The sequence below is a fragment of the Streptomyces cyslabdanicus genome, assembly GCF_052663305.1.
The window spans coordinates 170,557-267,289 of record NZ_JBQRUW010000024.1; the positions used below are offsets into that span (position 1 = coordinate 170,557).

The 96,733-nt window shown below is 71.6% G+C and carries 88 protein-coding genes, 2 tRNA genes and 3 pseudogenes (1 of these 93 cut by a window edge); 55 read left to right on the forward strand and 38 right to left on the reverse strand.

The window, feature by feature from the left end; translation table 11 throughout:
- The 3 genes from ACTYVM_RS16135 to ACTYVM_RS16145 all read left to right on the forward strand — a co-directional run.
- A protein-coding gene (locus ACTYVM_RS16135) for an SPFH domain-containing protein (RefSeq protein WP_445526536.1) crosses the window boundary here: on the forward strand, positions 1–185 show its 3' end. 889 nt of this gene lie to the left of the window's left edge; only the last 185 of its 1,074 coding nucleotides appear in the window; its start codon lies off the left edge, out of view; its stop codon occupies positions 183–185.
- Entirely contained in the window at positions 178–1,653 is a 1,476-nt protein-coding gene (locus ACTYVM_RS16140; RefSeq protein ID WP_445526537.1) for a DUF4407 domain-containing protein, read from the forward strand. Before ACTYVM_RS16135 ends, ACTYVM_RS16140 begins: the two co-directional genes overlap by 8 nt.
- An 86-nt stretch (positions 1,654–1,739) precedes the next feature.
- Complete coding sequence (locus ACTYVM_RS16145; RefSeq protein WP_445526538.1) at positions 1,740–2,279, forward strand: Pycsar system effector family protein; 540 nt, start codon at positions 1,740–1,742, stop codon at positions 2,277–2,279.
- A gap of 114 nt (positions 2,280–2,393) precedes the next feature.
- Here ACTYVM_RS16145 and ACTYVM_RS16150 read toward each other — a convergent pair whose 3' ends face one another.
- The 7 genes and pseudogenes from ACTYVM_RS16150 to ACTYVM_RS16180 form a co-directional block, all read right to left on the reverse strand.
- Positions 2,394–2,780 (reverse strand): PIN-like domain-containing protein, encoded by a 387-nt coding sequence (locus tag ACTYVM_RS16150; protein WP_445526539.1) that lies wholly within the window; start codon positions 2,778–2,780, stop codon positions 2,394–2,396.
- On the reverse strand, positions 2,770–3,426 hold the full coding sequence (locus tag ACTYVM_RS16155) for a DUF433 domain-containing protein (protein WP_445526612.1): 657 nt from the start codon (positions 3,424–3,426) through the stop codon (positions 2,770–2,772). The genes ACTYVM_RS16150 and ACTYVM_RS16155 overlap by 11 nt, the downstream gene beginning before the upstream one ends.
- Positions 3,427–3,520: 94 nt before the next feature.
- Positions 3,521–4,411 (reverse strand): hypothetical protein, encoded by an 891-nt coding sequence (locus ACTYVM_RS16160; RefSeq protein WP_445526540.1) that lies wholly within the window; start codon positions 4,409–4,411, stop codon positions 3,521–3,523.
- A 272-nt stretch (positions 4,412–4,683) separates the two neighbouring features.
- On the reverse strand, positions 4,684–4,902 hold the full coding sequence (locus tag ACTYVM_RS16165) for a DUF397 domain-containing protein (protein WP_445526541.1): 219 nt from the start codon (positions 4,900–4,902) through the stop codon (positions 4,684–4,686).
- Between the two features lie 34 nt (positions 4,903–4,936).
- Positions 4,937–5,203: pseudogene (locus ACTYVM_RS16170) on the reverse strand (Scr1 family TA system antitoxin-like transcriptional regulator); the annotation flags it as partial.
- 110 nt (positions 5,204–5,313) lie between these two features.
- The gene (locus ACTYVM_RS16175) at positions 5,314–6,513 is read right to left on the reverse strand and encodes a hypothetical protein (protein ID WP_445526542.1); all 1,200 of its coding nucleotides are present in this window, start codon (positions 6,511–6,513) and stop codon (positions 5,314–5,316) included.
- A 239-nt stretch (positions 6,514–6,752) separates the two neighbouring features.
- Positions 6,753–7,820 carry a hypothetical protein gene (locus tag ACTYVM_RS16180; RefSeq protein WP_445526543.1) on the reverse strand — a complete coding sequence of 356 codons (1,068 nt, stop codon included), beginning with the start codon at positions 7,818–7,820 and terminating at the stop codon, positions 6,753–6,755.
- 246 nt (positions 7,821–8,066) lie between these two features.
- Between ACTYVM_RS16180 and ACTYVM_RS16185 the strand changes: the two are divergent.
- A pseudogene (locus tag ACTYVM_RS16185) lies at positions 8,067–8,563 on the forward strand (tyrosine-type recombinase/integrase); the annotation flags it as partial.
- Positions 8,564–8,676: 113 nt separating this feature from the next.
- Here the strand turns inward: ACTYVM_RS16185 and ACTYVM_RS16190 are convergent.
- The 3 genes from ACTYVM_RS16190 to ACTYVM_RS16200 all read right to left on the reverse strand — a co-directional run bounded on the left by ACTYVM_RS16190 (position 8,677) and on the right by ACTYVM_RS16200 (position 10,752).
- A tRNA-Pro gene (locus ACTYVM_RS16190) sits at positions 8,677–8,750 on the reverse strand.
- A 33-nt stretch (positions 8,751–8,783) separates the two neighbouring features.
- The gene (locus ACTYVM_RS16195) at positions 8,784–9,617 is read right to left on the reverse strand and encodes a Pr6Pr family membrane protein (protein ID WP_445526544.1); all 834 of its coding nucleotides are present in this window, start codon (positions 9,615–9,617) and stop codon (positions 8,784–8,786) included.
- A 208-nt stretch (positions 9,618–9,825) separates the two neighbouring features.
- On the reverse strand, positions 9,826–10,752 hold the full coding sequence (locus ACTYVM_RS16200) for a metallophosphoesterase (protein ID WP_445526545.1): 927 nt from the start codon (positions 10,750–10,752) through the stop codon (positions 9,826–9,828).
- Positions 10,753–10,903: 151 nt separating this feature from the next.
- Here ACTYVM_RS16200 and ACTYVM_RS16205 point away from each other — a divergent pair, with 151 nt between their 5' ends.
- Positions 10,904–11,368, forward strand: a complete 465-nt coding sequence (locus ACTYVM_RS16205) for a GatB/YqeY domain-containing protein (protein WP_445526546.1) — start codon at positions 10,904–10,906, stop codon at positions 11,366–11,368.
- A 152-nt stretch (positions 11,369–11,520) separates the two neighbouring features.
- On the opposite strand, the gene ACTYVM_RS16210 is transcribed toward ACTYVM_RS16205, so the two are convergent.
- Positions 11,521–13,767 carry a transglycosylase domain-containing protein gene (locus tag ACTYVM_RS16210; RefSeq protein ID WP_445526547.1) on the reverse strand — a complete coding sequence of 749 codons (2,247 nt, stop codon included), beginning with the start codon at positions 13,765–13,767 and terminating at the stop codon, positions 11,521–11,523.
- 608 nt (positions 13,768–14,375) lie between these two features.
- Between ACTYVM_RS16210 and ACTYVM_RS16215 the strand changes: the two genes are divergently transcribed.
- Complete coding sequence (locus ACTYVM_RS16215; RefSeq protein WP_445526548.1) at positions 14,376–14,714, forward strand: WhiB family transcriptional regulator; 339 nt, start codon at positions 14,376–14,378, stop codon at positions 14,712–14,714.
- Between the two features lie 67 nt (positions 14,715–14,781).
- Here the strand turns inward: ACTYVM_RS16215 and bagB are convergent, their stop codons facing one another.
- On the reverse strand, positions 14,782–16,158 hold the full coding sequence (gene bagB / locus ACTYVM_RS16220; RefSeq protein ID WP_445526549.1) for an ATPase BagB: 1,377 nt from the start codon (positions 16,156–16,158) through the stop codon (positions 14,782–14,784).
- A complete protein-coding gene (gene bagA, locus ACTYVM_RS16225; RefSeq protein ID WP_445526550.1) occupies positions 16,155–17,132 on the reverse strand; it encodes an ATPase BagA in 978 nt (325 codons plus the stop codon). Before bagA ends, bagB begins: the two co-directional genes overlap by 4 nt.
- Positions 17,133–17,238: 106 nt before the next feature.
- Here bagA and sp36 point away from each other — a divergent pair, with 106 nt between their 5' ends.
- The 4 genes from sp36 to ACTYVM_RS16245 all read left to right on the forward strand — a co-directional run bounded on the left by sp36 (position 17,239) and on the right by ACTYVM_RS16245 (position 19,673).
- A complete protein-coding gene (gene sp36 / locus ACTYVM_RS16230; RefSeq protein ID WP_009189813.1) occupies positions 17,239–17,397 on the forward strand; it encodes a Sp36 family protein in 159 nt (52 codons plus the stop codon).
- Positions 17,394–17,858, forward strand: a complete 465-nt coding sequence (locus ACTYVM_RS16235; RefSeq protein ID WP_400030073.1) for a RidA family protein — start codon at positions 17,394–17,396, stop codon at positions 17,856–17,858. The genes sp36 and ACTYVM_RS16235 overlap by 4 nt, the downstream gene beginning before the upstream one ends.
- Before the next feature lie 71 nt (positions 17,859–17,929).
- Positions 17,930–18,799, forward strand: a complete 870-nt coding sequence (locus ACTYVM_RS16240) for an NUDIX hydrolase (protein ID WP_445526551.1) — start codon at positions 17,930–17,932, stop codon at positions 18,797–18,799.
- Between the two features lie 43 nt (positions 18,800–18,842).
- A complete protein-coding gene (locus ACTYVM_RS16245) occupies positions 18,843–19,673 on the forward strand; it encodes an MBL fold metallo-hydrolase (RefSeq protein ID WP_445526552.1) in 831 nt (276 codons plus the stop codon).
- A 120-nt stretch (positions 19,674–19,793) separates the two neighbouring features.
- Here the strand turns inward: ACTYVM_RS16245 and ACTYVM_RS16250 are convergent, their stop codons facing one another.
- Positions 19,794–20,468, reverse strand: a complete 675-nt coding sequence (locus tag ACTYVM_RS16250; protein WP_125498000.1) for a Crp/Fnr family transcriptional regulator — start codon at positions 20,466–20,468, stop codon at positions 19,794–19,796.
- 308 nt (positions 20,469–20,776) lie between these two features.
- Between ACTYVM_RS16250 and nth the strand changes: the two genes are divergently transcribed.
- From nth to ACTYVM_RS16265, 3 genes are all read left to right on the forward strand, one after another.
- The gene (gene nth / locus ACTYVM_RS16255) at positions 20,777–21,808 is read left to right on the forward strand and encodes an endonuclease III (protein ID WP_445526553.1); all 1,032 of its coding nucleotides are present in this window, start codon (positions 20,777–20,779) and stop codon (positions 21,806–21,808) included.
- A 91-nt stretch (positions 21,809–21,899) separates the two neighbouring features.
- A complete protein-coding gene (locus tag ACTYVM_RS16260) occupies positions 21,900–22,604 on the forward strand; it encodes an NUDIX hydrolase (RefSeq protein ID WP_445526554.1) in 705 nt (234 codons plus the stop codon).
- A 98-nt stretch (positions 22,605–22,702) separates the two neighbouring features.
- Entirely contained in the window at positions 22,703–23,902 is a 1,200-nt protein-coding gene (locus ACTYVM_RS16265) for a MarP family serine protease (RefSeq protein ID WP_445526555.1), read from the forward strand.
- 165 nt (positions 23,903–24,067) lie between these two features.
- On the opposite strand, the gene ACTYVM_RS16270 is transcribed toward ACTYVM_RS16265, so the two are convergent.
- The 5 genes from ACTYVM_RS16270 to acs form a co-directional block, all read right to left on the reverse strand.
- Positions 24,068–24,247: a hypothetical protein gene (locus tag ACTYVM_RS16270; RefSeq protein WP_400030061.1), complete on the reverse strand. Its 180-nt coding sequence runs from the start codon at positions 24,245–24,247 to the stop codon at positions 24,068–24,070.
- A 140-nt stretch (positions 24,248–24,387) separates the two neighbouring features.
- Positions 24,388–25,335 (reverse strand): alpha/beta fold hydrolase, encoded by a 948-nt coding sequence (locus tag ACTYVM_RS16275; RefSeq protein ID WP_445526556.1) that lies wholly within the window; start codon positions 25,333–25,335, stop codon positions 24,388–24,390.
- Positions 25,332–25,826 (reverse strand): phage holin family protein, encoded by a 495-nt coding sequence (locus ACTYVM_RS16280; protein ID WP_400030057.1) that lies wholly within the window; start codon positions 25,824–25,826, stop codon positions 25,332–25,334. Before ACTYVM_RS16280 ends, ACTYVM_RS16275 begins: the two co-directional genes overlap by 4 nt.
- Positions 25,827–25,945: 119 nt before the next feature.
- Positions 25,946–27,388 (reverse strand): Na+/H+ antiporter NhaA, encoded by a 1,443-nt coding sequence (nhaA, locus tag ACTYVM_RS16285; RefSeq protein WP_400030055.1) that lies wholly within the window; start codon positions 27,386–27,388, stop codon positions 25,946–25,948.
- A gap of 224 nt (positions 27,389–27,612) precedes the next feature.
- On the reverse strand, positions 27,613–29,577 hold the full coding sequence (gene acs / locus ACTYVM_RS16290; protein WP_445526557.1) for an acetate--CoA ligase: 1,965 nt from the start codon (positions 29,575–29,577) through the stop codon (positions 27,613–27,615).
- A 396-nt stretch (positions 29,578–29,973) separates the two neighbouring features.
- On the opposite strand from acs, the gene ACTYVM_RS16295 reads away from it, so the two are divergent.
- On the forward strand, positions 29,974–31,233 hold the full coding sequence (locus ACTYVM_RS16295) for a polysaccharide deacetylase family protein (RefSeq protein ID WP_445526558.1): 1,260 nt from the start codon (positions 29,974–29,976) through the stop codon (positions 31,231–31,233).
- A 40-nt stretch (positions 31,234–31,273) separates the two neighbouring features.
- Here the strand turns inward: ACTYVM_RS16295 and ACTYVM_RS16300 are convergent, their stop codons facing one another.
- Positions 31,274–32,254, reverse strand: a complete 981-nt coding sequence (locus ACTYVM_RS16300) for an ATP-binding protein (RefSeq protein ID WP_445526559.1) — start codon at positions 32,252–32,254, stop codon at positions 31,274–31,276.
- A 100-nt stretch (positions 32,255–32,354) separates the two neighbouring features.
- Here ACTYVM_RS16300 and ACTYVM_RS16305 point away from each other — a divergent pair, with 100 nt between their 5' ends.
- Positions 32,355–33,218 (forward strand): Fic family protein, encoded by an 864-nt coding sequence (locus tag ACTYVM_RS16305; RefSeq protein WP_445526560.1) that lies wholly within the window; start codon positions 32,355–32,357, stop codon positions 33,216–33,218.
- Between the two features lie 391 nt (positions 33,219–33,609).
- Here the strand turns inward: ACTYVM_RS16305 and ACTYVM_RS16310 are convergent, their stop codons facing one another.
- On the reverse strand, positions 33,610–34,443 hold the full coding sequence (locus ACTYVM_RS16310) for an HAD family hydrolase (protein ID WP_445526561.1): 834 nt from the start codon (positions 34,441–34,443) through the stop codon (positions 33,610–33,612).
- A 583-nt stretch (positions 34,444–35,026) separates the two neighbouring features.
- Between ACTYVM_RS16310 and ssd the strand changes: the two genes are divergently transcribed.
- The 7 genes from ssd (at position 35,027) to ACTYVM_RS16345 (ending at position 40,325) form a co-directional block, all read left to right on the forward strand.
- A complete protein-coding gene (gene ssd, locus ACTYVM_RS16315; RefSeq protein ID WP_445526562.1) occupies positions 35,027–36,130 on the forward strand; it encodes a septum site-determining protein Ssd in 1,104 nt (367 codons plus the stop codon).
- A gap of 86 nt (positions 36,131–36,216) precedes the next feature.
- A complete protein-coding gene (locus ACTYVM_RS16320) occupies positions 36,217–37,392 on the forward strand; it encodes a TadA family conjugal transfer-associated ATPase (protein WP_445526613.1) in 1,176 nt (391 codons plus the stop codon).
- On the forward strand, positions 37,385–38,260 hold the full coding sequence (locus ACTYVM_RS16325; RefSeq protein ID WP_445526563.1) for a type II secretion system F family protein: 876 nt from the start codon (positions 37,385–37,387) through the stop codon (positions 38,258–38,260). Before ACTYVM_RS16320 ends, ACTYVM_RS16325 begins: the two co-directional genes overlap by 8 nt.
- Before the next feature lie 29 nt (positions 38,261–38,289).
- Positions 38,290–39,057, forward strand: coding sequence for a type II secretion system F family protein (locus ACTYVM_RS16330; RefSeq protein WP_445526564.1), 768 nt, complete (start codon positions 38,290–38,292; stop codon positions 39,055–39,057).
- A gap of 123 nt (positions 39,058–39,180) precedes the next feature.
- Positions 39,181–39,372 (forward strand): DUF4244 domain-containing protein, encoded by a 192-nt coding sequence (locus ACTYVM_RS16335; RefSeq protein ID WP_445526565.1) that lies wholly within the window; start codon positions 39,181–39,183, stop codon positions 39,370–39,372.
- Positions 39,359–39,769: a TadE family type IV pilus minor pilin gene (locus ACTYVM_RS16340; RefSeq protein WP_445526566.1), complete on the forward strand. Its 411-nt coding sequence runs from the start codon at positions 39,359–39,361 to the stop codon at positions 39,767–39,769. The genes ACTYVM_RS16335 and ACTYVM_RS16340 overlap by 14 nt, the downstream gene beginning before the upstream one ends.
- A gap of 73 nt (positions 39,770–39,842) precedes the next feature.
- Positions 39,843–40,325, forward strand: coding sequence for an Rv3654c family TadE-like protein (locus ACTYVM_RS16345; RefSeq protein ID WP_445526567.1), 483 nt, complete (start codon positions 39,843–39,845; stop codon positions 40,323–40,325).
- Here ACTYVM_RS16345 and sftH read toward each other — a convergent pair.
- A complete protein-coding gene (sftH, locus tag ACTYVM_RS16350) occupies positions 40,322–42,820 on the reverse strand; it encodes a DNA 3'-5' helicase SftH (protein ID WP_445526568.1) in 2,499 nt (832 codons plus the stop codon). The two genes, ACTYVM_RS16345 and sftH, sit on opposite strands and share 4 nt — an antisense overlap.
- Positions 42,821–42,902: 82 nt before the next feature.
- On the opposite strand from sftH, the gene bldG reads away from it, so the two are divergent.
- The 15 genes from bldG to ACTYVM_RS16425 all read left to right on the forward strand — a co-directional run bounded on the left by bldG (position 42,903) and on the right by ACTYVM_RS16425 (position 66,148).
- Positions 42,903–43,244: an anti-sigma factor antagonist BldG gene (gene bldG, locus ACTYVM_RS16355; protein ID WP_121787637.1), complete on the forward strand. Its 342-nt coding sequence runs from the start codon at positions 42,903–42,905 to the stop codon at positions 43,242–43,244.
- Between the two features lie 106 nt (positions 43,245–43,350).
- Positions 43,351–43,782 (forward strand): ATP-binding protein, encoded by a 432-nt coding sequence (locus ACTYVM_RS16360; protein WP_445526569.1) that lies wholly within the window; start codon positions 43,351–43,353, stop codon positions 43,780–43,782.
- A 313-nt stretch (positions 43,783–44,095) separates the two neighbouring features.
- Entirely contained in the window at positions 44,096–46,504 is a 2,409-nt protein-coding gene (locus ACTYVM_RS16365) for a sodium-translocating pyrophosphatase (protein ID WP_445526570.1), read from the forward strand.
- Positions 46,505–46,692: 188 nt separating this feature from the next.
- Positions 46,693–47,310, forward strand: a complete 618-nt coding sequence (locus tag ACTYVM_RS16370) for a small secreted protein (protein WP_445526571.1) — start codon at positions 46,693–46,695, stop codon at positions 47,308–47,310.
- Positions 47,311–47,365: 55 nt separating this feature from the next.
- A complete protein-coding gene (locus ACTYVM_RS16375; protein WP_445526572.1) occupies positions 47,366–48,973 on the forward strand; it encodes a DUF7059 domain-containing protein in 1,608 nt (535 codons plus the stop codon).
- Positions 48,974–49,348: 375 nt separating this feature from the next.
- The gene (locus ACTYVM_RS16380) at positions 49,349–49,546 is read left to right on the forward strand and encodes a hypothetical protein (protein WP_445526573.1); all 198 of its coding nucleotides are present in this window, start codon (positions 49,349–49,351) and stop codon (positions 49,544–49,546) included.
- Between the two features lie 248 nt (positions 49,547–49,794).
- Positions 49,795–52,641 (forward strand): type I DNA topoisomerase, encoded by a 2,847-nt coding sequence (topA, locus tag ACTYVM_RS16385; RefSeq protein ID WP_445526574.1) that lies wholly within the window; start codon positions 49,795–49,797, stop codon positions 52,639–52,641.
- 143 nt (positions 52,642–52,784) lie between these two features.
- Positions 52,785–56,057: a dTMP kinase gene (gene tmk / locus ACTYVM_RS16390; RefSeq protein WP_445526575.1), complete on the forward strand. Its 3,273-nt coding sequence runs from the start codon at positions 52,785–52,787 to the stop codon at positions 56,055–56,057.
- Between the two features lie 294 nt (positions 56,058–56,351).
- Entirely contained in the window at positions 56,352–57,557 is a 1,206-nt protein-coding gene (locus ACTYVM_RS16395) for a DNA polymerase III subunit delta' (RefSeq protein WP_445526576.1), read from the forward strand.
- Between the two features lie 89 nt (positions 57,558–57,646).
- Positions 57,647–59,266 carry an alpha/beta hydrolase gene (locus ACTYVM_RS16400; RefSeq protein ID WP_445526577.1) on the forward strand — a complete coding sequence of 540 codons (1,620 nt, stop codon included), beginning with the start codon at positions 57,647–57,649 and terminating at the stop codon, positions 59,264–59,266.
- A 116-nt stretch (positions 59,267–59,382) separates the two neighbouring features.
- A tRNA-Thr gene (locus ACTYVM_RS16405) sits at positions 59,383–59,456 on the forward strand.
- Positions 59,457–59,568: 112 nt separating this feature from the next.
- Positions 59,569–60,903 carry a PP2C family protein-serine/threonine phosphatase gene (locus tag ACTYVM_RS16410; RefSeq protein WP_445526578.1) on the forward strand — a complete coding sequence of 445 codons (1,335 nt, stop codon included), beginning with the start codon at positions 59,569–59,571 and terminating at the stop codon, positions 60,901–60,903.
- Positions 60,904–61,040: 137 nt separating this feature from the next.
- Positions 61,041–63,392 (forward strand): SpoIIE family protein phosphatase, encoded by a 2,352-nt coding sequence (locus ACTYVM_RS16415; RefSeq protein ID WP_445526579.1) that lies wholly within the window; start codon positions 61,041–61,043, stop codon positions 63,390–63,392.
- Between the two features lie 200 nt (positions 63,393–63,592).
- Positions 63,593–64,759: a hypothetical protein gene (locus ACTYVM_RS16420; protein WP_445526580.1), complete on the forward strand. Its 1,167-nt coding sequence runs from the start codon at positions 63,593–63,595 to the stop codon at positions 64,757–64,759.
- A 495-nt stretch (positions 64,760–65,254) separates the two neighbouring features.
- Positions 65,255–66,148: a glycosyltransferase family 2 protein gene (locus ACTYVM_RS16425; protein WP_445526614.1), complete on the forward strand. Its 894-nt coding sequence runs from the start codon at positions 65,255–65,257 to the stop codon at positions 66,146–66,148.
- Between the two features lie 54 nt (positions 66,149–66,202).
- Here ACTYVM_RS16425 and ACTYVM_RS16430 read toward each other — a convergent pair whose 3' ends face one another.
- Positions 66,203–67,897 carry a bifunctional 3'-5' exonuclease/DNA polymerase gene (locus ACTYVM_RS16430; protein WP_445526581.1) on the reverse strand — a complete coding sequence of 565 codons (1,695 nt, stop codon included), beginning with the start codon at positions 67,895–67,897 and terminating at the stop codon, positions 66,203–66,205.
- An 86-nt stretch (positions 67,898–67,983) separates the two neighbouring features.
- Positions 67,984–68,763 carry a Clp protease N-terminal domain-containing protein gene (locus ACTYVM_RS16435; RefSeq protein WP_445526582.1) on the reverse strand — a complete coding sequence of 260 codons (780 nt, stop codon included), beginning with the start codon at positions 68,761–68,763 and terminating at the stop codon, positions 67,984–67,986.
- Between the two features lie 127 nt (positions 68,764–68,890).
- Here ACTYVM_RS16435 and ACTYVM_RS16440 point away from each other — a divergent pair, with 127 nt between their 5' ends.
- Positions 68,891–70,012, forward strand: a complete 1,122-nt coding sequence (locus tag ACTYVM_RS16440) for a DUF2786 domain-containing protein (protein WP_445526583.1) — start codon at positions 68,891–68,893, stop codon at positions 70,010–70,012.
- 12 nt (positions 70,013–70,024) lie between these two features.
- Here ACTYVM_RS16440 and ACTYVM_RS16445 read toward each other — a convergent pair whose 3' ends face one another.
- From ACTYVM_RS16445 to rpmB, 4 genes are all read right to left on the reverse strand, one after another.
- Positions 70,025–70,567, reverse strand: coding sequence for a DUF4232 domain-containing protein (locus ACTYVM_RS16445; protein WP_445526584.1), 543 nt, complete (start codon positions 70,565–70,567; stop codon positions 70,025–70,027).
- A 99-nt stretch (positions 70,568–70,666) separates the two neighbouring features.
- On the reverse strand, positions 70,667–71,188 hold the full coding sequence (locus tag ACTYVM_RS16450) for a hypothetical protein (RefSeq protein WP_445526585.1): 522 nt from the start codon (positions 71,186–71,188) through the stop codon (positions 70,667–70,669).
- A gap of 75 nt (positions 71,189–71,263) precedes the next feature.
- Positions 71,264–71,569 carry a 30S ribosomal protein S14 gene (gene rpsN / locus ACTYVM_RS16455; RefSeq protein ID WP_445526586.1) on the reverse strand — a complete coding sequence of 102 codons (306 nt, stop codon included), beginning with the start codon at positions 71,567–71,569 and terminating at the stop codon, positions 71,264–71,266.
- 35 nt (positions 71,570–71,604) lie between these two features.
- Positions 71,605–71,841, reverse strand: coding sequence for a 50S ribosomal protein L28 (gene rpmB, locus ACTYVM_RS16460; protein WP_445526587.1), 237 nt, complete (start codon positions 71,839–71,841; stop codon positions 71,605–71,607).
- A gap of 62 nt (positions 71,842–71,903) precedes the next feature.
- Between rpmB and rpmG the strand changes: the two genes are divergently transcribed.
- The 7 genes and pseudogenes from rpmG (at position 71,904) to ACTYVM_RS16495 (ending at position 75,516) form a co-directional block, all read left to right on the forward strand.
- Positions 71,904–72,068, forward strand: a complete 165-nt coding sequence (gene rpmG, locus ACTYVM_RS16465) for a 50S ribosomal protein L33 (RefSeq protein ID WP_030361075.1) — start codon at positions 71,904–71,906, stop codon at positions 72,066–72,068.
- A gap of 8 nt (positions 72,069–72,076) precedes the next feature.
- Positions 72,077–72,331, forward strand: coding sequence for a type B 50S ribosomal protein L31 (locus ACTYVM_RS16470; protein ID WP_445526588.1), 255 nt, complete (start codon positions 72,077–72,079; stop codon positions 72,329–72,331).
- A complete protein-coding gene (locus ACTYVM_RS16475) occupies positions 72,328–73,509 on the forward strand; it encodes a CobW family GTP-binding protein (protein ID WP_445526589.1) in 1,182 nt (393 codons plus the stop codon). The genes ACTYVM_RS16470 and ACTYVM_RS16475 overlap by 4 nt, the downstream gene beginning before the upstream one ends.
- A 5-nt stretch (positions 73,510–73,514) precedes the next feature.
- Positions 73,515–73,748: a 30S ribosomal protein S18 gene (rpsR, locus tag ACTYVM_RS16480; RefSeq protein WP_445526590.1), complete on the forward strand. Its 234-nt coding sequence runs from the start codon at positions 73,515–73,517 to the stop codon at positions 73,746–73,748.
- 437 nt (positions 73,749–74,185) lie between these two features.
- A pseudogene (locus tag ACTYVM_RS16485) lies at positions 74,186–74,440 on the forward strand (ArsR/SmtB family transcription factor); the annotation flags it as partial.
- Positions 74,441–74,638: 198 nt separating this feature from the next.
- Positions 74,639–75,103 (forward strand): SRPBCC family protein, encoded by a 465-nt coding sequence (locus ACTYVM_RS16490; protein WP_445526591.1) that lies wholly within the window; start codon positions 74,639–74,641, stop codon positions 75,101–75,103.
- Between the two features lie 146 nt (positions 75,104–75,249).
- Positions 75,250–75,516, forward strand: coding sequence for a DUF397 domain-containing protein (locus ACTYVM_RS16495; RefSeq protein ID WP_445526592.1), 267 nt, complete (start codon positions 75,250–75,252; stop codon positions 75,514–75,516).
- A 94-nt stretch (positions 75,517–75,610) separates the two neighbouring features.
- On the opposite strand, the gene ACTYVM_RS16500 is transcribed toward ACTYVM_RS16495, so the two are convergent.
- Complete coding sequence (locus tag ACTYVM_RS16500; protein ID WP_445526593.1) at positions 75,611–76,090, reverse strand: ATP-binding protein; 480 nt, start codon at positions 76,088–76,090, stop codon at positions 75,611–75,613.
- Between the two features lie 342 nt (positions 76,091–76,432).
- Between ACTYVM_RS16500 and ACTYVM_RS16505 the strand changes: the two genes are divergently transcribed.
- A complete protein-coding gene (locus ACTYVM_RS16505) occupies positions 76,433–77,269 on the forward strand; it encodes a Sco1979 family transcriptional regulator (protein WP_510187048.1) in 837 nt (278 codons plus the stop codon).
- Between the two features lie 146 nt (positions 77,270–77,415).
- Positions 77,416–78,876 carry an aldehyde dehydrogenase family protein gene (locus tag ACTYVM_RS16510; RefSeq protein WP_445526594.1) on the forward strand — a complete coding sequence of 487 codons (1,461 nt, stop codon included), beginning with the start codon at positions 77,416–77,418 and terminating at the stop codon, positions 78,874–78,876.
- 216 nt (positions 78,877–79,092) lie between these two features.
- On the opposite strand, the gene gad is transcribed toward ACTYVM_RS16510, so the two are convergent.
- Positions 79,093–80,505 (reverse strand): glutamate decarboxylase, encoded by a 1,413-nt coding sequence (gene gad, locus ACTYVM_RS16515; protein ID WP_445526595.1) that lies wholly within the window; start codon positions 80,503–80,505, stop codon positions 79,093–79,095.
- Positions 80,506–80,516: 11 nt separating this feature from the next.
- Entirely contained in the window at positions 80,517–80,714 is a 198-nt protein-coding gene (locus ACTYVM_RS16520; protein ID WP_445526596.1) for a hypothetical protein, read from the reverse strand.
- 116 nt (positions 80,715–80,830) lie between these two features.
- Here ACTYVM_RS16520 and ACTYVM_RS16525 point away from each other — a divergent pair, with 116 nt between their 5' ends.
- Together ACTYVM_RS16525 and ACTYVM_RS16530 are read left to right on the forward strand one after the other, a co-directional pair.
- A complete protein-coding gene (locus ACTYVM_RS16525; RefSeq protein WP_445526597.1) occupies positions 80,831–81,592 on the forward strand; it encodes a MerR family transcriptional regulator in 762 nt (253 codons plus the stop codon).
- Positions 81,593–81,813: 221 nt separating this feature from the next.
- Positions 81,814–82,806 carry a DedA family protein gene (locus ACTYVM_RS16530; protein WP_445526616.1) on the forward strand — a complete coding sequence of 331 codons (993 nt, stop codon included), beginning with the start codon at positions 81,814–81,816 and terminating at the stop codon, positions 82,804–82,806.
- 25 nt (positions 82,807–82,831) lie between these two features.
- Here the strand turns inward: ACTYVM_RS16530 and ACTYVM_RS16535 are convergent, their stop codons facing one another.
- Positions 82,832–84,574: a threonine/serine exporter family protein gene (locus ACTYVM_RS16535; RefSeq protein ID WP_445526598.1), complete on the reverse strand. Its 1,743-nt coding sequence runs from the start codon at positions 84,572–84,574 to the stop codon at positions 82,832–82,834.
- Positions 84,575–84,694: 120 nt separating this feature from the next.
- Positions 84,695–85,186 carry an inorganic diphosphatase gene (locus ACTYVM_RS16540; RefSeq protein WP_141366388.1) on the reverse strand — a complete coding sequence of 164 codons (492 nt, stop codon included), beginning with the start codon at positions 85,184–85,186 and terminating at the stop codon, positions 84,695–84,697.
- A 79-nt stretch (positions 85,187–85,265) separates the two neighbouring features.
- On the opposite strand from ACTYVM_RS16540, the gene dacB reads away from it, so the two are divergent.
- From dacB to folE, 6 genes are all read left to right on the forward strand, one after another.
- Positions 85,266–86,882 (forward strand): D-alanyl-D-alanine carboxypeptidase/D-alanyl-D-alanine endopeptidase, encoded by a 1,617-nt coding sequence (dacB, locus tag ACTYVM_RS16545; RefSeq protein ID WP_445526599.1) that lies wholly within the window; start codon positions 85,266–85,268, stop codon positions 86,880–86,882.
- 259 nt (positions 86,883–87,141) lie between these two features.
- A complete protein-coding gene (locus ACTYVM_RS16550) occupies positions 87,142–88,290 on the forward strand; it encodes an Rv3626c family coenzyme F420 biosynthesis-associated protein (RefSeq protein ID WP_445526600.1) in 1,149 nt (382 codons plus the stop codon).
- Positions 88,291–88,496: 206 nt separating this feature from the next.
- A complete protein-coding gene (tilS, locus tag ACTYVM_RS16555; protein WP_445526601.1) occupies positions 88,497–89,723 on the forward strand; it encodes a tRNA lysidine(34) synthetase TilS in 1,227 nt (408 codons plus the stop codon).
- A gap of 76 nt (positions 89,724–89,799) precedes the next feature.
- A complete protein-coding gene (hpt, locus tag ACTYVM_RS16560) occupies positions 89,800–90,360 on the forward strand; it encodes a hypoxanthine phosphoribosyltransferase (RefSeq protein WP_445526617.1) in 561 nt (186 codons plus the stop codon).
- A 184-nt stretch (positions 90,361–90,544) separates the two neighbouring features.
- A complete protein-coding gene (gene ftsH / locus ACTYVM_RS16565; protein ID WP_445526602.1) occupies positions 90,545–92,584 on the forward strand; it encodes an ATP-dependent zinc metalloprotease FtsH in 2,040 nt (679 codons plus the stop codon).
- A 119-nt stretch (positions 92,585–92,703) separates the two neighbouring features.
- Entirely contained in the window at positions 92,704–93,309 is a 606-nt protein-coding gene (gene folE / locus ACTYVM_RS16570) for a GTP cyclohydrolase I FolE (RefSeq protein ID WP_225076908.1), read from the forward strand.
- Positions 93,310–93,381: 72 nt separating this feature from the next.
- On the opposite strand, the gene ACTYVM_RS16575 is transcribed toward folE, so the two are convergent.
- The 5 genes from ACTYVM_RS16575 to folP form a co-directional block, all read right to left on the reverse strand.
- The gene (locus ACTYVM_RS16575; protein WP_445526603.1) at positions 93,382–93,870 is read right to left on the reverse strand and encodes a DUF3180 domain-containing protein; all 489 of its coding nucleotides are present in this window, start codon (positions 93,868–93,870) and stop codon (positions 93,382–93,384) included.
- A 65-nt stretch (positions 93,871–93,935) separates the two neighbouring features.
- Positions 93,936–94,547 (reverse strand): 2-amino-4-hydroxy-6-hydroxymethyldihydropteridine diphosphokinase, encoded by a 612-nt coding sequence (gene folK / locus ACTYVM_RS16580; protein ID WP_445526604.1) that lies wholly within the window; start codon positions 94,545–94,547, stop codon positions 93,936–93,938.
- On the reverse strand, positions 94,544–94,903 hold the full coding sequence (gene folB, locus ACTYVM_RS16585; RefSeq protein ID WP_445526605.1) for a dihydroneopterin aldolase: 360 nt from the start codon (positions 94,901–94,903) through the stop codon (positions 94,544–94,546). Before folB ends, folK begins: the two co-directional genes overlap by 4 nt.
- 257 nt (positions 94,904–95,160) lie before the next feature.
- Positions 95,161–95,664 carry a nuclear transport factor 2 family protein gene (locus ACTYVM_RS16590; protein WP_445526606.1) on the reverse strand — a complete coding sequence of 168 codons (504 nt, stop codon included), beginning with the start codon at positions 95,662–95,664 and terminating at the stop codon, positions 95,161–95,163.
- Positions 95,661–96,617: a dihydropteroate synthase gene (gene folP, locus ACTYVM_RS16595; protein ID WP_445526607.1), complete on the reverse strand. Its 957-nt coding sequence runs from the start codon at positions 96,615–96,617 to the stop codon at positions 95,661–95,663. Before folP ends, ACTYVM_RS16590 begins: the two co-directional genes overlap by 4 nt.
- Positions 96,618–96,733: the final 116 nt, after the last annotated feature.

Consider the following 96,733-nt stretch of genomic DNA (forward strand, 5'->3'; position numbering starts at 1 on the left):
AGGTCCTGGAACAGGTCCTGCGGGAGACGGGCGGCCGGGGCGCGCCCGGTGTGGGAACCGCCTCCGATGCCGCCCGCATGCTCGAGTCGGGGACGGCACGCCCCGGTCGCACGGAAACGGGCCGGAACGGCTCACACGACCCGCAGGGTGGTTTCGTCAAGGACGAGGACGATCTCGTTGACTGACTTCCTGACGAATCCTGTGACGGCCCCCGGCACGGCGGACGGCCGAGGTACCGGCGACTCGGCTGCCGCGCGTACGGCGAACGGCCGGGCCACCGCTCCCCGTTCCGAGGACCGAGCCGCGGCCCGCGCCACCGGTGTCGGGTCCGCTGCCCGTACCCCTGGTGCCGGGACCGCTGCCCGCGCCACCCGCCGCCCCTTCGGCTTCGAGGCCGGACGGCGGCTGCGCGCCCTGACCGGCGTCGACGAGGAACTGCTGGCCAGGGTCAGGTACGAGCGGAGCAAGTACACGGCCCTCGGTGGGGTGGTGCTCGGTACCTCCGTCATCGCGGCGTTCTCCATGTGGAACTTCGCGACCGAGGCGCTCGGCAGGTTCTCCCTCGTGGCCCTCGTCCCGACGGTCATCTGGATGCTGTTCGTGCTCAACCTCGACCGCTGGCTGGTCACTCCACAGCCGAACGCGCGGCGACGGGTCGGCCCTGTCCTCATGCGTCTGCTGATTGCCCTGTTGCTGGGCGCGGTGATCGCCGAGCCCCTGGTGCTCCGCATCTTCCAGACGGCCGTCGAAGAACACGTCGCCGACGAACGTACGGACGCGCTTGACCGGTTGCGCACGAACCTGGTCCGCTGCAACCCCGTACCTTCCACGGCGCAGACCGTGACCCCACAGGGCTGCGATCGGACGTACGTCCTCTCCTTCGGCCGGACACCCGGCGAACAGGCCGAGGAACTGACCGCCCTGCGCTCGGACGCCGCCGCCCTCCAGAAGCGGGTGGACCAGGACACCACCAGGCTGGAAGCCATCGACTCCGAGGTACGGGACGAGTGCCGCCGGCTGGTCCGTATGGCCGCTACCGGCTTGTACCAGCGGACGTCCGAATGCCTGCGCCTGCGCGACAAGGCCCAGGACTACCGGACGACCCACCGCACCGACGAGAACGAGAAGCGACTGGCCCGTATGAACAGCCGCATCTCGGAGATCGAGAAGGAGCAGACCGCGTCACGCGGCACCTTCCTCAAGGCCCGGGCCGACGGCATCGAGCAGCGGGTGGACCAGGAGCGCGCCAAGCAGAAGGAGATCGGCGTCCTGGAACGGATGCGGGCGCTCGATCAGCTCGCGACCGGGAACCCGGTGCTGTTCGTGGGCATCTGGCTGGTCCGCCTGCTGTTCGTCCTCCTCGACGTACTCCCCGTGCTGGTGAAGTGCCTGAGCGGCGAGTCGGCGTACGACCGGATGCTCACCAGCGCGAGCAACAGCGCGGTCAAGGTCCACGACGAGGAGGTCCGGCTCGCCGAGCGCCGGGCCCTGGCGAACTTCGAAATCGCCCAGGGGGCCATCGAGCAGGAGATCCGGCGTCACCGTGCCGAGTCGGACGCGGCGTTCCGGGAACACACGGCAGCGATGAACATCCGGGTCCGGCAGGCGGTGAACGCGCTGGAGGACGAGATCCGCCGCTCGTCGACGGTCTGACGCACCCACCTGCACCAGGAGGACTGCACTACGGCCGCCCCGCACGCCGGGGCGGCCGCCTGACACCGACGGAGCGGAGGGGAAGCATGACCACACCCGAAGGCCACGCCGACACGAACCCGGATATCGACACCGCAGCAGACCACGGTGCGGAACTCGCCAGGGCCCTGTTGTCCGAGGCCCGTGAGGAGCTCTTGAAGGCCGACAACAAGGCTGCCCTCATGTTGGCGTCCCTGGGCGCCGCCCTGACCGCCCTGCTCGGCGCGATCGGCAGCGGCGCCCTCGCCCTGCGACAGTACGCCGTCGTCCCGCAACTCCTGCTCTGGGTGGGCTGCGCCGCCTGTGTACCGGCACTCGTCCTGCTGGGTCTGGCCGTGACCCCGCGGCTGGGAAACCCCCGTCGCTCCCGCACCCACTACTTCGGCGACGCCAGGCTCGCGATGTCGGTCGCGCATCTGGAGCGGACGGTCCGCCGCACCGACCCGGTGTCCCGGGACCTGAGCCAACTGGCCGCCCTGTCCCAGATTGCCTGGACCAAGTACCGCTGCATACGCCACGCCCTGGCCTGGAGCACAGCCTTCTTCGCGCTCACGCTGCTGGGCATAGTCACGGGAGCGTCGGCTTAGCGGCGTACCGGCTGAGAGAGACATCGGACGCTCCTCCAGGACGGAAGCACAGATGGCGCGGCGGCCGCCGCGAAGTAGACAGGAGACGTCACGGACCGGGACCGGGTTTCACCGTCATGGCCAGGTGCGCTCGACACGGTCTCGTCTTACCGCATAGGCGGCTGGACCGCCTCGGTCCACCGCGCGGTGAATCGCCTCGCGGTGGGCGTAGAGCCGTTCGACCATCTCGGCACTGCGCAGCTGCTGGTTGTCCAGGTAGAAGAGCACCGCCTTCCGCTCAAGTACGGGGCGGATCTCCAGGTCGCGGCTCTTGATCCGGCCGTCCTTCGACAGTGGCACCCATGACTGGGCGAGCCCGTGAGCGATCCACTCCTCGTCGGCGACGTCCTGTCCGTCGTCGGGGAACACGTCCCCGATGCGGTGAACGGTCCAGCCGTATGCCCTCAGCCCTTCCGCGACGCGCCGTCCGAGGTTGCGGTCGAGGAAGAACTCAGGCGGCAAGGCGCACCACTGCCCGGCAGAGAGCGTCGACCTGCTCGGGCGTCATATCGAAGTCGTACGCGATGTCCTCGACGCTCTCCCCGGCCTCCCAGAGGTCGGTGATTGCCTTGACCGCGACACGGTTGGCGGCCACGACGGGCCTGCCTTGCCCGAACCTTGGGTCGATCACGACGGGTACGGACTCCGGGTACTGCCTGAGCCGCAGGCTGGAGGGAAAATCGTCGTCAGGCTTCCAGTTCAGGTAGCGGAGGTAGTCGGATACCACCTCGTGGATGGGGGCCTGACCGTCCCGGGCCCTGCGAAGGTCGCCGAGACCATGCTCGATGAAGATGTCCACGCCGTCCGTGGCGATCCGCTTGGACACCAGGCCGTAGGGCGTGTCGAAGGCTTCTCGCACTGCGGCTGCCGCCTCCCGGATCTCGCTCATACGGAGCCCCAGGGAGCGCAGCGAACGGAGAACGTGTGCCTCGGCCACCGCGATGAACGGCACGGAGGGCTGACCCTTGCCGGTCGGCTCCACCTGGTGGACCAGAGGCGCCCCGGCGGCCTGGCCCCTCAGCCACGAGACGAGTGTCGACTGCGGAATTTCCAGGTAGGAGGCTGTTTCCGTGGGAGTCAGGAGTCCGTCCCTGAACCTGTCGATCACGACCCACCTCCTCCTGTAGTGCCCCATACCGGGTTTCGAATCGTCGCACATCAAGCCTCCCACCTGAGCGCCGACGGCACACTCATTCATCGGCTCAAGCAGCCGCACGCCAGCGTTCCCGGCCGAGATGGTCCCGACAGTCACGGCAGTGTCCGGGCGCCGGTGCGCGGAAGGCGCGCTCGCAGCCGTCGCAGGTCTGGAACGGCGGCACGACCGGGCGCTCGGCGGACGGCTGGATCGGTGCCGGGGACGGTGCGGGCAGGGGCGTTTCCCGGAGACGGAAGGCGAGGACGCTCGCCGGGCGGGCCCGGAAGCGGTCGGGGAGCCGTACGGTCAGCAGTTCGGTGATCTCGCGCGGCCCGACCCCGGCCGCCAGCCACTCGGCGACGGCCGGCGCCAGCCGGGAGGCCTCCTGCGTGGACAGGACGAGCCTGGGGTCGACCCGGCGCAGAGCGGTCAGTAGGGCGATGGCTGCGGGGTCGGCGTCTGTGAGTACGGCCCCAGGGTCTGGGGTGGCGACGACGGTCTTCGAGCCGGCGTCGGCGAGTGCGGGCGCCGGGCTCTCCGGGACGGCGAGCCGTTTCCTGGGCCGAGGCGGCTTTGGCGGCTCGGGCGGGCTGTCCGGGGCCGGACTGCCGCCGGGTACGTCGGAGAAGTACGTCCGGGTGCGGACCTGCCCCGTGGGTGTGCGCTCGCGGCGCCGCTCCAGGTATCCGGCGGCCTCCAGCTCCCGCAGCGCTCGTGAGATCAGGATCTCGCCCTCGGCGAAGTGCGCGCACAGGGCGTTGATGGTGACGGCAGAACCGTCGGGCAGTGAGGCGATGTACGCCGCGACGCCGATCGTGACCGCGCTGCCGGGGCGTTGCGCGAGGGCGTTGGAGATCACGGTGAAGTCGGCCGTGAGCCGGGTGCGGACGTGGATCACACCGGAGGTCGGAGTACCGGCGTCGGCGCGCAGGCGCGCGTTAGACTGCGAGTCAGCCATCGGGAAGGGGTTCACTTCCTGATCGGTCAGGCCCTCGATCGGGATTGCCGTCCCGGCCGGGGGCCGTCGTCTGTGTGCGGTTGTTGCGGCGAACGTAACCGTCCGTATCCCACCCTCGCAAGCTGGTCACCCGGACGGGTGACATGGGCCGGGAGGGTGGGTGGGCGGGTAGTTCTTTCCCTGGTTCTTTAGGAGGTCAGTGGCCCACCGGACCCTCGCGGACAAGGACCCGGCGGACCCGGAGGGCGGCCCCTGACCAGGGCCCGGCCGGCTCAGACGCGGTGACGGCCGACCTTCAAGTCGCCTATGAACGCCGCCCAGGATCCGGCCTCGAAGGCCAGAGAGGGACCATGCGGGACCTTGCTGTCACGGACGGGCACGACGTCCGTGACCGCGTCCGCGACCTCCACGCAGTCGCCCCCGGCCTGATTGCTGTAGCTGCTCTTGCGCCAAGCGGCGTCGTTCGGATCGGGAAGGGACTTTCGCTCCACGGTGGTTGCCCTCCATCACGCATCGGATCATGTCGAGCGACATGAGAGGGGGCAGGGCAGCTGCCCGTAGCCGATCGTAAATCACCGTGTAGCGACTGACGTTGGGCGGTTCCTCAATAAGGCGGCCATAGTCCGAGCCCTCTGTGTAGGCGGCCTCTGAACCGTCCGGAAGCGCCAAAAGTGTCAGTGACCCGCCCATCGCTTCGTGTCCGCCCTGGTCGAATGGCAGCACTTGCACGGTGGTGTGACAGTCCGCTGCCGCATTGATCAACTGCTCCAACTGCTCGTGGTCAACGACCACCCCCGGGACACCTGTGGTGTCGCAGTTTCGATGGACTCCGTGTGGGTGACGTCGTCAGCGAACCGCATCCCCTGCGAGCTGATGAATGCGGAGGTGCGTGCTGCTGGTGATCAACCGATCCGGTGGCCGATTTCGTGGTAGGTGTGCTTTTCCTGTGATGCAGACATACCGTCCGGGCGCGCAGCCAGAACGAACGGGCGGCCAGCGTCGTCCAGTGTGTAGTGGGTAAGTCTTCCCGAGGTGTTTCTGACGGTCACTTCGATGGTGAAGTGGTATTCGACGTTCCTGGGGCCCACCGCCTTGATGCCGAAGAAGAAGGCGTCTGTGGCAACGGCGTTGGGAGTTTCACGGTAGAGATTCACGGGCTCTGTGGCGAAGACGGGCAGACCAGAGTCGTCGCGGAGGAACTGGACTGAGGTTCGCTCGTATTCCCTGTTCATCTGCAGGGCCCAGTCGTCGGGGTAGCAGCCGTAACCTGTTGGTTCGGGCCCCATCCGTTCCACCCTTTCGACGCGGAGGGAGACGTCTGTGAGCTCTTCAGTATTGACGAGGGGGGACCCGTCGGCGAGCTGGATGACGTAGGTGTCGTAGCCCGCCGGACGGCCATCGGCGGCTATGAGGGCTCGCTCCACGCGCTCGCAGACGCGGCCGGGGACATCCAGGTTGGCGGTGAACCGCCTAACGGTCGGTACCTCTTGATCCGTCACCATCCACATTTCCTGGGTGTCGTCTGCTAGCAGCCGCGTGGCACTCACCGAGAGACCCTTCGATGCACGGGTCGGTGTGTCTCCCCGGCGGGCGAGGGCGATGTTTGGCGTGGCCCACTTCTGCAACTCGTCCTCGGCGTGGGTGCCGATTCTGGGAACCGGAGCAGCGATGGTGAAGGGCTGTCCGGCGTTGCCGATCCGTACGGTCCGTTGCGAGTCGCCCTCCATCACCTCCAGTTCGATCCACCACTCGCAGGAGCAGTCGACAGTCCTGGTCTCGACGACTCCTCCAATGACGCCGCCGGGCCGCACATAGCGGTTCAGCTTCAGGGCCTGCGGATTGTCGAGGCTCAGCTGTCCCCACCTGCCCATTCCCTGCGAGACGGTCCGATCGACCGCTCCCACACATTCCACGTCTCTTCCTTCCGGCACGGGGATCGTCCGTCCCTTGACGATGCGCAGTGAGCGCACCAACACCTGACTGCCTTCGGGTGCGGTCAGGGTGAATGCAGCGGCGGCCGTACCGCGGGGAACGGCGGACCGGGCGGTAGCCCAGTCGTAGAGCGCGTTGCAGCGCCCGGTGCCGAGTGCTTGCTCGGGCACGCTTTGACTCGTCGGCACGGTGGCGGACCAGGTGCTGGACCATGCGATACCCATTACCGGCCTGCCCGTCCCCTTGCTCTGGCCGCTGGCGACCGCGCTCGGCTCGGCCGAGGGAATGGGGCCTGATGAGGGAATGTGGGAGGCCGCATCTCGAGGAAGCTGCGCCGACAGGACGGTCACCAATCCCACCGCCACGACGGTGGTGAGGAGAAAGGCCAGAAAGAAGGCTCGGCGGCTGGTCATCGGATCTTCGCCCACCCAGTCATTGCGCTGTCGCACCGGTACGCAACCTGGGTGTCCTTTTCGGCCGGCGCCAGCACGAAGGGCTTTCCGGAATCGTCCACGACGATCCGGCCCTCCTGCGTGCCTTGTGTGTATTCGATGTCGATCACATAGGAATAGGTGGCCTCGCCGTCCTCGACCCGGACGTCGAAGATCGCGGGCTCGTCCTGTTTCGCCAGCTGCAACACCTGGGTCGGGTACTGGCCAACGATGTCGTCCCCGTCGTACTCCTGCGCGACCTTGTTCGGGCTGGCGAGGTCGATGCGCACGCGCGTGATGTCGATCCCACCCTGAGGGCCACCGCAGGAGAGCAACGCCCCCTCGGATGCCGGCTTCTCGTCGATGGTGCGGGCTCGGACCCCGGTGATCGAGACAGGGACCTTCGTGAAGTTCATCAGGGTCAGCCTGATCCGCATCATGCCGGCGTAGCTTCCGCCGTTCTCGACCAGTCCGTCAAGGGCCGCATCGGCGTCCGGATACTCCTGCTGCAGATCTTCGATATCCACTGGGCTGGCCATCCGTACCCCTTTGACGTCCCGTGTCAGGTCCCACCACACCTCCGCCTCCGCGTGAATTCCGCTGCTGGCAGGCACCGGAGAACGGCTACTGGTCCATACGTCGAAGTAGGCGGTGACGACAGCTGCCAGTAACGTGCTCAGGATGATGCCGAGTGCTGCGGCGGCCATGGTCTTCATCCCGCTGCGGGAGACGGTCGGATCTTGATCGGCCGGTGCGTTTGTCGGGGTGATGTCGTCGCTGTCGGTGGGGGGTTCGCCGTCGGTCGGATCCTGGGGAGCGGTAGTCGATTCGGCGGCAGGCTGGGCCGGGGCGACAGCCTCATCGGAGGACGAGGGTCTTTCGGGGATGGCCATGTTTTCAGCAGCGGCCATGGCGTCTGCGGTTCCTGCTGCGGCGATGCCACTTCCCGAGGCTTCGGTATCTCGCGCCTCACCTGCGACTGCGGTGGCGTCGGGCGACGATAAGCCGTGCGACGCTGCGGTGTCTCTGTCCGGGATATCGGGCACGCATAACTCCGTTTGATCGCTGGGAGGCCGGGCCGGAAAGGGGCATTGTTATCTTGGCATGTACCCAACCTTGAGTGAGGGGATATCTGCAGCGGACAGGGCCAGAGCCTGCCCTTGGGCCGCGCCGACTCAGGTGACGGTTGCTCACAGTCACGCGGAGTCCGGGGCGTACAACTGTGGCCCCGCCTGAGCGGGCAACCTCGCGCGGCCCAGGGACGGCCCAGGATTGCCGGCGGCCTGGCAGCACACGGCTTCCTCAGCGGTAGGCCGGATGCCAGTCCGCCGCGGCCTCCGCACATCGCCGTGTGGCGGTCGGTCCGACGTGGCGGGGACACCATGACGCGGAAGCCCCGGCGCACGTTCGCCCTGCCGGCGCGTTGTGTGGAAGTCCTTTGGGCCCAGTTCGAGGACCAGGGATGGGAACGCCTCGCCGCCGGTGACGACTGGGAGGAGAACGGGCTCGTCTTCTCCTCGGCCGTCGGCAAACCGCTGGACGCGACCGACATCCGACGCGCCTTCCGGATGGCTCTCAAGGATGCGGAAGGGATCAACGCCGACGAGTGGACACCCCGGGAGCTCCGGCACAGCTTCGTCTCCTGCTCTCCGACAGTGGCGTGCCCCTGGAAGAGATCTCCCGACTCGTCGGCCACTCCGAGACCGCCGTGATCGAAGAGGTCTACCGGAAGCAGATCCGGCCCGTGATCCAGACCGGCGCCGTGGTCATGGACGGCATCTTCAAGCGGGCCTCCGAGCGGCATCACTCAGCAGGAGGCATAGTCACGCAGATAGACACGCACGCAGAAACAGGTGAGGCGCCTACCGAATCCGGTAGGCGCCTCACCTGCTGTTTCAACTGTCGGGGTGGCGGGATTTGAACCCACGACCTCTTCGTCCCGAACGAAGCGCGCTGCCAAGCTGCGCCACACCCCGATGTCGCTGCTTGTCGCGGCGACGACGTTTACTTTAGCCCACTGGTGGCCGGAGACGAAATCCGATTCTGGCTCGGCGGCGGATCGGGTTCGGGCGGGTGTGGTCGGCGGCCACCAGGAGGAGCGCCAGGGCGTAGATGGAGAGGCCCAGGAGGAGCGCGTTGGCGAGGACGTGCTTGTAGCCGTGCTCGGAGACGTCCAGGAAGGGGTGGAGATAGCGGTCGGGGGCGTCGGCGGGGAGCAGTTCCCCGCGGATGAGGGAGAAGGCCAGGTAGGCCAGGGGGTAGAGCAGCCACGGCGCGGCCTGGTGCAGGTGGAGGCGGTCGGGTGCGGTGAGCAGGAGCCAGTCCAGGAGGGCGGCGATCGGGGCCGCCGTCAGCAGGATCAGGGTGGCCGTCCTCTGCCAGAGCGGGTGGGTGCCGGGCTCGCCCGTGATCGAGAACGCCGGCGACGTGCGGGTCAGCAGCACGTGGTGCACGAGAGCCGTGATCACCGTGTAGAGCACCGCCGCTCCGGTCAGCCAGGCCGGTAGGGGCTGGCGGGCCGTCCAGGCCCGGCGGGCCGAGAGGAAGAGGACCAGGGCCAGGAGGATGCTGCTCTGGATCGCGAACGCGCTCAGGACGCGGGGTGGGGAGCCGAGGTGCAGTTCCACCGCCACGGCGGCTGTGATCGCCGCGGCGGTGAGGAGGCGGTAGATCGCGGCCCCGAGGTGGCGGGTGGGCGCCATGACGGCGGTCGGGGGGACGAAGGAGGGGGGCATCAGCTTGACGATGCCCGGGATCACGGGGAGCTCCGGTATGTCCCGAGGCAGGGAAGGCGTCGGAGGTATCTCCGGCACCTCGGGCAGTTCGGGGGTCTCGGCGGCCATTCCCTCACGGTAGGGAGGGCGGACATAGGGGGCGATTCGGGTAACCCGTTCGGGTTATGGATTCCCATACCGGGGGAGGGGGCCGTTCCCGGTGTCGAGGGCACGGAACCGGGCCCGGTTCCGAGGACACGGTTCCGAGGACACGGTTCCGGGCCGTACCGGCCCGTGCCCCCGTTGGAGACCGCCCCCCGTCCCGCCCGCTACCGCGTCAGTCCCGCTCCACCAGCGTCAGCAGGGTCGCCTCCGGCGGGCAGGCGAAGCGGACCGGGGTGTAGCGGTTGGTGCCGCAGCCGGCCGAGACGTGCAGGTAGGACGTGCGGCCCTCGGCGGTGTGGGTGGAGAGGCCCTTCACGCGGTCGGTGTCCAGGTCGCAGTTGGTGACCAGGGCGCCGTAGAAGGGGACGCAGAGCTGGCCGCCGTGGGTGTGGCCGGCCAGGACCAGGGGGTAGTCGTCGGCCGTGAAGGCGTCCAGGACGCGCAGGTACGGGGCGTGCACCACGCCCATGGAGAAGTCCGCCGAGGTGGACGGGCCGCCCGCCACCCGCGCGTAACGGTCCCGCTTGATGTGCGGGTCGTCCAGGCCCGTCAGCTCCACCGAGAGGCCTTCGAGCTTGAGCGTGCCGCGGGTGTTCGTCAGGTTGACCCAGCCGGCCGCGTCGAAGCCGTCGCGCAGGTCCTCCCACGGGTTGTGGATCGCCCCCACGGCGGGCGCGTTGCCGTTCAGACCGTGCCGGCCGTGGGCCTTCTCCAGCAGGTAGCGGGCGGGGTTGCGCAGCTTGGGGCCGTAGTAGTCGTTGGACCCGAAGACGTAGGCGCCGGGGAACTCCATCAGCGGGCCGAGGGCGTCGAGGACCTCCGGCACGCCTTCCGGGTCGGACAGGTTGTCGCCGGTGTTGATCACGAAGTCGGGGCGCAGCCCGGCCAGCGAACGCAGCCAGCGCTGCTTCTTGCGCTGGCCGCCGACCATGTGGATGTCGGAGACCTGGAGGACACGCAGGGGGCGCATTCCGGAGGGCAGGACCGGGACCGTCACCCGCCTCAGGCGGAAGGAGCGGGCTTCGAACCCCGCCGAGTAGAGAAGACCGGCGGCCGCGACCGCCGTGATGCCCAGGGGAACTCCGTATCGCGCGCGCATGTGTCCATCGTCTCAGGCCGGTGCCGTGCGGCGGAAATCGCCGGTGGTCGGGTACGGCGCCAACGGGCGGGCCCCGTCCGGAGATCCACGTTCCCCCGGGCTCCGTAAATCGGCGCGCGGGTGCCTTGCCGTACCTGCGACAATCAGACTCATGACCACGCTCAAGTCGAAGCTGCACGATGACCTCAACGCCGCGATCAAGAAGCGTGACGAGCTCCGCTCCTCGACGCTCCGGCTGACGCTCGCCGCGATCACCAAGGAGGAGGTCGCGGGCAAGGAGAAGCGTGAGCTCTCCGACGACGAGGTCCTCAAGGTGATCACCAAGGAGGCCAAGAAGCGCCGGGAGGCGGCCGAGGCCTTCGCGCAGGGTGGTCGTGCCGAGTCGGCCGAGCGGGAGAAGGCGGAGGGCGAGGTGCTCGCCGCGTACCTGCCCAAGCAGCTGTCCGACGAGGAGCTGGACCGGATCGTCGCCCAGGCCGTGGAGGAGGCGAAGGCCGCCGGTGCGGAGGGGCCGCGGGCCATGGGCGCGGTCATGAAGATCGTGAACCCCAAGGTCGCGGGCCAGGCCGAGGGCGGCCGTGTCGCCGCCGCGGTCAAGAAGCTCCTGGCCGGCTGACCCGGCGGGTCCTCGGGAGGGACCCGGGTACGGACCTGGCAGGTTCTCGGGACGGACCGGATACACGTATGCGTACGACGAAGGGGCGCCGGCGATGGCCGGCGCCCCTTCCCTGTGGGCGGGGCGCGGAACCGCGCCCCGCCGTCTGCCCGTCAGCCGCGTCCCCCGTTGCCGTTGCCGCGCGGTCCGCCGTTCTGGCCCTGGAAGAGGCCGTCCGGGAGGGAGAAGGTCGGGTTCGGGTGGGGACCCTGGCCGTTGTTGCCGCCGTTGTCACCGCCGTTCCCGTGCCCGTTTCCGTGGTCCCTGCCCTTGTGCTTGTCCTGGTCCTTCTTGGGGTCCGGGATGTCCACGAGGTTGAAGGTCGGGGCGTCCTTGCCGGCCAGCGCACCCGACATCATGTCGCGCCAGATCGGGCCGGGGACCTGGCCACCGAAGACCTTCGCATAGGGGACGCCGCCGATGGTGATGTCGACCATCTTCCGCTTGTGCGCCGGGTCGCCGACCCAGACCGCGCCGGCCATGTTCGGCGTGTAGCCGACGAACCAGGCCGCGAAGCGGAAGTCCGTCGTACCGGTCTTGCCCGCGCTCGCACGGTCACCGAGGCCGGCCTGCGTGCCCGTACCGTCCTCGACCACGCCCTTCAGCAGCGTGTTGATCGTGTCGGCGGTGGTCTCCGACATCGCGCGCGAGCAGGTCGACTTCGGGACAGTCAGGGACTTCTTCTGGTTGCCGGTGGTCCGAGTGATCGACTCGATGGCGATCGGGGTGCAGTACGTGCCGCGGGAGGCGAACGTGGCGTACGCGCTCGCCATGGTCAGCGGCGACACCTCCTGGGTGCCGAGCGCGATCGACGGGTTCTGCTCGATCGGCCCGCCGTCCGCGCGCCGCACGCCCATCTTGCCGGCCATGGTCGTCACCGGGCAGATGCCGATGTCGCTGATCAGCTGCACGTAGTAGGTGTTGACCGACTTGGCGGTCGCCTCCTTCATGCCGTACGGGCCGGCCTCCGACTCGTTCTCGTTGGTGAGGTCGTAGCCCTTCGTGTTCACCCAGTTCTTGCCGTCGCAGGCGGCGACCGGGCTCGGGTACGCCATCTTGTAGGGCGACGAGTACTCCTGGGTCGCGGGCTTGCCGCCCTCGACGGCGGCCGCGGCCACGATCGGCTTGAACGTCGAACCGGGCTGGTAGCCCGCGCCACCGCCCATGGCCTTGTCCACCGAGAGGTTGATCTGGGTCTCGTTCTTGCCGAAGCCGTACGGACGGGACTGGCCCATGGCGAGGATCTTGCCGGTGCCGGGCTCGACGATGGTCGCGGCGGTGGCCACGGCGTCGCTCGCGTTGACGTGGTCGTGGACGGACTTCTCCAAGGAGTCCTGCGCCTGGGGGTCGAGCGTCGTGCGGATCGTCAGACCGCCGCGGTTCCAGATCTTCGCCCGGTCCGTCCGGGTCTTACCGAACACCGGCTCGTTCAGGAACACTTCGCGGACGTAGTCGCAGAAGAAGCCCGCGCCCCTGACCGCCGTGATGCAGCCGTTGCGCGGCTGGGTGACCTTCAGGCCCAGCGGCTGCTTCTTGGCCTTGTCGGCCTCCTCCTGCGAGATGTCGCCGACACTGGCCATGCGTTGCAGGACGGTGTTGCGCCGCTTGATGGCCTCGGCCTCGTCGTTGACCGGGTCGTAGCGGCTCGGGGACTGGACGATGCCGGCGAGGAGCGCCGCCTCGGGCAGGGTCAGGTCCTTGGCGTGCTTGGAGAAGTAGCGATCGGACGCGGCCTCGACGCCGTAGGCCTGCTGGCCGAAGAACGTGATGTTCAGGTAGTTCTCGAGGATCTTGTTCTTGCCCAGGTCCTGCTCGAGCTGGATCGCGAACTTCAGTTCCTTGATCTTGCGCCCGATGGTCTGCTGGGTGGCCTGCGCGACCTTCGTCGGGTCGTCGCCGGCCTCCTCGATGAACACGTTCTTGACGTACTGCTGGGTGAGCGTGGAGGCGCCCTCGGAGACCCCGCCGCTCTGCGCGTTCTTGTTGAGCGCGCGCAGCACGCCCTTCAGGTCGATCGCGCCGTGCTCGTAGAAGCGCGAGTCCTCGATCGCGACGAGCGCCTTCTGCATGTACGGCGAGATGTCCTTCAGCGGGACCACCGTGCGGTCGCGGGAGTAGACCTGGGCGATGGGCTCGCCCTTGTTGTCCAGGATCGTGGTCCGCTGGCTGAGCGGCGGACGCTTGAGGTTGGCCGGGATGTCGTCGAACCCCGTGGCCGATCCCTTGGCGGCCAGGCCCAGTGCGCCGGCCGCGGGCAGTGCGATGCCTGCCATCACAGCTCCCGCGAGCACACTGACACCGAGGAACTTGGCGGCCTGCTGCGTTGGCGACAGACCACCGCCCGAGCGCTTCTTTGGCATGGGGGCAGCCTAATCCGTAGTGATGAACGTTCCGACGGAGTGGGCCTTCTCGGAATGTTCGAATACAGGATCGTGACATCCCGGGCGGCCCGGTGGGTGCGCCGGTGCCGCGAACCGTTGGTGAGGCGGCGGGCCGGCCGGTGCCCGCGGCGAGCGACGTGAGGTGTCTACGTTCTCATTCGCCGGACACGCGTATAGGCCTTGGCCTAAGCTGCTCTCGACTGTCACAGCGGTGCGGACACGTATCCGTACGTCCGGCGGCTCCAGAACGTTCCGGCTCCGTTCGGCTTTTCTGCCCGGGTGGTCCGGATGGTGAGGGGCGCGCGGTCGGGGCGTGTGGGATGCGTGCCTGAATTCCCCCTGTATGTCACTCGGTGTCCGTTGTGGCACACGGTAACTGCCCTGCTTTGCCGGGAATGTCGCGCATGTCGCCAGCTCACTCCCCCGGGTGATCTGCCGCTTCCCCATAGTCCGTTCGGACCATTCAAGATTGGGCCCGCTGGGGGTGTTGCGCTGTGCCCACCTTCCGTAACGTCCTCAACTGGCGGCGGTGAATATGCCGCTGCCGCCGTGGGGGAGCCTCGATTTCGGGAGAGGACGGCGCCGGTATGGGCTGGGTAACCGACTGGAGTGCGCAGGCGGCCTGTCGCACTACCGATCCGGATGAACTGTTCGTTCAGGGAGCAGCGCAGAACAGGGCCAAGGCGGTGTGCACCGGATGCCCGGTCCGCACCGAATGCCTTGCCGACGCGCTCGACAACCGCGTCGAGTTCGGCGTCTGGGGGGGAATGACGGAGCGTGAGCGCCGCGCACTGCTGCGCCGGCGCCCGACCGTGACCTCCTGGCGCCGGCTGCTGGAGACCGCGCGCATGGAGTACGAGCAGGGCGCGGGCCTGGTGGCCCTCGCCGACGACCAGGTGTACGAGGACTACGCGGCGGTGGGCTGAGAAACGGGCTGGGGCGTCGTCCTTCCTGGGCGGTCCGCCTTCCTGCTTCCTGGGCCGCGGGCGCGCGTCAGGCGCCCGGCTCGGGCAACTCGCGGCGGTGTTCCGCGAGCCGGTTTCCGATGTCCCGGAGCCCGACGAGGTCGTGCACGTCCCCGGGCAGCGCGGCCACTTCGGCCACCGCCACCTCGGGATGCAGGGCGGTGAAGCGGTCACGCGTGCGCTGCTCACGGGAGAGCAGCTGCATGCGTTCGGCATGCAGCCTCAGCAGGCCCGCGGTGACCTGGTCGACGGACGGCTCCGGCTCGAAGTCGTCGTCGGCGGGCGTCTCGGGGTCCGCGGAAGGCGCACCGGGATCGGGATGAGCGACGGGAGAGTCGGAACTGCCGTACGTTTCGGGGGAGTTACGAAGTCCAGCTTTCCCGTCCTGCTGATCCACAATGCGGGACTCGTCAAGATTTTCCGCGGCGGCGAGCGCCCGCTCGGCCGACAGCTCACCGGCACCGCTGCCGTGCACCCGGTTGAGCACCAGACCGGCCAGCGGCATCCTCTCCGAGGCCAGTCGCTGCACGAAGTACGCGGCCTCGCGCAGCGCGTCCCGCTCCGGGGCCGCGACCACCAGGAAGGCGGTTCCCGGCGCCTGGAGCAGCTTGTAGGTCGCGTCCGCGCGGGTACGGAAGCCGCCGAAGGTCGTGTCCATCGCGGCCACGAACGTCTGGACGTCCTTGAGCAGTTGGCCGCCGAGCAGCTTGCCGAGCGTGCCGGTCATCATCGACATCCCGACGTTCAGGAACTTCATCCCCGCGCGCCCGCCCAGCTTCGCCGGGGCCGTCAGCAGCCGGATCAGCCGCCCGTCGAGGAAGGAGCCGAGCCGCTTGGGCGCGTCCAGGAAGTCCAGGGCGGAGCGGGAGGGTGGGGTGTCGACGACGATGAGGTCCCACTCGTCCCGGGCTCGCAGCTGGCCCAGCTTCTCCATCGCCATGTACTCCTGCGTGCCCGCGAAGCCGGCGGAGAGCGACTGGTAGAAGGGGTTCGCCAGGATCGCGGCCGCCCGCTCGGGGTCCGCGTGCGCCTCGACGACCTCGTCGAAGGTGCGCTTCATGTCCAGCATCATGGCGTGCAGCTCGCCCTCGCCCTCGGTGCCCTTCACCCGGCGCGGGACGTTGTCCAGGGAGTCGATGCCCATGGACTGGGCGAGCCGGCGGGCCGGGTCGATGGTCAGGACGACCACCTTGCGGCCGCGCTCGGCGGCGCGCAGGCCGAGGGCCGCCGCGGTGGTGGTCTTGCCGACCCCGCCCGAGCCGCAGCACACCACGATCCGCGTCGTCGGGTCGTCGAGCAGCGGATCGACCTCGAGCACGCGCGCGGGTGCCAGATGACGGGCGCCGTCGTACGCCTGGGCGGAGGTTCGCGCGGTCTCCCTCGCGGGTGCCGGGTCCGGGCTCATGACATCCCCTGCTTCCGCAGCTCGGTCGCCAGTTCGTACAGGCCCGCCAGGTCCATGCCCTCGGCGAGCAGCGGCAGTTCGTGCGGGGGCAGACCCAGCTCGCTCAGCACCGACCGCTGTTCCTCCTCCAGCGTGTAGCGCTCGGCGTATTCCTCGGCCTGCTCCAGCAGCGGACCCACCAGCCGCTCGGCGTTCTGGCCGCGGCCTGCCCCGCCGAGCCCGGCGGAGGACAGCGACCGGGCGAGCGCGGTGCGCGAGGCGGTCCGTACGAGTTCCAGGTCGCCCGCGTCCAGCACCCGCGGGCGCACCATGTTCACGATGATGCGCCCCACCGGCAGCCGGGCGGCGCGCAGTTCTGCGATGCCGTCGACGGTCTCCTGGACCGGCATCTCCTCCAGCAGCGTCACCAGGTGCACGGCCGTCTCGGGCGACTTGAGCACCCGCATCACCGCCTGGGCCTGGTTGTGTATCGGGCCGATCTTCGCCAGGCCCGCGACCTCGTCGTTGACGTTGAGGAATCGGGTGATGCGGCCGGTGGGCGGCGCGTCCATGACGACGTAGTCGTAGACGAACCGGCCGCTGCGCTCCTTGCGCCGCACCGCCTCGCACGCCTTGCCGGTCAGCAGGACGTCCCTGAGGCCGGGCGCGACGGTGGTGGCGAAGTCGATGGCGCCGAGCTTCTTCAGGGCCCGGCCGGCACCGCCCAGCTTGTAGAACATCTGGAGGTAGTCCAGCAGGGCCAGTTCGGGGTCTATGGCCAGCGCGTACACCTCCCCGCCCCCGGGAGCGACCGCGATCTTCCGTTCCTCGTAGGGCAGCGCTTCCGTCTCGAAGAGCTGTGCGATGCCCTGCCGGCCCTCGACCTCGACGAGGAGCGTCCGCTTCCCCTCCGTGGCCAGGGCCAGCGCGAGGGCGGCGGCGACCGTCGTCTTTCCGGTCCCGCCCTTGCCGCTGACGACCTGGAGCCTGCTCACGTATTCGAGACTAACCAGTCCGCGCTCGGGTCACGCGGGAGGCTGTGGACAACCGGCGTCGTGGTCGGCCGCACGACCCTGTGGACGCAGGGATACAGTCGCCCACATGACCAAGTGGGAATACGCAACCGTGCCGCTGCTCGTCCATGCCACGAAGCAGATTCTGGACACCTGGGGCGAGGACGGCTGGGAGCTCGTCCAGGTCGTGCCCGGGCCGAACCCCGAGCAGCTGGTGGCCTACCTGAAGCGGGAGAAGCAGGCATGAGCGCGGTCGAGGCGAGGCTGGCGGAGCTGGGCCTGAGGCTGCCGGAGGTCGTGCCGCCGCTGGCCGCCTACCAGCCCGCCGTGCGGTCCGGTGTGTACGTCTACACCGCCGGCCAGCTGCCGATGGTGGACGGCAAGCTCCCGGTCTCCGGCAAGGTGGGCCTGGAGGTCACCGCGGAGGAGGCCAAGGAGCTGGCGCGCACCTGTGCGCTGAACGCCCTGGCGGCCGTCAAGTCCGTCGCGGGCGACCTGGACCGCGTCGCGCGCGTGGTGAAGGTCGTGGGCTTCGTCGCCTCGGCGTCGGACTTCACCGGCCAGCCCGGGGTCGTCAACGGCGCCAGCGAGCTGCTGGCCGAGGTCCTCGGGGACAAGGGCGTGCACGCGCGCAGCGCGGTCGGTGTGGCGGTGCTGCCGCTGGACGCGCCCGTGGAGGTGGAGATCCAGGTCGAGCTGGAGCCGTAGTCCGAGCCCGGAGCCGGGCCTGACCTCGGCCACCTCTCGAACATTCGCTCACCAGGGGATAGCCTCCGCCCATGGCGAATGGGCAGTGGTTTCCCCCGGACTGGCCGGACCGTATCCGCGCACTCGCGGACGGCTCCCTCACACCGGTCACGCCGAAGCGCGCGGCCACCGTCATGCTCCTGAAGGAGACCGGTTCCGGTCCCGCGGTGCACATGCTGCGCAGACGCGCCTCCATGGCCTTCGCCGGAGGCGCGTACGCGTACCCGGGCGGTGGCGTCGACCCCCGTGACGACGACCACCACGTCCGCTGGGCGGGGCCCTCGCGCGCGTGGTGGGCCGACCGGCTCGGCGTCGACGAGCAGGCGGCCCAGGCGATCGTCTGCGCGGCCGTGCGCGAGACCTACGAGGAGGCCGGCGTCCTGCTCGCCGGCCCCGACGCGGACTGTGTCGTCGGCGACACCACGGGCGGCGACTGGGAGGCCGACCGCGCCGCCCTGGTCGCCCGTGAGCTGTCGTTCGCGCAGTTCCTGGACCGCCGGGGCCTGGTCCTGCGCTCGGACCTGCTGGGCGCCTGGACCCGCTGGATCACCCCCGAGTTCGAGCCCCGCCGCTACGACACCTGGTTCTTCGTGGCCGCCCTGCCCGAGGGCCAGCGCACCCGCAACGCCTCCACGGAGGCCGACCGCACGGTGTGGACCACCCCCGCCAAGGCGGCGGCCGCGTACGACCGGGGCGAGCTGCTGATGATGCCGCCCACCATCGCCACCCTGCGCCAGCTGACGTCCTGCGGCAGCCCCGCCGAGGCGCTCGCGGCCGCACCGTCCCGCGACCTGACCCCTGTGCTCGCGCGGGCCCGCCTGGTGGACGGCGAGGTGGTCCTGACCTGGCCGGGGCACGACGAGTTCACCCAGCACATCCCGAGCGGCACGGCACGCCCGTGAGCCGCCGCCCCGGCCCGGCCGACGTCCAGGAAGGCCTCCTCGCATGACGGACGCAGCAGCGCTCCCCGGGCAGCCCCGGGGCGGCGTACTGGCCGGCCCCGCCACCGTGCGGGCCGTCAACGTCCTCGCGCCCAACGCGTCCCCCATGACCCTGGACGGCACCAACACCTGGATCGTCTCGGAGCCCGACTCCGACCTGGCCGTCGTGGTCGACCCGGGGCCGCTGGACGAGGGTCACCTGGCCCGTGTGGTCGCCACCGCCGAGGAGGCGGGCAAGCGGATCGCGCTGACCCTGCTGACGCACGGCCACGCCGACCACGCCGAGGGCGCCGCCCGCTTCGCCGAGCTGACCCGCACGCGCGTGCGTGCGCTCGATCCGGCCCTGCGGCTGGGCGACGAGGGCCTGGGCGCGGGAGACCTGATCACGGTGGGCGGGCTGGAGCTGGCAGTCGTGCCGACCCCGGGTCACACCGCCGACTCCCTGTGCTTCCACCTGCCGGCCGACCGCGCCGTGCTCACCGGCGACACGATCCTGGGCCGCGGCACCACCGTCGTCGCGCACCCCGACGGCCGTCTGGGTGACTACCTGGACTCGCTGCGACGGATCAGGTCCCTCACGGTCGACGATGGCGTCCACACGGTCCTGCCGGGCCACGGCCCCGTCCTGGAGGACGCCCAGGGCGCCGTCGAGTTCTACCTCGCCCACCGGGCCCACCGGCTCGCCCAGGTCGAGACGGCCGTCGAGTCAGGCCACCGGACCCCGTCCCAGGTCGTCGCCCACGTGTACGCGGACGTGGACCGCTCCCTGTGGCCCGCGGCCGAGCTCTCGGTACGTGCCCAGATGGAGTACCTCCGGGAGCACGGGCTCATCTGACGGCCGACGACGGAGGTGCCGCCCGACGGTCGCCGAGGGCCCTGTGCGGACCCCGTGCGAACGGCCGACGACGAAGGCCCCGTCCCGGCCGGGACGGGGCCCACAGATGTCGCGGACGGGTCAGCGCGAGCGCTTGGCGAGGCGCTCCACGTCCAGCAGGATCACCGCGCGGGCCTCCAGCCGGAGCCAGCCGCGCTGGGCGAAGTCGGCCAGGGCCTTGTTCACGGTCTCGCGGGACGCGCCGACCAGCTGGGCCAGCTCCTCCTGGGTGAGGTCGTGCACCACGTGGATGCCCTCCTCGGACTGCACGCCGAAGCGGCGGGAGAGGTCCAGCAGGGCACGGGCGACACGGCCCGGAACGTCGGAGAAGACCAGGTCCGACATCTGGTCGTTGGTCTTGCGCAGGCGCCGGGCGACGGCGCGCAGCAGGGCGCCGGCCACCTCGGGCCGCGCGTTCAGCCAGGGCTGGAGGTCGCCGTGGGCGAGGGCGAGCATCTTGACCTCGGTCAGCGCGGTCGCGGTCGCGGTGCGCGGGCCCGGGTCGAACAGCGACAGTTCGCCGATGAGCTCACCGGGGCCGACGACGGCCAGCATGTTCTCGCGGCCGTCCGGGGACGTGCGGTGCAGCTTGACCTTGCCCTCGGTGACCACGTAGAGACGGTCGCCCGGGTCGCCCTCGTGGAACAACGAGTCGCCTCGTGCGAGTGTCACCTCCGTCATGGAGGCGCGAAGCTCCGCGGCCTGCTCGTCGTCGAGCGCCGCGAAGAGCGGATTGCGCCGCAGAACGTCGTCCACGAGTTCTCTCCTTGTCGACCTGCTCAGAGGATCTTGCTCCCCTGCGTGCCAGGGGTCCGTGTTCCCCATTTTGCCGGACGGTCCAAACAGTGTGATCTGTCACAAGGATGCCGCACAGGTGTGCCCGCATACGCGGCAGGGGGCCAATCGGGGGCCGATCCCCGGGGCCCGGAGCGGATGTCGGTGTTGGGCTTTAGGCTGGCCGGGTGTCCAAATCGCCGGTGAGAGCGCAGGCCGAGGGGGCTGGGCGGGTGGTCGCAGGTCAGGATTCCGCTGTGGGCGAACAAGGGCCCGATGATGGAACGAACATGGCAAAACCGGCGAAAAGGGCACCCGTGAAGAAGGCGGAAGCCGCGCAGAAGGCGGCACCTGCGAAGAAGGCGGCCGCGAAGAAGACGGCACCCGTGAAGAAGGTGGCCCGCGCCAAGAAGGCGGCCTCGGCCGGGAGCGCGCCCCCCGTCGGAAAGGCCGTGGCTCCCCGGAAGGTGGCGGTCGCGCCGAAGAAGGCCACCGCCGCCGTCAGGAAGGTCGCGCCGGCGAAGACGCTCGCCCCGAGGGCGCCGAAGAACGAGTCGCGCACGGCCCTGGTCCGCCGAGCCCGCCGTATCGACCGCGAGCTCGCCGAGGTGTATCCCTACGCCCACCCCGAGCTGGACTTCGAGAACCCCTTCCAGCTGCTCGTCGCCACGGTCCTTTCGGCCCAGACCACGGACCTGCGGGTCAACCAGACCACGCCCGCGCTGTTCGCCCGGTACCCCACCCCCGAGGACCTCGCCGCCGCGAACCCCGAGGAGGTCGAGGAGATCCTGCGGCCCACCGGCTTCTTCCGGGCCAAGACCAAGTCGGTGATAGGCCTGTCCAAGGCGCTGGCGGAGGAGTTCGGTGGCGAGGTCCCGGGGCGGCTGGAGGATCTCGTCAAGCTCCCCGGCGTCGGCCGCAAGACCGCCTTCGTGGTCCTCGGCAACGCCTTCGGCCGGCCCGGCCTGACCGTGGACACGCACTTCCAGCGGCTGGTGCGGCGCTGGCAGTGGACCGAGGAGACCGACCCCGAGAAGATCGAGGCCGCCGTGGCCGCGCTCTTCCCCCAGAGCGACTGGACGATGCTCTCGCACCACGTGATCTTCCACGGCCGCCGCATCTGCCACGCCCGCAAGCCCGCGTGCGGCGCCTGCCCGATCGCCCCGCTCTGCCCGGCCTACGGCGAGGGCGAGACGGACCCGGAGAAGGCGAAGAAGCTGCTGAAGTACGAGAAGGGCGGCTTCCCGGGCCAGCGCCTCAAGCCGCCGCAGTCCTACCTGGACGCGGGCGGCAGGCCCGCACCCCCGCTGGGGGCCGGATGACGCCGGCGGAACGATCCCGGTGCCGTCGGGCGTTGGACACGGCAGGACGGCGAGGGGAACGGCAGGGCGCCGAGGGGAACGGGGGGCGGCGATGACGCGGGCGAGTGAGGTGAGCGGGGCGCAGGGCGGCTCGGCGGCACTCAGCACGGAAGGGCTGCCCGGCTGGCTCGAGCCGGTCGCGCGCGTGGCCGAGACGGTCCGGCCGGTCCAGCTGAGCCGCTTCCTGCCGCCCAAGAACGGCGCGGGGCGCCAGTCCGCCGTCCTGATCCTCTTCGGTGAGGCCGACCGCGGACCCGAGCTGCTGCTCATGGAGCGGGCGAGCTCGCTGCGCTCGCACGCCGGCCAGCCGTCGTTCCCCGGCGGGGCGCTCGACCCCGAGGACGGCGATCCGCAGGGGGACGGCCCGCTGCGGGCCGCGCTGCGCGAGGCCGAGGAGGAGACCGGGCTCGAACCGGGCGGCGTCCAGCTGTTCGGCGCGCTGCCCCGGCTGTACATCCCGGTCAGCGGCTTCGTCGTCACGCCCGTGCTCGGCTGGTGGCGCGAGCCCAGCCCGGTCGGCGTCGTCGACCCGGCGGAGACCGCACGCGTGTTCACCGTGCCCGTGGCGGATCTCACGAACCCCGACAACCGGGCCACGACCGTCCATCCCAGCGGTCACCGAGGCCCGGCATTCCTGGTCGAATCGGCCCTCGTGTGGGGCTTCACCGCCGGGATCATCGACCGCCTGCTCCACTACGCGGGCTGGGAGCGTCCCTGGGACAGGGACAAGCAGGTCCCGCTCGACTGGCGATCATGACAGGGTGGGCACCGCGGCGGTGCAGCCGGGGGCGGAACCCCAGTCCGACGCAGGCCGGCCCGGGGTGATCGGAACATGATGAGGCGAGGCTCGACGCGGTGAACGTGCTGGACATCCTGCTGCTGATCGCCGCCGCGTGGTTCGCGGTCGTGGGCTACCGCCAGGGATTCGTCGTAGGCGTCCTGTCGGTGATCGGCTTCCTGGGCGGCGGGCTCCTCGCCGTGTACACGCTCCCGGTCATCTGGGACGCGGTGACGGACAACACACCGGTCAGCACCACCGCGGCGGTCGTCGCGGTCGTCGTGGTGATCGTCTGCGCCTCGATCGGCCAGGCGCTGACCACCCACCTCGGCAGCAAACTGCGCGTGTACATCACCTGGTCCCCGGCCCGCGCCCTGGACGCGACCGGCGGCGCCCTCGTCAACGTCGCCGCCATGCTGCTGGTCGCCTGGCTGATCGGCTCGGCCCTCGGTGGCACGACGATACCGACGCTGGGCAAGGAGGTGCGCAACTCACGGGTGCTGCTCGGGGTCTCCGAGGTGCTGCCCGCGCAGGCCGACACCTGGTTCGCGGACTTCACCTCCGTCCTCGCGCAGAACGGCTTCCCCCAGGTCTTCAGCCCGTTCGCCAACGAGCCCATCACCGACGTCCAGCCCCCGGACCCGGCGCTGGCGAACAGCGCCGTCGCCCTGCGCGCCAAGCAGTCCGTCGTCAAGGTCGTGGGCACGGCGCGCAGTTGCGGCAAGGTGCTGGAAGGCAGCGGCTTCGTCTTCGGGGACCGCCGGGTCATGACCAACGCGCACGTCGTGGGCGGCGTCGACGAACCCACCGTCCAGATAGGCGGCGAGGGACGCAAGTACGACGCCAAGGTCGTCCTGTACGACTGGCACCGCGACATCGCCGTGCTCGACGTGCCGGACCTGAAGGCGCCGGCCCTGAAGTTCACCGGCACGGAGGCGCGCAGCGGCGTCGGCGCGATCGTCGTCGGCTTCCCGGAGAACGGGGCGTACGACGTCCGTGCCGCGCGGGTGCGCGGGCAGATCACGGCCAGCGGCCCGGACATCTACCACCGCGGCACCGTGCGCCGTGACGTCTACTCGCTGTACGCGACCGTGCGCCAGGGCAACTCCGGCGGCCCGCTGCTCACGACCGACGGCAGGGTGTACGGGGTGGTGTTCGCCAAGTCCCTCGACGACGCCGACACCGGCTACGCGCTCACGTTCGACGAGATCCGGCAGGACATCGCGCAGGGTCGTACCGCGAACCAGCAGGTGGGCAGCGACGACTGCGCGCTCTAGGCCCTGTCGTCAAACTCCTGTCTGCCTCGCGACGCCATGCACGCTCCCCCAAGCTCTTCGAGCAGGGGGGACCCCAGAGCACGCACCTGACGCCGCGAGGCCCGCCCTCCGGGCGGACGACGGGAGTTTGACGACAGGCCCTAGGCCGTGCCGGACGGCGCCGGGTCAGCTGCGGCTGTGACGCAGGCGTACCGAGACCCAGCGCGCTCGGCGGCGCAGGATGCGGGGAATGCCCACCCGTGGGTCCGTGTCCGTCAGCTGCGGAGTGCCGCGCTGGTGGGAGTTGGGACCGCTCGCCGAACGGCGGGTGCGTGCTACGTCGTTGTAGTCGTGCGTCCAGCCCATACCGGGACGTCTGCCCCCGCCGCATGGTCGATAACCGCCCGCGCACTCTCCAATTGGCCTATGCGCCGGGCAAGTGGCAGTTCGCAGGACAGCTGTTCACGTTCGGATACCGGGCGCGTCGTCCGAGTCACCGATCCGGGTCACCGATCCGGTTCGGGGTCCTTCAGCCAGTTGACCAGCTCCGCCGAGAAGGCCATCGGGTCCTCCTCGTGCGGGAAGTGGCCCAGACCGTCGAAGAGGCGCCAGCGGTACGGGGCTTCGACGTACTCGCCCGAGCCGGCCGCGCTGCGGGTGCGCTGGACGGGGTCGAGGGAGCCGTGCAGGTGCAGCGTCGGCACGCGCACGGGCCGCTTCATCCGGCGGTAGAACTGGATGCCGTCGGGCCGGGCCAGGGAGCGCACCAGCCAGCGGTAGGGCTCGACGGAGCAGTGTGCCGTCGAGGGGATGCACATGGCGCGGCGGTACGTCTCCACCGCCTCGTCGTCCGGCAGCCGCGGCCCCGACCAGTCCCGTACGAGCCGGGCCACCAGGGCACCGTTGTCGGCGGTGAGCTGCCGCTCGGGGATCCAGGGCCGCTGGAACCCCCAGATGTACGAGCTCGCGGCCGTCTGCCGGACGTCCCCGAGCATCGCCGAACGCCAGCGCCTGGGGTGGGGCATCGACGCGACCGCGAGCCGCCGTACCAGCTTGGGGCGCATCGCGGCCGCCGTCCACGCCAGGTAGCCGCCGAGGTCGTGGCCGACCAGCGCGGCGTCCGGCTCGCCGAGCGAGCGGACCACGCCGGTGATGTCGAGGGCGAGGTTGGCCGGGTCGTAGCCGCGGGGGGTACGGTCGCTGCCGCCCACGCCGCGCAGGTCCATCGCGACGGCCCGGAAGCCGGCGTCGGCGAGGGCGACGAGCTGGTGCCGCCAGGTCCACCAGAACTGCGGGAAGCCGTGCAGCAGCAGGACCAGCGGTCCGTCGCCGAGCTCGGCGATGTGGAAGCGGGCGCCGTTGGCCGCGACGTCCCGGTGTGTCACCTTCCTGCCGCCGGGCAGGTCGATCCGGACGACCGGCGTCGATTGGGCCGAAGGGGTGGGCTCCGTCATGAGGTCGAGCGTGCCACAGCCTCGATGGCCGCGGGGGAGCGGTCCTCCAGGGCGGCCGGCTCCGGGCGCGGGTGCGGCTTGGCGTTCTGGAGCACCCCGGCCGTCTCCTTCATGGACGCGGCGACCTTCTGCGGGCCCTGGCTCTTCTTCGTCTTCTTCATGAGGAGGAGGCCGATCAGCGCCAGTACGCCGGCGATCAGGAAATTGGCCGCGAAGGACAGCAGGAAGCAGAGGGCGAGGTTCCACTTGCTCCAGGTGTGAATGCCGTACGCCAGCGCGAAGTTGAGCATCGGCAGCGAGAACAGCAGCAACGCACCGGCCAGGCTGAACACCCCGCCGCTGGTCGCGCCGCGCCTGACGTCCTTCTTCAGCTGGGCCTTGGCCAGCGCGATCTCGTCGTGCACCAGCGCCGACATCTCGGTGGTCGCCGAGGCGAACAGCTGGCCGATGCTGCGTTCGGCGCCGACCGGGCTGCCGTCGGGTGCGCTCATCGCGGTCTTCCTCTCCTGCCTGACTTCGGACTGCGTTCCGTCGGCCTCTGCCCGGCCGGTGTCACTGCCTGACTTCTGCCTGACTGGAACGCTCCTGTCATTTGTACCGTCCCGTCAGATCATGCCGGACCGCCGTCCTCCTCGCCTGCCCTGCCCGGCACTTCGGTAAGCCCCCCGGAGCGTTCGGCGGTCTTCGCCTCGGCGAGTCGGCGGTGCTCGGCGGCCTTCCGCTCGAGCATCTCGGCCATGCGCAGGTGGTAGGCGGGGTCGTCCTGCTCGTAGACGTCCGGGATGCCGTCGAGGTCCTCGTCCCGCTCCTCGGACTCGCACAGGTTCCGGTACCGGGCATTGCGGATCTTCAGCAGGACGGTCGCCAGAATCGTCGCGATGAGGGAGCCGGCGAGCACGGAGGCCTTGACCTCGTTGGTGAGCGCCGTGTCGCCGGCGAAGGCCAGTTCGTCGATGAGCAGGGAGACGGTGAAGCCGATCCCGGCGAGCGTGGCCACCGCGAACACGTCGGCCCAGGCGAGGTCCTCGCTGAGGGAGGCCTTCGTGAAGCGGGCGGTGAGCCAGGTCCCGCCGAAGATGCCGACCGTCTTGCCCACGACCAGTCCGAGTACGACGCCGAGCGTCTCGGGCCTGGTGAACACGTTCGCCAGCGCCCCGCCCGAGACGGCGACGCCCGCGCTGAACAGGGCGAACAGCGGCACCGCCAGGCCCGCCGAAAGAGGCCGTACGAGGTGTTCGACGCGCTCGCCGGGGGAGGCCTTTTCGCCCTCGTGGGGGGCGCAGCGCAGCATCAGGCCCATCGCGACGCCCGCGATGGTGGCGTGCACGCCGCTGTTGTACATCAGCGCCCAGATGACCAGGCCGAGGGGCACGTACACGTACCAGCCGCGCACGCCCGTGCGCAGCAGCACCCAGAAGACGACGAGGCCCGCCGCCGCCCCGCCGAGCGCGGCGAAGTTCAGATGGCCGGTGAAGAAGACGGCGATGATCAGGATCGCGAACAGGTCGTCGACGACGGCGAGCGTCAGCAGGAAGGCGCGCAGGGCGCTGGGCAGCGAGGTGCCGATGACCGCCAGCACGGCGAGCGCGAAGGCGATGTCCGTCGCGGTCGGCACCGCCCAGCCGCCGAGCGAGCCGCCGTGGACGAGATTGGTCAGGGTGTAGACGGCCGCCGGCACCGCCATGCCGCACAATGCGGCGATCACCGGCAGCATCGCGGCTCTGGGGTCTTTCAGGTCCCCGGCGACGAGTTCGCGCTTGAGCTCGATCCCGGCGACGAAGAAGAAGACGGCGAGCAGGCCGTCGGCGGCCCAGTGCTCCACGGAGAGGTTCAGGCCGAGGGAGGCGGGGCCGAGGTGGAAGTGTCCGAGGCTCTCGTAGCTGCCGCGCAGGGCGGGGATGTTCGCCCAGAACAGGGCAGCGACCGCGGCGAGGAGCAGCAGCATGCCGCCGACGGTCTCGGTGCGCAGCGCGTCCGCCACGAAGTTCCGCTCGGGCAGGGACAGGCGTCCGAGGAACTTACGAGCAGGGGAGTCGGTGCGGGGCGCGGCCACGGGAACCTCCGGTCGGTGGGCAGGACGGAACACATGCCGACCAGACTTCCCGGCGCACCTGAGGGTCTCCTGTTGTGTTGTCCCGCCTACCTTACCCAAGGCGGGTCGTACGGTCCGGCGTCTTCGGGGGCGCCTTCCCGGGGTGCGGAAGGGGCACCCGGCGTGTGTCCGCCGAGTGCCCCTTGACGCGTTGCTGTCCCCGCCCGCCCGGGGGCGTTGGCCGCTCAGTCCTCGCTGGGCGACGCGGGGAGCTTGGCCTGGATGAGGTGCATGACGGTGGAGTCGGTCAGCGTCGTGACGTCTCCGAGCTGCCGGTTCTCCGCCACGTCACGCAGCAGGCGCCGCATGATCTTCCCGGAGCGGGTCTTCGGCAGCTCCGCCACCGGCAGGATCCGCTTGGGCTTGGCGATCGGGCCGAGCGTCGAGCCGACATGGTCGCGCAACTCGCCGGCCAGGGCCTCGGTCTCCGTGACCGTGCCGCGCAGGATCACGAAGGCGACGATCGCCTGTCCGGTGGTCTCGTCCGCGGCGCCGACCACGGCCGCCTCGGCGACCGACGGGTGGGAGACGAGGGCCGACTCGACCTCGGTGGTGGAGATGTTGTGCCCGGACACGAGCATCACGTCGTCCACGCGGCCGAGCAGCCAGATGTCGCCGTCGTCGTCCTTCTTGGCACCGTCGCCGGCGAAGTAGCGGCCCTCGAACCGCGACCAGTAGGTGTCGATGAACCGCTGGTCGTCGCCCCAGATGGTGCGCAGCATCGACGGCCACGGCTCGGTGAGCACCAGGTAGCCGCCGCCGCCGTTGGACACCTCGTTCGCCTCGTCGTCCACCACGGTCGCCGAGATGCCGGGCAGCGGCCGCTGGGCCGAGCCGGGCTTGGCGTCGGCCACACCCGGCAGCGGGGAGATCATCATGGCGCCGGTCTCCGTCTGCCACCAGGTGTCGACGACCGGGGTGCGGTCGCCGCCGATGTTCTTGCGGTACCAGATCCACGCCTCGGGGTTGATCGGCTCGCCGACCGAGCCGAGGACGCGCAGGGAGGACAGGTCGAACTTCGCGGGGATGTCGTCGCCCCACTTCATGAACGTACGGATCGCGGTCGGTGCCGTGTAGAGGATCGTCACGCCGTGCTTCTGCACGATCTCCCAGAAGCGGCCCTGGTGCGGGGTGTCCGGCGTGCCCTCGTACATCACCTGCGTGGCGCCGTTGGCCAGCGGTCCGTACACGATGTACGAGTGGCCGGTGACCCAGCCGACGTCGGCCGTGCACCAGAACACGTCGGTCTCCGGCTTGAGGTCGAAGACCGCCCAGTGCGTGTACGACGCCTGCGTGAGGTAGCCGCCGGAGGTGTGCAGGATGCCCTTCGGCTTCCCCGTCGTGCCCGAGGTGTAGAGGATGAACAGCGGGTGCTCCGCCTCGAACGCCTCCGGGGTGTGCTCGGCGGACTGCCGGTCGACGAGTTCGTGCCACCACAGGTCCCGGCCCTCGGCCCAGGCGACCTCCTGGCCGGTGCGGCGGACCACGAGTACGTGGTCGACGTTGTCCACGCGCTCGACCGCCTCGTCGACGGCCGGCTTGAGCGCGGACGGCTTGCCGCGCCGGTAACCGCCGTCGGCGGTGATCACGACCCTGGCGTCGGCGTCCTGGATGCGGGTGGCGAGCGCGTCCGCGGAGAAGCCGCCGAAGACCACCGAGTGCGTGGCGCCGATCCTGGCGCAGGCCAGCATCGCGACCGCGGTCTCCGGGATCATCGGCATGTAGATCGCGACCCGGTCGCCCGTCCGGACACCGAGTTCGAGCAGTGCGTTCGCAGCCCTGGAGACCTCGTCCTTGAGCTCGGCGTAGGTGATGGCGCGGTGGTCGCCCGGCTCACCCTCGAAGTGGATCGCGACGCGGTCGCCGTGTCCGGCCTCCACATGCCGGTCGACGCAGTTGTACGCGACGTTGAGCGTGCCGTCCTTGAACCACTTGGCGAACGGCGGGTTCGACCAGTCGAGCGTCTCCGTCGGCTCCTGGGCCCAGGTCAGCCGGCGGGCCTGCTCCGCCCAGAAGCCGAGCCTGTCGGCCTTGGCCTGCTCGTACGCGTCCTCCGTGACGTTGGCGTTCGCGGCCAGGTCGGCGGGCGGCGCGAAACGTCGTTCCTCCTTCAGGAGGTTGGAGAGTGAAGAACGCTCGTTGTCTGCCATCGTCGCACACCGTCCCAGTGGTTTAGACCATTCAATGCGCCCGATTCTCCGAGGGGCCCAGGGTGTCGGTCAACCCCTCCCATCCTGACACCCGCTCATCCACGGGTCACGCACGGCTATCCCGGGAGGTTCATTCCCGGAACGCTTCCCTACTCAGAGTGTTCGCCATGTCGCGCACTGTGGGAAAAGGTGCCGTCACCTCCCACGGTGCGCGGGTCGCCGAGTCGTGAACGGGGCAGTGCGTCACCTCGTTGAGTGAAGTGGGCCTTCTGTCGGCTTGTCATGCTAATTCCTTCTCCTGTCCGTGCGATCTTGACGGCGCTGTCGGCCGTCCGGCACATCGCCGGCACACGCCGTCCCGGCGTGGGACGAGAGAAGGAAGAAGGTGGGCGGAACATGGCCGCCAACCGGAGGATCGCCGTGGGAGTCGCCGTGGCCGCGGTCTGCGCCTCGTCGCTCGGCGGTTGCGCGAGCGGCCCCGAGGTGCCGAGGCAGGGCGCGCCCGGCGCGCAGAAGGGTCCGCAGCTGCCCGGGAGTCTCGTCCGCCTGATCGGCGACGGGTCCACCGCGTACACCGGGGCGCAGCCGCACCTGCCCAGGCCGGAACGGCTCAAGGCCGGTGAGAAACCACCTCAGTTCGTCGTGTTCTCCTGGGACGGGGCGGGGGAGGACGGCCAGAGGCTGTTCTCCCACTTCCGCGAGGTCGCCAAGGCCAACAACGCGACCATGACCTTCTTCCTCAGCGGTGTGCACCTGCTCCCGCGGGAGAAGCGGGACCTGTACCGCCCGCCGCGGCACGCCGCGGGCAGCTCCGACGTCGGCTTCAACGACGCCCGGGGCATCGCCGACACGGTCGAGCAGGTGCGTCTGGCGTGGCTGGAGGGCCATGAGATCGGCACCCACCTCAACGGTCACTTCTGCGGTCCCGACGGCGGGGCCGGGAAGTGGTCGGTCGAGGAGTGGAAGAGCGAGATCGCCCAGGCCAAGCAGTTCGTGAAGACCTGGAGGACCAACGCCGGCCTGAACAACGCCGCTTCGCTGCCCTTCGACTACGACAAGGAACTCATCGGCGGCCGCACCCCGTGCCTGGAGGGTCGGAACAACTTCGTCAAGGCGGGCAGCGAGCTGGGCTTCCGCTACGACAGCAGCGGTGTCAACAACCAGGTGTGGCCCACGAAGAGGGACGGCCTGTGGGACCTGTCGATGCAGCTGGTGCCCTTCCCTGGGCACACCTCCGAGCAGCTGACCGCGGACTACCGCTTCATGGGCGACCAGTCCGGCACGCGGACCCAGGGGGACCCCGCCCGGTTCGACTCCTGGGGCGACCAGATGCGCGACGGACTGCTCAAGGGCTTCCACCGGGCCTACGACGGCAACCGCGCCCCGCTGGTGATCGGCAACCACTTCGAGTCCTGGAACGGCGGCACCTACATGCGCGCCGTCGAGGACGTCGTGAAGGAGGTGTGCGGCAAGCCCGAAGTGCGCTGTGTCTCCTTCCGCCAGCTGGCCGACTGGCTGGACGCCCAGAGCCCGGGGACCCTCGCCGAGCTGCGGACACTTCGGGTCGGTGAGGCCCCGAAGCAGGGCTGGGCGTCCTTCCTGCCGGCTCGCCCGGCCCCGGCTCCCAAGGGCGCGCCCGGAGCGCCCGGGGCGTAGCGGGACTCCGGGCGTGGCGGGACTCCGGGCGTGGCGGGACCTATGCCGGAGCGGTGACGCCCTCGCCGAGGACGAAGCCGGGGTCGATCTGGGCCGCGAGGTCGGCGCCGGTCCGTTCGTTACCCCACGAGGCGGCGTTCTTCAGGTGGAAGTGCGCCATCTGACGGGTGTAGCTGTCCCAGTCGCGCAGCTCGTACGTGGCGTCGGCGGCCACCTGGAGCAGGCGCAGGGCGCGGCGGTTGACGTCCTCCAGGAACTCGAACCGGGGCGGCCGGCCCTTCTCCATGGCGCGCACCCAGTCGGAGTGTCCGACGGTCACCAGCAGGTCGTCCCCGACCTCGGTGCGCAGGAAGTCGAAGTCGTCCTGGCCCTGCACCTTGTTGCCGACGACGCGCAGGGCGACTCCGTAGTCGCGGGCGTACTCCTTGTACTGGCGGTAGACGGAGACCCCCTTCCGGGTCGGTTCGGCGACGAGGAACGTGATGTCGAAGCGGGTGAACATGCCGGAGGCGAAGGAGTCCGAGCCCGCCGTCATGTCGACCACGGCGTACTCGTCGCGGCCGTCCACCAGGTGGTTCAGGAACAGCTCCACCGCCCCGGTCTTGGAGTGGTAGCAGGCGACCCCCAGGTCGGCGTCCGTGAAGGGGCCGGTGACCATCAAACGTGCGGCGCCGCCGTCGAGTTCCACCGGATGCGCGCAGGCGTCGTAGAGCGGGTTGTGCTCGCGCAGGCGCAGCAGGCGCGATCCCTCGCCCGGCGGGGTCGTCTTGATCATTGTCTCGGCGGAGGTGATGCGCGGGTTGGTGCCGCGCAGGTAGTCCTTGATCAGCGGCAGCCGGTCGCCCATCGCCGGCAGCTCGGCGGCCTGCGCCTCCTCCAGGCCGAGCGCGGCCCCCAGATGCTGGTTGATGTCGGCGTCGATCGCGACGACGGGCGCGCCGGTGGCCGCGAGATGGCGGATGAACAGGGAGGACAGAGTGGTCTTGCCGCTGCCGCCCTTCCCGACGAAAGCAATTTTCATGTTCACAAAGCGTAGCGCTCCGATTGCTGAGAGTGGAGGTGTGCGTGAAGAAGACCACTCCTTCGTGGGGCGAAGCGCCCGGCCCCGTAGGGTCGTACTCATGAGTACGACAGGCGCGACCGCCGAACCTCCCCCGGGCTCCCGAGAGAGCTCGAGTGGGGCGGACCCCCTCGCGGCCCTGGGCGCGCTGCCCGGTGTGGCCGAGTCCGTGGAGTCCGTGCGCAAGGCCGTGGACCGGGTGTACGGGCACCGGGTCATGCGGCGCCGGAGCAACGAGGTCACCTCCGAGGCGGCGCTGCGCGGCGCCCGTGGCTCCGCGGCCCTGTCCGGTGCGGACTGGGCCCTGGAGGAGGTGCGCCGGCGCTCCGACTTCAGCGGTGACGACGAGGCGCGGGTGACGGGCGCCGCCCTGAGGCTGACCGCCGAGGCCGGTCAACTGCTGTCCATCTGGAGGCAGTCGCCCCTGCGGGTGCTGGCCCGGCTGCACCTGGTGGCCGCCGCGAGCCGCGAGGACGCGGTCGGACGGCCGCGCCAGGAGGGTGAGGGAGTCGCGGAGCCGCTGATCGAGCTGCCGCCGCCGAGCGCCGAGGAGGTCTCCGGGCGCCTGGAGGGCCTGTCGGACCTGATCATCGCCGGGAGTTCCGCGCCCGCCCTGGTGATCGCGGCCGTGGTGCACGGTGAACTTCTGGCGCTGCGCCCCTTCGTCTCCCACAACGGACTGGTCGCCCGGGCGGCCGAGCGCATCGTCCTGGTCGGCGGCGGCCTCGATCCCAAGTCGGTCTGTCCCGCCGAGGTCGGCCACGCCGAACTGGGTCGCGCTGCCTACCTGGCCGCCCTCGACGGCTATGTCTCGGGCACTCCGGAGGGCGTGGCGGCCTGGATCGCCCACTGCGCCAGGGCGGTGGAGCTGGGGGCGCGCGAGTCCACGGCGGTGTGCGAGGCGCTCCAGCGCGGGGCTGCGTGACGGGCCCGGACACAGGGTTGCGGCGGTACGAGGACTCGTACCGCCGCTGGCATGACCACCGAGTTACCAAGCGTCCTCGATATGTTGCCCATCAGGTGGGGATCTTTGCCCGTCACCTGGTGCGGCTGGCCCGTAATCGACGGGTCGACGTCGCGTGGGTGCTCAGTGTTCATACTCGGTCCGTGGGGCCAATTGCGCTCTAAAGGTGATCCTTTCGGATGTCCTTCGGTCTCGCGGGCCGTCGAGTCCTTTGTACTGCAAGCGGGGGAGTAAGCGGAACCCCCGGCTGCACTTCTTTACTTTCCGGTTCAAACAGGAGCGGAACGGGCGCATGAGGGCCGCGCGGGATTTTCCGGCGGCCGAGTGACGGATCAGGTGACCGAAAGGCGGATCAGACAACCGAGTTCCGACGCCGGGTCGTGTACCAGACGAGCCCCGCGGTGGCCGCCGCCGCGCCTATGGCAGCCGCCGCGACCAGAGCCGGACGCGGCGGTACGGAGAAGGCGGGCAGCCGCTGCTTCAGTCGCACCGGCCGGTGGAAGTCGAGAACCGGCCACGCGCGCCCGACGGCCTCCCGGCGCAGCGCCCGGTCGGGGTTCACGGCGTGCGGATGCCCGACCGACTCCAGCATCGGCAGGTCGGTCACCGAGTCGCTGTAGGCGTAGCAGCGGCTGAGGTCGTACCCCTCGGACTCGGCCAGCTCGCGGATCGCCTCCGCCTTGGTCGGGCCGTAGGCGTAGTACTCCACCTCGCCGGTGAAGCAGCCGTCCTCCCCCACCACCATCCGGGTGGCCACCACGCGGTCCGCGCCCAGGAGTTCGCCGATCGGCTCGACCACCTCCGCGCCCGACGTGGACACGATGACCACGTCGCGGCCCGCGGTGTGGTGCTCCTCGATGAGGGACGCGGCCTCGTCGTAGATGATCGGGTCGATCAGGTCGTGCAGCGTTTCGGCGACGATCTCCTTGACCTGCCGCACGTTCCAGCCGCGGCACAGCGCGGACAGGTACTCGCGCATGCGCTCCATCTGGTCGTGGTCGGCGCCGCCGGCGAGGAAGACGAACTGGGCGAACGCCGTCCGCAACACGGCCCTGCGGTTGATCAGTCCACCTTGGTAGAAGGACTTGCTGAAGGTGAGCGTGCTCGACTTCGCAATGACCGTCTTGTCCAGATCGAAGAAGGCCGCTGTGCGGGGCAAGGAGTGGTTTTCCACGCTCCTGAGCATAGGGGCAGCCCATTCGGCGTAAGGTGGGCGCGTGGGTTTGCCTGAGAAGGCTCTCGGGTACACCATGGAAGTCACGGATCGTTCGCGACCGTGCCAACCCGGTCCGACTCCTCCCCCCCCCGAGTCGGCCGTGGAGACGACCCCCGCTCTCCCCCCCGGCGGGGGTCGTCGCATGTCCGGGTGGGTTTTTCCCCCTCCGTCCGTGGGCGCCGAGCCGGATCGGCCGCGCCGCGCGGGATGCGGGCGCTTTCCCTGATCTGTCACGGTGCGTAGTCGTGGCGCTGCTCTGTGGAAGTCGTACGGGAACCAGTACACGGGTCACCGGTATGGGTGACGGCGATATTCACAGCCATCGAGTCGTCCACAGTTTTTGACCAAGATCCACACGATTTTCCGGATCACTGCACCGTGATTCCTGCGCGCACCGCTTCCGGCGAGTTCATGGCCGGTTCCGATTGTCCGGGCGCGCGCGGCCGGTTCGTATCGGCCGCTCAAAGGAAGACCGCTCGCCGGTACTTCCCACGTTCGGGATTTGCGGGGCCGCACGGGCCGCGCGCAAGAAGCAGCGAAGGGGGTTCGACCCGTGGCCGGAACCGTCACACACGATCCACCGCCCGATGCCGGAGGACTCCAGGGCAGACCGTTGATCGTCACCGAGGACGCCGCACTCCTCGACGACCTGCTGCGCCTGTGCGCGGCGGCGGGCGCCACACCCGAGGTCCATCACGGCCTGCCCGAGCGCGGAGGCGGCTGGGAGGCGGCGCCGCTGGTCCTGGTCGGCGACGACGCCGCCCGGCGGGTGCGCGGGGCGGTGCGCCGGCGCGGAGTGGTGCTGGTCGGCCGCGACCAGGACGACTCCGGCATCTGGCGGCGCGCCATCGAGATCGGCGCCGACCACGTGCTGGTGCTGCCCGACGGCGAGCAGTGGCTGGTCGACCGGATCGCCGACGTCGCCGAGGGCGTCGGACGCCCCGCCCTCACCGTGGGTGTCATCGGCGGCCGCGGCGGAGCGGGCGCGTCCACGCTGGCCTGCGCGCTCGCCGTCACCTCCGCTCGGCAGGGCCTGCGCACCCTGCTCGTGGACGCCGACCCACTGGGCGGCGGCCTCGACGTCCTGCTGGGCGGGGAGACGGCCGAGGGGCTGCGCTGGCCGGCGTTCGCCGCCTCCCGCGGGAGAGTCGGCGGCGGCGCGCTGGAGGAGTCGCTGCCCGAACTGCACTCGCTGCGCGTGCTCAGCTGGGACCGCGGCGACTGCGTGGCCGTCCCGCCGCAGGCCGTCCGGGCGGTGCTGGCAGCTGCCCGGCGGCGGGGCGGCGCCGTGGTGGTCGACCTGCCCCGCCGCGTCGACGAGGGGGGCGCCGAAGCGCTCGCCCAGATCGACCTCGGCCTGCTCGTGGTCCCCGCCGAACTGCGTGCCGTGGCGGCCGCGGCACGGGTGGCCTCCGCGGTCGGCATGGTCCTGCGCGACCTGCGGGTGGCGGTCCGGGGGCCGTACGCGCCCGGGCTCGACGACCGCGAGGTGGCCCGCCTGCTCGGTCTGCCACTGGCGGGTGAGGTGCCCGTGGAGTCGGCGCTGCGGCGCCCCGGCGAGGGCAGGACCCCGCCCGGCGCGGTGGCGCGCGGACCGCTCGCCCGCTTCTGCACCGCGTTCTGGGAGCGGGCCCTGATCGAGGCGGCCGCCGCATGAGGACGGTCGCCGAACACCTGCGGACGGACCGGCGCGCGGCATCGGCGGACGCGCTCCGCGAACCCACGCCCCCCAACGGGCCCCGGATGCCCGCCGAGTTGCTGGACGGCGTACGGCGGTGGCTCGCCGAGAGCGGGTCCGAGCCGACGCCGGCGCGGGTCGCGCAGGCCCTGCGCGAACAGGGCCGCGTGCTCGGGGACGCCGAAGTGCTCGGCGCGGCCGAGCAGTTGCGCTCCGAGCTGATCGGCAGCGGTCCGCTGGAGCCGTTGCTGGCCGACCCGTCGGTGACCGACGTCCTCGTATCGGCCCCGGACCGGGTGTGGGTGGACCGGGGCGGCGGACTGGAGCGAGCCGCGGTCGCCTTCCCCGACGCGGCGGCCGTACGGCGCCTCGCGCAGCGCCTGGCCGCCGTGGCCGGCCGCCGGCTGGACGACGCCCGGCCCTGGGTCGACGCCCGGCTGCCCGACGGCACCCGGCTGCACGCGGTGCTGCCTCCCGTCGCCGTCGGCTGCACCTGCCTGTCCCTGCGGGTCGTACGGCCGCGCGCGTTCACCCTGGAGGAACTGGTCGCGGCGGGCACGATGCCGCCCGGTGGGGACCGTGTGCTGCGGGCTTTGATCGAGGCCCGGTTGTCCTTCCTGATCAGCGGGGGAACAGGAACCGGCAAGACCACGCTGCTCAGCGCGCTGCTCGGGCTGGCCGGGCCCGGCGAGCGGATCGTCCTCGCCGAGGACTCCGCGGAGCTGCGCCCCGACCATCCGCACGTCGTCCGCCTGGAGACGAGGCCCGCCAACCAGGAGGGCGCGGGTCTGGTCACCCTCGAGGACCTGGTGCGGCAGGCCCTGCGAATGCGGCCGGACCGGCTGGTCGTGGGCGAGGTGCGCGGCGGTGAGGTGGTCCATCTGCTGGCCGCGCTGAACACCGGCCACGAAGGCGGCTGCGGCACGGTGCACGCCAACGCGGCGGCCGACGTCCCGGCCCGGCTGGAGGCGCTGGGCACCGCCGCCGGGCTCGACCGGGCGGCGCTGCACAGCCAGTTGGCGGCCGCGCTGTCGGTGGTGCTGCACCTCGTGCGGGACCGCTCCGGACGGCGGCGGATCGCCGAGGTGCGGGTGCTGGAGCGGGACGAGTCGGGACTGGTGCGGACCGTGCCGGCGCTGCGCTGGGGCGCGGAGGCGTTCCTGGCGGAACGGGGGTGGGAGCGGCTGCGGAGGCTGCTCCGGGGGGAGAGCGGGAGGGACGGTGCCGACCGCGATGGATGAAGGGTTCTCGGGCTCCGCCTGCGCGGCCGTGGGCGCGGTGTGTGCCGGGGCGGCCGTGTGGCTGCTGGGCGGCCGGCACTCCGCGGCACGGCGGGCACGGTCGTTGCTCGCCGGCGGCGGACCGCAGGGCACGGGACGGCCACTCCCGGACCGGGTCCTTCGCGGACTGGCCCGGGCGCGGGGGCGGTTGCGCGCCGAGTACTGGGCGCCGGCCGCCGGGATGGTGCTCGCGGTGCTGGGCGCCTCGGTGCTGCCGGTCGTCGCGGGGGCGGTCGGGGTGCCGCTGCTGCGCCGCACCCGGCTCGCCCGGACGGCACGCCGACGGCGGGAACGGCGGGCGGACGCGGTGATCGCCCTGTGCGGGGCGCTCGCCGGAGAGGTGCGGGCCGGGCGGCAGACGGGCGAGGCGCTGCTGTGCGCCGCGCGGGACTCGGGCGGGCTCGGCGACGCCCAGGCGGCGGTGGTGGCTGCGGCCCGGTTCGGCGGTGACGTGCCCGCCGCGCTCGCCGCGGCGGCCCGGCAGCCGGGCGCGGAGGGCCTGCGCGGCCTCGCGGCCTGCTGGCGGGTGGCCGTGGACCAGGGCGCGGGCCTGGCGGCCGGGCTGGACCGGCTCGAAGGGGCGCTGCGCGCGGAGCGCGACCAACGCGCCGATCTGCGAGCCCAGTTGTCGGGGGCCAGGGCCACGGCCGTCATGCTCGCCGGCCTGCCGGTCCTCGGACTGCTGCTGGGCACCGCCATGGGGGCCGACCCCTTGCGGGTGCTGCTGCACACGGGAGCGGGACTGGGCTGCCTGGTCGTCGGTGGCGTGCTGGAGGGCGCGGGGCTGTGGTGGGCCCTGCGGATCGTGCGAACGGCGGAGGCGATGTGAGCGCGGATGACGTTGTCCACAGGGTGGGGATGGCCGCGGGGGTGGCGGCGTTCCTGTGGCTGTCGGCGGGACGGCTGGAGGCGATGGGCCGGGAGCGGAGCGCTCGGCGGCGGACGGCAGCGGTGCTGGGGACGGAGCGGACACCGCGGGAGGCGCGGCGCTCGCGCTCACGGATCCCGGCGGCGGGTGCCGTGCGGCGCTGGCTGCCGGCGGTGGGTGTGGCCGGGGCCGGGTGGGTGCTGGTCGGCGGGCTCGGAGGGCTCGCGCTCGGGCTGGCCGGCGCGGCCGGGATGTGGCAGTGGCGGCGGCGGACACGGAGCTGTCCCGAAGCGGAGTCCGACGCGACCGAGGCCGCCCGTCAACTCCCGCTCGCGGCCGACCTGCTGGCGGCCTGCATCGCGGCCGGTGCCGGTCCGGTGATCGCCGCCCAGGCCGTCGGGGAGGCCCTGGGCGGCCCCGTCGGGGACGCACTGGCCCGGGGCGCCGCTCAGGTCCGGCTCGGCGGGCAGCCGTCCGACGCCTGGCGCGGACTCGCCTCGATACCGGGGGCCGCGGCCCTGGCACGGCTGCTGGAACGCGCCGACCAGTCGGGCCTTCCCGCCGCCGGACCGGTCGCCCGGCTCGCAGCCGACGTCCGCGCCGACCGGGCGCGCACCGCGACGGCCCGGGCACGCAGGGCCGCCGTGCTGGTCACCGCGCCGGTGGGGCTGTGCTTCCTGCCCGCCTTCGTCGCGGTGGGCGTGCTGCCGGTGCTGATCGGCCTCGCGGGCGGAGTACTGGGCGGAGGGGGTGGCTGACGGCGCCGGATCGGACGCAGGAGCAGTGAGTCGACAACCAACGGACCACAACCAACAGGGCACAACCAACAGGCAACAACCAACGGACCACAGCCAACAGGCCAAGACCTCACGGGGGTTGAGATGTACGGGAAGGTGCGGGCACGGCTGCGTGCCCTGGCGCGCAGGGACGCGGGAATGGTGACGTCGGAGTACGCGATGGGGATCATCGCAGCGGTGGCGTTCGCCGTGCTGCTCTACGAGGTGGTGACGAGCGGCCAGGTCAAGACGGAGTTGCAGGACATCGTGAAGCGAGCGCTCAGTGCGCGGACGTGAACGGGCACGGGCGCACCGGGCCGGACGGGAAGGCGCCGACGCGGGGTTCGTGACGGCGGAGGCCGCCATGGTCCTGCCCGTGCTGGTGCTGGTGGTGACGACGCTGGTCTGGGTCCTGCTGGTCGTGCTCGCGCAGATCCAGTGCGTGGACGCGGCTCGGGCGGGGGCCCGGGCCGCCGCCCGCCAGGACCCGGACGGCGCGGTCACCCGGGTGACCCGGGATGTGGCACCGCACGGGGCGAAGGTCACGGTGACCCGCCGGGGAGACCACGTGCACGTGGTCGTCGAGGCCGACCCGCCGGGGCTGGGCGTACTGCCCTTCCGGCTGAGGGAGGAAGCCGTCGCGGAGGCGGAGGACACGGTCGGGACGCGCGCACAGCCGGGGACGGGGACATGAACGGTGGCGGGAGCATGGGGCGGGGGACGGGGACATGAGGCGGTGGCGGGAGCATGAGGCGCAGAGCGGGGACATGAGGCGCCGCGTCTCGGGCTTCCGCGGCTTTCGCCGGCTCATCGGTGGCGGACGTGGCGGACGCCGGCCCTCGGACCGGGGTTCCGCCACCGTGTGGAGCGTCGGGGCGATCGCCCTGCTCTGCGTGGTGTTCGGCATCGGTCTCGCCTTGGGGCAGGCGGTGGTCGACCGTCATCGCGCGGCCGGGGCCGCCGACCTCGCCGCGCTGGCGGCGGCGGGCCACTGGGCCGAGGGCGGCGACGCGGCCTGTGCCCGGGCGGACGAGGTGGCCCGGGCGCACGGCACCCGGCTCGTCCGGTGCGCGATCGTGGGCGACACCTCGGACGTCACGGCGGCGGTGGAACGGGGGCCCTTCACCGCGAAGGTGAGGGCGAGAGCGGGACCGGCGACCCCGGCGGGATCCACACAGGGGCCCACGTCAGCAGGGCCCACCTCCTCCGCGGGGTCCATGGCACCGGCACCTTTCACCCGTGCGGGCTAAGCCTCCAACGCCGCTTCCCCTTCCGCGTCAGCCTCTGCCTCCTTCTCCTCAGGGGCCGCCTTCAGCAGCACCGTCAGCAGACGCACGGCGCCCCTCTTGTGCAGCGGGTCGTTGCCGTTGCCGCACTTGGGGGACTGGATGCAGGACGGGCAGCCGGAGTCGCACTCGCAGGAGGCGATGGCCTCGCGGGTGGCGGAGAGCCAGGCGCGCGCGGTGTGGAAGGCGCGCTCGGCGAAGCCCGCGCCACCCGGATGGCCGTCGTGGACGAAGACCGTGGGCAGCAGCGTGTCGGGGTGCAGCGGGACGGACACGCCGCCGATGTCCCAGCGGTCACAGGTCGCGAACAGGGGCAGCATGCCGATCGACGCGTGCTCGGCGGCGTGCAGGGCGCCGCCGAGGATCTCCGGGTTGATCCGGGCCTCGTCGAGCTGGTCCTCGGTGACCGTCCACCACACCGCGCGGGTGCGCAGCGTACGAGGAGGGAGGTCGAGTTTCGTCTCGCCGAGCACCTCACCTGTGATGACACGTCGGCGCAGGAAGGAGACCACCTGGTGGGTGACCTCGACGGAGCCGTAGCACAGGCGGGCGTCGCCCCAGGGCACCTCGACGTCCGTCTCCAGGACGGAGATGGACGTGGTGTCGCGGGCGGCCGTCGTGTACGGCGGGGCGGCCTCCTCGACCAGGGCGACCGAGTCGTCCAGGTCGAGGGAGCGCACCAGGTACGTACGGCCCTGGTGCAGATGGACCGCGCCCTCGTGCACCGTCGTGTGCGCGGCGCCCGCGTCGACCGTGCCGAGCAGCCGGCCGGTGCCGGCCTCGACGATCTGCACCGGCCGTCCGCCCTCGCCGCGGATGTCGGTGAGGTCCGCGGCCCGTTCCCGGCGGGTCCAGTGCCAGGCCTTCGTCCGGCGGCGCAGCAGCTTCGCGGCCTCCAGCTGCGGCAGCAGCTCCGCGCAGGCCGGGCCGAACAGTTCGGTGTCCTCCTCGGTGAGCGGCAGCTCGGCGGCGGCCGCGCACAGGTGCGGGGCGAGGACGTAGGGGTTGTCCGGGTCGAGGACCGTGGACTCGACCGGCTGGTCGAACAGGGCCTCGGGATGGTGGACGAGGAAGGTGTCCAGCGGATCGTCGCGGGCGACCAGCACCGCCAGCGCGCCCTGGCCGGAGCGCCCCGCGCGGCCCGCCTGCTGCCACAGGGAGGCGCGGGTGCCCGGGTATCCGGCGATCAGTACGGCGTCCAGGCCGGACACGTCCACGCCCAGTTCCAGGGCGGTCGTGGCGGCCAGGCCCAGAAGCTCGCCGGAGTGCAGGGCGCGCTCCAGGGCACGGCGCTCCTCGGGCAGATAGCCGCCCCGGTAGGCCGCGACGCGCCGGGACAGCGGCCGGTCGATCTCGGCCAGCCGCTCCTGGGCGATCACCGAGATCAGCTCGGCGCCGCGCCGGGACCGTACGAAGGCGACCGAGCGCACTCCCTGGAGGGTGAGGTCGGTCAGCAGGTCCGCCGTCTCGGCGGTGGCGGTACGCCGGACGGGCGCGCCCCGCTCGCCCCGCAGCTCGGTCAGCGGGGGCTCCCAGAGGGCGAACACCAGTTCACCACGGGGCGAGGCGTCGTCGGCCACCTCCACCACGGGCACGCCGGTGAGGCGGCGGGCGGCGACCGCGGGCTCCGCGGCGGTCGCCGAGGCCAGCAGGAAGACGGGAGAGGCGCCGTAACGCGCGCACAGCCGGCGCAGGCGGCGCAGCACCTGGGCGACGTGCGAGCCGAAGACGCCCCGGTAGGTGTGGCACTCGTCGACGACCACGTACTTCAGGGCCCGCAGGAAGGAGGACCAGCGCGGGTGCGAGGGCAGGATTCCGCGGTGCAGCATGTCGGGGTTGGTCAGGACGTGGTTGGCGTACTGGCGGATCCACTCGCGTTCCTCGGGCGGGGTGTCGCCGTCGTACACCGCGGGGCGCACGGCCTTGCCCAGCGGCCGGGCGAGTTCCTTCACCGCACGGCACTGGTCGGCCGCGAGGGCCTTGGTGGGGGCCAGGTACAGGGCGGTGGCGCCGCGGCCGTTGGCCGCCTCGGAGCCGTCCAGCAACGTCGAGAGCACCGGGACGAGATAGGCCAGCGACTTGCCGGACGCGGTGCCCGTGGCGACGACGACGGAGTCGCCGTCGAGGGCGTGCTCCGCGGCGCGCGCCTGGTGCGCCCACGGGTGCTCGATCCCGCACTCCTGGACCGCCGCGATCACCTCCGGCCGAATCCGGTCGGGCCAGACGGCATGGCGCCCCGCCCGCGGGGGCAAGTGCTCCGTATGAGTGATGCGCGCAGCCCTGCTCTGCCCCGCGGCGAGCCGGTCGAGAACCGCGCCCGGCGCCAGGCGGGTTGCGGGGGCGGCCGGGGATCGGTCGGGTCGGTGATTCTTGGCCATCGGCACCGAGTCTGTCACCGACGTGCAGGACAATGAGACCAAGGCGTCGTGCACGCCTGCCGGTAAGTGATTGAATGCCATCGCGGCTGGCGAACCGTCCCGGGGGCTTCAAGCCGAGGTGTCCCGAGGGGCGACCGCTCGATAGCAAGGTGCTGGAGGATCCGTGGACCTGTCCCTGTCGACCCGTACCGTCGGCGATCGTACGGTCGTCGAGGTCGGTGGCGAAATCGACGTATATACCGCGCCCAAGCTGCGCGAGCAGCTGGTCGAGCTGGTGAACGACGGGAATTTCCACCTCGTCGTCGACATGGAGGGCGTGGACTTCCTCGACTCCACCGGGCTCGGCGTACTGGTCGGCGGTCTGAAGCGAGTGCGCGCCCATGAAGGCTCGCTGCGCCTGGTGTGCAACCAGGAGCGCATTCTCAAGATCTTCCGTATCACCGGTCTCACCAAGGTGTTCCCGATCCACACATCGGTCGACGAAGCGGTGTCGGCCACAGACTGACCGCCGGCCCCGGGCCGGTGACCGGGGCGGCAGAGTCCCAACGGGGGGCCGGGCATTTCGGCGGCCCGGTCCCTCGACAGCACGCCCGTAGCTCCGAGGGGGATGCATGGCCACCGTCGAACTCCGCTTCAGCGCGCTGCCCGAGCACGTCAGGACCGCCCGTCTGGTGGCGGCAGCGGTGGCGCGCAGGGCCGGAGTGGACGAGGCCGTCCTCGACGAGGTCAGACTCGCCGTCGGCGAGGCCTGTTCCCGGGCGGTGGGACTGCATCGCAATGGCGGGATCTCGGCACCGGTGAAGGTGATGCTGACCGAGGAGGAGAAGCAGTTCTCCATCGAGGTCGGCGACGAGGCCCGGCACGCGCCGTACCACACCGGGGACGCCCCGGGCGCGGCGGACGAGGCGGAGGCCGAGGAGGACGAGATGGGCCTCGCGGTCATCAGCGGTCTCGTCGACGACGTGGAGGTCTCGGCAGGGGAGCACGGCGGGTTGATCAAGATGACCTGGCCGACCACACCGCCAGTCGCGGCGCTTCCCTGACGTACTCCACCCGTTCGGCGCAACACATGAGGGCCCTGCTCCGCAGGGCCCTTCTTGTTGCGCCGGCGTTCCCACCAGGTAGATTTGATTTCGTGAACGAATTCACGACCGGTCGGCAGATCATTTGATCAAGCATTGATCGAGGGTCAATGGTTTTGAACCATTACCCCTTTCGGGTTCCGTGGCGTGACGGCGATCATTTGCTGAAGAGCAGGTGAAGGGCAATTCGGTTCGCCGCGCTCTGTTTTGATCAGGTTCCGCTACCTACAATCCGTCCACATCTTGAGCTCAGCCCAAGCGTCAAGGAGGACGAATGGCGGGGCTTTCTACCCCTCATCAGTTGGGCCACCCCACAACCTTCGCAGCTGCAGTGCTGACCAACGACAATCGGATCATCGTGGCGGTCATCGGGGCCGTCGCGCTGGCCGCGCTCGTGGTCGCAGGCGTCCTGGTGCGCCAGGTGCTCGCGGCAGGCGAGGGCACCAGCAGCATGAAGAAGATCGCGGAAGCGGTCCAGGAAGGCGCGAACGCCTATCTGGGCCGCCAGCTGCGCACCCTCGGCGTATTCGCCGTGGTCGTGTTCTTCCTGCTCATGCTGCTGCCCGCGGACGACTGGAATCAGCGCGCCGGACGATCGGTGTTCTTCCTGATCGGCGCCGCCTTCTCGGCGGCCACCGGCTATATCGGCATGTGGCTCGCCGTGCGCAGCAATGTACGTGTCGCCGCGGCGGCCCGGGAGGCGACCCCTTCGGAGGGTGAGCCGGAAAAGGATCTCACCGCTGTCTCGCACAAGGCCATGAAGATCGCTTTTCGCACCGGCGGCGTCGTCGGCATGTTCACGGTGGGGCTCGGCCTGCTCGGCGCCTCCTGTGTGGTGCTGGTGTACGCGGCCGACGCGCCGAAGGTGCTGGAGGGCTTCGGCCTCGGTGCCGCGCTGATCGCGATGTTCATGCGTGTGGGCGGCGGCATCTTCACCAAGGCCGCCGACGTCGGCGCCGACCTGGTCGGCAAGGTCGAGCAGGGCATTCCGGAGGACGATCCGCGCAATGCCGCGACCATCGCCGACAACGTGGGCGACAACGTCGGCGACTGCGCGGGCATGGCGGCCGACCTCTTCGAGTCGTACGCCGTCACGCTGGTCGCCGCGCTGATCCTGGGCAAGGCGGCCTTCGGCAACGACGGGCTCGCCTTCCCGCTGCTGGTACCGGCCATCGGCGTGATCACCGCGATGATCGGGATCTTCGCGGTGGCGCCGCGCCGGGCCGACCGCAGCGGCATGAGCGCCATCAACCGCGGCTTCTTCATCTCCGCGGTGATCTCACTCGCCCTGGTCGCGGTCGCCGTCTTCGTCTACCTGCCGTCGTCGTACGCCGGTCTCACCGGCGTCACCGACGCGGCGATCAGGGGCAAGGACGGCGACCCGCGGATCCTCGCCCTGGTCGCAGTCGGGATCGGCATCCTGCTGGCCGCCGTGATCCAGCAGCTGACCGGCTACTTCACCGAGACCACCCGGCGTCCGGTCAGGGACATCGGCAAGACCTCGCTCACCGGTCCGGCCACCGTCGTCCTCGCCGGTGTCTCCGTGGGCCTGGAGTCCGCGGTCTACACCGCCCTGCTGATCGGCCTCAGCGTGTACGGGGCCTTCCTGCTCGGCGGTACGTCGATCATGCTCGCGCTGTTCGCGGTGGCGCTGGCCGGTACCGGACTGCTCACCACGGTCGGCGTGATCGTCGCCATGGACACCTTCGGCCCGGTCTCCGACAACGCCCAGGGCATCGCCGAGATGTCGGGCGACGTCGAGGGCGCGGGCGCGCAGGTGCTCACCAACCTGGACGCGGTGGGCAACACCACCAAGGCCATCACCAAGGGCATCGCCATCGCCACCGCCGTCCTCGCGGCGTCGGCGCTCTTCGGGTCGTACCGGGACGCCATCACCACCGGCGCGCGCGACGTCGGGGAGAGACTGACCGGTTCGGGTGTGCCGATGACCCTGATCATGGACATCTCGCAGCCCAACAACCTGGTCGGCCTCATCGCCGGCGCGGCGGTCGTCTTCCTCTTCTCGGGGCTGGCGATCAACGCGGTGTCCCGGTCGGCGGGTTCGGTGGTGTACGAGGTGCGCCGGCAGTTCCGTGAGAAGCCCGGGATCATGGACTTCAGCGAGAAGCCGGAGTACGGCAAGGTCGTCGACATCTGCACCAAGGACGCCCTGCGCGAGCTCGCCACACCCGGGCTGCTCGCCGTCATGGCGCCCATCTTCATCGGGTTCACGCTCGGCGTCGGTGCGCTCGGCGCGTATCTCGCGGGCGCGATCGGCGCGGGCACGCTGATGGCGGTGTTCCTCGCCAACTCCGGTGGCGCCTGGGACAACGCCAAGAAGCTGGTCGAGGACGGCAACCACGGCGGCAAGGGCAGCGAGGCCCACGAGGCCACGGTGATCGGGGACACGGTGGGCGATCCCTTCAAGGACACCGCGGGACCCGCGATCAACCCGCTGCTGAAGGTGATGAACCTGGTGTCGCTGCTCATCGCGCCCGCGGTCATCAAGTTCTCCTACGGCGCCGACAAGAGTCTCGGTGTGCGGATCGTGGTCGCGGTGCTGTCGCTGGCCGTGATCGTCGGCGCGGTCTACGTCTCCAAGCGGCGCGGTATCGCCGTGGGCGACGACGACGACAACGCCGAGCGGGTGTCCAAGCCGGCCGATCCCGCGGTGGTCTCGTAGGCGGTCTCATCCCGGGCACGGCTCAGGAAACGGGCGGGCGGCGCGTACGACGCGTCGCCCGCCCGCCGCGTGTGCGGATGCCCGTGAGCCTTCTCTCGCTTGGTGCAAATGGCCGCAAAACACCACACAGGGGGCTAGTGACTCCCGAGTGTGGCGGGCGCGACGTGTATGTTCCGGGGCCGAGAGCCATGGAAGGGACCCATCCGGTGAACAAGAAGCTCGCGGCCGCACTGTCCGGCGGTGCGGTACTCGTACTGGCACTGACGGGCTGCACCAGCAGCGCTGCCGACAGCAAGAACGACGCGCTGAACACCTGGGCCAAGCAGGTGTGCGACGCGGTGCAGCCGCAGGCGAAGAAGATCGAGGCCGCCAACACCGCCATCCAGAAGGAGACCTCGGACAACAGCGCGCCGGCCCAGGTCCAGAAGACCGACGCGCAGGCCTTCCAGGACATGGCCGACGCCTACAAGGCGATCGGCCTGGCCGTGAAGACCGCCGGCGCGCCCGAGGTCGACAACGGCAAGAAGAAGCAGCAGGACGCGGTCAAGGAGCTCAACGGCCTCGCGGCCTCGTACACCTCCCTGAACGAGCAGGTGGACAAGCTCGACACCAAGGACCAGGCCAAGTTCGCCGACGGGCTCAAGGGCATCGCCACCCGGCTGGACAAGCTGAGCCGGACCGGGAACGACGCGTTGAAGAACCTCGAGGAGGGCGACGTCGGCCGGGCGATGGCCCAGCAGCCGAGCTGCAAGTCCGCCTCCGCCGCCCCGTCCGGCTCGGCCTCGTCTCCGGCGGCGAGCGGCTGACCCACGCGGGTACACGCGCGTGTGCGCTGTCGGAGTGAGCCGACACAATGGGGGCGTGAGTGACACCAGCCTGCCCGCACTGCCCGCCTCCGACCGACCGGACGTCGCCGCCCGGCTCAGGGACGCCCTGCTCGGCGCCTCCTTCACCGCCGACGGACTGCTCGAACTGCTCGGCGCGCCCGCGTACGCGGCGCTGGCGCGCAGCGAGACCGTGCCCGCGCTCCGGGCCACGCGCGGCGACACGCCACTGGAACTGCTGGTCCGGCTGTTCCTGCTCCAGCAGCCGGTGCCCTACGCGCGCGTGGCGGGCGCCCTGCCCGTCGAGGCGTGCCTGGAGACCGGCTGGCTGGTGCGCGTCGGCGCGGACGAGGTCGCCGCGACCGTGGACGTCCGGCCCTACGGCGGACTCGACGGCGAGGACTGGTTCATCGTGTCCGACCTGGGCTGCGCGGTCGGTGGAGCGGGAGGTGTGCGCGCCGGCGCCCGCCGGCGGGACGACGACGGGCGGCAGGCGGACGGGACCGACGGCCGTGACGAGGGGGTCGTCCTCGGTGTCGGCGGCGCCTCCACGACCCTGGCCGGCATCACGGTCCGCACGCCGGTCGGCTCCGCGCTCGACCTCGGCACCGGCTCCGGCATCCAGGCGCTGCACGCGGGCCGGCACGCCACACGCGTGACCGCCACCGACGTCAACCCGCGCGCGCTGCACATCACCGCCCTGACACTCGCGCTGTCCGGCGCGCGGGCCGCCGATCTGCGCCAGGGCTCGCTGTTCGAGCCGGTCCACGACGACGAGCGGTTCGACCTGATCGTGTCGAACCCGCCCTTCGTGATCTCCCCGGCCGCCCGGCTGACGTACCGCGACGGCGGGATGAGCGGGGACGATCTGTGCCGCACGCTCGTCCAGCAGGCGGGGGAGCGGCTGAACGAGGGCGGGTTCGCGCAGTTCCTCGCCAACTGGCAGCACGTCGAGGGGGAGGACTGGCAGGACAGGCTCAGGTCATGGGTGCCCCGCGGGTGCGACGCGTGGATCGTGCAGCGCGAGGTGCAGGACGTCACGCAGTACGCCGAGCTGTGGCTGAGGGACGCGGGTGACCACCGCGGTGACGCCGCGGAGTACCAGGCGCGGTACGACGCCTGGCTGGAGGAGTTCGAGGCGCGCAAGGTCAGGGCCGTGGGCTTCGGCTGGATCACCCTGCGCAGGACGGGATCCGCGACGCCGTCGATCACCGTGGAGGAGTGGCCGCACCCGGTGGAGCAGCCGCTCGGCGACACCGTCCGGGCGCACTTCGCCCGCGTCGACTACCTGCGGGACCACGACGACGCGGCCCTGCTCGACGGTCACTTCCGGCTTGTGCGCGAGGTGGTCCAGGAGCAGGTCGGGCTGCCCGGCGCCGAGGACCCCGAGCACGTCGTGCTGCGCCAGAACCGCGGGATGCGCCGGGCCACCGCGGTGGACACGGTGGGCGCCGGCTTCGCCGGTGTCTGCGACGGCACGCTGAGTGCCGGCCGCATCCTGGACGCCATCGCCCAGCTGATGGGCGAGAACCCGCTTCTCCTGCGCGACCGCACACCGGCCCAGATCCGGCTGCTGGTGGAACAGGGTTTCATCGAGCCGGCCCAGGAACCGGCTCGAGACTCGGCGGAAGAACCCGCCCAGTGACTGGTTCGGTGACCGGTCCGGTGACCGTTTCGCGCGACCGATGAGGCCGGTGCGCCCCTAGCGTCGCCCGGGCCGGCAGGGGCGGCGGGGGCCACCGGGGCCGCCGGGACGTCCGTGGCGGCGGCGAGTTCTCGTCGTTCTCGGGGCGTGTGGGTCGTTTCGACGGCGCTCGGTCAAGGCGTTCGATCTTTGCCGGGGGCCGGGCGGGAAAACACCGGAAAAAAAGCGGAGAGCTTGATTCCGGTCACCTCGCGGAGGCTGTCGGAGCGCCGCCCCCGGGAGCGGGACGACACGAGTTCACCGCGGGTTGGTGTCCTCGTCGCCCGTGGGTGTCAGCCTCCCCTACCGGGGCATCCGGGGAGCGGAGGGGCGGACATGGAGAGCGTTCCGGCGATCTTCACGGGAACGGTGTTCTTCCTGTTCGGAGCAGCCTTGTTGGGATGGACGACGGTCCGGGTCCGGCACCGGGAACCCGTGGCCCTCGGCCTGCCCCGCATCGTGTCGGCGACCGTCGCGACCCTGGCCGCCGTGACCGCCCTGACCGTCGGCGTGTGGTGCTTCGGGCGCCTGTGACAGCCGCCGCACGCGTGCGGTCTCCGTAACTGAGAGAGCACCCTCCGCATCAGCCCGAACGGCCTGGTGAGCAGTCCGGGCGGCAGGAAGGGGGGTAGTCGGGTTACCGTTCGAGTGGCCGTTGCGGGCTTTTCCCGTTTGACACGGGGGCGGGATGTACCGTCACACTCCGCAGCGTCACCACCACCCGACCCCCGGGAAATCAAGGCCTGGGGAGGCCCAAGCGTCGACCGGAGAGAAGAGCGAAGTTGTCCCCGACCAGCGAGACCGCACAGGGCGGCCGCCGACTCGTCATCGTCGAGTCGCCTGCCAAGGCGAAGACGATCAAGGGCTACCTCGGCCCCGGCTACACCGTCGAGGCGAGCGTCGGGCACATCCGCGACCTTCCCAACGGTGCCGCGGAGGTCCCTGAGAAGTACACCGGTGAGGTGCGCCGCCTCGGTGTGGACGTGGAACACGACTTCCAGCCGGTCTATGTCGTCAACGCGGACAAGAAGGCCCAGGTCAAGAAGCTCAAGGATCTGCTGAAGGAGTCCGACGAGCTCTTCCTCGCCACCGATGAGGACCGCGAGGGCGAGGCCATCGCCTGGCACCTCCAGGAGGTGCTCAAGCCGAAGATCCCGGTCAAGCGGATGGTCTTCCACGAGATCACCAAGGACGCCATCCGGGAGGCGGTCGCCAACCCGCGCCAGCTCAACCAGCGGCTGGTCGACGCCCAGGAGACCCGGCGCATCCTCGACCGCCTCTACGGCTACGAGGTCTCGCCCGTGCTGTGGAAGAAGGTCATGCCGCGCCTGTCGGCGGGCCGGGTCCAGTCCGTCGCGACCCGGCTCGTGGTCGAGCGGGAGCGCGAGCGCATGGCGTTCCGCTCCGCCGAGTACTGGGACCTGACCGGCACCTTCGCGACGGGCCGCGCGGGCGACGCGAGCGACCCGTCCTCCCTGGTCGCCCGCCTGCAGAGCGTCGACGGCCGGCGGGTCGCCCAAGGCCGCGACTTCGACTCCCTCGGACAGCTCAAGAGCGCGAACACCCTCCACCTCGACGAGGCGAACGCCCGCGCCCTGGCCGCGGCCCTCGAGGACACCAGCTTCTCCGTCCGGTCGGTCGAGTCCAAGCCGTACCGCCGCTCGCCGTACGCCCCGTTCCGTACGACGACGCTCCAGCAGGAGGCCAGCCGCAAGCTCGGCTTCGGCGCGAAGGCGACCATGCAGATCGCTCAGAAGCTGTACGAGAACGGCTACATCACGTACATGCGTACGGACTCCACGACCCTGAGCGACACGGCGATCGCCGCCGCCCGCGCCCAGGTCACCCATCTGTACGGCGCCGACTACCTGCCGCCGCAGCCCCGTACGTACGCCGGGAAGGTCAAGAACGCGCAGGAGGCGCACGAGGCGATCCGTCCTTCGGGTGATCGTTTCCGCACGCCCGCCGAGACCTCCCTGACCGGCGACCAGTTCAAGCTGTACGAGCTGATCTGGAAGCGGACGGTCGCCTCCCAGATGAAGGACGCGACCGGGAACAGCGTCACCGTGAGGATCGGCGGCACCGCGACCGACGGCCGGGACGTCGAGTTCACCGCGTCCGGCAAGACGATCACCTTCCACGGCTTCCTCAAGGCGTACGTCGAGGGCGCCGACGACCCGAACGCCGAGCTCGACGACCGCGAGCGCCGGCTGCCCCAGGTCGGCGAGGGCGACGCGCTCACGGCCGAGGAGATCACGGTCGACGGCCACGCCACCAAGCCCCCGGCCCGTTACACCGAGGCCAGCCTGGTCAAGGAGCTGGAAGAGCGCGAGATCGGCCGCCCGTCGACGTACGCGTCGATCATCGGCACGATCCTCGACCGCGGCTACGTCTTCAAGAAGGGCACGGCCCTGGTGCCGTCCTTCCTGTCCTTCGCCGTGGTCAACCTCCTGGAGAAGCACTTCGGGCGGCTCGTCGACTACGACTTCACCGCCAAGATGGAGGACGACCTCGACCGCATCGCGCGCGGTGAGGCGAAGGCCGTGCCGTGGCTGAGGCGCTTCTACTTCGGCGAGGGCACCGGCCACGGCGGCGCCGCCGAGGCCGGCAACGGCGACGGCGACCACCTCGGCGGCCTCAAGGAACTGGTGACCGACCTGGGCGCGATCGACGCGCGCGAGGTGTCGTCGTTCCCGGTCGGCAACGACATCGTGCTGCGGGTCGGCCGCTACGGCCCGTACATCGAGCGCGGTGAGAAGGAGACCGACACCCACCAGCGCGCCGACATCCCGGCCGACCTGGCCCCCGACGAGCTGACCGTCGAGCTCGCGGAGGAACTGCTCGCCAAGCCGAGCGGCGACTTCGAGCTGGGCGCCGACCCGGACACCGGCCACACGATCGTCGCCAAGGACGGCCGCTACGGCCCGTACGTCACGGAGGTCCTCCCCGAGGGCACCCCGAAGACCGGCAAGAACGCGGTCAAGCCGCGCACGGCCTCGCTGTTCAAGTCGATGTCCCTGGACACCGTGACCCTGGACGACGCCCTGAAGCTCATGTCGCTGCCGCGGACCGTCGGCACCGACGCGGAGGGCCAGGAGATCACCGCGCAGAACGGCCGCTACGGCCCGTACCTGAAGAAGGGCACGGACTCGCGTTCGCTCCAGTCCGAGGACCAGCTCTTCACGATCACGCTGGAGGAGGCGCTGGCGATCTACGCCCAGCCCAAGCAGCGGGGCCGCGCGGCCGCCAAGCCGCCACTGAAGGAGCTGGGCGAGGACCCGGTCAGCGGAAAGCCGGTCGTCGTCAAGGACGGGCGTTTCGGCCCGTACGTCACCGACGGCGAGACCAACGCCACCCTGCGCTCCGGCGACAGCGTCGAGACGATCACCCCGGAGCGCGGTTTCGAGCTCCTCGCGGAGAAGCGCGCGAAGGGCCCGGCCAAGAAGACCGCGAAGAAGGCCGCCGCCAAGAAGGCGCCCGCGAAGAAGACGGCGTCCACGGCCGCGAAGAAGACCGCGGCGAAGAAGACCGCGGCGAAGAAGACGACCACCGCCAAGAAGACGACCACCGCCAAGAAGACGGCCGCCAAGAAGACCACCGCGACGGCAGCCAAGGCGGCGGAGGACTGACGCGGGCGGATCCTCCGCGGATCCCCGCGGATTCCTCGCGGCTCCTTTGCGAAAGGCACGCCCCGGCATCACTTTGGTGTCGGGGCGTGCGCACCCCCGGATCGTCACGCCGTGCTGTCCGTGCGTCCCGATAGGCTGAACGCATGACGCGAGCCGAGCAGCCAACGGCCCACACCTCCACCTCCGACGACGCCCTCCTGGTCGACTCCCGGGAGCGCGCCGTCCGCGCCCTGCTGCGGCGACCGCAGGTGCGGCGGCTGTGGAGCGCCCAACTGGTGGGAGGCGTGGGGGACACCCTCGCGCTCCTGGTCCTGGTCGTCCTCGCCCTCCAGGCGGCGGTCGTCGCGAGCCCCTTCGGCGGCGGCTACCGGGGCGTGGCCTTCGCAGTGGCGACGATCTTCGGAGTGCGCATCCTGGCGACGCTGCTCTTCGGCGCGGTCCTTCTCGGACCGCTCACCTCGCTCACCTCCCAGGAGGGCCCGCTCGACCGGCGCTGGACCATGGTCGGCGCCGACGGTCTGCGGGCCGCCCTGCTGATCGTCGCGCCGCTGTGGATCGACTGGACGCCGAACGACGCCCTGGCCTTCCTCCTGGTCACCGTCTTCGTGACTGGGGTCGCCGAGCGTTTCTGGAGCGTGTGCCGGGAGAGCGCGGCCCCCGCGCTGCTGCCCGCCCCGCCCCCGGAGGGCGCCACGGTGCGCCCGCTGCCGGACCACATGGACGCCCTGCGCCGCCTGTCGCTGCGGACCACCTTCCTGGCGGTCCCGCTGGCGGCCGCGGCCCTGGTCGCCGCCTCCCTGCTCAACAACCTGCTGGGCACCGGCGTCGTCTGGTTCGACCAGCACCAGGCCGCTCTCGGCGCGTACGTCGCGGCCGGACTGTTCGCCGGGTCCCTGTCCGTGCTGACCTATCTGGAACTGCCCGGCACACGCACCCCGCGCCCCCGCTCGCCGCTGGAGGGGCTGCGCCGCCCGAAGACGGGCACCGGGGTCGACAAGGGCCGCACGGGCGCCGTTCCGCTGCTCGTGCTCGCCTGCGCGTCCGTCGCCGGGGCGATCGCCGCCGCGGTCGCCGTCTGCGTGCTGCACGCCACGGACCTGCACGGTGGTCCCGTGCTGTACGGCCTTGCGGTGCTCGCCCTGACCGGCGGGGTCGTCGTCGGCATCCGTACGGCGCCGAAGGCGCTGGTCTCCCTGTCGCGGCGGCGGCTGCTCGCCCTGACGATCGCTCTCACCGGCGTCGCCCTGCTCGCGGCCGGTCTGGTCCCCGACGTCACCACGGTGCTGCTGCTCCTCGCGCTGGCCGGGGTGAGCGCGGGCGCCGCCGCCAACACCGGGCACACGCTGCTCGACCAGGAGGCCGAGGACTACCGCAAGCCGCGCATGACCGAGCACCTGCACACGGTGGTACGGGTCTTCGTGGCGCTCGGCGTCGTGCTCGCCCCCGTGGTCGCGGCCGGGATCGGCCCGCACCGGCTGGAGGACGGCCGGTTCGTGTTCGCGCACGGCGGCGCCGCGTTCACGCTGATGCTGGTCGGCGCGCTGCTGCTGCCGGTGGCCGCGTTGGTCCTCGCCAAGGTCGACGACCGCTCCGGCGTGCCGCTGCGGCAGGACCTCGTCGACGCTCTGCGGGGTGGCGACGACCCGGTGACGGCCCCCGCGGCGTCCGGGTTCTTCATCGCCCTGGAGGGCGGCGACGGCGCCGGCAAGTCCACGCAGGCCGAGGCGCTCGCCGACTGGATCAGGTCCAAGGGCCACGAGGTCGTCCTCACCCGCGAGCCGGGCGCCACGCCCGTGGGCAAGCGGCTGCGCTCGATCCTGCTGGACGTGTCCTCGCAGGGCCTGTCCCACCGCGCGGAGGCGCTGCTGTACGCCGCCGACCGCGCGGAGCACGTCGACACCGTCGTACGGCCCGCGCTGGAGCGGGGCGCCGTGGTGATCACCGACCGGTACATCGATTCCTCCGTCGCCTACCAGGGGGCGGGCCGCGACCTGTCCCCGACGGAGATCGCGCGGATCTCCCGCTGGGCGACGAACGGTCTGGTGCCGCATCTGACGGTCCTGCTGGACGTCTCGCCGGAGACCGCCCGTGAACGGTTCACGGAGGCGCCCGACCGCCTGGAGTCGGAGCCGGCCGAGTTCCACGCGCGCGTGCGGTCCGGTTTCCTGGCGCTGGCCGCCGCCGACCCCGGCCGTTACCTCGTCGTGGACGCCGGGCAGGAGCCCGAGGCGGTGACCACGGTCGTCCGGCACCGGCTCGACCAGATGCTGCCGCTGTCCGAGGCCGAGCTGAAGGCGCAGGAGGAAGCGCGGAAGAAGGCCGAGGAGGAGGCGCGCCGCAAGGCCGAGGAGGAGGCCCGGCGCAAGGCCGAGGAGGAGCGCCTGGAGCGCGAGCGCCTGGAGCAGCTGGCGCGGCTGCGCGCCGAGGAGGAGGAGCGCAAGCAGCGCGAGCTGGAGGAAGCGCAGCGTCGCGAGGCGGAGCGGCAGGCCGAGGAGGCCCGGCAGCGCGCCGAGGAGGCCCGGCGCAAGGCCGAGGAGGAACAGGCCCGGCTGCTCGCGGAGGAGCGGGCACGGGCGGAGGCCGAGGCGCGCCGCAAGGCCGAGGAGGAGCAGCGGCGCCGGCAGGCCGAGGAGGAGGAGCGACTGCGCGCCGAGGCCGAGGCGCGGCGGCTGGAGAAGCAGCGCAAGGCCGAGGAGGCCCTGCTGCGGGCCGAGGAGGCCCGGCGGGCGGCGGAGCAGGCCGCGGCCAGCGCGCAGGCGGGCCCGCGCCGGTCCACCGAGCCCGCGGCGGTGCCGCCGGAGGAGCTGACCGTGCCGACGCCGGTGGTGACGCCGACGAACGCGCCGGGCGGACCCGCGGACGAGACGGCGGTGCTGCCGCCAGTGCGGGACGAGCGGGGGAGCGGCAGGTCTTCGAGCGAGGGCGCGGGCGAGGGCTCGGGCCGTGGCTCGGGGGACGACTCCCGTGGCGCGTCGCGCGCGTCGGCGGAGTCGCGGCCGCGGACGGCGGGTGAGTCGGAGTCCGAGGTGACCGCGCAGCTGCCGCAGCCCGTGGTTCCGCCGGGGGCCGCCGACGAGACCGCCGTACTGCCCGCTTACACACCGGGGGCCGCGGACGAGACGGCGGTCCTGCCGCCGGTGCGCGGGGAGGACCCCACGGACCGGGTTCCGCCCGGTTTCTTCCGGGACGAGCGGGGCGAGCGGTCGCGGGTCGCGCGGCCCGACCAGGGCGACGACCGTACGCGGGAGCTGCCCCAGGTCGACGCCGAGGCGGTCGCCCGGCGCCGGCCGCGGCCGGACTGGGCCGAGGAGACGCCGCTCGACGATCTGCCGACCCTGGCGGACGAACTGCTGGGCTCGCGCGAGGACGGCGGGAAGTTCGGCGACGGCGGCCGGGGACGGGGCCGGCAGCGCTGAGCCGTGGGCAGAGGCCGATCGAGGCTCCGGTGAGGCCGCCGGAGGCCCGATCGGGCACGGCACCTGAGACGGCCGGACCCGGCAGCGGGCCGCGTCCCGGTGCGCGGGGAGTGCCACCGCGCGCGTCGGTACGGCACGTGCCCGGGCTGGGACCGGACCTCGTGCCGAAGGGGCGCGTCCCGCGTCCCGGAGGCGGTCGGCGTGGGGTCCGGCGGAGGCGCGCACCGCGTTGTCAGTGGCGCCCCGCACAATGGATCCCGCATCACGAACCATGACGAAAGGGCGGCGTGACCCATGAGCGTGTGGGACGACCTCGTCGGGCAGGAGAAGGTCGGCGAACAGCTGAGCGCCGCCGCCCGGGACGCCGACGCGCTGGTCACCGCGGCCGCCGCGGACGCGCCGCCGCCCGAGGCGTCGAAAATGACGCACGCGTGGCTGTTCACCGGACCGCCCGGCGCGGGGATCACGCAGACGGCGCGGGCCTTCGCCGCCGCCCTCCAGTGCGTGAGCCCCGACCGCGCGCTCGGCGGCGTCCCCGGCTGCGGCTTCTGCGACGGCTGCCATACGGCGCTGATCGGCACCCACGCCGACGTCAACACGGTCGCCGCCGTGGGCACGCAGATCCTCGTCGACGCCATGCGGGACACCGTGCGCAAGTCGTTCACCGCCCCGGCGAACGGCCGCTGGCAGGTGATCCTCGTCGAGGACGCCGAGCGGCTGAACGAGAAGTCCGCCAACGCCGTGCTGAAAGCCGTCGAGGAGCCCGCCCCGCGCACGGTCTGGCTGCTGTGCGCCCCCTCGGTCGAGGACGTCCTGCCCACGATCCGCTCCCGCTGCCGCCACGTGAACCTGCGCACACCGTCGGTGGACGCGGTCGCCGACATGCTCGTACGCAGGGAGGGCGTCGAACCCGCCGTCGCGGCCGCCGCGGCCCGCGCCACCCAGGGCCACATCGACCGGGCCCGCCGCCTGGCCACCGACCCGGCCGCACGCGAACGCCGCGCCGCCGTCCTGAAGCTCCCGCTGCGCGTCGACGAGATCGGCGGCTGCCTCAGGGGGGCCCAGGAACTGGTCGACGCGGCGGCGGACGACGCCAAGGCACTCGCGGAGGAGATGGACGCCAAGGAGGCCGAGGAGCTGAAGGCGGCGCTGGGCGCGACCCAGGGCGGCAGGCTGCCCCGCGGTACGGCGGGCGTGATGAAGGACCTGGAGGACAAGCAGAAGCGCCGCCGCACCCGCACCCAGCGCGACAGCCTCGACCTCGCCCTGACCGACCTCACCGGCCTCTACCGGGACGTCCTGGCCCTCCAGCTCGGCTCCCGCGTGGCCATCGCCAACGCGGACGTCGAGGACACTCTGGAGCGCCTCGCCCGTGGCAGCTCGCCCGAGTCCACCCTGCGCCGCATCGAGGCGATCGCCGCCTGCCGCGACGCCCTCGACCGCAATGTGGCCCCGCTCCTGGCCGTGGAGGCGATGACCGTGGCCCTGAGAGCGGGCTGACGAGGACACCGGCGTCGACGGCGTCACTCGTACGGGCAACGCTCCGCACGTATCGCACCTGGCCGATCGCGGAGAGTTACGCTCGCTGGATGCACATCAGGCGCGCCCTTCGTCCGAACAGCAGCACGGGCCCCCGGCCCCGAACCTCCCTCCGCGCGGCTCGCGCGGGCGGCGCCCTCCTCGCGGCCGCCGCCCTGCTGGTCTCGGCCTGTACTCCCGGCACCACGCATCGCCGGACCGAACCGGCGGCGGACGCGGCGCTGGCCGCGCTGCCGCGGGCCACGCCGCCCGCACTGTCGCCGTACTACGGGCAGAAGCCGGCCTGGCGCAGCTGCGGCGTGCCCGGCTTCGAGTGCGCGACGGTGCGGGCGCCGCTCGACTACGACCGGCCCGACGCGGGCGACGTCCGGCTGGCCGTGGCCCGCAAGAAGGCGTCCGGCCCGGGCAAGCGGCTCGGCTCGCTGCTGCTGAACCCGGGCGGACCGGGCGGCTCGGCCGTCGCCTATCTCCAGCACTACGCCGGTGTCGGGTACCCGGACGAGATCCGCGCCCGCTACGACCTGGTCGCGATGGACCCGCGTGGGGTCTCCCGCAGCGAGTCGGTGCAGTGCCTCGACGACCGGGACATGGACGCGTACACGCAGACCGACTTCACGCCCGACGACCGCGAGGAGGTCGACGCGCTCGTCGCCGAGTACCGCAAGTTCGCGGAGGGCTGCGGTGCGCGCTCCGCCCGTCTGCTGCGGCACGTCTCCACCGTGGAGGCGGCGCGCGACATGGACATCCTGCGCGCGATCCTGGGCGACGGAAGACTGAACTACGTCGGCGCCTCGTACGGGACGTTCCTCGGGGCCACGTACGCCGGCCTGTTCCCGGACCGTGTCGGCCGCCTGGTCCTGGACGGAGCCCTGGACCCCTCGCTGTCGGCACGCCAGATGAACCTGGACCAGGCGGCGGGCTTCGACGCGGCCTTCCAGTCGTTCGCGAAGGACTGCGTGCGGCAGAGCGACTGCTCGCTCGGCGGCCGCGCCGCGACCCCGAAGCAGGTCGGCGACCAGCTCGCGGCCTTCTTCCGCAGACTCGACGCCCGCCCGATCCCCGCCGGTGACACCGGTGGCCGTCGCCTCGGCGAGTCCCTCGCCACCTTCGGGGTGATCGCGGCGATGTACGACCAGGCGGCCTGGCCGCAACTGCGCGCGGCGCTCACGTCGGCGATGAAGAAGAACGACGGCGCCGCCCTGCTGGCCCTCGCCGACAGCTACTACGAGCGCGACTCCGGCGGCCACTACTCCAACCTGATGTACGCCAACGCCGCTGTGAACTGCCTGGACCTGCCGGCCCCCTTCACCAGTCCGGAGCAGGTGGAGGAATTCGTCCCCGCCTTCGAGAAGGCCTCCCCGGTCTTCGGCCGCGGCCTCGCCTGGAACACGCTGAACTGCGCGTACTGGCCGGTGAAGAACACCGGCAGGCCCCACCGCATCGAGGCCAGGGGCGCGGCCCCCGTCGTGGTCGTCGGCACCACCCGCGACCCGGCGACCCCCTACCGCTGGGCCCAGTCCCTGTCCCGTCAGCTCTCCTCCGCCCGCCTGCTGACCTTCGACGGTGACGGCCACACCGCCTACCGCCGCGGCAGCCGCTGCATCGACTCCGCGATCAACACCTACCTCCTCCAGGGCACCCCTCCGGCGAACGGAAAGCGCTGCTCATAGCCGCCACTCCCGCCCCCGCGCCCCGTTCCGGGGGCGGCCGGGGGCGTGTACGAAGCACTCCCGGAAACTGTGTAGACTTACGGACGTTGCCGATCGCACCATTGGTGTGGCAGCGCGCCGCTTTAGCTCAGATGGCCAGAGCAACGCACTCGTAATGCGTAGGTCTCGGGTTCGAATCCCGAAAGCGGCTCATCCTGGAACCCCGGGTCGGAATCATTCCGACCTGGGGTTTTCTCGTTCAGTGGACCCGGCGGCGCCAACTGTCGTGGCGCGAGCCGCGGTAGCGGTGCAGTGTGGAAGGCGTGGGCTCCAGGCAGGGACGTGCGAGTCTCGGGCAGCCGTGGCAGCCGAGCCACCTGCTGCTGCTGATTCCTGTCGTGCTCATCGTGGTGATCACTGCCGCGGACATCGCGACGGGGCCGAACGTCGTTCTCGGCCCCCTGCTGGTGGTCGCGCCCACGCTCACCGCGTGGTTCGCGGGCCCCTGGACGACGGGCGGCATCGGGGTTCTGGCCATGGCGGGCGAGGCTGCCAGCAGCTGGCGCACCGGATCAGTGTCTTCGCGGAACGTGGTGGTGGAGGTGATCGCTATCGCGGTGATCACCTTGTTGATCGTGGTCTTGTGCGCGGTGCGGGACCGGCACGCACGCCAGATGGCCCGGGTCCGGTCGGTCGCCGAGGCCGCCCAGCAGGTGGTGATGTGGCCGCTGCCGAGCCGGCTGGGCCCGCTGCGGCTCGCCTGTGTCTATCTGGCTGCCGAGGAGGAGGCCGCCATCGGCGGCGACCTGTATGCCGCCGCCCGCACCGACAGCGCGGTCCGCGTGATGATCGGCGACGTGCGGGGCAAGGGCCTGCCCGCCCTGGGCGAGGCCGCCCTCCTGCTCGGCGCCTTCCGCGAGGCCGCCCACCAGCAGGCCTCCCTGCCCGACCTGGCCGCTTCCCTGGAACGGAGCATGACCCGCTATCTCGCCGACTTCGAACCGGAGGGCGAGGCGGGAGAACGCTTCGTGACCGCTCTTCTGATCGAGATCGCCGACCCGGAGCCCCTGGTCCGCATGACCAGCTGCGGGCACCCGGCACCCCTGCTGCTCGGCCCGGATAACACTGTCCACGTGCCCCGCCTCCACCCCGGGCCCCCACTTGGCGTCGGCATCACGGATCCCGACGACCACGTCGTCGATGTCCTGCCTTTCAGCCCTGGGGACACGCTGGTCCTGTACACCGACGGTGTCATCGAAGCCCGTGACCACAACGGCGCCTTCTACCCGTTCGCGGAACGCGCTGCCCAGTGGACCGACCAACCTCCCGAGGCGCTGCTCCAGCACATCGAACGCGACCTGTTCGCCCACACCGGCGGACGCCTCGGCGACGACGTCGCCCTCCTCGCCATCCGTCGGGCCCACATCCCCCATGACGAAGCGGAAGAAGGCGAAGACCGACAGCGGTACGAGCGGAATGCCGAGCCCTCCCCGGAGGACGTCGGCGCGCTACGGGCGCCGCGGTCTCAGTTCCGGTCTCAGTTCCGGTTTCAGCCCTTGCGTGTTCCGCGGCCCGGCTGGTCCTTCGGCGTTCGCTGGGCCCCGGCCGAGTTCGCCGCCGCGACCGGCAGGCGTACTTTTGAAATCAGGCAAGGGTGACTTCCCGGTCGGAACGTCCAGGCCTCGATGGAGGCCACGAGGGCGCAGGCGAGATCCTCGGGCGGCGGCCCGAGGTCCAGGGCACTGGACCACGGATCCGAGCGGGGTGCGACTCACACAGCAGGCGCGGAGGGGCCATGGCCGAGCTCGGTAAGGCGGGCGACCCGCCGAACCCTGCCACGGTGCTGCGCGAGCCCGCACGGCTGGCCGCGGTGGACGCCGTCCGCGCGGTCGACCAGCTGACCGTGGACGCCTTCGCCCGGTCCGTGAGCCTGGCTGTACGGCTGCTGGACGCCCGTATGGCGCTGATCAGCCTGGCCGGGGCGGACCAGCAGTTCGTCCGGGCCGGGATCGGCACAGCCGTACCGCGGCACGGGGAGCGGGAGCGGGTCGACTGGGGCTTCTGCTCCGAGGTGGTGGTGTCCGGCCGGCCACTGGTCATCGACGACGTACGGAACGACTCCGAGCACCGGTCCGACCTCGCGGTCGCCGCCACCGGCATGCGCGCGTACCTGGGCGTGCCGCTGCTGCTGGAGGAGCTGCCGATCGGAGTGCTGTACGTGCTCGACACCAAGCCGCGACTGTGGGACGCGGAGCAGCGGCGCGCCCTGGAGCAGCTGGGGACGTCGGTGATGAGCGAGATCCGGTTGCGGCTGGACGCGGCCGAACGCGACCGGCTCTACGAGCGGGCCGCCGCCGCCGCCGTGGCCGAGCACAGACGGTCCCGGCAGTTGCAGGACCTGGCGCGGGCAAGTCTGCGGATCAATGCCGCGCCGTCGCTGGAGTACGCCCTCCAGACGGTCACCGAGGAGGCCAGGGCGCTGGTGGGCACGCACCAGTCGGTCACCAGCATGACCAGGAACCTCCGCTGGGCACAGGCGATCAACGCCGTCTCCCTGTCGGACAAGTACAGCGAGTACCGCTTCTTCGACGCACCCCCGGTCGGGGAGGGGATCTACGTCCTGGTGTGCAGGGACAACCAGCCGATGCGGATGACCCAGGAGGAGCTGGAGGCCCATCCGGCCTGGCGGGGCTTCGGTGCCTACGCCCCGGTTCATCCGCCGATGCGTGGTTGGCTGGCCGTCCCGCTGATCGCGACCGACGGTCGCAACCTGGGTCTGATCCAGCTCTCGGACAAGGAGGACGGCGGCGAGTTCACGCCCGACGACGAGGCGATCCTCGTCCAGCTCGCCCAGCTGGCCTCGGCGAGCATCGAGAAGGCCGCGGCGCTGGAGAACCAGTACGAGATCGCCCGCACCCTGCAGAGCAGCCTGCTGCCGCAGCAGCTGCCCGAGCAGTCGGCGGTGTCGGCCGCCTCCCGCTATCTGCCCGCCGCACCCCGTGCCGGGGTGGGCGGCGACTGGTTCGACGTGATCGGGCTCTCCGGTGCCCGGGTCGCGCTGGTGGTCGGGGACGTGGTCGGACACGGAATCCACGCCGCGGCGGCCATGGGCAGGCTGCGTACGGCCGTGCGCACGCTCGCCGATGTCGATCCCACCCCGGAGGAGCTGCTCACCCGGTTGGACGACCTGGTGAACCGGCAGTCCGCGGAATCGGGTGCCGACGACGGCGCCGACCCGGCACACGGAGGCACCGGGGACGTCGGGACCACCTGCCTGTACGCGGTGTACGACCCGGTGACCGGCCGCTGCACGCTGGCCGGTGCCGGCCATCCGGCGCCCATCATGGTGTCTCCGGACGGCAGCGCCGATTTCCTCGACCTGCCCTCCGGGCCCCCGCTCGGTGTCGGCGGTGTGCCGTTCGAGACGGTGGAGGTGGAGGTGCCGGAGGGCAGTCTGCTCGCCTTCTACACCGACGGCCTGGTCGAGTCCCGGCAGCGCGACATGGAAGCGGGGCTGGAGGAACTGCGCCAGGCGCTGACCGAGCCGTGCGACTCGCTGGAAGCGCTGTGCGACCACGTGGTCAAGACGCTGCTGCCCGAGCCTCCGTCCGACGACGCCGCGCTGCTCCTCGTCCGGCCGCACGCCCTGGACGAGACGCGGGTCGCCACCTGGGACATCGCGGCGGAACCGGCCGAAGTGGCCCGGATCCGCGCCCGCGCCGCCCGCCTGCTGGCGACCTGGGGTCTGGAGGAGATCGGCTTCGTGACCGAGCTGGTGGTGAGCGAGCTGGTCACCAACGCCATCCGGTACGGCCAACCCCCCATACAGATGCGGCTCATCTACGACCGGTCGATCATCTGCGAGGTCTCCGACGCCAGCAGTACCGCCCCCCATCTGCACCAGGCCCGCATCTACGACGAGGGCGGACGCGGCCTGATGCTGGTCGCCCGGCTCACCCAGCGCTGGGGCACCCGGCACGCCCGCGACGGCAAGACCATCTGGTGCGAGCAGGCCCTGCCCGGGGAAGGCCCGGCCGGGGAAGGCCTGCCCGTGGGGGGCCTGCCACTGGAGGGGCTGCCCGTGGACGGCCTGTCCCTGGAGGACCTGTCCGCGGAAGGCCTGCTGTCGTCCGACCCGGAACAGTGATCTGGCCTTCACGCCGCCGGGGTGCCCGCGCGCCCCGGTCGGGCCGCCCGTCGTGATCCGAAGAACGATCGGGGGCTGCCACTGGGGGCCGTGTAGTCTCACCGCCCAGTTGTGACATGCACGGGACACCGGGACACCGGGACACCGGGACACCGGGATGCCGGGACGCGAGGACACGGGGACAGGGGCGGGGGACGGTCATGACGTATCGGCGCGCGGCGATACCGGCGCTGGTCGGGGGTCTGCTGATCACGGCGTTGCTGTGGTGGGCGGGGGCGAGCGTGCAGGCACTGCACCTGGCGGGCACCGCCGACGCGATCGGCGGCCGGGCCGCCGCCGACCTCGAACGCTGGCTCATCCCCTGGTCGTACGACCCTCCGGACGTCGTGCGGTTCGGTGCCGGGGCGTCCGACTGGGTCAACGGCACACCCGATCCGGACGGAGCCCGCTACCTGGCGCTCTACCACACCGCCCTCCAGATCCGCTTCGCCGCGGTGTTCGCCTTCTTCGTGCCCGGCGCGCTGCACCTGGTCCGCAGGCTGCCGCCGGTGCACGGCCGACTGCCCGCCACGCTGCTCGCGGTGTGGGCCTGGGGCCTGGTGGCGGGGACCCTGGCGGTGACCGTCTCCGCGCCGTGGGTGATCGCCTCGCAGGGGCGCGGCAGTTACCGCTTCCTGCCCCAGCTGGCGGCCGCGCTCTCGGCCGGGTGCCAGATCCTGGTGGTGGCCGCGCTGGTGGCGGCGGCGGGGACGGTGCTCGCGGCCCGGATCACCGTCAAGGGCGCCGGTCCGCTGCCGAGGCAGGCGGTCCCGCCGCGGGCCGCCCGCCTGTCCGCCACGGCCGGGACCGCGGTCGTCGCCCTGTCCGTGGTCGTCCTCTCCTACCAGCCGGTGGCAGCCGCCCTCCAGAGGTTCGACCCGGTCGGCGGGATGTTCGCCGAACCGGGTGACCTGCTGCGTGGCTGGCTGCTGCTCGGCGGCTGGGCGGGCCCGGCGGGCACGCCGTTCGGCGACTGGCTCCTGTCCCGGGTCCCCGACGTACTGCTGCTGGTCGTGGTGTGGTGGGCGCTGCGGTGGCTGCCCGTCCTGCTGATTCGGGCCACCGTTCCGGCGATGGCGGTCGGCGCGGTGTGCGCGACCGTCCTCGGGCTGCTGGCGAGCCAGTTGCTGCGGACGGTGACGGACGGGGCGGGCCTGCGCTGGGGGCTGATCTATCTGTCCTCGGGCCTCGGTTACGGCGTTCCGGCCGCCCTGACCTGCGGTCTGGTGGCGGGAGTCGCGGCTGTCGCGACGCTGCGGCTGACGGTGGGCCGTGCCGACGACGTCCCCGAAGCCGCGCCCCCCGTGGAGAGCCCAGCCCACTCCTAGCGGGGCCCGTCCCCGGGGCCTGGGCGGCCCACCTTTGGGCGACCCCAGGAGCGGGCCGCCCTTCGGCGGACGGCGGGAACGCGACGACGGGACCGGACGGTTCAGTGCGCGGCGCGGGTGTGCGTGCGCTCGAAGACGGCGAGGAGGGAGCCCACGGCGGCCGGAACGGCCCGGCGGCGTGCGGCACTTCGGAGTTGCATGCTCACTCGGGCATGTTCGGGGAACAAACGCGGCGGAACCGCCTCTCCCGGACATCTTTCGCCGGACAGTACCCGACCGGGTGACCGCGCGGAATCGCGCGGACATCACCCGGACGGCTGACGGACGCACGGCATGGGCCGCGGTTCTCGCGCCGCTTCCAGGAGGATTGCGGTGAAGCGGTGGGAACCGGGCGCGATGTGATGCGGCGTCGAAGCAACCGGCGCCGCCGAGGTGACATCCTGGTGAACGAGGTGCGCCGTACGGGCGCCGTTGCCGTCGGACGGGATGAGGGCCGTGGTGGAGCCGAGGATCGCTGTCGCCGTGGTGACCATGGGCAACCGGCCCGCCGAGGTCGACGCCCTGCTGGAGTCCGTGGCCAAGCAGGATCTCGCGCCCGCGCGCATCGTGATCGTCGGCAACGGCTGCCGGCTGCCCGGGTTCGCCCGCCGGCTGACCCTGCCCGGCGAGGTCACGGCGGTGGAACTCGACGAGAACCTCGGCTGCCCCGGCGGGCGCAACGTCGCCCTGGCCCGGCTGCGTGCGTTCGGGGACGTCGATGTGGTCGTGGAGCTGGACGACGACGGGCTCCTCGTCGACGCCGACGTACTGCGCCGGGTACGGGATCTGTACGCCGCCGACCCGCGCCTTGGCATCGTCGGCTTCCGCATCGCCGACGAGTCCGGCGAGACCCAGCAGCGGCACGTGCCGCGGATCGGCGGGGCGGACCCGATGCGGGGCGGGTACGTCACCGGGTTCCTCGGCGGCGGGCACGCGCTGCGGACGGCGATGCTGGAGCAGACCGGGGACTGGCCCGCGGAGTTCTTCTTCGCGCACGAGGAGACCGATCTGGCCTGGCGTGCCGCCGATGCCGGCTGGAAGATCCTCTACGCGCCCGAGCTGCTCCTGCGGCACCCGAAGACCTCGCCCGCCCGGCACGCCATCTACTACCGGGTCACCGCCCGCAACCGGGTCTGGCTGGCCCGGCGGCGGCTGCCGCTCCCGCTCGTCCCGGTCCACCTCGGCGTGTGGACGCTGCTCACCCTGGCGCGGACCCGTTCGCTCGCCGGGCTGCGGGCCTGGTTCGGCGGCTTCGTGGAGGGGCTGCGCGAACCCGCGGGGGAGCGGCGGCCCATGCGCTGGCGGACCGTGTGGCGACTCACCCGGCTCGGCCGGCCGCCGGTGATCTGACCCACCGGTCGTCCGACCCGCCGGATCGCGGTCCGCGCGCGTCCGTGCTCGCGCTCACTTCGCGTCGGCGTAGCACTCCACCACCGCCGTCGTGAACGGAAACCGCACCGGGGTCTCTCCGAACGTCAGTCGGCCCGCCAGCTCCGCGGCCTGCCGGATCGCCTCGACGACCGTGTCCGCCTCCTCCTTCGGGCAGTGCACGATCACCTCGTCGTGCTGGAAGAAGACCAGCTCGGCCGCCATGTCCCGGCAGCTGCGGCGCAGCGCCGCGAGCAGCAGCAGGGCCCAGTCGGCGGCGCTGCCCTGCACGACGAAGTTGCGGGCGAAGCGGCCCCGGGCGCGCGAGTCGGCGGAGGCGTACCCCGGCATCCAGTCCTGGCCGGCGGGTGGTGCGGCGGCCGGGTCGTCCTGCGGGAGGCCCGCCTCACCGGTCGCGTCCTCGGCCGCCCCGGCGGCCGGGGGGCAGGTGCGGCCCAGCCAGGTTCGTACGAGCCGGCCCTCCTCGCCCGCGCGGGCGGCCTCGTCGACGTAGGCCACCGCCTTCGGGAAGCGGCGCCTGAGGGCGGCGAGGTTCTTCAGGCCGTCGCCGGAGGTCTGCCCGTAGACCGCGCCGAGCACGGCGAGTTTCGCCTGGGCGCGGTCGCCGGAGAAGGCCCGGTCGGACACCGACTGGTAGAGGTCGGCGTCCCGGCCCGCCACCTCCATCAGCCCCGGGTCGCGGGAGACGGCCGCCAGCACCCGCGGCTCCATCTGGGCGGCGTCGGCCACGACAAGGCGCCAGCCGGGGTCGGCCACCACGGCCCGGCGGATGACCTTGGGGATCTGGAGCGCGCCCCCGCCGTTGGTCACCCAGCGGCCGGTGACCGTGCCGCCGGCGAGGAACTCCGGTCTGAACCGCCCCTCCCGCACCCAGTCCTGGAGCCAGGACCAGCCGTGGGCGACCCAGATCCGGTACAGCCTCTTGTACTCCAGCAGCGGTTCGACGGCCGGGTGGTCGACCGACCTCAGCTCCCAGCGTCGGGTGGACTTCACCCTGATCCCGGCCCGTGCGAAGGCCTTGACCACGTCGGCGGGAAGATCCGGCCGCACCCGGTGGCCGAAGGCCGCGGACACCTCGTCCGCGAGTTCGGCCAGGCGGCGGGGCTCGCCGCCGCCCGCGTACCGCTCGCCGAGCAGTTCGCGCAGCACTGCGCGGTGCACGTCCGCGCGCCAGGGCAGACCCGCACGGTTCATCTCGGCCGCCACCAGTGTGCCCGCCGACTCGGCGGCGGTCAGCAGGCGCATCCGGCCGGGGTGCTCGGCGCGTTCGTGCCGTCGCTGCTGGTCGGCGTAGACCGCGAGCAGGTCCGCCAGCGGCAGGCGCACGCTCTGCGGTTCGAAGAGTGAGGACTGCGCGCCGGGTTCGGCGGACCGGTGCGGCGGATCCGGCGGTACCGGGCCGCCGTGCAGCCGGGCCAGGGCGGCGGCGGCCGAGCGGGGCTCGCCGTGACGCCCCTCGTGGCCGAGGAGGAGCGTCTCGGCGACCTCGATGTCGTAGCACCGCTCCACCCGTACGCCCGCGGCGAGCAGACGGGGATGGACCTCGGCGGTGGACCGCCACACCCATCGCGTGACGTCCGGTCTGCCGCGGACCGCCTCCGCGAGGTCCGCGGCACGGTGCACCGGACCGGCGGGCAGGCCGTCCCGGCCGAGGGGGGCGACCTCGGCGCCGCCGTCCTCGGCCGGTGCGAGAGCCCACCGGTCGGTCATGTCGGCGAGTGTCGCAGGAAGGTCTGACAACGGGCTGCGACCTGCTGCTCAGCAGGCCGGTCGCAGGCCGGTCAGCAGCAGGCCGGTCAGCCGTCCTGTCCGTCGCCCTGATCGCCGTCGTGCGCCTCCCGGTCCTCGTCCTGCCGGGCACGGTCCTTCACCAGCTCCGCCAGGGCCGCCGCGACGTACTCCTCGGCGCGCGCCTTGTCCAGGCCGAGGCCGCTGAGGACGCCCTCGCCGTTCTCCAGCTCCAGCAGGGCCAGCAGGATGTGCTCGGTGCCGATGTAGTTGTGGCCGAGGCGCAGGGCCTCGCGGAAGGTGAGTTCCAGGGCCTTCTTGGCGGCCGAGCCGTACGGGACCAGCTCGGGGGCGTCGGCGGACGCCGGTGGGAGGGCGGCCGTCGCGGCCTCGCGGACCGCGTCCAGGGTGACGCCCTGGGCCTCGACGGCCTGCGCGGCCATGGCCTCCGGCTCGGTGAGCAGCCCGAGGACCAGGTGCGTCGGCGTTCCCTCGGCGCTCCTGGCGGCCTTGGCCTCCTCGTGGGCGGCCATGACCACCTTGCGGGCGCGGGGCGTGTAGCGGTTGAACCCCTGGCTGGGGTCGAGGTCGGCCGACTCCTTGGGCACGAACCGCTTCTGCGCGGCCTGCCGGGTGACGCCCATGCTCCTGCCGATGTCGGTCCAGGAGGCGCCGGAGCGGCGGGCCTGGTCGACGAAGTGCCCGATGAGGTGGTCGGCCACCTCGCCGAGGTGCTCACCGGCGAGTACGGCGTCCTGGAGCTGTTCGAGGGGTTCCTGATGGACCTGCTTGATGGCCGAGATGAGGTCGTCCAGACGGACGCTCGACCTGATGGTGGGGTTCGTCATGTGTCAACCGTAGGTTGCGTCCCCAAGGGTGTCAACCTCGAGTTGACACCCCTGGGGACGCTTTCGGGGCCACCTCTGTCCACAGGGTGTGGACAGAGTTCTGCGCGCCTCGTGGCACCATCGACCGGTGAGTACGTCCAGCACCGTCGACCAGGCCTTCCGGGCCGCCCTGTACGCACCCTCCGGCGACGCCCTCGACACCGGCGCCTCCCTGCTGGCGGCCGACTCCGCGGCGGACGCCGAACTCCTCCGGCGCGGGCGGGAGTTCGTGGCGACGGCGTGGCAGCGCGGCTGGCAGCCCGCCGATGTCGCGCGGATCGTCGGGCGGGAGCTCGGCGAGGTCCATGCGCGACTGCTCGCGGCGCTCGTCCGCGCGCAGGCGGCCGACGACCGGCCGCGCGGCCCGCGCTGGACCGCCCAGCTCGACGCGCTGCCGCCCGCGGAACCGCCCCGCACCGACCGCTTCTCCCACGCCACCGCTGTCCTGGAGCTCTACCGCCTGCTGCTGCGGCTCCCCGCGCTCGAACCGCTGGACGAGCCCGCGCCCGCCTCCCGGACCGAGTCCCGCATGCTCACCCGGATCCGGGCGCTGCTCGCCAAGGCGGAGGCCACCGGCTATCCGGAGGAGGCGGAGGCGCTGAGCGCGAAGGCGCAGGAGCTGATGGCGCGGCACAGCGTCGACGAGGCGCTGCTCGCCGCCCGCGCCCCGGCACCGGACGCACCCGGCGCCTGCCGGATTGGTGTCGAGCCGCCGTACGAGCAGGCCAAGGCCGTGCTGCTGGACGCCGTCGCCACCGCGAACCACTGCCGCGCCGTGTGGAACGAGGCCCTCGGTTTCTCCACCGTCGTCGGCTTCGAGGCCGACCTGGAGGCGGTCGAACTGCTCTACGCCTCGCTGCTGGTCCAGGCCACGACCGCGATGACCGGGGCGGAGGCGGCCCAGCGGGCGGGCGGGCGCAAGCGGACGAAGACCTTCCGGCAGTCCTTCCTCGCCGCCTACGCCCACCGCGTCGGCGCCCGCCTCGCGGCCGCCGCCGAGACCCAGGTGACCGCGGACCTGCTGCCCGTCCTGGCGACCCGGGACGTCGCGGTCACCGACCGCGTGGACCGCTTGTTCCCGGAGACGACCACGACCCGCCTGCGCGGGGTGAGCGACACCGCGGGGTGGACGGAGGGCGCCCGGGCGGCGGACCGGGCCCGGGTGACGTCCCGCCCGCCGCTCGGCCGACGCGCCGCGCCGTCCGCGTGAACGGCCTCGCGGTCAGTCGCCGGCCTGCTGGAATGCCGTCACCGACGCGTCCGGGTCACCCGCGCTCTTCTTCCCCTGGACCGGGCCGTAGGACCACGGGAAGTCCCGGCTGCCGGACGCTCCGGGCAGGCTGAGCCTCAGGGTCGTCACCGCGAGGCCCTTGGCGCCGCCCTTCTCGCCCCGCACGTAGGTGAGGGTGAAGGCCGCCGTGTCGTTCTTGGCGAGGGTGAGCCTCTCCGGCGTTCCGGACCCCTCGCGCGGGACGGTCGCCGTGGCGTCGCCGGCGGACAGGGTGATGCCCGGGAAACCCTCCAGGGTGCACCGGGCACCCCGGTTGGTGACGGTGACGGGCACATTGCCCGTGTCCCCGGCGGCGGGCGCGGCGTTGGCCGGGCCGACCTGGATCGCGAGTTCGCCGATCCGGCAGGCCGTGCCGTCGGTGTTCTTCTCCCCGGATCCGGAGCCGGAGCCCGAGCCGGTGTCGCCGCCGCTGCCGCAGGCGGTGAGCAGGAGGGCCGCGGCGAGGGCGGTGACGGTGAGCGGAATGGCGCGCATGAACTGGTCCCTTGGGTCGTGACGATGCCCGAGGATCACCGGATCACCACGCACGAGCGTGCGGCGCGGTCGCCCGCCCCTCGATCGGCCCCGCGAACGTCAGGAGCCCGGGCTCGCCGTTGGCAGGTCCGACGGTAGCGCCCCGCCCGTCGACCGGGTGTACGTCTCCGCGCCGAGACCACCCTCCCAGGTAACGCGGAGCGCGGTCTTGTTGACCGAGTCCACCGTGCCGGTCGTACGAGCCTTGCACGCGTCGAGGTGGATCACCTGCCTCCCACTCTCCTCGACCGCCGTTCCGGTGCAGATGCTCCGGTCGGTCGAGAAGAGCGCGGCCTGCTCGCCGGTGACGACCAGGACCACGGCCTTGCCGCCGGTGGTGGCGAGCCAACTTCCCTCCACACCGTCCCCGTCGGCGGTCGGACCGCCCGTGCCGCCGTCATCGGCGGTCGTGCTCGCGGTCGCGCTCGCGCCGGGTGGGGCGGAGGTTGTGCCCGTGGCACCGGAGCCGCCGCTGTCGCAGCCGGTGAGGGCGAGCGTGCCGAGCAGGCCCGCCGCCGCGATCCGGGTCGCCGCGCTCACCCCCGTCGCCGCCGCCCTGGTCGCCGTGGTCGCCGCAGTCATCGGAAAGCCCCCAAGCTCAGACCGGCCGGCCGCCCGGCGGCCGGTACGACCGCAGCAAGCTACCAGGACCGGGTACTACCAGGAGGCCTTTCGGACCCCCGGCAGGTACCCGGCGTGCGCCTGCTCCCGCAGGCTCACCCGGGACAGGCCGAAGGCGCGCAGGTAGCCGCGCGGCCGGCCGTCGGTCTGGTCGCGGTTGCGCACGCGCGTGGCGCTCGCGTCCCGCGGCTGCCTGCGCAGCTCCCGCTCCGCGGCGAGCCGCTCGTCCGGCGTCGAGGACGGCCTGCGGATGACCTCCTTCAACTCGGCCCGGCGGGCGGCGTACCGCGCGACGATCTCCTGTCGCTTCTCGTTCTTCGCGATCTTGCTCTTCTTCGCCATGGCGTCTTCCTGTCGCTCGGGGCTCTCGGGGTTCCTCAGACCTTCACGCCGCGCGCGCGGATGCGCGCCACGGCCGCCTCGACACCGATCGCGTCGACGGTCTTGATCCCCTTCGTGCTCAGCCTCAGCCGGACGTACCGGCCCTCGCCCGGCAGCCAGTAGCGCTTGGTCTGGATGTTCGGGTCGAAGCGGCGCGAGGTGCGCCGGTGGGAGTGCGAGATGCGGTTGCCGAAGCCGGGCTGGGCGCCGGTCAGCATGCAGTGGGCGGACACGGGTGACCTACCTCTCCTCGATCAGTTGTGCAAATGGAATTCATTTTCAGTAACATAGTAGCATGGCACGCAACGAACTCCGCCCGGTCATCAAGCTCCGGTCCACCGCCGGGACCGGCTACACCTACGTGACCCGCAAGAACCGCCGCAACGACCCGGACCGCCTGACCCTGCGCAAGTACGACCCGGTCGCGGGCCGGCACGTCGACTTCCGAGAGGAGCGCTGAGGTCCGCCATGCGCAAGGGAATCCACCCGGCCTACGGTCCCGTCGTCTTCCGTGACCGTGCCGCGAACCATGCCTTTCTCACCCGGTCGACGATGACCAGCGACAAGACGATCGAGTGGGAGGACGGGCACACCCACCCCGTCGTCGACGTCGAGATCTCGAACGTCAGCCACCCCTTCTACACCGGCACGGCCCGTGTCCTGGACACCGCCGGGCGCGTGGAGCGCTTCGAGCGCCGGTTCGGGAAGCGGGGCGGGGCGTGAGTCTGTCGGTGGTGATCGTCGGCGGGCTGCACGCCGACGCCCGCGGTGCGGCCGTGGCACGGCTCCTCGCCGAGGTGCCCGGGAGTGTCGCGCTCCACCACGACCTGGCGACGGCCCCCGCGGGCACGGTGGTACGGACCGTGCGGGACGCCACCGGCGAGCTGTCCCGCGGCGAGACGCCGCTCGTCAACGACTGCGCGTGCTGCGCGCTGCGCGAGGACCTGGTGCCGGAGCTGCGCAGGCTCGCCGCCGCCGGGCTCACCCGGCTCGCGGTGGTCGAGCTGTGGGACTCCGTGGAGCCCAAGGCGATGGCCGAGGTGGTCGCGGCCGGCGGGCTCACCGTCACCGGCGTGATCACCGCTGTCGATCCCGCGCTGGTTCTGCCGTACCTCGGCAACGGCGACGACCTGGCCGACGGTGGGCTCGCGGCGGCCGCCACCGACCAGCGGACGGTCGCGGACACCTTCGCCCGGCAGCTGGAATACGCGCCCGTGCTCGCCGTCGCCGACTCCCCGGAGGCGGACGAGGAGGACCACGAACTGCTCACGCAGCTCCACCCGACGGCCCGCCGGGTCCCGATCGGCCACGGTGACCCGGGCGCCGCCCCCGGCCAGGGGCGCGTGCGGGAGCCCGCCGGCCGTTCCGGGCTGGCCCACGCCGCCCTCGCCGGATTCGACGTCGAGGCGGCCGGTTCGGCCCAGCATCCGGCGTGCGCGCTGCTGCCCGCCGAGGCGGACGCGCACGGCGTCTCGACGCTGGTCTGGCGTCGCCGCAGGCCTTTCCATCCGGAGCGGCTGTACGCGGCCCTGGAGGACCTGACCTGCGCCGCCGCCCGCAGCCGGGGCCGGTTCTGGCTGGCCGACCGGCCCGACACACTGCTGCACTGGGACGCGGCCGGCGGCGCGCTGTGCGTGGAGGGCGCCGGTCCCTGGCTCGCCGCCCTGCCGGACGCGGCCTGGGAGATGGTCCCGCCGGTGCGCCGGGTCGCCGCCGCGCTGGACTGGCACCCGGAGCACGGCGACCGCTGCCAGCACCTCGTCTTCACGTCCCCCGGCCTCGACCGCGACGGCCTCGAACGGTTGCTGGAGTCCTGCCTGCTGACCGACGCCGAGTACGCCGCCGGACACGACGCCTGGAAGGGCGTGCCGTCCGCCTTCGACACCCTCCTGGAGGTCTGACCCCCATGCCCCGCAAGAGCGACCGCAAGCCCGTCAAGTCCCGACCCAACCCGCTGGAGAAGGCCGGGATCGACTACATCGACTACAAGGACACCGACCTGCTGCGGAAGTTCATCTCCGACCGCGGCAAGATCCGCAGCCGCCGGGTCACCCGGGTCACGGCCCAGCAGCAGCGACTGCTGGCGCGGGCGATCAGGAACGCGCGGGAGATGGCGCTGCTGCCGTACTCCATCCGCTGATCGGGCCCGGGGCGGCGCGCAGACGGTCCTCACGCTCTCCGGACCGGGGGTGGGGGGTTCGCAACTGCTCGTCGGGGAGCGTGCAGGAGGTCCATTTAGCTCGATCGTGTGATGGTCGGCTGGCAGCCTTGCGGTGTGTTGGGCCGGTCGGGGTAGCGTTGTCGCGCGATCTGGGGCGCCGGGTGCGGTGCCAGCGTGCGGGGCCCCTGCTCCACCAGCGAGATGGTTCAGGGCCTCCCCGTCGCCTCTGGCCGTATCCATATGGCCAGGTCGTGAGGGACTCCGCCCGCCCGGCTCGGACCACGGACAGGATCCGTGTCGCTGCCCGGGACGCGAAAGCGGACGACCAGTGCGCCCACAACCGTTCGGGGCGTGCCGGTGCGCGGACTCACTCCCGCTCACTGTCCAGGAACGGTTTCGAGCCCGGATCGGCGCGGGGGCCCCAGCCCGTCCAGGACCTGGCCGACCGCTTCGCCATGCGCCGCCCCAGCCTCTCGGAACACCTCAAGGTGCTCCGGGAGGCCGGCCTCGTCTCCGAGCAGCGCTCCGGGCGGCAGCGCATCTACCGCCTGGAGGCGGCCCCTCTGGCCGACGTGCAGGACTGGCTCCACCCGTACGAGCGGTTCTGGCGCGGCCGGATGAAGGAACTCGGCGCGCTGCTGGACCGTATGCCCGACGACGACCGTGCCTGAGCAGCGACCCTTGCGGTGACCGCGCCCGAGCACCGACCCCCGCGGTGACCGCGCCCGAGCACCGACCCCCGCGGTGACCGCGCCCGAGCACCGACCCCCGCGGTGACCACACCCGAGCGCCGACCCTTGCGGTGACCGCACCGAGCACCGCCCCCTGCGACGACCGCACCGGGCACCGACCCCCCACGGCGGCCGCACATGAGCACCGACCCCCACGACGACCTCACCACGATCCGCGTCGACCAGTTCTACGCGCACCCGCCCGCGAAGGTCTGGCGGGCCCTCACCGAGCCCTCGCTGCTCGCACAGTGGCAGATGCCGGGCGCCGCCAACTTCCGCCTCGAGGTCGGCCACCGCTATCGGATGACCTCCGTGCCGCGGCCCAACTCCTCCTTCTCCGGCGTCGTCGACGTGGAGGTTCTCGCCTACGACGCAGAGCGGATGCTGGCCGTCCGCTGGAGGGACGCCGATCCGGCCAATCCCGCGGACTGGACACTTACCTGGACGTTGGAACAGGAGGGCCGTGGTACGCGTCTCTTCCTGGTGCACGAGGGATTCGATCCGGACGACCCGGCGCAGATGATGGCGCGCAAGATCATGGACGGGGGGTGGCGCTCGCATGTCCTGCGTGTTCTGGGGCAGACGCTCGAGCGGCTCGGGTGAAGCGGACGTCGGCGCTGTAACCGCTGGACCACGCCCTGTGCACGTGCATCTGCTCGCGCATATGCATGTGAACAAGGTTATGATCGCGATCAGTTGACCGAAGCATCCATGGCCACACCAGCCAGTGCACCACCGGGGAGCGACCTGTGGACCACGACGTTGAGGGCGGGTACGGGGGCGACGTGTACAACGGCATGACGGCCACGCGGCTGCGCGGGGTGGCCTGGCAGAAGAGCCGGCACAGCAACTCGCAGGGCTCCTGCGTGGAGTTCGCGCGACTGCCCGGCGGAGACGTGGCAGTGCGCAACTCCCGCTTCCCCGACGGTCCCGCGCTCGTCTACACGCGCGCGGAGATCGAGGCGATGCTGCTCGGGGCCAAGGACGGGGAGTTCGATCACCTGATAGCGGGCTGACGCGCCGACCAGTGAGGTGCGCGACTCGGGGCGATCGGTGCGCAACACGCGGTAACGCGCGTAGAACCACGGCGTCGAAGAGGTGCGCCGTTCGTCATGTGACGGACGCCAGCCGGAACAGCGCCCAGACCACCTTGCCGTCCAGGGCGCCGGTCAGCGGGTGCCAGCCCCAGCCGTCGCTGAAGGAGTCGACGAGGAAGAGGCCGCGGCCCGACTCCGCCGAGAAGTCGTCCGTCTCGCGGGCGACCGGGCTCTCCCGGCTGGGGTCGCGCACCGCGCACACCAGCCGCCCGGTCCACCGCAGCAGATGCAGTCGTACGGGCGAGTCGTGGTCGCACGAGTGTTCCGGCGACGGCTCCGGCAGACCGTGCCGCAGGGCGTTGGTGACCAGCTCCGAGACGACCAGGCAGACGTCCTCGAACCGGTCGGCCAGGTCCCATCGGTCGAGCGTCGTGCCGGTGAACTGCCGTGCCTCGCGCACCGCTTCGTAGCGGGCGGGGAGTGCGCAGGAGGCCGCGCTGGACACGGCCGCGGGATCCAGCGGGGGAAGGCCCTGCCGTAACGGCTCGAGCATGGTCGATCCATTCGTCCCCATGCGAGGCACTCCCGGTAATCCGCGGTCGTTGCGATGCAGCGGTGGCGCGAGACCATGGTTTCGGATGCGTACACCAGATGCAAGGGCAGATGCACGTGCACGCGACCGAATTGGACCTCCCCGTACCGCTTACTGGCCATTTTTTCCGCCATCCACGCGTCATCCACTGGTCTCCTGGTCGGCTCCTGCCGTGCGGATTCCTTGATCTCTTTCCGTTTCCGTAATCACGCGAGTACAGCTCGGAGTGAATTAGTGGCAGACTTCGGGCCTTGAAGACGGTTGGGGAGGCTGGCGAACGTGAGCGCGGGAGAGCCCGGATCGGTGGTGCGGCGCATGCTGCTCGGCTCGCAACTCAGGCGACTGCGTGAAGCGCGGGGCATCACGCGTGAGGCGGCCGGGTACTCGATCCGCGCCTCGGAATCGAAGATCAGCCGGATGGAGTTGGGCCGGGTGAGCTTCAAGACCCGAGACGTGGAAGACCTGTTGACGCTGTACGGCATCACGGACGAGGCGGAGCGCACCTCGCTGCTCTCCCTCGCCAGGGAGGCCAACGTCGCGGGCTGGTGGCACAGTTACTCCGACGTCCTGCCCAGCTGGTTCCCCACCTATGTGGGACTGGAGGGCGCGGCGTCGCTGATCCGCGTCTACGAGGTGCAGTTCGTGCACGGGCTGCTCCAGACCGAGGCGTACGCCCGGGCGGTGGTCCGGCGCGGTATGCAGAGTGCGAGCGAGGCCGACGTGGAGCGGAGGGTGGCGCTGCGCATGGAGCGGCAGAAGTACCTCGTCTCGGAGAACGCGCCCGACCTCCACATCGTCCTCGACGAGGCCGCCCTGCGCCGCCCGTACGGCGACCGCGACGTGATGCGCGGGCAGTTGCAGCACCTGATCGACTTCTCCGAGCGGTCCAACGTGCGGCTTCAGATCATGCCGTTCAGCTTCGGCGGGCACGCCGGCGAGTCCGGGGCCTTCACCGTCCTCAGCTTCCCCGAGTCGGACCTGTCGGACGTGGTCTACCTGGAGCAGCTCACCAGCGCCCTCTACCTGGACAAGCCCGAGGACGTCGCCCAGTACGAGAGGGCGCTGGAGGAACTCCAGCACGACGGACCCGGCCCGGACGAGAGCCGCGACCTTCTGCGCGGGCTGCTCCAGCTCTCGTAGGGAATCCCCTCGAGAACCCGAATCGAACGCCCAACTCGCATCGGGCGCACGTACGATGACGTGTGATCAGACCGTGAAGAAGTGATCGGGGGTTGATCGGGCTCCGACTGCTTCGACCGTCTCGCAGCAGGGGATCGAGGGAGCACATGCCGTCCTACTTCACCGACCTGGCCCAGCAGTACATCGACGGGCAGTGGCGCCCGGGCACCGGCTCCTGGGACATCATCGACTTCAACCCGTACGACGGGGAGAAGCTGGCCTCGATCACCATCGCCACGGTCGACGAGGTGGATCAGGCCTACCGCGCGGCCGCCCGCGTCCAGAAGGACTGGGCCGCCACCAACGCCCACGCCCGCCGGACCGTCTTCGAGAAGGCGCTGCGGCTGGTCGAGGAGCGGGAGGCGGAGATCGCCGACGTGATCATCGCCGAGCTCGGCGGCACCCGGCTGAAGGCCGCGTTCGAACTGCACCTCGCCAAGGAGTTCCTGCGCGAGTCGATCCACCTGACGCTGCGCCTCGAGGGGAAGATCCTGCCGTCCCCGGTCGACGGCAAGGAGAACCGCGTCTACCGGGTGCCCGTCGGTGTCGTGGGCGTCATCAGCCCCTTCAACTTCCCCTTCCTGCTGTCCCTGAAGTCGGTCGCCCCGGCGCTCGCCCTCGGAAACGGCGTGGTGCTCAAGCCGCACCAGGACACCCCGGTCACCGGCGGCTCCCTGGTCGCGAAGATCTTCGAGGACGCGGGACTGCCGCCCGGTCTGCTCAACGTCGTCATCACGGACATAGCGGAGATCGGCGACGCCTTCGTCGAGCACCCCGTCCCCAAGGTCATCTCCTTCACCGGTTCCGACCGGGTCGGCCGGCACGTCGCCACCGTCTGCGCCTCCCACTTCAAGCGCTCGGTCCTGGAACTCGGCGGCAACAGCGCGGTCGTGGTCCTGGACGACGCCGACCTCGACTACGCGGTCGACGCGGCCGTCTTCAGCCGGTACGTCCACCAGGGCCAGGTGTGCATGGCCGCGAACCGGATCATGGTGGACCGCTCGGTCGCCGAGGAGTTCACCGGGAAGTTCGTCGCCAAGGTCAGGTCGCTGAAGGTCGGCGACCCGCGCGACCCGGAGACCGTCATCGGCCCGGTGATCAACTCCACCCAGGCCCACGCGGTCTCGGGCGCCGTCGAGCAGGCGATCGCCGAGGGCGCCACGGCCCTGCTGCACGGCGCCACCGCCGACAACCTCGTCGAGCCGTCGGTCCTGACGAACCTGCCCGCCGACTCCTCCCTGCTCCGCCAGGAGGTCTTCGGCCCCGTCGCCTTCGTCATCCCGTTCGACGGCGAGGAGGAGGCGGTCCGGATCGTCAACGACACCCCCTACGGCCTCAGCGGCGCCGTCCACACGGCGGACGTCGAGCGGGGCGTCGCCTTCGCCCAGCGGATCGACACCGGCATGTTCCACGTGAACGACGGCACCGTCCACGACGAGCCGCTCGTCCCCTTCGGCGGCGAGAAGCACTCCGGCATCGGCCGCCTGAACGGCGAGACCACCCTGGACGCCTTCACCACCCTGAAGTGGATCTCGGTCCAGCACGGCCGGAGCGGGTTCCCGTTCTAGCCCCTGCCGTCCCACGAGACACCGGCGCCGTACCCGACGGGCGAAGGCCACCCCGAGGACGACAGCTGAGCGTGCCGGACAGGCGCTAGTGCCGCGACAGGCAACGTTTGCCCCGTCGCGACGCCCGGCACTCCCCCAAGCTCTTCGAGCAGGGGGGACCCCCAGAGCACGCACCGGACGCCGCTCCTTGACGGGCAAACGTTGCCCGCCGCGGCGCTAGTGGTGGAAGCCGGTGGCCGCGTCCTTGTCCCGGATCAGCGGGTGCGGCTGGCGGCGCAGCTCGGGCAGATGGCGGCCGAGGTCCTCGAGGAACAGCTCGGCGAGGTCCGCCGAGAACCCGTTGCGGCAGACCACGCGCAGGACGGACAGGTCCTCCCGGTTCGGCGGGAAGGTGTACGCGGGCACCAGCCAGCCGTTCTCGCGCAGCCGCCGGGCGACGTCGAACACGTCGAAGGCCTGCACGTCCGGAGCCGTGGTGAAGGCGAACACCGGCAACTGGTCGCCTCGGGTCAGCAGCCGGAAGTCGCCGAGCGCCTCGACCCGTTCGGCGAGGTGGCGGGCCACGTCCCGGGCGCTCTGCTGCACCAGCCGGTAGCCCTCGCGGCCCAGCCGCAGGAACGTGTAGTACTGGGCCACCACCTGCGCGCCCGGCCGGGAGAAGTTGAGCGCGAAGGTCGGCATGTCGCCGCCCAGGTAGTTGACCCGGAAGACCAGCTCCTCGGGCAGCGTGTCCTTGTCGCGCCACAGTGCCCAGCCGACGCCGGGGTAGACCAGCCCGTACTTGTGCCCCGAGGTGTTGATCGAGGCCACTCGCGGAAGCCGGAAGTCCCAGACCAGGTCCTCGTCGAGGAAGGGCGCGATCATGCCGCCGGAGGCGCCGTCGACGTGCACCGGGACGTCGAGACCCGTGCGCTCCTGGAGGGCGTCCAGGGCCGCGCACAGGTCGGCGATCGGCTCGTAGGAGCCGTCGAAGGTGGAGCCGAGGATGCCAACGACCCCGATGGTGTTCTCGTCGCACAGTTCGGCGGCGGCCTGCGGGTCGAGGTGGTAGCGGTCGCCCTCCATGGGGACCTGGCGGGCCTCGACCTCCCAGAAGTTGCAGAACTTCTCCCAGCAGACCTGGACGTTGACGCCCATGACGAGGTTCGGGCGTGCGTCCCGCGAGGGATAGCGGTGGGCGTTGCGCCGCGCCCAGCGCCGCTTGAGCGCCATCCCGGCGAGCATGCACGCCTCGCTCGACCCGGTCGTCGAACAGCCCACGACGGCCGACGGATCCGGCGCGTTCCACAGGTCGGCGAGCATCGCCACGCAGCGCCGCTCCAGCTCGGCGGTGCGCGCGTACTCGTCCTTGTCGATCATGTTCTTGTCGCAGCACTCGTCCATCAGGGCCCTGGCCTGCGGTTCCATCCACGTCGTGACGAACGTGGCCAGGTTCAGCCGGGAGTTGCCGTCCAGCATCAGCTCGTCGTGCACGAGCTGGTACGCCGTCGTGGGTGGCAGGGGCGTGTCGGCGAGCCGGTGCTTGGGCGGCGCCTCGGCCATCTCGAAGGCCGGATTCGCCTCCCCGTAGAAGGGGTTGACGGACAGGGGGCGTTCGTCGGGCTTCTCGTGTCCTCGGTGCAGCGGCATGGGCGGGTCTCCTATGGGATCAACGGGGTGGCACTGCCGACAGGGTCGACGGACCAGTGGGACACCCGGGCCGGATTTGCCACGATGATGGTTTTCTCGGGACCGAGGCTTGGTCCCCCGGCCGGCATCGGCGTGACGGCCGTCACCAGCAGGGCACGGGCCGAGGCCGCCGGGGCGGTCGGCGCCTGCTGCGCGGTGTCCTGGGCCACGGGCTCACGATAAGCGGACGAAAGCGGCACAATCCGGAACGACCGGAACGAAACACGCTTGCACCTCACGTGGCGTGAGGAGCCACCGTGGACCGCGTACCGAGAAAGGAGCGGAAGTGAGCTACTCCGTGGGACAGGTCGCCGGATTCGCCGGAGTGACGGTGCGCACCCTGCACCACTACGACGACATCGGCCTGCTCGTCCCGGGCGAGCGCAGCCACGCGGGCCACCGGCGCTACGGCGACGCGGACCTCGACCGGTTGCAGCAGATCCTGTTCTACCGGGAGCTCGGCTTCCCGCTCGAGGAGGTCGCGGCCCTGCTCGACGACCCGGAGGCGGACCCGGGCGCACATCTGCGCCGCCGGCACGAGCTGCTGACCGCCCGGATCGAGAAGCTGAGGAAGATGGCCGAGGCCGTGGAGCACGCCATGGAGGCACGCAGGATGGGTATCAACCTCACTCCGCAGGAGCGGTTCGAGGTCTTCGGCGACCACGACCCCGAGCAGTACGCCGACGAGGTCCGGCGGCGCTGGGGCGGCACCGAGGCCTACCGGCAGTCCCAGCGCCGTACCGCCTCGTACACCAAGGAGGAGTTCAAGCGGCTCACCGAGGAGCAGGACGCGATCCACCGGCGCATGGCGGCGCTGCTCGACGCGGGCATGCCGGCCGACTCCGAGGCCGCCATGGACGTGGCCGAGGACCACCGCCGGTTCATCTCCGGCAGCTACTACGACTGCGCGCACGAGATGCACACCTGTTTGGCGGAGATGTACGTCACCGATCCACGCTTCACCGCGACCTACGAGAACATCCGGCCGGGCCTGGCCGCGTACCTGCGCGAGGCGATCCTCGCCAACGCGGCGCGGCACACGGCGTAGGGGTCCGGGTCCGGGTCCCGGCACCCGGACCCGGCACCCGGACCGTCGATGTGCACGGCGCACGGCTCGGCGCGAGCGGACCGCGCAGGGCCATCCCCCGGACGCTTGTGGAACCTTGGGCGTATACCTTGCGTTGGTACTTTGTGCGGCAGTGACACCGAGGCCGTGCCTCGGCACCTCGACGCCGCCTCTTCCCACCCCGTCAGGAGCCCGGAACCGTGATGACGCTTGCCCTCGGCCCGAGCTGGCTGGATCCGAACCACCTGCTCAACTCGTTCGGTATCTGGGGCCTGCTCCTCATCGTCTTCGCCGAGTCGGGTCTGCTCATCGGCTTCTTCCTCCCGGGTGACTCCCTGCTGTTCACCTGCGGTCTGCTGATCACGTCGAACCAGCTGGACTTCCCGCTGTGGGGCGCCATCGCCCTCATCTGCCTCGCCGCGATCCTTGGCGACCAGGCGGGCTACATGTTCGGCAAGAAGGTCGGCCCGTCGCTCTTCAACCGGCCCGACTCCCGGCTGTTCAAGCAGGAGAACGTCACCAAGGCGCACGAGTTCTTCGAGAAGTACGGCCCGAAGTCGCTGGTCCTGGCCCGCTTCGTGCCCATCGTGCGCACGTTCACGCCGATCATCGCGGGCGTCAGCGGTATGCGGTACCGCTCGTTCCTGGTCTTCAACGTCATCGGCGGCGTGCTGTGGGGCGCGGGCGTGACGCTCCTCGGCTCCTGGCTGGGCAACATCTCCGTGGTCAAGAACAACGTCGAGGCGATCCTCATCCTGATCGTCTTCGTGTCGGTGGTCCCGATCATCATCGAGTTCCTGCGGGCCCGCTCCAAGGAGAAGAACGCCCCCGAGGAGCCGGCCGCCCCCGTCCAGCAGCCCGCCGCCCCGTACCAGCCGCAGCACCCGCAGCAGTTCCAGCAGCCGGTCATGGACGACGCCACGACCCGCCTGCGCAGCATCGAGCCGCCGCACCAGTACGGCGACCAGAACCACGCCCCGCGGGAGCAGCAGCAGTACGGCTACGACCAGCAGTACGCGCAGCAGTACCCGCAGCAGCAGCCGTCCCCCCAGCAGCAGTACCCGCAGCAGCAGTACCCCCAGCAGCAGTACCCCCCGCAGCCCTACGGCGAGCCGCAGGGCCAGTACGAGCAGGGCCAGTACGACCAGAACCCGCCGCAGTACCCGGACAACGGCGGCTACTACCGCGCCCCGTAGGGCGTTCGCCGGTCGGATCCGCGGGTCAGAACCCGCGGGTCCGCTTCGCGGCCCGGCGCCCCGCGGCGGAGGCGGCGCCCGGCACCTTGAGGAACAGCCGGGAGATCTCCGAGCCGAGGTTCACCCCGATCGCGATGGCCATGGCGAGGGACACCGCCTTGGCCAGTGACACCAGCCCCTTGTCGACGTGGTTCTGCGCGATCGACAGCAGCCCGAAGTACGTCGCCGATCCCGGGAGCAGCGGCCCGATCGCGGCGGTCGTGTACGGCAGCGCGGACGCGAACCGGTAGCGGGACAGCAACTGCCCGAACAGGCCCACCAGGCCCGCCGCCACGGCCGTGGACGCCACCGGCGAGATGTTGCCGACGTCGTGCATGGCGCCGTACACCGACCATGCGACACCGCCGTTGAGCGTCACCAGGAGCACGGTGGACCGCTCCTGCTGCAACAGCACGGCGAAGGTCAGCGACAGCAGCATCGCCGCGACGATCTGGAGCACCGGCCGCCGGCTCATGGCGAGCGCGGCGTCCGGGTCGAGCGCCGCGCCCAGCTTCACCCCGAAGTACAGGACCAGCAGCACGCCGGTGACGATGCCGACGAAGAAGTACATGACCTCCAGCAGGCGCGCGGAGGCGGTGATGTAGAAGCCGGTCAGCCCGTCCTGCACCCCCGCCACCAGCGCCCGCCCCGGCAGCAGCGCGAACAGTCCACCGGTGATCACGGCGGACGCCTTCACGTCGACGTGCGCCACGGTGAGCGCGATGCCGAGCGCGGCCGGCGGCATCGCGGCGACCGTGAACTGGTAGAACTCCGGCAGCCCGCGCCCCGCGCACAGCCACGCCAGCCGGTCGCCGAGCACCGCGCCGAGCGCCGCGGCCACGAAGACGATCAGGTCGCCGCCGACCAGGACGGAGGCCGTGCCCGCCAGCAGCCCGGCGGCCGCGGTCAGTGCCCAGCCGGGGTAGGGGTGCCGGTTGCGGCGGATCTCCGCCAGCCGCCGGTAGGCCTCCTCCAGGGAGAGGTGGTTCTCCGGATCGCTGAGGTCGTCGACGAGCCGGAAGACGGCCGCCAGACGTGTGTAGTCGGTGCCCCGGCGGCGTACGGTCCTCGACGCCGTCACGGGATCGTCGACCAGGGACGGCTGGTGGGAGATCGAGAGCAGGGTGAAGGTGACGTTCGGCTCGCAGCGGTCCAGGCCGTAGGAACGGCAGACCGCGAACATCGCCGCCTCCACGTCCTCGGCGCCCTCACCGCCCGCGAGCAGCAGCTCGCCGATACGCAGGGTGAGGTCGAGCACGCGCGGGACGGCGGGGCCGCCCTCCTCCGCCTTATGCACCGGTTCCGGCGCCGGCCGGTCGGCCACCGGCATGCGCAGCATGGTGCGCATCCGGTCCTGCCAGGGGACGTCCGTGGGCAGGTTGATCGCCGGGACGCCACCCGCCGGCGTGAAGGCGGGCGGGCCCTGCCGGGCGCTGTAGGTGCGCGGCGGGCTGAACGCGGACCCCTCCGGTTCCCCGGCGGGCGGCGCCGCGACGTCGAGCCCGTCCGGCACGGCGAACTCGGACGTGGTCGTGGCCTCCGGCTCGGTCCCCGTCCTGGGCGCCGTCAGCCCCTTGGGCACGGCGAACTCGGATGTTGTGGACGACTCGCCGTCGACCGCCGGTACCACCGGGATCACCTGGGTCTGCGTCGTCGAGGGCCCGGCGGGAACCCTGAACGCGCTCCGCGCCTCGTCCGACTGCGGCTTGCGGTCCTCCGCGTCCGTCACTGAGTGATGCTCCCTGAACGACACCTTCCGTCTGAGTCAGTATGCGCAGACGGAGGTACCGGAACGCGAACGGCCGCACCGTCCCCGTGGGGACGGTGCGGCCCGTGGGAGGCGCGGGGCTCAGTGACCGCCGTGCTCCTGGAAACGCTTGATGGAACGCTCGATCTCCGCCTCGGCGTCGGTGCGTCCCACCCAGTCGGCGCCCTCGACGGACTTGCCGGGCTCCAGGTCCTTGTAGACCTCGAAGAAGTGCTGGATCTCCAGGCGGTCGAACTCCGACACGTGGTGGATGTCCCTCAGGTGCTCCACGCGCGGGTCGGACGCCGGGACGCACAGCAGCTTGTCGTCGCCGCCGGCCTCGTCGGTCATCCGGAACATGCCGATCGCGCGGCACTTGATGAGGCAGCCGGGGAAGGTCGGCTCGTCCAGGATGACCAGCGCGTCCAGCGGGTCGCCGTCCTCGCCGAGGGTGTTCTCGACGAAGCCGTAGTCGGCCGGGTAGCTGGTCGAGGTGAAGAGTCGACGGTCCAGGCGGATCCGACCGGTCTCGTGGTCCACCTCGTACTTGTTCCGCGAACCCTTCGGGATCTCGATCGTGACGTCGAACTCCACCGGTGGCTCCTCCATGATCAGCACATAGTTCTGGTGGTTAAGTGTCCCTCACGCAGGTGTGTGATCGCGAAAGGGGCTGGTGGTCGTGCCGGAGCTGAGAGCCTGGCGGGCCGCGAGACCGCGCCTGGCCCGTCTCGTACGGGCCGCACGGCCGCGGCTCGTACGGACCGCGCAGGCCGTGAAACCGCGGGTCGCGCGGCTCGCGGGGGCCGCAGGATCGCGGCTCGCGAAGCCGATGACCTGGCAGTACACCGCGGGTGCCGCCACGGCCGGGCTGGTGTTCGCCGCCGGTGCGGTGACCGCCGCCGGGCCCTGGGACTCCTCCGGCCAGCGTACGGCCGAGCGGGACCGCGCCGCGGCGCTGGGACGCACGGGTGGCGCAGATCACGGTCGCCGGACCGACAAGTCGGATCCGTCGCGTACGTCGGATGCGTCCGGGTCCGCGTCCGACGGCGGGGCGCGGCCCGCGCCCAGCGCCGCGCCGGTGCTGGTGGGCCTCGGCGGTGCCGGCGACCCGGCACGGCCGGCGTCGGACGCCTCGGCCGTCGCGGCCGCCCTGGACCCGCTGCTGCGGGACTCCGCCCTCGGCACCCACCACGCCGCGGCCGTCCTCGACGTCACCACCGGCGAGCGGCTCTACGGCCAGGGCGTCGGCGACCCGCTCGTCCCCGCCTCCACCACCAAGATCGCCACCGCCGTTGCCGCGCTGTCCGCCCTCGGCGCCGACCACCGGCTCACCACCCGCGCCGCCCTGGAGCCCGGCACCGGGAAACTCGTCCTGATCGGGGGCGGCGACCCCACGCTCACCGCCCGCGAGGACGCCGGGAACCTGGCGAGCCTGCGCACCCTCGCCGCCGACACGGCGACCGCGCTGGCCGAGCGGCACGTGACCGAGGTGACGCTCTTCCACGACACCACCCTGTACGCCGGCACCCTCCTGCACCCCATCGGCGTGAACGACAACCTCGCCCCGGTCAGCGCCCTGATGGCCGACGAGGGCCGCACCGACGGCTCCACCAGCGGACCGGCCCCGCGCGTGGCGGACCCGGCGGCGGACGTGGCCCGCGCCTTCGCCGACCTGCTGTCCGGGCACGGCATCCGGACCACGGTCGCCGGTCCCGCCAAGGCGACCGGCCGGGCGGAGACCCTGGCCACCGTCTCCTCGCCCCCGCTGTCCGAGCTGGTCGAACGGATGCTCACCAACAGCGACAACGACCTCGCCGAGGCCCTGGCCCGCCAGACGGCCGCCGCGACGGGCGGGCGTACGGACTTCGACGGGGGCGCCGCCGCGATCGCCGCCCAGCTGAAGAGGCTCGGCCTGCCCCTGACGGGCGCCGCCTTCCACGACGGCAGCGGACTCGACCGCACCGACCGGCTCACCGCGGACCTGCTCACGGCCCTGCTGGCCAAGGCGGCCGACCCGGCCGACCCCGGGCTCCGCCCCGTCCTCACCGGCCTCCCGATCGCCGGTTTCACCGGCACCCTGAGCAGCCGTTACGCGGACGGCGCGGCAGGGCTCGTACGGGCGAAGACGGGCACGCTGACGGGCATCAACACCCTCGCGGGCACGGTCGTCGCGCACAACGGCCACCTGCTGGCCTTCGCCTTCCTCGCGGAGAACACCACCGGCCCGGACGCGGCCCAGTCGGCCCTCGACCACGCGGCCACGACCCTGGCGACCTGCGCCTGCGGCTGACCACTCACCCGCCACCGCAGCCCGACCGGTCCTCGTCGGGCTGCGCCCCGGCCGCGCACGGCCCCGCGGACTGCGACCGCCCGGGGAGCGCGGTGCCTCCTGCCGCCATGGCCGGTGTGCGACGGCGGGCGGGCCCCGGCAGTCACGGACGGACCGAAGGGCGACTCGGTGCCCCCTGACCACGGTCGGAACAAAAAGGGCACCACCCACCCAGCGTCACGGCCTGCCCGGAGTGGCGGCGCTCACGTACCGTTGACACATGACGAGCATCGGTGGTGCGGCAAGTCCCGGGATGGTCGACTGGAATCTCGCGGTCGCGACCGCGACCCGGCTGGTGCGGCCGGGTCCCGAGGTGAGCCGGGACGAGGCCCGGGCCGTGGTCGCGGAACTGCGCCGGCACGCCAAGGCGTCCGAGGGGCACGTGCGCGGCTTCACCCGTCTGGGCACCCGCGAGGCCCACGACACTCCCGTACTCGTGGTCGACCGCCCCGGCTGGGTCCGCGCGAACGTCGCCGGGTTCCGCGAGATCCTCAAACCGCTCCTGGACAAGATGCAGGAGCGGCGCGGCGGCGGCCCGGGCGGCGCGGTCCTCGGCGCCGTCGGAGGCAAGGTCACCGGCGTGGAGCTGGGGATGCTGCTGTCCTTCCTCGCCTCCCGCGTCCTCGGCCAGTACGAGACCTTCGCCCCCGCCACCCGCGACCTGCCGGCCGGCGGTCCCCCCGACTCCTCCGGTGGCGGCGGCCGGCTGCTGCTCGTCGCACCCAACATCGTCCACGTCGAGCGCGAACTCGATGTCGACCCCCACGACTTCCGCCTGTGGGTGTGCCTGCACGAGGAGACGCACCGTACGCAGTTCACCGCCGTGCCCTGGCTGCGCGACCACATCGAGGGCGAGATCCAGTCCTTCCTGGCGGAGACGGACGTCGACCCCATGGCGTTCCTGGAGCGCATCCGGGAGGCCGCCCAGTCGCTGGCCGGCGGCCGCCCCGAGGGCGAGGAGGACGACGGCGGCCACTCCCTGGTCGAGATGATCCAGAGCCCGGCCCAGCGCGAGATCCTCGGCCGCCTCACCGCCGTGATGTCCCTCCTGGAGGGCCACGCCGACTACGTGATGGACGGTGTCGGACCGGACGTCGTGGCGTCCGTGGCGGAGATCCGCGAGAAGTTCCAGCAGCGCCGCGCCAAGGGCGCCTCCCGCCTGGACATGGCCCTGCGCAAGCTGCTCGGCCTGGACGCCAAGCTGCGCCAGTACCGCGACGGCGAGCGGTTCGTGCGCGCGGTCGTCGAGCAGGTCGGCATGGACGGCTTCAACCGGGTGTGGACCTCCCCCAACACCCTCCCCACCAAGGCGGAGATCTCCAAGCCGGCGGACTGGATCGCCCGGGTGCACCGCAGGGCCGAACCGTGACCATGGGTGCGACGGCCCGGGCGACGGCCGGGAAACCGGCCCCGGTCTACGGCAGGCGAACGCCACTTCAATCACTCGTCCGAGGGACCGTGCGCCATGCGTAGGCGTGCAATGCTCAGGGAACGGCCCGCTTCTGTCACCATCAACGCACTCTGAGTGACCGATCTCGGGTTCACTCCCCGAAGACTCCGTGAAGGGAACCGGACATGGGTCCCCATCCTGCGGTCGCGGCGATACGCCTGGCGGTACGCCGCGTCCTCCACGACATCCTCGACGAACAGCTCCTGTCCCACCCCGCGCCGGCGACCGCGCCCGCCCGGTCGGGCCCCCTGGGCGCGCGGCCCCCCGGGCCGCCACCACCGCACGGCGCGTCGACTCCGGGCCTCCTCCCGGCGGCCGCCCCACGGGCCTCCCACGGCTTGTCGGCCCCACAGGCCCCCCAGGGCACGTCGGTCTCGCAGGCCCCGCCGGCCTCGCCTGCCGCACAGGACACACCAGCCGCCCCCCACGAGCGTCCGCCGTCGCCGCTCGTGCTCGTGGCCTGCTCCGGCGGCGCCGACTCCATGGCGCTCGCCTCCGCCCTCGCCTTCGAAGCGCCCAAGCTCGGCGTCCGGGCCGGCGGCGTCACCGTCGACCACGGACTGCAGGCCGGCTCCGACCTGCGCGCCGACGAGGTCGCCCAGCGGCTGCGGGCACTCGGCCTCGACCCGGTCGAGGCCGTCGCCGTCACCGTCGGCCGCGGCGGCGGTCCGGAAGCCGCCGCGCGCGAGGCCCGCTACGCCGCCCTCGACGCCGCCGCCGAGCGCCACGGCGCCCACGCCGTCCTGCTCGGCCACACCCGCGACGACCAGGCCGAGACGGTGCTCCTCGGCCTCGCCCGCGGTTCCGGCATCCGCTCCCTGTCGGGAATGGCCGCGGTCTCGGGGGCCGGCGGCCGTTACCGCCGCCCCTTCCTGCACGTCGACCGGCAGACCGCCCGCAAGGCCTGCATGGTCCAGTCCCTGCCCGTCTGGGACGACCCGCACAACGCCGACCCGGCCTACACCCGCTCCCGGCTGCGCCACGAGGGCCTCCCGGCCCTGGAGAAGGCCCTCGGCAAGGGCGTCGTGGAGGCCCTCGCCCGTACCGCCCAGCTCTCCCGCGACGACGCCGACGCCCTCGACGCCTGGGCCGGCCAGGCCGAGGCCACCGTCCGCGACGACGCCGGCCGTCTGGAGTGCGCCAAGCTGTACGCCCTGCCCCCCGCCGTGCGCCGCCGCATCCTGCGCCGTGCCGCCATCGACGCCGGTGCTCCGGCCGGGTCGTTGTTCGCCCGGCACATCGAGGAAGTCGACCGGCTGATCACCGGTTGGCGCGGCCAGAAGGCCATCAACCTCCCCGGCAGGGTCGTCGCCCAGCGGCAGGGTGGCAGACTGGTGATTCGGCAAGGCTGAATCGGGACCCTCCCGCCGGCCCGCTGACGCGGAGTCCGGAGGAGGGCCGTCAACGCCGGTGAGACGACCGAAAGTGATGCGGGTGGACGCGAAAGACATGGGTGCCGACCTCGAGAGGGTGCTCATCACCAAGGAAGAGATCGACGCGAAGCTGGCCGAGCTGGCCGCGAAGATCGACGCGGAGTACGCGGGCAAGGACCTGCTGATCGTCGGCGTCCTCAAGGGCGCGGTGATGGTCATGGCGGACCTCGCCCGGGCGCTGTCCACCCCCCTCACCATGGACTGGATGGCCGTGTCGTCCTACGGCGCGGGCACCCAGTCCTCCGGCGTCGTGCGGATCCTCAAGGACCTCGACACCGACATCAAGGGCAGGCACGTCCTGATCGTCGAGGACATCATCGACTCCGGCCTGACCCTGTCCTGGCTGATCTCCAACCTCGGCTCCCGGGAGCCCGCCTCGCTGAAGGTGTGCACGCTGCTGCGCAAGCCCGAGGCCGCGAAGGTCGCCATCGACGTGGAGTGGGTCGGTTTCGACATCCCCAACGAGTTCGTCGTCGGCTATGGCCTGGACTACGCCGAGAAGTACCGGAACCTGCCGTTCGTCGGTACGCTCGCTCCCCACGTCTACGGCGGCTGACCCCGAAGGGCTCAAGCGCCGTAGGTGATCGGGAACCCCGGCGGCACCGGAGCCGTTGAGGAAGCAGACGGGTACGTCGGCCCTCGCGGTGCGGCTTCGAGTACTGATGCTGGGGTACCGTCAGAAGAACTGTCTTATCAAACTCACTGTGGCAGGAGGGACGGGGCGGCATCGCTCCGTATGGATGGACGTGAAGCGATACTTCCGTGGGCCGGTCATGTGGATCGTGCTGGCCGTCCTTGCCGTGGTCGTGTTGATGAATGTCGTCGGTCAGTCCGGCGGCTACAAGACGGTGGACACGGGCAAGGTCGTAGCGGCGATCAATGACAACAGGGTCCAGCAGGCCAAGCTGACCACGGGCGACGAGCAGACCATCAAGGTCGAACTCAAGGGCGGCCAGAAGGTCGACGGCAGCTCGAAGATCCAGGCGAGCTACATCGGCGACCAGGGCGTGACCATCGCCAACACGCTGCAGACCAAGTACCAGGACAAGCAGATCCCGAAGGGCTACACGGTCTCGCCGTCGAAGCAGAGCCCCTTCGTCGGCATCCTGCTCTCCCTGCTCCCCTTTGTTCTCATCGTGGTCGTCTTCCTGTTCCTGATGAACCAGATGCAGGGCGGCGGCTCCCGGGTGATGAACTTCGGCAAGTCCAAGGCCAAGCTCATCACCAAGGACACCCCGAAGACGACGTTCGCCGACGTGGCGGGCGCGGACGAGGCGGTCGAGGAGCTCCACGAGATCAAGGAGTTCCTCCAGGAGCCGGCCAAGTTCCAGGCCGTCGGGGCGAAGATCCCCAAGGGCGTGCTGCTCTACGGTCCGCCCGGCACCGGCAAGACCCTGCTCGCGCGTGCCGTCGCGGGCGAGGCCGGCGTCCCGTTCTACTCGATCTCCGGTTCCGACTTCGTCGAGATGTTCGTCGGCGTCGGCGCCTCCCGCGTCCGCGACCTGTTCGAGCAGGCCAAGGCGAACGCGCCGGCGATCGTCTTCGTCGACGAGATCGACGCGGTCGGCCGCCACCGCGGCGCCGGCCTCGGCGGCGGTCACGACGAGCGCGAGCAGACGCTGAACCAGCTGCTGGTCGAGATGGACGGCTTCGACGTCAAGGGCGGCGTGATCCTGATCGCGGCCACCAACCGGCCCGACATCCTCGACCCGGCGCTGCTGCGTCCGGGCCGCTTCGACCGCCAGATCGCCGTGGACCGCCCCGACATGCAGGGCCGTCTGGAGATCCTCAAGGTCCACCAGAAGGGCAAGCCGGTCGCGCCCGACGTCGACCTGTCCGCCGTCGCCCGCCGCACTCCCGGCTTCACGGGTGCCGATCTGTCCAACGTCCTGAACGAGGCCGCGCTGCTCACGGCCCGCAGCGACCAGAAGCTGATCGACAACCACATGCTGGACGAGGCGATCGACCGCGTGGTCGCCGGCCCGCAGAAGCGGACCCGGATCATGTCGGACAAGGAGAAGAAGATCACCGCGTACCACGAGGGCGGTCACGCCCTGGTCGCGGCGGCCTCGCCGAACTCCGACCCGGTCCACAAGATCACGATCCTGTCCCGCGGCCGCGCCCTCGGCTACACGATGGTGCTGCCCGACGAGGACAAGTACTCCACGACCCGCAACGAGATGCTGGACCAGCTCGCCTACATGCTGGGCGGTCGTGCGGCCGAGGAGCTGGTCTTCCACGACCCGACCACGGGCGCGGCGAACGACATCGAGAAGGCCACCGCCACGGCCCGCGCGATGGTCACCCAGTACGGCATGACCGAGCGGCTGGGCGCGATCAAGTTCGGCGGCGACAACACCGAGCCGTTCCTCGGACGTGAGATGGCTCACCAGCGCGACTACTCGGAAGAGGTCGCCGCGCTGGTGGACGAGGAAGTCAAGAAGCTCATCGAGAACGCGCACAACGAGGCCTGGGAGATCCTGGTCGAGAACCGCGACGTCCTCGACAACCTCGTCCTGGCCCTGCTGGAGAAGGAGACCCTGGGCAAGGAGGAGATCGCCGAGGTCTTCGCCCAGATCGTCAAGCGGCCGCCGCGGCCCGCCTGGACCGGCTCCTCCCGCCGGACCCCGTCCACCCGTCCGCCGGTGCTCTCCCCGAAGGAGCTCGCGCTGACGAACGGAGCCAACGGCTCGACGGCGGCGATCAGCACCGTCAAGTCCACGGCGACGGAGCCCGCCCCGGCCACGGAGCAGGTGCCGGAGGACCGTCCGGACAACTGACCGGAGCCCGCGCCGGGCCCCACCGGCCCCGGAATGCATGCCGCGTCCCCCAGGTTCTAGCCTGGGGGACGCGGCATTTCGCATGTCCGCAGATCAGACACACAGGAACGAGGCTTCACATGACCGACCCGGTGACGCTGGACGGCGAGGGCTTCCTCGGCGAGTTCGACGAGAAGCGCGCCGAGAACGCCGTGCGCGAACTCCTCATCGCGGTCGGCGAGGACCCGGACCGTGAAGGCCTGCGGGAGACACCGGCGCGGGTGGCCCGGGCGTACAAGGAGATATTCGCGGGACTGTGGCAGCAGCCCGAGGACGTGCTGACGACGACGTTCGACCTGGGTCACGACGAGATGGTGCTGGTCAAGGACATCGAGGTGTTCTCGACCTGCGAGCACCACCTCGTCCCGTTCCGCGGTGTCGCGCACGTCGGCTACATCCCGTCCACCAGCGGGAAGATCACGGGGCTTTCGAAGCTGGCCCGGCTCGTGGACGTCTACGCCCGCCGCCCGCAGGTGCAGGAGCGGCTCACCACCCAGATCGCGGACTCGCTGATGGAGATCCTGGAGCCGCGCGGAGTGATCGTCGTGGTGGAGTGCGAGCACATGTGCATGTCGATGCGGGGCATCCGCAAGCCCGGCGCGAAGACCATCACGTCGGCGGTGCGCGGTCAACTGCGGGACGCGGCTACGCGCAACGAGGCGATGAGCCTCATCATGGCGCGCTGAGGCGGACGGCCGGGCGACACCGGTGTCGCCCGGCCGCGCCCGCCCGTTCACCTGCCGGGGCCGCCGGCCGGCTCATGCCGTCGGTTCCGTCCCCGGCGGGTTCTGGTCGTCGTCCTCCGGGAGCTTGCAGACTCGTTCGAGGAACAGGGCGGCCGCTATCACCGCGATGCCGGCGAGGACGGAGAAGCCCGCGTAGACGGCCTGGTCGCGGCGGGCCGGGATGTCGAGGAGCTCCAGCAGGGCGACGCCCGTGCCGCCGTACATGCCGGCGACGAGGGCGGCGACCAGGGCGCTGGCCTGACCGAAGACGACCGCGCGGGCGGCCATCATGGGGTCGACGCCCTTCGCGCCGGGCCGGCGCTCGCGCTGGGCCTTCAGCCGGGCCCGCAGTGAGAGCGCCGTGGACATCAGGACCGCGGCGATCAGGGCGAGGACGATGGGGGCGGCCAGCGGGACGCCGGGGAGCGACCCCACCGCGTTCCACAGGCGGGCGCCCGCCCAGGACAGCACTCCGGCGACGACGAACACGCCCGCCAGCACCCTGATGCGCAGCTCTCTCACGGTGTCCCTTCAGCTCCCCCGGACCGAGGCGGGTCGCAGACCTTGCGTCTCCCTGACCTTAACGACTACTCGGGCAGCCGGAGTTCCAGGTCCGCCCGGGGCTCGACGCCCTCCCGGGTGAGCGCGGTCAGCAGGTCGGCCACCGCGCCCCGGCCCGGCAGCTGTGCGTCCGGGTCCACGTCGTGCCACGGGGCGAGGACGAAGGCGCGCTCGTGGGCGCGCGGGTGAGGGAGTGTGAGGAGCGGGTCGTCCGAGACGGTCTCCGCGTAGGCGACGATGTCCACGTCGATGGTGCGCGGCCCCCAGCGCTCGTCGCGGACCCGGTTGAAGGCCTCCTCGACGGCGTGGGCGCGCTCCAGCAGGGAGGACGGCGGGAGCGTGGTCTTCAGGACCACCACCGCGTTGAAGTACGACGGCTGGGTGCCGGGCTCGACGCCCCAGGGTTCCGTCTCGTAGACGGGGGAGACGGCCTTGACGCGGACGCCGGGGGTGTCCTCCAGGGCGTCCACGGCGCCCTGGAGGGTCTCCAGGCGGTTGCCGAGGTTGGCGCCGATGGAGATCACGGCTCGCTTGGGGTTCTGCAGCGTGGTGTCCGCGGCGTCGACCTTCTCGACGACCGAGGCGGGCACCGGCTGGACGGTCGGGTCGCTGGTCCCTTTGGTGAAAGGCGCGTTCATACTCGGCTCCGGGTGATGGTGACGGTCACGTCGTCGAAGGGAACGGTGATCGGGGCGTCCGGCTTGTGGACGCAGACCTCGACCTCCAGAACCCCGCCGTGCTTCAGACAGACCTGGGCGATGCGCTCGGCGAGCGTCTCGATGAGGTTCACGGGCTCGCCCTCCACCACGGCCACGACCTCCTCGGCCACAATGCCGTAGTGGACGGTCTTCGCCAGGTCGTCGTCGGCCGCGGCCGGCCGGGTGTCGACTCCCAGGACGACGTCCACGAGGAAGGTCTGGCCCTCCTCGCGTTCCTTGGGGAACACACCGTGGTGCCCGCGAGCCCTCAGGCCGCGCAGCGCGACACGATCCACGCGAATCACTCCTGCAATCGTCGGCGGCGACCGGTCCCTGCCGCGCGCGGGCGGCACACCGGCCTGGCACGAATCTACCTGCGGCCACTGACGAGGCCGGGCCGCGGGGAGGCGGGGCGAGCCGGGACCGGCAGGTTTCATCGTGTGTTTCCCCTGGGGAAGCCGGTTGCTCACGGAGCGGTGGGCGGGGCTTTTCCCGAATTTCCCGAAGTCCGTGATTCCGGCCACGCGGCGTTCCCGCCCAGGCGCCTACCCACTCAGGCCGGTGTGTCGTCCTCCTCGGCACCGTCGTTCTCGGCCAGAACGGGGGAGGCGTGGTGGGACCAGAGCTTCCAGCCGAGATCCGTGCGCCGGAACACGTTGGTGGCGACGACGAGCTGTCCCACCAGCGGGCCGAGCTCGCCGCCGGACGCGGGGGCGGGACCGCCGCTGAGGATGTTCTCGGTGCAGGTCACCAGGGCGGTGTCGCCGGTCACCGAGACGTGCACGTCGGTGAGGAAGAACTGGATGTAGTCGGTGTTCGCCATGATCAGCGCGTAGGAGCGCAGCACTTCGCCGCGTCCGGTGAGCGCCGGCCAGCCGGGGTGCACGCAGGAGACCACGCCGGTGTCGGCCGGGTCGTGGTACTCCTCGTCGACGCCCAGGTCGGCGGGAGTGAGCCAGAGCGCGGACAGCTCCTCGAAGTCACCCCGCTCCAGAGCCTCGTAGTAGGCGGTGTTGGCGGTCTCCACCTGCTCGACGTCGGTGTGCGGCGCGCTCACCGGTCTCCTTCGGCGGGGCCGTGCGCACCGCGTCTGCCGTCCGCCGGCCCGCCGTCGCGGGGGTGCGCCCGGTCCGCGTCAGCGCTCGCGGGGGTGCGCGCCTGCTCCACGGCGCGGGCGACACGTACCGCGTCCGCCGTCGCGCGGACCTCGTGGACGCGCACGGCCCAGGCACCGGCGTGTGCGGCGAGGGCGGAGACGGCCGCGGTGGCGGCGTCGCGCTCGCGCGCGGGCGGGGGCGCGCCCTCCGGGCCGGCCAGCACCCGCCCGAGGAACCGCTTGCGGGAGGCGGCGACCAGCACGGGGTGGCCGAGCCCGCGCAGACGGTCGAGGTGGGCCAGGAGCGCGAGGTCGTGCTCGGTCTCCTTGGAGAAGCCGAGGCCGGGGTCGACGACGACGCGGTCGGCGGCGATCCCGCCCTCCAGGACCGCCTCCACGCGCGCGTGCAGTTCGTCGACGACCTCGGTGACGACGTCCTCGTACACCCCGCGGACGGCGCCGCCTTCCAGGAAGCCGCGCCAGTGCATCACGACGAAGGGGGCGCCCGCGTCCGCGACCACGGGGATCATGGCGGGGTCCGCGAGGCCGCCGCTGACGTCGTTGACCAAGGCGGCGCCGGCCGCGACCGCCTGCTCGGCGACGCGGGCGCGCATGGTGTCGACGGAGATGGTGACGCCCTCGGCGGCGAGGCCGCGCACCACGGGGACGACGCGTCGCAGTTCCTCGGCCTCGTCGACGCGGGTGGCGCCGGGCCGGGTGGACTCGCCGCCGACGTCGATCAGGTCCGCGCCCTGGGCGACCAGGTCCAGGCCGTGCTTGACGGCGATGGTAGTGTCGAACCAGCGGCCTCCGTCGGAGAAGGAGTCGGGAGTCACGTTCACGACCCCCATGACCGCGCACCGGCCCCAGGTCGGAAGGCCCGCCACGCGGCCGCGCCCGCTGAAGTTGCTCATGCGTTCAGCGTAGGCCCAGCCCCCGGCCGCCTCGTGCTGTGGCCCGGGGGGGAACCCCCCTTTTTTTGGGGGGGAGGGGGGTTCCTCCCAACCTGGTCCGGGTGCCTCCCCACGCC

Bases quoted from the DNA above. Each gene is read 5' to 3' on its own strand.
- ACTYVM_RS16145 (WP_445526538.1), top strand. From the start codon at position 1,740: ATGACCACACCCGAAGGCCACGCCGACACGAACCCGGATATCGACACC.
- ACTYVM_RS16160 (WP_445526540.1), bottom strand. From the start codon at position 4,411: ATGGCTGACTCGCAGTCTAACGCGCGCCTGCGCGCCGACGCCGGTACT.
- ACTYVM_RS16195 (WP_445526544.1), bottom strand. From the start codon at position 9,617: ATGGCCGCCGAGACCCCCGAACTGCCCGAGGTGCCGGAGATACCTCCG.
- ACTYVM_RS16200 (WP_445526545.1), bottom strand. From the start codon at position 10,752: ATGCGCGCGCGATACGGAGTTCCCCTGGGCATCACGGCGGTCGCGGCC.
- ACTYVM_RS16205 (WP_445526546.1), top strand. From the start codon at position 10,904: ATGACCACGCTCAAGTCGAAGCTGCACGATGACCTCAACGCCGCGATC.
- ACTYVM_RS16210 (WP_445526547.1), bottom strand. From the start codon at position 13,767: ATGCCAAAGAAGCGCTCGGGCGGTGGTCTGTCGCCAACGCAGCAGGCC.
- ACTYVM_RS16215 (WP_445526548.1), top strand. From the start codon at position 14,376: ATGGGCTGGGTAACCGACTGGAGTGCGCAGGCGGCCTGTCGCACTACC.
- bagB (WP_445526549.1), bottom strand. From the start codon at position 16,158: ATGAGCCCGGACCCGGCACCCGCGAGGGAGACCGCGCGAACCTCCGCC.
- sp36 (WP_009189813.1), top strand. From the start codon at position 17,239: ATGACCAAGTGGGAATACGCAACCGTGCCGCTGCTCGTCCATGCCACG.
- ACTYVM_RS16235 (WP_400030073.1), top strand. From the start codon at position 17,394: ATGAGCGCGGTCGAGGCGAGGCTGGCGGAGCTGGGCCTGAGGCTGCCG.
- ACTYVM_RS16240 (WP_445526551.1), top strand. From the start codon at position 17,930: ATGGCGAATGGGCAGTGGTTTCCCCCGGACTGGCCGGACCGTATCCGC.
- ACTYVM_RS16245 (WP_445526552.1), top strand. From the start codon at position 18,843: ATGACGGACGCAGCAGCGCTCCCCGGGCAGCCCCGGGGCGGCGTACTG.
- nth (WP_445526553.1), top strand. From the start codon at position 20,777: ATGGCAAAACCGGCGAAAAGGGCACCCGTGAAGAAGGCGGAAGCCGCG.
- ACTYVM_RS16260 (WP_445526554.1), top strand. From the start codon at position 21,900: ATGACGCGGGCGAGTGAGGTGAGCGGGGCGCAGGGCGGCTCGGCGGCA.
- ACTYVM_RS16270 (WP_400030061.1), bottom strand. From the start codon at position 24,247: ATGGGCTGGACGCACGACTACAACGACGTAGCACGCACCCGCCGTTCG.
- ACTYVM_RS16275 (WP_445526556.1), bottom strand. From the start codon at position 25,335: ATGACGGAGCCCACCCCTTCGGCCCAATCGACGCCGGTCGTCCGGATC.
- ACTYVM_RS16280 (WP_400030057.1), bottom strand. From the start codon at position 25,826: ATGAGCGCACCCGACGGCAGCCCGGTCGGCGCCGAACGCAGCATCGGC.
- acs (WP_445526557.1), bottom strand. From the start codon at position 29,577: ATGGCAGACAACGAGCGTTCTTCACTCTCCAACCTCCTGAAGGAGGAA.
- ACTYVM_RS16295 (WP_445526558.1), top strand. From the start codon at position 29,974: ATGGCCGCCAACCGGAGGATCGCCGTGGGAGTCGCCGTGGCCGCGGTC.
- ACTYVM_RS16300 (WP_445526559.1), bottom strand. From the start codon at position 32,254: ATGAAAATTGCTTTCGTCGGGAAGGGCGGCAGCGGCAAGACCACTCTG.
- ACTYVM_RS16305 (WP_445526560.1), top strand. From the start codon at position 32,355: ATGAGTACGACAGGCGCGACCGCCGAACCTCCCCCGGGCTCCCGAGAG.
- ACTYVM_RS16310 (WP_445526561.1), bottom strand. From the start codon at position 34,443: ATGCTCAGGAGCGTGGAAAACCACTCCTTGCCCCGCACAGCGGCCTTC.
- ACTYVM_RS16320 (WP_445526613.1), top strand. From the start codon at position 36,217: ATGCCCGCCGAGTTGCTGGACGGCGTACGGCGGTGGCTCGCCGAGAGC.
- ACTYVM_RS16325 (WP_445526563.1), top strand. From the start codon at position 37,385: ATGGATGAAGGGTTCTCGGGCTCCGCCTGCGCGGCCGTGGGCGCGGTG.
- ACTYVM_RS16330 (WP_445526564.1), top strand. From the start codon at position 38,290: ATGGCCGCGGGGGTGGCGGCGTTCCTGTGGCTGTCGGCGGGACGGCTG.
- ACTYVM_RS16335 (WP_445526565.1), top strand. From the start codon at position 39,181: ATGTACGGGAAGGTGCGGGCACGGCTGCGTGCCCTGGCGCGCAGGGAC.
- ACTYVM_RS16345 (WP_445526567.1), top strand. From the start codon at position 39,843: ATGAGGCGCCGCGTCTCGGGCTTCCGCGGCTTTCGCCGGCTCATCGGT.
- sftH (WP_445526568.1), bottom strand. From the start codon at position 42,820: ATGGCATTCAATCACTTACCGGCAGGCGTGCACGACGCCTTGGTCTCA.
- ACTYVM_RS16360 (WP_445526569.1), top strand. From the start codon at position 43,351: ATGGCCACCGTCGAACTCCGCTTCAGCGCGCTGCCCGAGCACGTCAGG.
- ACTYVM_RS16365 (WP_445526570.1), top strand. From the start codon at position 44,096: ATGGCGGGGCTTTCTACCCCTCATCAGTTGGGCCACCCCACAACCTTC.
- ACTYVM_RS16370 (WP_445526571.1), top strand. From the start codon at position 46,693: ATGGAAGGGACCCATCCGGTGAACAAGAAGCTCGCGGCCGCACTGTCC.
- ACTYVM_RS16380 (WP_445526573.1), top strand. From the start codon at position 49,349: ATGGAGAGCGTTCCGGCGATCTTCACGGGAACGGTGTTCTTCCTGTTC.
- tmk (WP_445526575.1), top strand. From the start codon at position 52,785: ATGACGCGAGCCGAGCAGCCAACGGCCCACACCTCCACCTCCGACGAC.
- ACTYVM_RS16395 (WP_445526576.1), top strand. From the start codon at position 56,352: ATGAGCGTGTGGGACGACCTCGTCGGGCAGGAGAAGGTCGGCGAACAG.
- ACTYVM_RS16400 (WP_445526577.1), top strand. From the start codon at position 57,647: ATGCACATCAGGCGCGCCCTTCGTCCGAACAGCAGCACGGGCCCCCGG.
- ACTYVM_RS16415 (WP_445526579.1), top strand. From the start codon at position 61,041: ATGGCCGAGCTCGGTAAGGCGGGCGACCCGCCGAACCCTGCCACGGTG.
- ACTYVM_RS16420 (WP_445526580.1), top strand. From the start codon at position 63,593: ATGACGTATCGGCGCGCGGCGATACCGGCGCTGGTCGGGGGTCTGCTG.
- ACTYVM_RS16430 (WP_445526581.1), bottom strand. From the start codon at position 67,897: ATGACCGACCGGTGGGCTCTCGCACCGGCCGAGGACGGCGGCGCCGAG.
- ACTYVM_RS16435 (WP_445526582.1), bottom strand. From the start codon at position 68,763: ATGACGAACCCCACCATCAGGTCGAGCGTCCGTCTGGACGACCTCATC.
- ACTYVM_RS16445 (WP_445526584.1), bottom strand. From the start codon at position 70,567: ATGCGCGCCATTCCGCTCACCGTCACCGCCCTCGCCGCGGCCCTCCTG.
- ACTYVM_RS16450 (WP_445526585.1), bottom strand. From the start codon at position 71,188: ATGACTGCGGCGACCACGGCGACCAGGGCGGCGGCGACGGGGGTGAGC.
- rpsN (WP_445526586.1), bottom strand. From the start codon at position 71,569: ATGGCGAAGAAGAGCAAGATCGCGAAGAACGAGAAGCGACAGGAGATC.
- rpmG (WP_030361075.1), top strand. From the start codon at position 71,904: ATGGCACGCAACGAACTCCGCCCGGTCATCAAGCTCCGGTCCACCGCC.
- ACTYVM_RS16470 (WP_445526588.1), top strand. From the start codon at position 72,077: ATGCGCAAGGGAATCCACCCGGCCTACGGTCCCGTCGTCTTCCGTGAC.
- rpsR (WP_445526590.1), top strand. From the start codon at position 73,515: ATGCCCCGCAAGAGCGACCGCAAGCCCGTCAAGTCCCGACCCAACCCG.
- ACTYVM_RS16490 (WP_445526591.1), top strand. From the start codon at position 74,639: ATGAGCACCGACCCCCACGACGACCTCACCACGATCCGCGTCGACCAG.
- ACTYVM_RS16500 (WP_445526593.1), bottom strand. From the start codon at position 76,090: ATGCTCGAGCCGTTACGGCAGGGCCTTCCCCCGCTGGATCCCGCGGCC.
- ACTYVM_RS16510 (WP_445526594.1), top strand. From the start codon at position 77,416: ATGCCGTCCTACTTCACCGACCTGGCCCAGCAGTACATCGACGGGCAG.
- gad (WP_445526595.1), bottom strand. From the start codon at position 80,505: ATGCCGCTGCACCGAGGACACGAGAAGCCCGACGAACGCCCCCTGTCC.
- ACTYVM_RS16530 (WP_445526616.1), top strand. From the start codon at position 81,814: ATGACGCTTGCCCTCGGCCCGAGCTGGCTGGATCCGAACCACCTGCTC.
- ACTYVM_RS16550 (WP_445526600.1), top strand. From the start codon at position 87,142: ATGACGAGCATCGGTGGTGCGGCAAGTCCCGGGATGGTCGACTGGAAT.
- tilS (WP_445526601.1), top strand. From the start codon at position 88,497: ATGGGTCCCCATCCTGCGGTCGCGGCGATACGCCTGGCGGTACGCCGC.
- hpt (WP_445526617.1), top strand. From the start codon at position 89,800: ATGCGGGTGGACGCGAAAGACATGGGTGCCGACCTCGAGAGGGTGCTC.
- ftsH (WP_445526602.1), top strand. From the start codon at position 90,545: ATGGACGTGAAGCGATACTTCCGTGGGCCGGTCATGTGGATCGTGCTG.
- folE (WP_225076908.1), top strand. From the start codon at position 92,704: ATGACCGACCCGGTGACGCTGGACGGCGAGGGCTTCCTCGGCGAGTTC.
- folK (WP_445526604.1), bottom strand. From the start codon at position 94,547: ATGAACGCGCCTTTCACCAAAGGGACCAGCGACCCGACCGTCCAGCCG.
- folP (WP_445526607.1), bottom strand. From the start codon at position 96,617: ATGAGCAACTTCAGCGGGCGCGGCCGCGTGGCGGGCCTTCCGACCTGG.